This is a genomic window from Stutzerimonas urumqiensis (genome assembly GCF_003640395.1).
In the GTDB taxonomy this organism is placed as follows: domain Bacteria; phylum Pseudomonadota; class Gammaproteobacteria; order Pseudomonadales; family Pseudomonadaceae; genus Stutzerimonas; species Stutzerimonas urumqiensis.
In genome coordinates this window covers 56,665-169,962 of sequence record NZ_RBZQ01000008.1, presented here as the reverse complement: position 1 = coordinate 169,962, position 113,298 = coordinate 56,665, and the positions used below count along the sequence as shown (strand labels likewise).

109 protein-coding genes (2 of these 109 cut by a window edge) are annotated in these 113,298 nt (G+C 67.4%); 68 read left to right on the top strand and 41 right to left on the bottom strand.

The window, feature by feature from the left end; all coding sequences use genetic code 11:
- Positions 1-1,212, bottom strand: the 5' portion of a protein-coding gene (zwf, locus tag D7325_RS15930; RefSeq protein WP_120997358.1) for a glucose-6-phosphate dehydrogenase. Its footprint begins 231 nt before the window's first position; only the first 1,212 of its 1,443 coding nucleotides appear in the window; the start codon lies at positions 1,210-1,212; the stop codon falls past the left edge of the window.
- Between the two features lie 300 nt (positions 1,213-1,512).
- On the opposite strand from zwf, the gene hexR reads away from it, so the two are divergent.
- Positions 1,513-2,382 carry a transcriptional regulator HexR gene (gene hexR / locus D7325_RS15925; RefSeq protein WP_120997357.1) on the top strand — a complete coding sequence of 290 codons (870 nt, stop codon included), beginning with the start codon at positions 1,513-1,515 and terminating at the stop codon, positions 2,380-2,382.
- 99 nt (positions 2,383-2,481) lie between these two features.
- Positions 2,482-2,691: a PA3496 family putative envelope integrity protein gene (locus tag D7325_RS15920; RefSeq protein WP_120997355.1), complete on the top strand. Its 210-nt coding sequence runs from the start codon at positions 2,482-2,484 to the stop codon at positions 2,689-2,691.
- On the opposite strand, the gene D7325_RS15915 is transcribed toward D7325_RS15920, so the two are convergent.
- Positions 2,633-3,595 carry a LysR family transcriptional regulator gene (locus D7325_RS15915; RefSeq protein ID WP_120997353.1) on the bottom strand — a complete coding sequence of 321 codons (963 nt, stop codon included), beginning with the start codon at positions 3,593-3,595 and terminating at the stop codon, positions 2,633-2,635. The genes D7325_RS15920 and D7325_RS15915 overlap by 59 nt on opposite strands.
- Positions 3,596-3,801: 206 nt before the next feature.
- On the opposite strand from D7325_RS15915, the gene D7325_RS15910 reads away from it, so the two are divergent.
- The 3 genes from D7325_RS15910 (at position 3,802) to D7325_RS15900 (ending at position 7,719) form a co-directional block, all read left to right on the top strand.
- Entirely contained in the window at positions 3,802-5,217 is a 1,416-nt protein-coding gene (locus D7325_RS15910; protein WP_120997351.1) for an acetyl-CoA carboxylase biotin carboxylase subunit, read from the top strand.
- Between the two features lie 3 nt (positions 5,218-5,220).
- Positions 5,221-7,029: a sodium-extruding oxaloacetate decarboxylase subunit alpha gene (gene oadA / locus D7325_RS15905; protein ID WP_120997349.1), complete on the top strand. Its 1,809-nt coding sequence runs from the start codon at positions 5,221-5,223 to the stop codon at positions 7,027-7,029.
- 252 nt (positions 7,030-7,281) lie between these two features.
- Positions 7,282-7,719: a CBS domain-containing protein gene (locus D7325_RS15900; protein WP_120997346.1), complete on the top strand. Its 438-nt coding sequence runs from the start codon at positions 7,282-7,284 to the stop codon at positions 7,717-7,719.
- Positions 7,720-7,728: 9 nt separating this feature from the next.
- On the opposite strand, the gene D7325_RS15895 is transcribed toward D7325_RS15900, so the two are convergent.
- Positions 7,729-8,181 carry a GNAT family N-acetyltransferase gene (locus tag D7325_RS15895; protein ID WP_120997344.1) on the bottom strand — a complete coding sequence of 151 codons (453 nt, stop codon included), beginning with the start codon at positions 8,179-8,181 and terminating at the stop codon, positions 7,729-7,731.
- A gap of 131 nt (positions 8,182-8,312) precedes the next feature.
- Positions 8,313-9,245: a LysR family transcriptional regulator gene (locus tag D7325_RS15890; protein WP_120997342.1), complete on the bottom strand. Its 933-nt coding sequence runs from the start codon at positions 9,243-9,245 to the stop codon at positions 8,313-8,315.
- Positions 9,246-9,360: 115 nt separating this feature from the next.
- Between D7325_RS15890 and araD1 the strand changes: the two genes are divergently transcribed.
- The 9 genes from araD1 to dgoD all read left to right on the top strand — a co-directional run bounded on the left by araD1 (position 9,361) and on the right by dgoD (position 19,627).
- The gene (araD1, locus tag D7325_RS15885) at positions 9,361-10,356 is read left to right on the top strand and encodes an AraD1 family protein (protein WP_120997340.1); all 996 of its coding nucleotides are present in this window, start codon (positions 9,361-9,363) and stop codon (positions 10,354-10,356) included.
- Between the two features lie 45 nt (positions 10,357-10,401).
- Entirely contained in the window at positions 10,402-11,994 is a 1,593-nt protein-coding gene (locus tag D7325_RS15880; protein ID WP_120997338.1) for an aldehyde dehydrogenase (NADP(+)), read from the top strand.
- 107 nt (positions 11,995-12,101) lie between these two features.
- The gene (locus D7325_RS15875) at positions 12,102-12,827 is read left to right on the top strand and encodes a FadR/GntR family transcriptional regulator (RefSeq protein WP_120997337.1); all 726 of its coding nucleotides are present in this window, start codon (positions 12,102-12,104) and stop codon (positions 12,825-12,827) included.
- A 23-nt stretch (positions 12,828-12,850) separates the two neighbouring features.
- Positions 12,851-13,729: an SMP-30/gluconolactonase/LRE family protein gene (locus tag D7325_RS15870; RefSeq protein WP_120997335.1), complete on the top strand. Its 879-nt coding sequence runs from the start codon at positions 12,851-12,853 to the stop codon at positions 13,727-13,729.
- 49 nt (positions 13,730-13,778) lie between these two features.
- The gene (locus D7325_RS15865) at positions 13,779-14,597 is read left to right on the top strand and encodes an SDR family oxidoreductase (protein WP_120997333.1); all 819 of its coding nucleotides are present in this window, start codon (positions 13,779-13,781) and stop codon (positions 14,595-14,597) included.
- Positions 14,598-14,730: 133 nt separating this feature from the next.
- Positions 14,731-15,732 (top strand): substrate-binding domain-containing protein, encoded by a 1,002-nt coding sequence (locus D7325_RS15860; RefSeq protein WP_120997331.1) that lies wholly within the window; start codon positions 14,731-14,733, stop codon positions 15,730-15,732.
- An 84-nt stretch (positions 15,733-15,816) separates the two neighbouring features.
- Positions 15,817-17,331, top strand: coding sequence for an L-arabinose ABC transporter ATP-binding protein AraG (araG, locus tag D7325_RS15855; RefSeq protein ID WP_120997329.1), 1,515 nt, complete (start codon positions 15,817-15,819; stop codon positions 17,329-17,331).
- A gap of 21 nt (positions 17,332-17,352) precedes the next feature.
- Complete coding sequence (araH, locus tag D7325_RS15850; RefSeq protein WP_120997327.1) at positions 17,353-18,321, top strand: L-arabinose ABC transporter permease AraH; 969 nt, start codon at positions 17,353-17,355, stop codon at positions 18,319-18,321.
- A 19-nt stretch (positions 18,322-18,340) separates the two neighbouring features.
- Positions 18,341-19,627 (top strand): galactonate dehydratase, encoded by a 1,287-nt coding sequence (gene dgoD / locus D7325_RS15845; protein ID WP_120997326.1) that lies wholly within the window; start codon positions 18,341-18,343, stop codon positions 19,625-19,627.
- A 75-nt stretch (positions 19,628-19,702) separates the two neighbouring features.
- Here dgoD and D7325_RS15840 read toward each other — a convergent pair whose 3' ends face one another.
- The 5 genes from D7325_RS15840 to D7325_RS15820 all read right to left on the bottom strand — a co-directional run bounded on the left by D7325_RS15840 (position 19,703) and on the right by D7325_RS15820 (position 25,674).
- On the bottom strand, positions 19,703-20,851 hold the full coding sequence (locus D7325_RS15840; protein ID WP_120997490.1) for an aldose epimerase family protein: 1,149 nt from the start codon (positions 20,849-20,851) through the stop codon (positions 19,703-19,705).
- A gap of 60 nt (positions 20,852-20,911) precedes the next feature.
- Positions 20,912-22,648 carry an IlvD/Edd family dehydratase gene (locus D7325_RS15835; protein WP_120997324.1) on the bottom strand — a complete coding sequence of 579 codons (1,737 nt, stop codon included), beginning with the start codon at positions 22,646-22,648 and terminating at the stop codon, positions 20,912-20,914.
- Between the two features lie 58 nt (positions 22,649-22,706).
- A complete protein-coding gene (locus D7325_RS15830) occupies positions 22,707-24,008 on the bottom strand; it encodes a TRAP transporter large permease (RefSeq protein ID WP_120997322.1) in 1,302 nt (433 codons plus the stop codon).
- The gene (locus tag D7325_RS15825; protein WP_245962098.1) at positions 24,005-24,577 is read right to left on the bottom strand and encodes a TRAP transporter small permease subunit; all 573 of its coding nucleotides are present in this window, start codon (positions 24,575-24,577) and stop codon (positions 24,005-24,007) included. The genes D7325_RS15830 and D7325_RS15825 overlap by 4 nt, the downstream gene beginning before the upstream one ends.
- Positions 24,578-24,654: 77 nt before the next feature.
- The gene (locus D7325_RS15820) at positions 24,655-25,674 is read right to left on the bottom strand and encodes a TRAP transporter substrate-binding protein (RefSeq protein ID WP_120997320.1); all 1,020 of its coding nucleotides are present in this window, start codon (positions 25,672-25,674) and stop codon (positions 24,655-24,657) included.
- Positions 25,675-25,829: 155 nt separating this feature from the next.
- On the opposite strand from D7325_RS15820, the gene D7325_RS15815 reads away from it, so the two are divergent.
- Positions 25,830-26,786, top strand: coding sequence for a LysR substrate-binding domain-containing protein (locus D7325_RS15815; RefSeq protein WP_177431803.1), 957 nt, complete (start codon positions 25,830-25,832; stop codon positions 26,784-26,786).
- Positions 26,787-26,903: 117 nt separating this feature from the next.
- Here D7325_RS15815 and D7325_RS15810 read toward each other — a convergent pair whose 3' ends face one another.
- Together D7325_RS15810 and D7325_RS15805 are read right to left on the bottom strand one after the other, a co-directional pair.
- Positions 26,904-27,899: an asparaginase gene (locus D7325_RS15810; RefSeq protein WP_120997319.1), complete on the bottom strand. Its 996-nt coding sequence runs from the start codon at positions 27,897-27,899 to the stop codon at positions 26,904-26,906.
- Between the two features lie 86 nt (positions 27,900-27,985).
- Complete coding sequence (locus D7325_RS15805; protein ID WP_120997317.1) at positions 27,986-29,422, bottom strand: alanine/glycine:cation symporter family protein; 1,437 nt, start codon at positions 29,420-29,422, stop codon at positions 27,986-27,988.
- Positions 29,423-29,601: 179 nt separating this feature from the next.
- On the opposite strand from D7325_RS15805, the gene D7325_RS15800 reads away from it, so the two are divergent.
- Positions 29,602-30,423: a helix-turn-helix domain-containing protein gene (locus tag D7325_RS15800; RefSeq protein ID WP_120997315.1), complete on the top strand. Its 822-nt coding sequence runs from the start codon at positions 29,602-29,604 to the stop codon at positions 30,421-30,423.
- A gap of 90 nt (positions 30,424-30,513) precedes the next feature.
- Entirely contained in the window at positions 30,514-31,704 is a 1,191-nt protein-coding gene (locus tag D7325_RS15795; RefSeq protein ID WP_120997313.1) for a hypothetical protein, read from the top strand.
- Positions 31,705-31,729: 25 nt separating this feature from the next.
- Here D7325_RS15795 and D7325_RS15790 read toward each other — a convergent pair whose 3' ends face one another.
- On the bottom strand, positions 31,730-32,536 hold the full coding sequence (locus D7325_RS15790) for a substrate-binding periplasmic protein (RefSeq protein WP_120997311.1): 807 nt from the start codon (positions 32,534-32,536) through the stop codon (positions 31,730-31,732).
- A gap of 175 nt (positions 32,537-32,711) precedes the next feature.
- A complete protein-coding gene (locus tag D7325_RS15785; protein WP_120997309.1) occupies positions 32,712-34,136 on the bottom strand; it encodes an aspartate ammonia-lyase in 1,425 nt (474 codons plus the stop codon).
- Between the two features lie 162 nt (positions 34,137-34,298).
- On the opposite strand from D7325_RS15785, the gene D7325_RS15780 reads away from it, so the two are divergent.
- The 7 genes from D7325_RS15780 to D7325_RS15750 all read left to right on the top strand — a co-directional run bounded on the left by D7325_RS15780 (position 34,299) and on the right by D7325_RS15750 (position 41,673).
- Positions 34,299-35,234, top strand: a complete 936-nt coding sequence (locus D7325_RS15780; protein WP_120997307.1) for a LysR substrate-binding domain-containing protein — start codon at positions 34,299-34,301, stop codon at positions 35,232-35,234.
- Positions 35,235-35,298: 64 nt separating this feature from the next.
- Positions 35,299-38,190 carry a hybrid sensor histidine kinase/response regulator gene (locus D7325_RS15775; RefSeq protein ID WP_120997305.1) on the top strand — a complete coding sequence of 964 codons (2,892 nt, stop codon included), beginning with the start codon at positions 35,299-35,301 and terminating at the stop codon, positions 38,188-38,190.
- Between the two features lie 229 nt (positions 38,191-38,419).
- A complete protein-coding gene (purE, locus tag D7325_RS15770; RefSeq protein WP_120997303.1) occupies positions 38,420-38,911 on the top strand; it encodes a 5-(carboxyamino)imidazole ribonucleotide mutase in 492 nt (163 codons plus the stop codon).
- A gap of 28 nt (positions 38,912-38,939) precedes the next feature.
- On the top strand, positions 38,940-40,025 hold the full coding sequence (locus D7325_RS15765) for a 5-(carboxyamino)imidazole ribonucleotide synthase (RefSeq protein WP_120997301.1): 1,086 nt from the start codon (positions 38,940-38,942) through the stop codon (positions 40,023-40,025).
- Between the two features lie 119 nt (positions 40,026-40,144).
- Entirely contained in the window at positions 40,145-40,396 is a 252-nt protein-coding gene (locus tag D7325_RS15760; RefSeq protein ID WP_120997299.1) for a GlsB/YeaQ/YmgE family stress response membrane protein, read from the top strand.
- 51 nt (positions 40,397-40,447) lie between these two features.
- Positions 40,448-40,987, top strand: coding sequence for a DUF3299 domain-containing protein (locus tag D7325_RS15755; RefSeq protein ID WP_120997297.1), 540 nt, complete (start codon positions 40,448-40,450; stop codon positions 40,985-40,987).
- Positions 40,984-41,673, top strand: coding sequence for a uracil-DNA glycosylase family protein (locus D7325_RS15750; RefSeq protein ID WP_120997295.1), 690 nt, complete (start codon positions 40,984-40,986; stop codon positions 41,671-41,673). Before D7325_RS15755 ends, D7325_RS15750 begins: the two co-directional genes overlap by 4 nt.
- An 81-nt stretch (positions 41,674-41,754) precedes the next feature.
- Here the strand turns inward: D7325_RS15750 and pgm are convergent, their stop codons facing one another.
- The 4 genes from pgm to trpB form a co-directional block, all read right to left on the bottom strand.
- Complete coding sequence (pgm, locus tag D7325_RS15745; protein WP_120997293.1) at positions 41,755-43,419, bottom strand: phosphoglucomutase (alpha-D-glucose-1,6-bisphosphate-dependent); 1,665 nt, start codon at positions 43,417-43,419, stop codon at positions 41,755-41,757.
- A 227-nt stretch (positions 43,420-43,646) separates the two neighbouring features.
- Positions 43,647-44,489 (bottom strand): glutathione-dependent disulfide-bond oxidoreductase, encoded by an 843-nt coding sequence (yghU, locus tag D7325_RS15740; protein ID WP_120997485.1) that lies wholly within the window; start codon positions 44,487-44,489, stop codon positions 43,647-43,649.
- A 356-nt stretch (positions 44,490-44,845) separates the two neighbouring features.
- Positions 44,846-45,655 (bottom strand): tryptophan synthase subunit alpha, encoded by an 810-nt coding sequence (gene trpA / locus D7325_RS15735; protein WP_120997291.1) that lies wholly within the window; start codon positions 45,653-45,655, stop codon positions 44,846-44,848.
- Positions 45,652-46,863, bottom strand: coding sequence for a tryptophan synthase subunit beta (trpB, locus tag D7325_RS15730; protein WP_120997289.1), 1,212 nt, complete (start codon positions 46,861-46,863; stop codon positions 45,652-45,654). The genes trpA and trpB overlap by 4 nt, the downstream gene beginning before the upstream one ends.
- Before the next feature lie 136 nt (positions 46,864-46,999).
- Here trpB and D7325_RS15725 point away from each other — a divergent pair, with 136 nt between their 5' ends.
- Positions 47,000-47,677 (top strand): DUF3592 domain-containing protein, encoded by a 678-nt coding sequence (locus D7325_RS15725; protein WP_120997286.1) that lies wholly within the window; start codon positions 47,000-47,002, stop codon positions 47,675-47,677.
- Positions 47,674-48,567, top strand: coding sequence for a LysR family transcriptional regulator (locus D7325_RS15720; RefSeq protein ID WP_120997284.1), 894 nt, complete (start codon positions 47,674-47,676; stop codon positions 48,565-48,567). Before D7325_RS15725 ends, D7325_RS15720 begins: the two co-directional genes overlap by 4 nt.
- Here D7325_RS15720 and galE read toward each other — a convergent pair.
- Positions 48,564-49,622 (bottom strand): UDP-glucose 4-epimerase GalE, encoded by a 1,059-nt coding sequence (galE, locus tag D7325_RS15715; protein ID WP_120997282.1) that lies wholly within the window; start codon positions 49,620-49,622, stop codon positions 48,564-48,566. The genes D7325_RS15720 and galE overlap by 4 nt on opposite strands.
- 421 nt (positions 49,623-50,043) lie before the next feature.
- On the opposite strand from galE, the gene D7325_RS15710 reads away from it, so the two are divergent.
- The 6 genes from D7325_RS15710 (at position 50,044) to D7325_RS15685 (ending at position 56,058) form a co-directional block, all read left to right on the top strand.
- Positions 50,044-51,228, top strand: a complete 1,185-nt coding sequence (locus D7325_RS15710; RefSeq protein ID WP_120997280.1) for a glycosyltransferase family 1 protein — start codon at positions 50,044-50,046, stop codon at positions 51,226-51,228.
- The gene (glf, locus tag D7325_RS15705; protein ID WP_120997278.1) at positions 51,216-52,478 is read left to right on the top strand and encodes a UDP-galactopyranose mutase; all 1,263 of its coding nucleotides are present in this window, start codon (positions 51,216-51,218) and stop codon (positions 52,476-52,478) included. The genes D7325_RS15710 and glf overlap by 13 nt, the downstream gene beginning before the upstream one ends.
- Before the next feature lie 113 nt (positions 52,479-52,591).
- Positions 52,592-53,740: a glycoside hydrolase family 1 protein gene (locus D7325_RS15700; RefSeq protein WP_120997277.1), complete on the top strand. Its 1,149-nt coding sequence runs from the start codon at positions 52,592-52,594 to the stop codon at positions 53,738-53,740.
- Positions 53,740-55,530 (top strand): ABC transporter ATP-binding protein, encoded by a 1,791-nt coding sequence (locus tag D7325_RS15695; RefSeq protein ID WP_120997275.1) that lies wholly within the window; start codon positions 53,740-53,742, stop codon positions 55,528-55,530. The genes D7325_RS15700 and D7325_RS15695 overlap by 1 nt, the downstream gene beginning before the upstream one ends.
- Positions 55,527-55,760, top strand: coding sequence for a KTSC domain-containing protein (locus tag D7325_RS15690; protein ID WP_120997273.1), 234 nt, complete (start codon positions 55,527-55,529; stop codon positions 55,758-55,760). The genes D7325_RS15695 and D7325_RS15690 overlap by 4 nt, the downstream gene beginning before the upstream one ends.
- An 82-nt stretch (positions 55,761-55,842) precedes the next feature.
- On the top strand, positions 55,843-56,058 hold the full coding sequence (locus D7325_RS15685; RefSeq protein WP_120997271.1) for a dodecin: 216 nt from the start codon (positions 55,843-55,845) through the stop codon (positions 56,056-56,058).
- A gap of 45 nt (positions 56,059-56,103) precedes the next feature.
- Here the strand turns inward: D7325_RS15685 and D7325_RS15680 are convergent, their stop codons facing one another.
- Positions 56,104-56,727, bottom strand: coding sequence for a LysE family translocator (locus D7325_RS15680; protein WP_120997269.1), 624 nt, complete (start codon positions 56,725-56,727; stop codon positions 56,104-56,106).
- Positions 56,728-56,907: 180 nt separating this feature from the next.
- Between D7325_RS15680 and D7325_RS15675 the strand changes: the two genes are divergently transcribed.
- From D7325_RS15675 to D7325_RS15665, 3 genes are all read left to right on the top strand, one after another.
- Positions 56,908-57,348: a DUF2946 family protein gene (locus D7325_RS15675; RefSeq protein WP_245962097.1), complete on the top strand. Its 441-nt coding sequence runs from the start codon at positions 56,908-56,910 to the stop codon at positions 57,346-57,348.
- Positions 57,349-57,444: 96 nt separating this feature from the next.
- Entirely contained in the window at positions 57,445-59,493 is a 2,049-nt protein-coding gene (locus tag D7325_RS15670; protein WP_245962101.1) for a TonB-dependent receptor, read from the top strand.
- Positions 59,494-59,599: 106 nt separating this feature from the next.
- On the top strand, positions 59,600-61,126 hold the full coding sequence (locus tag D7325_RS15665; protein WP_120997265.1) for a PepSY domain-containing protein: 1,527 nt from the start codon (positions 59,600-59,602) through the stop codon (positions 61,124-61,126).
- An 80-nt stretch (positions 61,127-61,206) separates the two neighbouring features.
- Here D7325_RS15665 and D7325_RS15660 read toward each other — a convergent pair whose 3' ends face one another.
- The 3 genes from D7325_RS15660 to D7325_RS15650 are packed head-to-tail and all read right to left on the bottom strand — an operon-like array spanning position 61,207 to position 64,122.
- The gene (locus D7325_RS15660) at positions 61,207-62,670 is read right to left on the bottom strand and encodes an NAD(P)(+) transhydrogenase (Re/Si-specific) subunit beta (protein WP_120997263.1); all 1,464 of its coding nucleotides are present in this window, start codon (positions 62,668-62,670) and stop codon (positions 61,207-61,209) included.
- Between the two features lie 2 nt (positions 62,671-62,672).
- Entirely contained in the window at positions 62,673-62,987 is a 315-nt protein-coding gene (locus D7325_RS15655; RefSeq protein WP_120997262.1) for an NAD(P) transhydrogenase subunit alpha part 2, read from the bottom strand.
- A 13-nt stretch (positions 62,988-63,000) separates the two neighbouring features.
- Complete coding sequence (locus tag D7325_RS15650; RefSeq protein ID WP_120997260.1) at positions 63,001-64,122, bottom strand: Re/Si-specific NAD(P)(+) transhydrogenase subunit alpha; 1,122 nt, start codon at positions 64,120-64,122, stop codon at positions 63,001-63,003.
- 638 nt (positions 64,123-64,760) lie between these two features.
- Between D7325_RS15650 and gspE the strand changes: the two genes are divergently transcribed.
- The 9 genes from gspE (at position 64,761) to D7325_RS15605 (ending at position 72,619) form a co-directional block, all read left to right on the top strand.
- Positions 64,761-66,272 carry a type II secretion system ATPase GspE gene (gspE, locus tag D7325_RS15645; protein WP_120997258.1) on the top strand — a complete coding sequence of 504 codons (1,512 nt, stop codon included), beginning with the start codon at positions 64,761-64,763 and terminating at the stop codon, positions 66,270-66,272.
- 150 nt (positions 66,273-66,422) lie between these two features.
- Positions 66,423-67,637, top strand: coding sequence for a GspF family T2SS innner membrane protein variant XcpS (gene xcpS, locus D7325_RS15640; protein WP_120997256.1), 1,215 nt, complete (start codon positions 66,423-66,425; stop codon positions 67,635-67,637).
- A 6-nt stretch (positions 67,638-67,643) separates the two neighbouring features.
- Complete coding sequence (gspG, locus tag D7325_RS15635) at positions 67,644-68,078, top strand: type II secretion system major pseudopilin GspG (RefSeq protein ID WP_120997254.1); 435 nt, start codon at positions 67,644-67,646, stop codon at positions 68,076-68,078.
- 67 nt (positions 68,079-68,145) lie between these two features.
- Positions 68,146-68,685, top strand: coding sequence for a type II secretion system minor pseudopilin GspH (gene gspH, locus D7325_RS15630; protein ID WP_120997481.1), 540 nt, complete (start codon positions 68,146-68,148; stop codon positions 68,683-68,685).
- On the top strand, positions 68,682-69,083 hold the full coding sequence (gene gspI / locus D7325_RS15625) for a type II secretion system minor pseudopilin GspI (RefSeq protein ID WP_120997252.1): 402 nt from the start codon (positions 68,682-68,684) through the stop codon (positions 69,081-69,083). The genes gspH and gspI overlap by 4 nt, the downstream gene beginning before the upstream one ends.
- A complete protein-coding gene (gspJ, locus tag D7325_RS15620; RefSeq protein ID WP_120997250.1) occupies positions 69,080-69,778 on the top strand; it encodes a type II secretion system minor pseudopilin GspJ in 699 nt (232 codons plus the stop codon). Before gspI ends, gspJ begins: the two co-directional genes overlap by 4 nt.
- A complete protein-coding gene (gene gspK, locus D7325_RS15615) occupies positions 69,775-70,959 on the top strand; it encodes a type II secretion system minor pseudopilin GspK (RefSeq protein ID WP_245962096.1) in 1,185 nt (394 codons plus the stop codon). Before gspJ ends, gspK begins: the two co-directional genes overlap by 4 nt.
- Before the next feature lie 8 nt (positions 70,960-70,967).
- Complete coding sequence (gspL, locus tag D7325_RS15610; protein WP_120997478.1) at positions 70,968-72,101, top strand: type II secretion system protein GspL; 1,134 nt, start codon at positions 70,968-70,970, stop codon at positions 72,099-72,101.
- Between the two features lie 5 nt (positions 72,102-72,106).
- On the top strand, positions 72,107-72,619 hold the full coding sequence (locus D7325_RS15605) for a type II secretion system protein M (protein WP_120997248.1): 513 nt from the start codon (positions 72,107-72,109) through the stop codon (positions 72,617-72,619).
- Between the two features lie 27 nt (positions 72,620-72,646).
- Here the strand turns inward: D7325_RS15605 and D7325_RS15600 are convergent, their stop codons facing one another.
- Both D7325_RS15600 and prlC read right to left on the bottom strand, forming a co-directional pair.
- Positions 72,647-72,922 carry a YheV family putative zinc ribbon protein gene (locus tag D7325_RS15600; protein WP_120997246.1) on the bottom strand — a complete coding sequence of 92 codons (276 nt, stop codon included), beginning with the start codon at positions 72,920-72,922 and terminating at the stop codon, positions 72,647-72,649.
- Positions 72,919-74,967 carry an oligopeptidase A gene (prlC, locus tag D7325_RS15595; protein WP_120997244.1) on the bottom strand — a complete coding sequence of 683 codons (2,049 nt, stop codon included), beginning with the start codon at positions 74,965-74,967 and terminating at the stop codon, positions 72,919-72,921. Before prlC ends, D7325_RS15600 begins: the two co-directional genes overlap by 4 nt.
- Before the next feature lie 153 nt (positions 74,968-75,120).
- On the opposite strand from prlC, the gene D7325_RS15590 reads away from it, so the two are divergent.
- Complete coding sequence (locus D7325_RS15590) at positions 75,121-75,657, top strand: gamma carbonic anhydrase family protein (protein WP_120997234.1); 537 nt, start codon at positions 75,121-75,123, stop codon at positions 75,655-75,657.
- Between the two features lie 157 nt (positions 75,658-75,814).
- Positions 75,815-76,459: an HAD family hydrolase gene (locus tag D7325_RS15585; protein WP_120997232.1), complete on the top strand. Its 645-nt coding sequence runs from the start codon at positions 75,815-75,817 to the stop codon at positions 76,457-76,459.
- Between the two features lie 99 nt (positions 76,460-76,558).
- Here D7325_RS15585 and treS read toward each other — a convergent pair whose 3' ends face one another.
- The 3 genes from treS to D7325_RS15570 form a co-directional block, all read right to left on the bottom strand.
- Positions 76,559-78,625 carry a maltose alpha-D-glucosyltransferase gene (gene treS / locus D7325_RS15580; protein ID WP_120997230.1) on the bottom strand — a complete coding sequence of 689 codons (2,067 nt, stop codon included), beginning with the start codon at positions 78,623-78,625 and terminating at the stop codon, positions 76,559-76,561.
- A 232-nt stretch (positions 78,626-78,857) separates the two neighbouring features.
- Positions 78,858-79,835, bottom strand: a complete 978-nt coding sequence (gene gnd / locus D7325_RS15575; protein ID WP_120997228.1) for a phosphogluconate dehydrogenase (NAD(+)-dependent, decarboxylating) — start codon at positions 79,833-79,835, stop codon at positions 78,858-78,860.
- A gap of 183 nt (positions 79,836-80,018) precedes the next feature.
- Positions 80,019-82,058: an ATP-binding protein gene (locus D7325_RS15570; RefSeq protein WP_120997226.1), complete on the bottom strand. Its 2,040-nt coding sequence runs from the start codon at positions 82,056-82,058 to the stop codon at positions 80,019-80,021.
- Positions 82,059-82,239: 181 nt separating this feature from the next.
- On the opposite strand from D7325_RS15570, the gene D7325_RS15565 reads away from it, so the two are divergent.
- The 4 genes from D7325_RS15565 to D7325_RS15550 all read left to right on the top strand — a co-directional run bounded on the left by D7325_RS15565 (position 82,240) and on the right by D7325_RS15550 (position 86,485).
- Positions 82,240-83,568 (top strand): DUF2254 domain-containing protein, encoded by a 1,329-nt coding sequence (locus D7325_RS15565; RefSeq protein ID WP_120997224.1) that lies wholly within the window; start codon positions 82,240-82,242, stop codon positions 83,566-83,568.
- Positions 83,569-83,761: 193 nt separating this feature from the next.
- Positions 83,762-84,139, top strand: a complete 378-nt coding sequence (locus D7325_RS15560; RefSeq protein WP_120997476.1) for a con-10 family general stress protein — start codon at positions 83,762-83,764, stop codon at positions 84,137-84,139.
- 46 nt (positions 84,140-84,185) lie between these two features.
- Positions 84,186-84,392: a DUF2795 domain-containing protein gene (locus D7325_RS15555; protein WP_120997222.1), complete on the top strand. Its 207-nt coding sequence runs from the start codon at positions 84,186-84,188 to the stop codon at positions 84,390-84,392.
- 287 nt (positions 84,393-84,679) lie between these two features.
- On the top strand, positions 84,680-86,485 hold the full coding sequence (locus D7325_RS15550; RefSeq protein WP_120997220.1) for a bifunctional metallophosphatase/5'-nucleotidase: 1,806 nt from the start codon (positions 84,680-84,682) through the stop codon (positions 86,483-86,485).
- A 71-nt stretch (positions 86,486-86,556) separates the two neighbouring features.
- Here the strand turns inward: D7325_RS15550 and D7325_RS15545 are convergent, their stop codons facing one another.
- The 4 genes from D7325_RS15545 to pnuC all read right to left on the bottom strand — a co-directional run bounded on the left by D7325_RS15545 (position 86,557) and on the right by pnuC (position 88,656).
- Entirely contained in the window at positions 86,557-86,850 is a 294-nt protein-coding gene (locus D7325_RS15545; RefSeq protein ID WP_120997218.1) for a GNAT family N-acetyltransferase, read from the bottom strand.
- A 105-nt stretch (positions 86,851-86,955) separates the two neighbouring features.
- Entirely contained in the window at positions 86,956-87,360 is a 405-nt protein-coding gene (locus D7325_RS15540) for a hypothetical protein (RefSeq protein WP_120997216.1), read from the bottom strand.
- Positions 87,361-87,574: 214 nt separating this feature from the next.
- Positions 87,575-88,099 (bottom strand): AAA family ATPase, encoded by a 525-nt coding sequence (locus D7325_RS15535; RefSeq protein ID WP_120997215.1) that lies wholly within the window; start codon positions 88,097-88,099, stop codon positions 87,575-87,577.
- Positions 88,096-88,656 carry a nicotinamide riboside transporter PnuC gene (gene pnuC / locus D7325_RS15530; protein WP_120997214.1) on the bottom strand — a complete coding sequence of 187 codons (561 nt, stop codon included), beginning with the start codon at positions 88,654-88,656 and terminating at the stop codon, positions 88,096-88,098. The genes D7325_RS15535 and pnuC overlap by 4 nt, the downstream gene beginning before the upstream one ends.
- A gap of 266 nt (positions 88,657-88,922) precedes the next feature.
- On the opposite strand from pnuC, the gene D7325_RS19130 reads away from it, so the two are divergent.
- Positions 88,923-89,093 (top strand): hypothetical protein, encoded by a 171-nt coding sequence (locus D7325_RS19130; protein WP_162988060.1) that lies wholly within the window; start codon positions 88,923-88,925, stop codon positions 89,091-89,093.
- A gap of 118 nt (positions 89,094-89,211) precedes the next feature.
- Here D7325_RS19130 and D7325_RS15525 read toward each other — a convergent pair whose 3' ends face one another.
- Positions 89,212-89,565 (bottom strand): MerR family transcriptional regulator, encoded by a 354-nt coding sequence (locus D7325_RS15525; protein WP_120997212.1) that lies wholly within the window; start codon positions 89,563-89,565, stop codon positions 89,212-89,214.
- A 69-nt stretch (positions 89,566-89,634) separates the two neighbouring features.
- Here D7325_RS15525 and D7325_RS15520 point away from each other — a divergent pair, with 69 nt between their 5' ends.
- Positions 89,635-90,279, top strand: coding sequence for an RBBP9/YdeN family alpha/beta hydrolase (locus D7325_RS15520; RefSeq protein ID WP_120997210.1), 645 nt, complete (start codon positions 89,635-89,637; stop codon positions 90,277-90,279).
- Positions 90,280-90,409: 130 nt separating this feature from the next.
- Here D7325_RS15520 and D7325_RS15515 read toward each other — a convergent pair whose 3' ends face one another.
- Positions 90,410-90,607 (bottom strand): DUF2934 domain-containing protein, encoded by a 198-nt coding sequence (locus D7325_RS15515; protein WP_120997208.1) that lies wholly within the window; start codon positions 90,605-90,607, stop codon positions 90,410-90,412.
- A gap of 231 nt (positions 90,608-90,838) precedes the next feature.
- Here D7325_RS15515 and D7325_RS15510 point away from each other — a divergent pair, with 231 nt between their 5' ends.
- The 3 genes from D7325_RS15510 to D7325_RS15500 all read left to right on the top strand — a co-directional run bounded on the left by D7325_RS15510 (position 90,839) and on the right by D7325_RS15500 (position 94,228).
- A complete protein-coding gene (locus D7325_RS15510) occupies positions 90,839-93,202 on the top strand; it encodes a DNA polymerase II (protein ID WP_120997207.1) in 2,364 nt (787 codons plus the stop codon).
- A 112-nt stretch (positions 93,203-93,314) separates the two neighbouring features.
- Positions 93,315-93,626, top strand: a complete 312-nt coding sequence (locus D7325_RS15505) for an ElaB/YgaM/YqjD family protein (protein ID WP_120997205.1) — start codon at positions 93,315-93,317, stop codon at positions 93,624-93,626.
- 2 nt (positions 93,627-93,628) lie between these two features.
- Positions 93,629-94,228 carry an NAD(P)-dependent oxidoreductase gene (locus D7325_RS15500; RefSeq protein ID WP_120997203.1) on the top strand — a complete coding sequence of 200 codons (600 nt, stop codon included), beginning with the start codon at positions 93,629-93,631 and terminating at the stop codon, positions 94,226-94,228.
- 28 nt (positions 94,229-94,256) lie between these two features.
- Here D7325_RS15500 and aroE read toward each other — a convergent pair whose 3' ends face one another.
- Together aroE and hemF are read right to left on the bottom strand one after the other, a co-directional pair.
- Complete coding sequence (aroE, locus tag D7325_RS15495) at positions 94,257-95,084, bottom strand: shikimate dehydrogenase (RefSeq protein WP_120997201.1); 828 nt, start codon at positions 95,082-95,084, stop codon at positions 94,257-94,259.
- On the bottom strand, positions 95,084-96,004 hold the full coding sequence (gene hemF, locus D7325_RS15490; protein ID WP_120997199.1) for an oxygen-dependent coproporphyrinogen oxidase: 921 nt from the start codon (positions 96,002-96,004) through the stop codon (positions 95,084-95,086). The genes aroE and hemF overlap by 1 nt, the downstream gene beginning before the upstream one ends.
- 122 nt (positions 96,005-96,126) lie before the next feature.
- Between hemF and D7325_RS15485 the strand changes: the two genes are divergently transcribed.
- On the top strand, positions 96,127-97,104 hold the full coding sequence (locus tag D7325_RS15485; RefSeq protein ID WP_120997197.1) for a quinone oxidoreductase family protein: 978 nt from the start codon (positions 96,127-96,129) through the stop codon (positions 97,102-97,104).
- Here D7325_RS15485 and tsaC read toward each other — a convergent pair whose 3' ends face one another.
- From tsaC to D7325_RS15470, 3 genes are all read right to left on the bottom strand, one after another.
- Positions 97,105-97,662, bottom strand: a complete 558-nt coding sequence (tsaC, locus tag D7325_RS15480; RefSeq protein WP_120997474.1) for an L-threonylcarbamoyladenylate synthase type 1 TsaC — start codon at positions 97,660-97,662, stop codon at positions 97,105-97,107.
- Between the two features lie 47 nt (positions 97,663-97,709).
- Positions 97,710-98,804, bottom strand: coding sequence for a DNA-processing protein DprA (gene dprA, locus D7325_RS15475; protein WP_120997195.1), 1,095 nt, complete (start codon positions 98,802-98,804; stop codon positions 97,710-97,712).
- A gap of 61 nt (positions 98,805-98,865) precedes the next feature.
- Positions 98,866-99,891, bottom strand: coding sequence for a LysM peptidoglycan-binding domain-containing protein (locus tag D7325_RS15470; protein ID WP_120997193.1), 1,026 nt, complete (start codon positions 99,889-99,891; stop codon positions 98,866-98,868).
- Between the two features lie 147 nt (positions 99,892-100,038).
- On the opposite strand from D7325_RS15470, the gene def reads away from it, so the two are divergent.
- The 9 genes from def (at position 100,039) to D7325_RS15425 (ending at position 108,008) form a co-directional block, all read left to right on the top strand.
- The gene (def, locus tag D7325_RS15465) at positions 100,039-100,545 is read left to right on the top strand and encodes a peptide deformylase (RefSeq protein WP_120997191.1); all 507 of its coding nucleotides are present in this window, start codon (positions 100,039-100,041) and stop codon (positions 100,543-100,545) included.
- Between the two features lie 67 nt (positions 100,546-100,612).
- Positions 100,613-101,554, top strand: coding sequence for a methionyl-tRNA formyltransferase (gene fmt / locus D7325_RS15460; protein ID WP_120997189.1), 942 nt, complete (start codon positions 100,613-100,615; stop codon positions 101,552-101,554).
- A 13-nt stretch (positions 101,555-101,567) separates the two neighbouring features.
- Positions 101,568-102,896, top strand: a complete 1,329-nt coding sequence (gene rsmB, locus D7325_RS15455; RefSeq protein ID WP_120997471.1) for a 16S rRNA (cytosine(967)-C(5))-methyltransferase RsmB — start codon at positions 101,568-101,570, stop codon at positions 102,894-102,896.
- Complete coding sequence (trkA, locus tag D7325_RS15450; RefSeq protein ID WP_120997188.1) at positions 102,893-104,266, top strand: Trk system potassium transporter TrkA; 1,374 nt, start codon at positions 102,893-102,895, stop codon at positions 104,264-104,266. Before rsmB ends, trkA begins: the two co-directional genes overlap by 4 nt.
- A 292-nt stretch (positions 104,267-104,558) precedes the next feature.
- Positions 104,559-105,410: an ectoine/hydroxyectoine ABC transporter substrate-binding protein EhuB gene (gene ehuB, locus D7325_RS15445; RefSeq protein ID WP_120997186.1), complete on the top strand. Its 852-nt coding sequence runs from the start codon at positions 104,559-104,561 to the stop codon at positions 105,408-105,410.
- Between the two features lie 92 nt (positions 105,411-105,502).
- Positions 105,503-106,162 (top strand): ectoine/hydroxyectoine ABC transporter permease subunit EhuC, encoded by a 660-nt coding sequence (ehuC, locus tag D7325_RS15440; RefSeq protein ID WP_120997184.1) that lies wholly within the window; start codon positions 105,503-105,505, stop codon positions 106,160-106,162.
- Entirely contained in the window at positions 106,159-106,818 is a 660-nt protein-coding gene (ehuD, locus tag D7325_RS15435) for an ectoine/hydroxyectoine ABC transporter permease subunit EhuD (RefSeq protein ID WP_120997182.1), read from the top strand. Before ehuC ends, ehuD begins: the two co-directional genes overlap by 4 nt.
- A complete protein-coding gene (ehuA, locus tag D7325_RS15430; RefSeq protein ID WP_120997180.1) occupies positions 106,815-107,639 on the top strand; it encodes an ectoine/hydroxyectoine ABC transporter ATP-binding protein EhuA in 825 nt (274 codons plus the stop codon). The genes ehuD and ehuA overlap by 4 nt, the downstream gene beginning before the upstream one ends.
- Before the next feature lie 78 nt (positions 107,640-107,717).
- Positions 107,718-108,008, top strand: coding sequence for a tetratricopeptide repeat protein (locus D7325_RS15425; protein WP_425452324.1), 291 nt, complete (start codon positions 107,718-107,720; stop codon positions 108,006-108,008).
- Positions 108,009-108,010: 2 nt separating this feature from the next.
- On the opposite strand, the gene D7325_RS15420 is transcribed toward D7325_RS15425, so the two are convergent.
- The 3 genes from D7325_RS15420 to D7325_RS15410 form a co-directional block, all read right to left on the bottom strand.
- Positions 108,011-108,280, bottom strand: coding sequence for a PilZ domain-containing protein (locus D7325_RS15420; RefSeq protein WP_120997176.1), 270 nt, complete (start codon positions 108,278-108,280; stop codon positions 108,011-108,013).
- Positions 108,281-108,349: 69 nt separating this feature from the next.
- A complete protein-coding gene (locus D7325_RS15415; RefSeq protein WP_120997175.1) occupies positions 108,350-109,237 on the bottom strand; it encodes a lysophospholipid acyltransferase in 888 nt (295 codons plus the stop codon).
- Positions 109,238-109,301: 64 nt separating this feature from the next.
- A complete protein-coding gene (locus D7325_RS15410; protein WP_120997172.1) occupies positions 109,302-109,874 on the bottom strand; it encodes a DNA-3-methyladenine glycosylase I in 573 nt (190 codons plus the stop codon).
- A 109-nt stretch (positions 109,875-109,983) separates the two neighbouring features.
- Here D7325_RS15410 and glyQ point away from each other — a divergent pair, with 109 nt between their 5' ends.
- The 3 genes in view from glyQ to gmhB are tightly spaced (each overlapping or abutting the next) and all read left to right on the top strand, a layout consistent with a single transcriptional unit that may run on beyond the window.
- Entirely contained in the window at positions 109,984-110,952 is a 969-nt protein-coding gene (gene glyQ / locus D7325_RS15405; RefSeq protein ID WP_120997170.1) for a glycine--tRNA ligase subunit alpha, read from the top strand.
- Positions 110,949-113,003, top strand: a complete 2,055-nt coding sequence (gene glyS / locus D7325_RS15400) for a glycine--tRNA ligase subunit beta (protein WP_120997168.1) — start codon at positions 110,949-110,951, stop codon at positions 113,001-113,003. Before glyQ ends, glyS begins: the two co-directional genes overlap by 4 nt.
- Positions 112,996-113,298: the 5' portion of a D-glycero-beta-D-manno-heptose 1,7-bisphosphate 7-phosphatase gene (gene gmhB, locus D7325_RS15395; protein ID WP_425452323.1), read on the top strand. It continues 252 nt past the right edge of the window; the window shows 303 of its 555 coding nt (coding positions 1-303); it begins with the start codon at positions 112,996-112,998; the stop codon falls past the right edge of the window. The genes glyS and gmhB overlap by 8 nt, the downstream gene beginning before the upstream one ends.

The window sequence follows — 113,298 nt, the reverse complement described above, 5'->3', positions numbered from 1 at the left end:
GTGAAAGGCATTGGCGAGGTTGAGATCCAGCTCGACCGGCTCCAGCCGCGTGCCCTTACCCGGCGCCTTGGCCATGACCTGCAGGGTGATGCGTTCTTCGGGTTGCAGGCGGATCACCAGCCGGTTGGGCTGGCCGTTGAGGAACAGGCTGTGCGGCACCGGCTTGAAATGCACCGCGATCTCCGAGCGCTTGCGGGCCATGCGCTTGCCGGTGCGCAGGTAGAAGGGCACGCCGGCCCAGCGCCAGTTGTCCACCTCGGCCTTCACCGCGACGAAGGTTTCGGTATCGCTGTCGTTGTCGACGTCGGTCTCGAAGTAATAGGCCTGCACGTCGTGGCCGCCGACCTGCCCGGCGGCGTATTGGCCGCGCACGGTCTTGTCCTGCACATCCATGCCGGTGAGCGGCTTGAGCGCCTCGAGCACCTTGACCTTCTCGCCGCGCACCGACTTGGCGTCGAAACGCACCGGCGCTTCCATCGCCACCAGGCACAGCAGCTGGAGCAGGTGGTTCTGCAGCATGTCGCGCATGGCGCCGGCGTGGTCGTAGTAGCCGCCGCGGTTCTCGACGCCGAGCGTCTCGGCCACCGTGATCTCGACATGATCGATGTGCGCGCTGCGCCAGATCGGTTCGAACATGGCGTTGGCAAAGCGCAGCGCCATGAGGTTCTGCACCGTTTCCTTGCCCAGGTAGTGATCGATCCGGTAGATGCGCTGCTCGGGAAACACCTGGCCGATGGCATCGTTGATCTCCAGCGCCGACTCGAGCGAGTGGCCGATCGGCTTCTCGATGACGATGCGGGCATCCTGCCCGGCCAGGCCGGCCGACTCGAGGTTGGTGGCGATGTCGATGAACAGGCTCGGCGCCGTCGCCAGGTAATACACCCGCACCCGCCCCTCGCCGGGCCCGAGGTAATGGGCGAGCCGGACGAACTCGCCGCGCTGGGTGGCGTCGACCGCGAGGTAGTCCAGGCGCTCGGCGAAGCGCTGCCAGGTCTCGGCCTCGAAGTCCGCCCGCGCCACCTGCGCCCGGCAATGCCGCTCGGCCAGCGCCAGGTAGTCGGCCCGCGCCATCTCGCCCCGGGCCAGTGCGTAGATGCGCACGTCGTCATGCAGACGGCCTTCGCGATGCAGGTGGTAGAGCGCCGGCAGCAGCTTGTGCAGGGTCAGGTCCCCGGTGCCGCCGAACACCAGCATGTCGCAGGAAATGGACATGAGCGATTCTCCAGGCTGGTCGATGAGCGAGTCCGGAGCGTAGCGTGCGAGCCGCCCCGGAGCGAGCGATCCAGACGGCAGGCGCTCTTGCAAGGGCGGCGACCCGGCGACCGATCCCAGCACGGCGGCCGCTGTGCTGGGCGATGCGAGGCGCTTGTAGTATAACTACACGCCCACTACAACCGACGCGGATACTGGCATCTCGTCAGCCCATTGGAAAACCAGCTGGCCCCACAGGCGGTCGTGCGCGCGATCTTTCCAATGGCCTGCCCGCCACCGCCCAGCAAAGCGAGCCCGCCTGTGAACCTGCTGCAACACATCGCTCAATCCCGAACCAGCCTGCGCAAATCGGAGCTCAAGGTCGCCGACCATGTGCTGCTGGACCCGGCCGCGGTGATGCACAGCTCGATGGCCGACCTGGCGCATGCCGTCGGGGTCAGCGAACCGACCATCGTGCGCTTCTGCCGCGCCATCGGCTGCATGGGCTTCCAGGACCTCAAGCTCAAGCTGGCGCAGAGCCTGGCCGCCGGCGCGAGCTTCGGCCAGTTCGCCATCAGCGAGAACGACTCGGTCACCGACTACAGCCTGAAGATCTTCGACACCACGCTGCATACGCTGATCGAGATCCGCGAGCGGCTCGACCATGACGCCCTGCAACGCGCGATCGCCGCGATGGCGGGCGCCGAGCGCGTCGAGTTCTACGGGTTCGGTGCCTCGGGCGCCGTCGCCGTGGATGCGCAGCACAAGTTCTTCCGCCTGCTGCTCTCGGCCGCCGCCTACTCCGACCCGCACATGCAGGCGATGTCGGCGGTGACGCTCAAGCCCAGCGACGTGGCGATCTGCATCTCGCAGTCCGGCCGCTCGAAGGATCTGCTGATCACCGCCAACGTGGTGCGCGAATCGGGCGCCACGCTGATCACGCTCTGCCCGAGCCAGACGCCGCTGGCCGACCTGGCCACCATCAACCTGGCGATCGACGTTCACGAAGACACCGAGATCTACACCCCGCTGACCTCGCGCATCGCCCACCTGGTGGTGATCGACGTGCTGGCGATGGGCGTGGCGATGGCGCGCGGGCCGAGCCTGGTCAACCACCTCAAGAGCGTCAAGCGCAGCCTGCGCAGCCTGCGGCTGTCGCCCAAGTCGGTGAAGCCGCACGACGAGCCCTGACCACAGGGCAGGCTTCACGACGCTGTCACAGGGCTGTCCTCAGCCGGTCATGTCCCTTTTCGAAGCTGGTCTCCCATCCAGCCGAACTGGGAGACTCGCATGTCCTGGCAACCTGACGACTATCTCGACACCAAGACCCGTCGCAAGCTGAGGGATGAGCGCCGCATGCGCTTTCGCCGCGCCATCGAAAGCTACGCCGACCAGCGCCGGCTCCAGGCCGAACTGGACGACTACCCCGATACCGTCGCGGTCAGCTACCTGATGGCTGCGGGCGCGGCGAACCGGAGAAGCGCTCAGCCAATGCGCTGATCTGCGCCCGCTCGTCGCGAATGAACGCGAAAAACGCCTGGGCCACCGGGCTCAGGCGCTTGCCGCGTGCGTGCACCACGCACCAGCTGCGGTAGAGCGGCAATTCCTCGACCGGCAGCTCGCGCAGCACGCCGGTCGCCAGCTCCAGACTGACCGCGTGGCGCGGCAGGAGCGCAAGGCCCAGGCCCGCCGCGACGCCTTCCTTCTGCGCATCGAGCGAGGCCACTTCCACCGTCTGGGCGAAGTGGACGCGCTTGTGCTGGAAGAACTCCTCGCACGCCTTGCGCGTGCCCGAACCGGCCTCGCGCACCAGCAGGGCGTATCGCTCGAGGTCCTGCATCGACAACGTCGCGGCGCGACACAGCGGGTGCTCGGGCGGCGCCACGGCCACGATCGGGTTGTTCAGGAAGGGAAAGAACTCCAGCGCCATGTCGTCGGGCACCAGCGACATGATCACCAGGTCGTCGCGGTTGTCGCTCAGTCGCTTGATGACCTGCGCCCGGTTGACCACCGTGAGCTGGAAGCCAACGTCCGGATATTGGCGGCGAAAAGCGGCGAACAGGTGCGGCGTGAAGTACTTGGCGCTGGATTCGACCGCCAGGCTCAGCTGGCCCTGGAGCGACCCTTGCAGGTCGGACAGCTGCATGTCAAGGCTTTCGAGCCGATCGAAGATGTCGCCGCTGGCGCGTCTCAGGGCGTCCGCCGCATCGGTCAGGTAGAGCTTCTTGCCGACATAGTCGAACAGCGGCTGCCCGACCAGTTCCTCGAGCTGGCGAATCTGCAAGCTGACCGCCGGCTGGGTCAGCGACATGACCTCCGCCGCGCGGCTGTAGGAGCGGCTCACGCAGACGGCGTTGAACACCTGCAACTGCCGCAGCGTCATGCGCATCAGGGATTTACGCACCAGCCACCTCCGCCATAGGCCGTTGACGGGCCGATTTGCCTGCCATTCGCTCGGCTGTATAAGTCATTCCTTATGGTGCGGCAAACAAATATTGATTTTCGGTAATCCCTTTTTCGGGCGTAGGGTAATCAAACGACCGGTTTTGGAGTTTCGGTCACACACGGACCCCGTTCCGGTTCCCTGCTAACTGATCCGAGGAAGCCAGCGTGATCAAGAAGCTATTGATCGCCAACCGAGGCGAGATCGCCGTCCGCATCGTGCGCGCCTGCGCCGAGATGGGCATCCGCTCGGTGGCCGTCTTTTCCGAGGCCGACCGCATGGCGCTGCACGTCAAGCGTGCAGACGAGGCCCACTTCATCGGCGACGACCCGCTCGCCGGCTACCTGAGCCCCCGCAAGCTGGTGAACCTGGCGGTCGAGACCGGCTGCGACGCGCTGCATCCCGGTTATGGCTTCCTGTCGGAGAACGCCGAGCTGGCGGAAATCTGCGCCCAGCGCGGCATTCGCTTCGTCGGGCCGAAGGCCGAGGTCATTCGCCGCATGGGCGACAAGACCGAGGCGCGGCGCAGCATGATCGCCGCCGGCGTGCCCTGCACGCCCGGGACCGAAGGCAACGTCGCGGATCTCGACGAGGCGCTGCGGGAAGCCGAACGCATCGGTTATCCCGTCATGCTCAAGGCCACCTCGGGCGGTGGCGGCCGCGGCATTCGCCGTTGCAACTCGAAGGACGAGCTGACCCAGGCCTACCCACGGGTGATTTCCGAGGCGACCAAGGCGTTCGGCAGCGCCGAGGTGTTCCTCGAAAAATGCATCGTCGAGCCCAAGCACATCGAGGCGCAGATCCTTGCCGACAGCTTCGGCAACACCGTGCACCTGTTCGAGCGCGACTGCTCGATCCAGCGCCGTAACCAGAAGCTCATCGAGATCGCCCCCAGCCCGCAGCTCACCCCCGAGCAGCGCGCCTACATCGGCGACCTCGCGGTCCGCGCCGCCAAGGCGGTGGGCTACGAGAACGCCGGCACCGTGGAGTTCCTGCTCGCCGAGGGCGAGGTGTACTTCATGGAGATGAACACCCGCGTGCAGGTCGAGCACACCATCACCGAGGAAATCACCGGGATCGACATCGTCCGGGAGCAGATCCGCATCGCCTCGGGGCTGCCGTTGTCGATCAAGCAGGAGGACATCCAGCACCGTGGCTTCGCGTTGCAGTTCCGCATCAACGCCGAGGACCCGCGCAACGGCTTCCTGCCGAGCTTCGGCAAGATCACCCGCTACTACGCGCCCGGCGGCCCCGGCGTGCGCACCGACACGGCGATCTACACTGGCTACACCATCCCGCCCTACTACGATTCCATGTGCCTGAAGCTGATCGTCTGGGCATTGACCTGGGAAGAAGCGCTGGCCCGCGGCTCGCGTGCGCTGGACGACATGCGCGTGCAGGGCGTGAAAACCACCGCCACCTATTACCAGCAGATCCTCGCCAACCCGGATTTTCGCAGCGGCCGGTTCAACACCAGCTTCGTCGACAACCACCCGGAACTGCTGAACTACTCGATCAAGCGCAAGCCGGGCGAACTCGCCCTCGCCATTGCCGCCGCCATCGCTGCCCATGCGGGCCTGTGAGGAATGACCATGAACAAGAAGATCACGGTAACCGACACCATCCTGCGCGACGCCCACCAGTCGCTGCTGGCGACCCGCATGCGCACCGAAGACATGCTGCCGATCTGCGACAAGCTCGACCGCGTCGGCTACTGGTCGCTGGAGGTCTGGGGTGGCGCCACCTTCGACGCCTGCGTGCGCTTCCTCAAGGAAGACCCCTGGGAGCGCCTGCGCCAACTCAAGGCGGCGTTGCCCAACACCCGGCTGCAGATGCTGCTGCGCGGGCAGAACCTGCTCGGCTACCGGCATTACAGCGATGACGTGGTCGAGGCCTTCTGCGCCCGCGCGGCAGAGAATGGCATCGACGTGTTCCGCATCTTCGATGCCATGAACGACGTGCGTAACCTGGAGACCGCGATCAAGGCGGTGAAGAAGACCGGCAAGCACGCCCAGGGCACCATCGCCTACACCACCAGCCCCGTGCACACGGTGCAGGCGTTCGTCGACCAGGCCAAGGCGATGGCCGACATGGGCGTCGACTCCATCGCCATCAAGGACATGGCCGGCCTGCTGACGCCCTATGCCACCGGCGAGCTGGTCGCCGCGCTCAAGGCCGCGCTGCCGCTGGATGTGGTCATCCACTCGCATGACACCGCCGGCGTCGCCTCCATGTGCCAGCTCAAGGCGGTGGAAAACGGCGCCGACCGCATCGACACGGCGATCTCCAGCATGGCCTGGGGCACCAGCCACCCGGGCACCGAATCGATGGTCGCGGCGCTGCGCAACACCCCCTACGATACCGGCCTGGACCTGGAACTGATCCAGGAGATCGGCCTGTACTTCCACGCGGTGCGCAAGAAGTACCACCAGTTCGAGAGCGAATTCACCGGCGTCGACACCCGCGTGCAGGTCAACCAGGTACCCGGCGGGATGATTTCCAACCTCGCCAACCAGCTCAAGGAGCAAGGCGCGCTCAATCGCATGGGCGAGGTGCTCGAAGAAATCCCGCGCGTGCGCAAGGACCTCGGCTACCCGCCGCTGGTGACCCCGACGTCGCAGATCGTCGGCACCCAGGCATTCTTCAATGTGCTCGCCGGCGAGCGCTACAAGACCATCACCAACGAGGTGAAGCTGTACCTGCAAGGCGGCTACGGCAAGGCGCCGGGCGAGGTGAACGAGAAGCTGCGCAAGCAGGCGATCGGCAGCGAAGAGCTCATCGAATGCCGCCCCGCCGACCTGCTCAAGCCCGAGCTGGCACGGCTGCGCAAGGACGTCGGCGACCTGGCCAAGAGCGAGGAAGACGTCCTGACCTACGCCATGTTCCCGGACATCGGGCGCAAGTTCCTCGAGGAACGCGAGGCCGGCACCCTGACGCCCGAAGCCCTGCTGCCCATCCCGGACGGCACCACCGCGACGGCGACCGGCGAAGGCGTGCCGACCGAGTTCGTCATCGACGTGCACGGCGAGAGCTACCGCGTCGACATCACCGGCGTCGGCGTCAAGGGCGAGGGCAAGCGGCACTTCTACCTGTCCATCGACGGCATGCCGGAAGAGGTGGTGTTCGAGGCGCTGAACAGCTATGTCGGCGGCGGCGACGGCAAGCGCAAGCAGGCCAGCGCGCCGGGCGACGTCAGCACCAGCATGCCGGGCAACATCGTCGATGTGCTGGTCAAGGAAGGCGACACGGTCAAGGCCGGCCAGGCGGTGCTGATCACCGAGGCGATGAAGATGGAAACCGAGGTCCAGGCACCCGTCGCCGGCACCGTGAAAGCCGTGCACGTGGCCAAGGGCGACCGGGTAACCCCCGGCGAGGTGCTGATCGAGATCGCCTGACCGGGCACTCGCGCGGCACCGGGAAAGGGAGGTCATCGACCTCCCTTTTTTTGTGCGCCGAGCAACCCGCCCCTTCTCCGCTGCCGGCCGACCGCGCGATGGCACCGCCCCGCCAACGAAACAGGCGACGAAAAACCGCAGCCCATGGGGCGATCTACCGGCGAACGCGATGGCAAAAGGGCTTTACCGCCTCCGCCGCAGGCGGCGATCCTACCGTCACGCCCGGCTCGGTACCCGGAGAAGGAGAAGGTCATGAAAACGGTTGGACAGATCGTCAACGCCAAATCGAGCACCAACGTACACACCATCGCGCCGACCGACAGCGTGCTCACCGCGCTTCAGGTCATGGCGGAAAAGAACATCGGCGCCCTGCCGGTGGCCGAGGCCGACGGGCACCTGATCGGCATCGTCAGCGAGCGGGACTACGCGCGCAAAGGCGTGCTGCTGGGGCGTTCCTCGTTTGCCACGCCGGTGAGCGCGATCATGAGCGCCAACCTCGTCACCGTGACGCCCGAGCACAAGCTCGAGGAATGCATGCAGCTGATGACCGACCGCCACCTGCGCCACCTGCCGGTGCTCGAGGACGGCAAGCTGGTCGGCATGCTCTCCATCGGCGACGTGGTGAAGGAAACCATCGCCGAGAAGGAAAGCCTGATCCAGCACCTGGAGCAGTACATCCGCGGCGAGTGAGCGCCGCGCTCAGAGCAGCTTGCGGTACTGCACGAAGCCGGAGCGCTCGGCGAGCCTGTCGTATAGCTGCATCGCGTCGCGGTTGGTCTCGTGCGTCAGCCAATGCACCCGCGCGGCGCCTGCTGCGGCGGCCTGCGCATACACATGCTCGATGAGCCGCCGGCCGATCCCGGCGTCGCGCAGCGCCTCGGCGACGAACAGGTCTTGCAGGTAGCAGTAGTCGCCCACCGTCCAGCACGAGCGATGAAAGAGGTAATGCACCAGCCCCACCGCCCGCTCACCCTGCCAGGCGAGCGCCCCGTGCATCGGCTCGCGTGGGTCGAGGAAGCGCTGCCAGGTCTCCTCGCTGGTGCCCTCCGGAATCTCGGCGCGGTAAAAGCGCTGGTAGCCCTGCCATAGCGGTAGCCAGGCGGCATGATCGCCGGCTTGAACCGGGCGGATGTCGAAGGGTTGTGCGGTCATGGCGGGCGTCTCGGCAAAAAATCTCAGCCTGCCGGATCGGCCATGCGACGCGCAATCGCCAAGGCATCGGGAGGAAAGACGCAGCTTCGATGCTTACCTGTGGAGAGGTCACGCAGCCGCGCAGCGAAGGATCAATCGATGCGCGGCTCTCGTTGCAGTTCGTCGACCAGCAGCTGCGCGGGCGCGGACAACGCGCTGCCGCGCCGCGAGAGCACGCCGTAGGGCTCGCTGCGCGAGCGCAGCGTCAGCGGCAGGCGGCGGATCATGCCGAACCCCTCGCTGAAGGCGGCGACGTCGTGCGGCATCAGCGCCACCAGCTGCGGGTCTTCCTGCAACAGGCTCAGCAGGGTGAAGGTCGAGGCGGTTTCCAGCGGATAGCGGGGGAATTCCAGGCCGGCCTGGCTGAATTCGCGCTCCAGCAGCAGGCGCATCGGCATGTTCGCCGGATAGATCGCCCATCGATACGGTGCGACCTCATGCAGTTCGAGTCGCTCGGCGCCCGCCAGGGGGTGCTGGGGATGCGCCACCAGAGCCAGCTTCTCCTCGTGCAGGCTGAGGCAGTCGTAGGCATCCGGCCGGCGGCTGACGCTGGTGCGGCAGATGGCGAGGTCCAGCCGGCCCTGGTCGATCAGGCTGAGCAGCCGGGCGCTGGTGTCCTCGATGATTTCCACCGACAGCTCGGGCTGCTTCTCGCGCAGCCGCGTCAGCGCCCGCATCAGCAGCGGCACCGCGCCCATGATGATGCCCACCGACAGGCGTCCGCCGTGCCCGCGCAGGATGCCGATCATCTCTTCGCGCAGGTGCGCCAGGTCGCTGTGGATCAGGCGTGCATAGCGAATCACGCAACGGCCCAGATCGTTCGCCTCCAGCCCCTGGCTGGTGCGGGTGAACAGGCTGGCGCCAAAGGTGGTTTCGATCTCGTGCAGGGCCTTGGTCGCCCCCGGCTGGCTGATCGCGACGTGCTCGGCGGCGCGGTGCAGCGAGCCCTGTTCCTCCAGCGCGATGAGCAGGCGCAGCTGTTTCAGGCGCAGGCGGGAAACGATGGAGGGCAGCGATGAAATCATTAGGGATGACTAAAAGTTATCGCTCGATCAGCAGCCGTCATTAGGCAGCATCGCCTGGTCTTTTTAAAGTCTGCGCCACAACAAGACCAACACCTCGGTGCGACGGAGACTGTGCATGCGGTTGATCCAATTCGAAAACGAGCAGGGCCGGCGGCACGTCGGCGTCGTCATCGGCGAGCGTGTCGGCGTCGTCGCCGGGGTTACGAGCACGCGGGCGCTGGCCTTGATGGCGATACGTGCCGGGCGCACCCTCGAGGCGCAGGTGACGTCGCAGGGATACGAGCCCGGCCCGCATTACCGCGACCTGCTCGGCGATCGCCGCGTGTTGCCGCCGCTGGACCACGAAGACCCCGCGCATTGCCTGGTCAGCGGCACCGGGCTCACGCACCTGGGCAGCGCCGCGGCGCGCGACAAGATGCACCAGCAGGCGCAACAGCCCGACGGCGAGCTGACCGATTCGATGCAGATGTTCCGCTGGGGGCTGGACGGCGGCCGCCCGCCGGCCGGGCAGGTCGGCGCCCAGCCGGAATGGTTCTACAAGGGCGACGGCGGCATCCTGGTGCGGCCCGGCGAGGATTTCCCCGTGCCGCCGTTCGCCGAAGACTTCGGCGAGGAGCCCGAGCTGACCGGCCTCTACGTCATCGCCGATGACGGCACGCCCCATCGCCTGGGCTACGCGCTGGGCAACGAGTTCTCCGATCACGTCACCGAGCGCAAGAATTACCTCTACCTGGCGCACTCCAAGCTGCGCTGTTGCGCCTTCGGCCCCGAGCTGCGCGTAGGCGAGCTGCCGCCCCATCTGGCCGGCACGAGCCGCATCCGCCGGGGCGCCGAAGTGCTCTGGGAAAAGGAATTCCTCTCGGGCGAGGCCAACATGTGCCACAGCCTGGAGAACCTCGAATACCACCACTTCAAATACCGCCAGTTCCTCCGGCCGGGCGACGTGCACGTGCATTTCTTCGGCACCGGCACGCTGTCGTTCGCGGACGGGATCAAGGCGCAGCCGGGTGACACCTTCGAGATTGCGCTGGACGCGTTCGGTGAGCCGTTGCGTAACGGTATCCGCGTGGAGCGCAGGGTGTTTCCCGCCGGCGGCGTGAAGGCGCTGTGAAGCACGTCGCCATCGTCATGTCCGTCCCGCGAACCGGAGTCGCCCATGCTTGAGATCCTCGGCCACAACCGTATCGGTGGTGCGCACAGCGCGGCCGGCAACGACATCCTGTACAGCCTCGATGCCGTCACCGGAGAGACGCTGCCTTACCGTTTTCATCAGGCCACCGAAGCGGAAGTCGATGCTGCCGCCGAAGCCGCCGCCGCGGCGTACCCGGTCTTTCGCAGCCTGCCGGCCAGCCGGCGCGCCGTCTTTCTCGAAGCGATCTCCGATGAAATCGATGCACTCGACGACGCCTTCGTCGCCCTGGTCGGACGCGAAACGGCGCTGCCCGCCGGACGCATTCAGGGCGAGCGCAGCCGCACCAGCCACCAGATGCGGCTGTTCGCCGACGTGCTGCGGCGAGGCGATTTCTACGGTGCGCGCATCGACCCGGCGCTACCCGAACGCAAGCCCCTGCCCCGCCCCGATATCCGCCAGTACCGGATCGGCGTCGGCCCGGTCGCGGTGTTCGGCGCAAGCAACTTTCCGCTGGCCTTTTCCACGGGCGGCGGCGATACGGCAGCGGCCCTGGCGGCCGGTTGCCCGGTGGTGTTCAAGGCGCACAGCGGGCACATGGCGTCCGCCGCGTGCGTCGCCGACGCCATTCTGCGCGCGGCACGGCGCTGCGAAATGCCCGCCGGCGTGTTCAACATGATCTACGGCGGTGGCGTCGGCGCCTGGCTGGTCAAGCATCCGGCGATCCAGGCGGTGGGCTTCACCGGGTCGCTGCGCGGCGGGCGTGCGCTCTGCGACCTGGCCGCGGCGCGACCGCAACCGATTCCGGTGTTCGCCGAGATGTCGAGCATCAACCCGGTGCTGCTGTTGCCCGAGGCGCTGAAGCTGAGAGGCGAGCAGATCGCCACGGAGCTGGCTGCGTCCGCTCTGCTCGGCTGCGGACAGTTCTGCACCAGCCCCGGCGTGATCATCGGGCAGCGCGCTCCCGCCTTCAGCGCCTTCGTCGAGGCACTGGCGGGGCAGATCGCCGCCGCGCCGGCGCAGAGCCTGCTCAACCGCGGCACGCTGGAAAGTTACCGTGCCGGCGTGGCGCGCATGCAGGCGCACCCGGGCATCCGCCAGCTCGCCGGCCCACCGGAGGACGCGGGCAACCAGGCCCGTGCCAAGCTGTTCCAGGCCGATGCCGACCTGCTCCTGTCCGGCGATCCGCTGTTGCAGGAGGAGGTGTTCGGCCCGGCGACGGTCGTGGTCGAAGTCGCCGACGGCGCCGAGCTGAAGCGCGCGTTGCGCAGCTTGCAGGGTCAGCTCACCGCGACGCTGATCGCCGAACCGGACGACCTGCCGGCCTGCGCCGATCTGCTGGCGCTGCTCGAACAGAAGGCCGGACGCCTGCTGCTCAATGGCTACCCGACCGGTGTGGACGTTTGCGACGCGATGGTTCATGGCGGCCCCTACCCCGCGACCTCCGATGCGCGCGGCACCTCGGTCGGCAGCCTGGCCATCGAGCGTTTCCTGCGCCCGCTGTGCTACCAGAACTGCCCGGACGCCCTGTTGCCCGCACCGCTGCAGAACGCCAATCCACTGGGCATCAACCGCCTGCTCGACGGCGTCGTCAGCCGCGCCGCGGTGACCCAAGCATGAACGTCCCTGCCCGCCTGGCCGTGAATCAGCCCGCTCGTTTGACAGGTAATCATATGATGATTAGCCTCATGAGTACTGCCGCTCCGGCCGTCGCGAGTGAGGTGCCGATGTCCAGCAAGTTTCATGCGTCCACGGTCGACTGGCTGGGTTCCTGGATCGCGTCCGGCAAGGTGCTGCCCGGGCAGACGCTGAAGGTCGAAGCGCAGCTGTGCGACGAGCTGGGCGTCAGTCGCACGGTGATCCGCGAGGCGATCAAGACGCTGGTGGCCAAGGGCATGCTAGACGTCGGCCCGAAGGTCGGCACGCGCGTCACCCCGGTGCGCTCCTGGAACCTCTTCGACGTACAGGTCGTGGGCTGGCTGGCCGAGCATGGGCTGCCGGAAAGTTTCGTGATCGACCTGCTCGACCTGCGCCGGACCATCGAACCGACCGCCGTGCGCTGGGCCTGCGAGCGCGCCACGCCCGTGCAGATCGCGCAGATCCAGGCGGCTTACCAGATGCTGGCCGCCTCGCTGGCGGACAAGGACGCCTACAACCATGCCGACAAGCTCTTCCACGAGGCGGTACTCGCGGCCAGCCACAACCAGTTCATCGAGCGCATGGTGCCGGCGCTGGGCGCGTTGCTGGCGGTGTCGTTCGAGGTCTCGTCGACGGTGCCGGACGAGCTCGGGCTGACCCTGCCGCTGCACAAGGAAATTGCCGATGCGATCGCCACCCGCGATGCCGCTCGCGGCGTCTGGGCCTGCATGACGTTGATCGAGCGGGCCGCCCTGACCATTTCCCGTCATTATCCCGAGCTGGTCGTATTACGCGGCGAGCAGACTGCGCCATAACAACAAGACCGCGGAGTGCGCCCATGCAATGGCTGCCCATCTCGCAACGACGCTACACGCTGGCCGAGGGCCCCTTCTGGGATGCCCGGGACCAGACGCTCTACTGGGCCGACATCGTCGGGCGGCTGGCCTGCCGGCTCGGCCCGAACGGCTACCGGCAGTGGCAACTGGCCGAGCCGGTCTCGGCCTTCATTCCGTGCGCACGCGGCGATGCGCTGGTGACCCTGGCCAGCGGCGTGTACCGCCTCGATCGCGACGCCACTGAGGCCGCGCCCACGCTCGAACGGCTCTGCGTGGCCGATGCCACGCCCGGCAACCGCGCCAACGAGGCCCGCTGCGATGCCCAGGGGCGGCTCTGGCTCGGCAGCATGCAGAACAACATCGCCGACGATGGCAGCGATCTGCCGATCACACGGCGCTCCGGCGGGCTGTTCCGCGTCGACCCGGACGGCTCGGTCACGCAGCTGCTCAGCGATCTGGGTATCGTCAACACGCTGGTATGGAGCGAGACGGGCGATCGCGTGATCTGCGGCGACACGCTCGATGAATCGCTGTACGTGCACCGTGTCGCCGAGGACGGACGCCTGGTCGACCGCGAACTCTTCGCCGGCCCACATCCGCGCGGCGTGCCCGACGGCTCGGCGATGGATGCCGACGGCTACGTCTGGAACGCGCGCTGGGGCGGGCATTGCCTGCTGCGTTTCGCGCCCGACGGCTGCCTGGATCGCCTCATCGAACTGCCCGTCAGCCATCCGACCAGCTGCGTGTTCGGCGGACCCAGTCTGACCCACCTGTACGTGACCTCGGCGACGCCGGGCGAGGCGGCGAACGACCTCGACGGCGCCGTGCTGATGGCTGACGTCGGCGTCGTCGGGCTTCCCTGTACGCGCTTCGCCGGCTGACCACTTTCCGGCCGTGGAGCGGCCGATCACCTGCTCAGGAGTCGTTCACATGGTCTCACCGCTTTCGCTACCCCCAACACCCGAGCCCCAGCGCGGCGAACGCCTGAAAGGCAAGGTCGTTGTCGTCACCGGCGGCGCCCAAGGCATCGGCGAGGCCATCGTCGCCTGCTTCCAGGCGCAGCAGGCCAAGGTCGTCATCGGCGACATCCAGGGCGAGAAGGCCGAGCAGGTCGCCGCCGGCTGGCGGGAGCGCGGCGGTGAGGTGCACGCATTGAAAACCGACGTCACCCAGCCCGCCGAACTGGAGGCGCTGGTCGACCTCGCACTGGCGCACTACGGCCAGGTCGACGTGCTGGTCAACTGCGCCGGCGTCAACGTCTTCCGCGACCCGCTGGAGATGACCGAAGAAGACTGGCGGCGCTGCTTCGCCATCGACCTGGACGGTGTCTGGTTCGGTTGCAAGGCCGCGCTGCCGCACATGGTCAAGCGCGGCGTCGGCAACATCATCAACATCGCCTCGGTGCATTCGACCAACATCATTCCCGGCTGCTTTCCCTACCCGGTCGCCAAACACGGGCTGCTCGGCCTGACGCGCGCGCTGGGCATCGAATATGCGCCCAAGGGCATTCGCGTGAATGCCATCGCCCCTGGCTACATCGAGACGCAGCTCAACGTCGACTACTGGAACGGCTTCCCCGACCCGCATGCCGAGCGCCAGCGCGCCTTGGACATGCATCCGCCGCGGCGCATCGGGCAGCCGATCGAGGTGGCGATGACGGCGTTGTTCCTCGCCACCGACGAGGCGCCCTTCATCAATGCCGCCTGCATCACCATCGATGGCGGACGGTCGGTGCTGTACCACGATTGACAGGCCGGCTCACTGGTCTATTCATACTATGATTGCGCGCAGGTGGCACTCATAGGATTCGTCCCTCGCCAGAGGGGCGCGCTTCAACCACTGCTGGACGCGTTAGCTAGTCAATAAAAATAAGGAGGTAGCTATGTTTCGTCGCCAAGGGATCCGCTCCCTGTGCTGTGCCGCACTGACCGCCGCTGCGGTCGGTTTCTCTGCGCTGGTCTCGGCCGAAGAGGTCAAGATCGGTTTCCTGGTCAAGCAACCCGAGGAGCCCTGGTTCCAGACCGAATGGGCCTTCGCCGAGAAGGCCGCCAAGGAGCATGGCTTCACCCTGCTGAAGATCGCGGTGCCCGACGGCGAGAAGACCCTCGCCGCCATCGACAGCCTCGCCGCCAACGGTGCCAAGGGCTTCGTCATCTGCCCCCCGGACGTGGCGCTCGGGCCGGCCATCGTCGCAAAGTCCAGGTTCAACAACCTCAAGGTGATGGCCGTCGATGATCGCTTCGTCGATGCCAACGGCGAGTTCATGGAAGAGGTGCCCTACCTCGGCATGGCGGCCTTCGAAGTCGGCCAGAAACAGGGCGCCGCCATGGCCGAAGAGGCCAAGCGCCGGGGCTGGAACTGGGACGAGACCTACGCGGTGATCAACACCTACAACGAGCTCGATACCGGCAAGAAGCGCACCGATGGCTCGGTGGATGCACTGATAAAGGCCGGTTTCCCTGAAGACCACATCCTCTATACCCCCCAGAAGACGCTCGATGTACCGGGCAGCATGAATGCCACCACCTCGGCGCTCGTCAAGCTGCCGCGCAACGCGAAGAACCTCATCATCGGCGGCATGAACGACAACACCGTGCTGGGCGGCGTGCGAGCCACCGAAAGCGCCGGCTTCAGTGCCGAGAACGTGATCGGCATCGGCATCAACGGCACCGATGCGATTGGCGAGCTGAAGAAGGACAACAGCGGTTTCTACGGCTCGATGCTGCCCAGCCCGCACATCGAAGGCTACGAGACCGCCCGGATGATGTACGAGTGGGTCACCACCGGGAAGGAGCCGCCCAAGTACACGGCGATGGATGAAGTCACCCTGATCACCCGCGACAACTTCCAGCAGGAGCTGGAAAAGATCGGCCTCTGGAAGTAACGGCCGGTCGTTGCGCGCACGCCTGCCTGCAGGCTGATTTCAGGTATCGAACTCGCCCGGCCACGGGCGAGGTGGAGACGCTCCATGCTTCAACGAGTCGAGTCGGGCGATAGCCTGCGTTTCAATGCCATCGGCAAGAACTTTCCGGGCGTGCGTGCGCTGTCGGACATCAGCTTCATCGCCCGTCCGGGTACGGTGCACGCGCTGATGGGCGAGAACGGCGCCGGCAAGTCCACGCTGCTGAAAATCCTTGGCGGGGCCTATCAGCCGAGCAGCGGCGACCTGCAGATCGGCGAGCGCACCCTGGCGTTCCGGTCTGCCGGCGAAAGCATCGCCAACGGCGTTGCGGTGATTCACCAAGAGCTGCACCTGGTACCGGAAATGAGCGTGGCCGAGAACCTGATGCTCGGGCACATGCCGTCGCGCTTCGGACTGGTCAATCGGCGCGCCATGTATCGCCAGGCGCGCGAACTGCTCAAGGGTCTGGCCGACGAGATCGACCCGGCCGCGCGCCTGGGCAGCCTGTCGCTGGGCCAGCGCCAGTTGGTCGAGATCGCCAAGGCGATGTCGCGCAATGCCCATGTGATCGCCTTCGACGAGCCCACCAGCAGCCTGTCGGCGCGCGAGATCGAGCGGCTGATGACAATCATCGCCAAGCTGCGCGACGAGGGCCGGGTGGTGCTCTACGTGTCGCACCGGATGGAGGAAATCTTCCGCATCTGCGACGCGGTGACGGTGTTCAAGGACGGTCGTTTCGTCTGCACCTTCGACGACATGAGTACCCTGACCCATGACGCGCTGGTGACCTGCATGGTCGGCCGGGATATCGAGAATATCTACAACTACCGGCCCCGCGAGCACCAGGGCGAGGCCCTGCGCGTTGAAGGGCTGCTTGGTCACGGTCTGCAGGCGCCGGTGAGTTTCTCGGTCAGCCGTGGCGAGGTGCTCGGCTTCTTCGGTCTGGTCGGTGCCGGGCGTACCGAGCTGCTGCGTCTGCTCGCCGGACTGGCGCCGCACAAGGCCGGTACGGTCCAGCTCGAGGGTCAGGCGCTCAAGCTTCGATCGCCGCGCGACGCCATTGCGGCGGGCATCCTGCTCTGCCCCGAGGACCGCAAGAAGGAAGGCATCGTGCCGCTGGGCAGCGTGGCGGAGAACATCAACATCGGCGCGCGCAGTCGCAACGCCCGCCTCGGCTGCCTGGTGCAGGGCCGCTGGGAACGCGAGAACGCCGAGCGGCAGATCCGCGCGCTGAACATCAAGACGCCCTCGCCGGACCAGCAGATCGTCTACCTCTCCGGCGGCAACCAGCAGAAGGTGATCTTCGGCCGCTGGCTGTCGATGCCGATGAAGGTGCTGCTGCTCGACGAGCCCACCCGCGGTATCGACATCGGCGCCAAGGCCGAGATCTACCAGATCATCCATGACCTGGCGGCAAGCGGTATCGCGGTGATCGTCGTCTCCAGCGACCTGATGGAGGTCATCGGCATCTCCGATCGCATCCTGGTGATGAGCGAAGGCGCCGTCACAGGCGAAGTCCCGCGCGACCAGGCCGAGGAATCCCGCCTGCTGCAACTGGCACTCCCGCGCTCGCGCGGCTGAACAACCATGACGAGGTGCTCTATGTCCGCTCAACAAAACGCCCTGGCCGCACCCCGGCAGGGCCTCAACATGCGCCGCTTCCTGGATGACTGGGTCATGGTGCTGGCCGCGCTCGGCATCTTCGTGCTATCGGCGATCTTCATCGAGAACTTCCTCTCGCCGCTGAACATGCGCGGGCTGGGCCTGGCGATATCCACCGTCGGCATTGCCGCCTGCACCATGCTGTTCTGCCTGGCATCCGGGCACTTCGACCTGTCGGTCGGCTCGGTGATCGCCTGCGCCGGCGTGGTCGCGGCGGTGGTGATGCGCGACACCGAGAGCGTGCTGCTCGGTGTCTCGGCGGCGCTGGCGATGGGCCTGGTGGTGGGGCTGATCAACGGCATCGTGATCGCCAAGCTGCGCATCAATGCGCTGATCACGACGCTGGCGACCATGCAGATCGTGCGCGGGCTGGGCTATATCTTTTCCGACGGCAAGGCGGTCGGCGTGATGCAGGAGCAATTCTTCCTGTTCGGCAATGGCAGCCTGTTCGGCGTGCCGGTGCCGATCATCATCACCCTGGCCTGCTTCGTCTTCTTCGGCTGGCTGCTGAACTACACCACCTACGGCCGCAACACCATGGCCATCGGCGGCAACGAGGAAGCGGCGCGGCTGGCGGGGGTCAATGTCGACCGTACCAAGATCATCATCTTCGCCGTGCACGGGCTGATCGGTGCGCTCGCCGGCGTGATGCTGGCCTCGCGGATGACCTCGGGCCAGCCGATGATCGGCCAGGGCTTCGAGCTGACGGTGATCTCGGCCTGTGTGCTTGGCGGCGTCTCGCTCAGCGGCGGCATCGGCATGATTCGCCATGTGATCGCGGGGGTGCTGATCCTGGCGATCATCGAGAACGCCATGAACCTGAAGAACATCGACACCTTCTACCAGTACGTCATCCGCGGCACGATCCTGCTGCTGGCGGTAATCATCGATCGGCTGAAGCAGCGCTGATCCCGACCGCCCGCGCGCCCTGATCCGGCGCCGGGCAAAGGTTCGAAGCCCGAGTCCGGCACGCCGGCGCCCGGACCGGCGCCGACCGTCGCGCGCCCCGCATCCATCCAAGGCCGCAGATGCCCATCGGCGTCAGGCCAATCCCAGAGAACGACCGATGAAAATCACCCGGCTCACGACCTATGTGGTTCCCCCGCGCTGGCTGTTCCTGAAGATCGACACCGACGAGGGCATCAGCGGCTGGGGCGAGCCGGTGGTGGAAGGGCGCGCGCGGACGGTCGCCGCGGCGGTGGACGAGCTGGCCGACTACCTGATCGGCAAGGACCCGCGGCACATCGAGGACCACTGGACGGTCCTGTACCGCGGCGGCTTCTACCGCGGCGGGGCGATCCATATGAGCGCGCTGGCGGGCATCGACCAGGCGCTCTGGGACATCAAGGGCAAGGCGCTCGGCGTTCCGGTGGCCGAGCTGCTGGGCGGCCGCGTGCGCGATCGCATCCGCGTGTATTCGTGGATCGGCGGCGACCGCCCGGCCGATACCGCCAACGCCGCGCGCGCCGCCGTTGCGCGCGGCTTCAGCGCGATCAAGCTGAACGCCAGCGAGGAGCTGCAGTTCGTCGACAGCCACGCCAAGGTCGACGCCGTGCTGGCGAGCGTCGGCGCGGTGCGCGATGCGGTGGGCGGCGAGATCGGCATCGGCGTGGACTTCCACGGGCGCGTGCACAAGCCGATGGCGAAGATCCTGATCAAGGAGCTCGAACCGTTCAGGCCGATGTTCATCGAGGAGCCGGTACTCAGCGAACACTACGAGGCGCTCAAGGAGCTGGCGCCGCTGTCCTGCGCACCGATCGCGCTGGGCGAGCGGCTGTACTCGCGCTGGGACTTCAAGCGCATCCTCGCCGAGGGCTATGTCGACATCATCCAGCCGGACGCCTCGCACGCGGGCGGCATCACCGAGACCCGCAAGATCGCCAGCATGGCCGAAGCCTATGACGTCGCGCTGGCGCTGCATTGCCCGCTGGGGCCGATCGCCCTGGCCACCTGCCTGCAACTCGATGGCGTCTGCTACAACGCGTTCATCCAGGAGCAGAGCCTGGGCATCCACTACAACGAGGGCAACGACCTGCTCGACTACCTGAGCAGTCCGGAGGTGTTCCACTACCAGGACGGCTTCGTCGCCATTCCCGACGGCCCGGGCCTCGGCATCCAGGTCAACGAGGACTACGTGATCGAGCGCGCCCGCAGCGGGCACCGTTGGCGCAACCCGATCTGGCGGCATGCCGACGGCAGCGTCGCGGAGTGGTGACGCCCGGCAGCTCAGCCCACAAGCGGTGAAGAAAACCCGGCGCCAGGCCGGGTTTTGGTTGCGGTCCGCCCCGTCTCAAGGCGTGGGGAACTTGTAGATCGTCGTCTGGGTGTAGGTCTGCCCCGGATCGAGCCGGGTGCTGGGGAAGTTCGGCTGGTTGGGCGAATCCGGGTAGTGCTGGGCTTCGAGCGTGAAGGCGCTCCAGTGCGGATACACCTTGCCGCCCTTGCCCGTGATGCTGCCGTCGAGGAAGTTGCTGGTGTACAGCTGCACGCCCGGCTCGGTGGTGTACATCTGCAGCACCCGGCCGGATTCCGGGTCGCTGACCTCGACCGCCAGCTTGCCGAGGTCGCCCGCGGTGTCGAGGACCCAGTTGAAGTCGAAGCCGCCCTGCTTGGGCTCAGCGAACGTCAGCTGCGGGTGGTCGTCCCCGATGTGCTTGCCGAAGGCGGTCGGCGTGAGGAAATCCATCGGCGTGCCGGCGACCTTCGCGAGCTCGCCGGTCGGGATCAGCGTCGCCGTCACCGGCGTGTAGTGCGAGGCGTGCAGGGTCGCGAGCTGATCGAGGATGTCGCCGTTGCCGGCGCCGGCGAGGTTGAAGTAGCTGTGGTTCGTCAGGTTCAGCACCGTGGGCTTGTCGGTCGTCGCGCGGTACTCGATCCGCAGCTCGTTGTCGTCGTTGAGGCTGTAGACGACCTGGTTGGTCAGGGTGCCGGGGAAGCCCATCTCGCCGTCGGGCGACACATAGGTCAGCTCGACGCCGACCGAGTCGTCCGTGTTGCTCGGCCTGGCGCGCCAGACCTTGGTATCGAAGCCCTCGGGTCCGCCGTGCAGCGCATTGCTGCCGTTGTTCTGCGGGATCTGGTAGGTCGTGCCATCGAGCTCGAAGCGGCCATCGGCGATGCGGTTGCCGAAGCGGCCGATGGTGGCGCCGAAGTACACGTTGCCGTTCTCGATGTAGCCGTCGACATCGTCGAAACCGAGCACGATGTCGTCACCCTGGCCGTGCTTGTCCGGCACCACCAGCGATTGCAGGATCCCGCCGTAGGTGATGATCGTCGCCTGCACGCCATTGCTGTTCTGCAGGGTGTATTTCTCGATCGGCGTACCGTCGGGCATCGTGCCGAAGCTGCCGCGTTCGTTGGTCAGGCCCTGCGCCTGCGCCGTGAGCGTTCCGAGCATGAGGGAAAGTCCGAGTCCAGTGAGGCATGAGCGGTGTTTCATCGTGGCCACCTTCGGGTCGTTGTTATTTTTGGGTAACGCGTGGGTCTTCTGCCCGCCGGGTCAATGCGAATGGCGCGGTACCTCGGCGCCACGGCAGCCGACCAGGAAGTCGAAGTCGCAGCCCTCGTCGGCCTGCATGACATGCTCGACGAACAGCCGTCGGTAGCCGCCATCCCAGAGCAGCCCGGCCGGGGCCTGCCAGGACGCCAGGCGTGCCTGCAGCTCGGCGTCCGGGATATCCAGATGCAGGCGACCGGCGTTGCAGTCGAGTTCGATCATGTCGCCGTTGCGCACCACCGCCAGCGGCCCGCCGGCAGCGGCTTCGGGGGAGACATGCAGCACCACGGTGCCGTAGGCGGTGCCGCTCATGCGGGCGTCGGAGATGCGCACCATGTCGGTGATGCCCTTGGCCAGCACCTTGGGTGGCAGGCCCATGTTGCCGACCTCGGCCATGCCGGGATAACCCTTGGGCCCGCAGTTCTTCATCACCAGCACGCAGGTTTCGTCGACGTCCAGCTCCGGGTCGGCGATGCGCGCCTTGTAGTCGTCGAAATCTTCGAAGACCACCGCACGCCCGCGATGCTTCATCAGCTCGGGCGTCGCCGCCGAGGGTTTGAGCACGGCGCCGTTGGGCGCCAGGTTGCCGCGCAGCACGCAGATGCCGCCGTCTTCGCGCAGCGGATTGTCCAGCGTGCGGATGACCTCGTCCTTGCCGTAGATCGGCGCCTCGGCGCAGTTGTCCCACAGCGACTTGCCGTTCACCGTCAGCGCATCGGGGTTCGGCAGCAGCCGGTTCTCACCCAGCCGGCGGATCACCGCGGGCAGCCCGCCGGCGTAGTAGAACTCCTCCATCAGGAAGCGCCCGGAGGGTTGCAGGTCGACGATTGTCGGCATGCCCCGGCCGATGCGCGTCCAGTCGTCCAGATCGAGCGCCACCCCGATCCGCCCGGCGATCGCCTTGAGGTGGATCACCGCGTTGGTCGAACCGCCGATGGCGGCATTGACGCGAATGGCGTTCTCGAAGGCCTGCCGGGTGAGGATCTTCGACAGCCGCAGGTCTTCCTCGACCATCTCGACGATGCGCATGCCGGACAGGTGCGCAAGCACGTAGCGGCGCGAATCCACCGCCGGAATCGCGGCGTTGTGCGGCAACGACGTGCCCAGCGCTTCGGCCATGCAGGCCATCGTCGAGGCGGTGCCCATGGTGTTGCAGGTGCCGGCCGAACGCGACATGCCAGCCTCGGCGGAGAGGAATTCATCGAGGCTGATCAAGCCGCCCTTATAGGCCTCGTGCATTTGCCAGACGATGGTGCCGGCACCGATGTCGCGGCCGTTGTGCTTGCCGTTGAGCATCGGCCCGCCGGTGACGACGATGGCCGGCACGTCGCAACTCGCCGCGCCCATGAGCAGCGCCGGGGTGGTCTTGTCGCAGCCGACGAGCAACACCACCGCATCGACCGGGTTGCCGCGGATCGACTCTTCGACATCCATGCTGGCCAGGTTGCGCGTCAGCATGGCGGTCGGCCGCAAGTTCGATTCGCCGTTGGAGAAGACCGGGAATTCCACCGGAAACCCACCCGCCTCCAGCACGCCCTTCTTCACGTGCTCGGCGAGCTTGCGAAAGTGCGCGTTGCAGGGCGTCAGCTCCGACCAGGTGTTGCAGATGCCGATGATCGGCTTGCCCCGGAACTCATGGTCCGGGATGCCCTGGTTCTTCATCCAGCTGCGGTACATGAAGCCGTTCTTGTCGGTAGTGCCGAACCATTGAGCGGAGCGCAGGGGGCGTTTGTCGGTCATTGCGATACACCTGTCGTGTCGGCGGCCGCGGGCCGCCCAAAGGAAGGTTCGGGTTGGGTTAGAGCAGCCAGGTCGAGAGCGCCGGGACGTACAGCAGCAGGCCGAGCACCACCAGCTGGATGACGATGAAGGGCACCATCGAACGGAAGATATCGGTCAGGGTGATATCGGGCGGCGCCACGCTCTTGAGGTAGAACGCAGCCGGCCCGAAGGGCGGCGAGATGTAGGAGACCTGCATGTTCACCGCGAAGAGAATGCCGAACCACACCGGGTCGTAGCCGAGCTCGATGATGATGGGCACGAAGATCGGCAGGCACAGCATGGCGATGCCGATCCAGTCGAGGAACATGCCCAGCAGCAGGAAGATCAGCATCATCACCAGCACGATGACGAAGGGCGCGACGTCCAGGCCGGTTATCGCCGACGAAACGAAGCGGTTGCCACCCATCAGGTTGTAGACGCCAACCAGGCAGGCCGCGCCGATGCCGATCCAGACGATCATCCCGCAGGTTTCCAGCGTCTGGGTCAGGCTTTCCTGGAGCAGCCTGAGGCTGAACTCGCCACGCACCAGGACCGCCAGCAGCACGCCCAGGGCGCCCATCGCGGCCGCCTCGGTGACCGAGGCGATGCCGCCATAGATGCTGCCGAGCACCAGCCCGGCGATGGCGGTCGGAAAGAACAGGCCCTTGAAGGCTTCGCCCAGCGTGAGCCGCGGCAGGTTGCTGCGCTGCTCGAGGTGCGCGCCACCCATGTGCGGATAGCGCATGCACATCACCACGACGTAAAGCATGTAGCCGATCATCAGCATGGCTGCGGGAATGACCGCCGCCTTGAACAGGTCGGCGATGGAGACGCTGGCGATCAGCCCGTAGATGATCAGCACGATCGACGGCGGCACCATGGTGCCCAGCGAACCGCCCGCGCAGACTACGCCGATGGCGATGCGCTTGTCGTAGCCCAGACGCAGCATCTGCGGCAACGCCAGGACGCCGAGCAGGACGATCTCGCCGCCGATGATCCCGGAGATCGCAGCGAGAAAGAACGCCACCACGAGGGTCTGTACCGCCACCCCGCCCGGCAGGCGGCCCGCGAAGAAGCGCATCGCGTTGAACAGATCCCGCGCCAGCCCCGATCGGTCCAGCAAGCCCGCCATGAAGACGAACATCGGCACGGCCACGAGCGAATATTCGGTGATGAAGCCGTACATGCGGCTGGCCACCAGCGGCACGGCGACCGGACCGAACCAGCCGAGCGTGAAGCCGGCGGCGACCAGCCCGGTGACGAAGGCCAGCGGCAGGCCCAGTACCAGCAACACGAAGATCGCGAAGACCATCAGGTAAGTTGCGATCTCGATGCTCATTTCGTCGCCTCCCTGCCGGGACGCGCCCGCCGGTGAGTCGCGATCCGTACGACCTGCTGTATCGCCATCAGTGCGATGGAAATCAGGATGACGATCTTGGTGAAGGCCGGCAGCGGCGGGTTCCAGGACGAGCCCGAGGTTTCCAGACGCCAGTTCCCGGTGGGTGCGTGGGTCGCGTTGTACGCCAGCACCCAGGCCGCATAGCCGATTGCGACGCAGAACAGGATGCCCAGCATCAGGTTGAGCAATTCCAGCACGCTGCGCTTACGCGGCGAAAGGCGGTCGAGCAGGAGGCGGATCTGGATGTGCCGGTTGGTCGCCAGGGCATAGGGTCCGCCCAGCGCGAAGATGGCAGCGACCAGGAAGGTCGTGGTTTCGTGCGCCCATTCGGTGGGGGCGTTGAAGCCGTAACGCATGATGACTTCGTACACGCTGACCAGCATGGCGATGAACGTCAGCCAGGCAATGACCTGGCCGCCGCGCCGAATGCCGCGATCGAGCAGGCCGTGTCCCGGCTCGGGCGCGCAGGCATCGAGATGATCGTCGGACGTGGATCGAAGTTTTTTCACGGCGAAACTCCCCGGGCTGTCCGGCCGCAGCCGGAAAGCCGTTGGTCAGCGAAGATCGATCGGCCGCGCAACGCGGCTCAGAGCATGCCCTTGTCCCGCAGGTAGGCCTGGATCGAATCCACCGCCTCCTTGGCCTGGGGGCTGCGATCACGCCAGCGCGACCACTCGTTCCGCGCGGCCTGGCGAAACTTCTTCAGCTCATCCTCGGAGAGCGCGGTCAGGGTGACGTCGCCCTTCTGCCTGGCCAGCGCCACCTGCTCCTCGTCCTTTTTCTGCAGCTCGGTGATCAGCTGCTCGGTGAAGGCGTCGACCGAGTCCTCGAGAATCTTCTGCTGCTCGGGGGTCAGGGCATCCCACAGCGCCTTGTTGACCGAGATGTCTTTCATGGGCATCGAGTGGAAACCCGGATAGACGGCGAACGGCGCGTACTTGTGATAGCCCTGCTGGTAGTTGGTGGAAAACACCGTGTAATCGGCCGCGTCGATCACGCCCTTTTCCAGCGCGGTGTACACCTCCGAGGTCGGCAGGTTCACCGGCGCGGCGCCCACCAGCTGGAAGATGTTCGAGACCATGCCTTCCGGCGCACGCACCTTGAGACCCTTCAAGTCATCGAGCGATTCGATCTTGCGCTTGCTGATCAGGGATTCGGCGCCCACGGCGCCTGCACGAATGAGATGAACACCGTACGGCTCGACCAGACGGTTATAGCCCTCCTCTCCGCCCGCATTGCGCATGTAGTCGAGAAAAGGCTCCGGGCCGCTCCAGGCGCCGACCATGTTGCCGTACACCGCGAAGGCCGGGTTCTTGCCGGAGAAGTAACCGGGATCGGTGATATGGCCTTGAATGATGCCCGCACCAACGGCATCCAGCGTCTCGTTGTTGCCAACGATGGTGCCAGTCGGCAGGACTTCGATGGTGATTTCACCGTTGGTCTTTTTGCCGACGCTTTTGGCCCACTGCTGGGCGATGCGGTACTCGTCATCACCTGCGTTGACGTTGATCTGGACTTTCCATTCCTGTTTGGCGAAAGCACTGCCGGATGCCAGGACCAGGACCGCCGCAAGGCCGAATCCGAAACGCTGGATATTCGATGGCATAGCTGCCTCTCCCATTGTTCTTATTAGGTATTCGTCTCGATCAGGAGGCGCAGACTGCGCTGTCGGCACCTCAACTGAACCAGAGCCTAGACAGGCAAGACATCATCAACAAATATGCAATCGCGTCGCAGCCATATACGAATGGATATATCCGTATGAAGACTCTGAGCAGCAGCTGGTTCGTCCGGGCCCGCCTGAAAAGCCGGCACATCCCGATGCTGGTGGCCCTTGGCGAGACCGCCAATCTCAACCGCGCCGCCCAGGGCCTGGGCATTTCCCAGCCGGCCCTGTCGAAGCTGCTCAAGGAGCTGGAAGACGGTCTCGATGTGCCGCTGTTCGAGCGTCATGCACGGGGTGTGGTACCGACCCGTTATGGCGAGGCGATGATCCGCCACGCCCGGCGCATGCTGACAGGGCTGGAGAACGCCTTCGATGAAGTCGGCGCGCTGCGCCGCGGCGAGCAGGGTAGCGTGCGCATCGGCACCATCCTGACGCCCTGCGCCGAGCTGCTGCCTGAGCTGATCCGGCGGGTGAAACAATATCATCCGGCGCTGGAACTGAGCATCCACACCGGGTCGAGCCGCGACCTGCTGACACTGCTGAACGACGATCAGCTGGATTTCGTGGTGGCGCGCTATTTCGCGGAGCCGGGGCGCACCGAGCTATGCTTCGAGCCCCTTCACCGCGAGCCGCTGTGCGTTTGCGCGCGGCCCGGACTGATCGGGCGCGAGATGCCGCTGGCAGAGCTGCACGAGGCCGACTGGGTGCTGCCGCCGCCGGGCAGCGTGCTGCGCGAGGCGTTCGATGCGTTGTTCCAGCACGCCGGGATGACGCCGCCGCGCAAGGTGGTGAACGTGGAGAATCTGCTGCTGGTAACCACCCTGCTGGAGAAGAACGCCATGCTCACGGTGCTGCCGCGCGATGTGGTCGAGCACTATGCGCGCTACGGCATGCTCGCGCGGGTCGAAGTGGGAGCCGGTATCGAGAGCGGCCTTAATCGCGACCTGATGGTCTACGGCCTCATCACCCGCCGCGAGGATCTGCTATCGCCTGCGGCGAAGCGAGTACTGGCGCTGTTGCGCGAAGGTGCCCAGGCGCACGGCGCACTCTGAAAATTGCGCCGGGCGGACGGCAAGCGCCGCAGGGCACCAGTGCGCCGTGTCTCCTGCGTCGAAGCGCCGGATAGAAACGAAGTGTCAGCGCCCCGCTCCATCGTCCCGCTGGCGCACTCACGGGCCTGCCATTTCCCCGCACAGATCGCGGACAAACCAGTGCTCGACCTCGGCCTGCGACAGCCCCGCGCCAAGCAGCGCGAACAGCTTGCCCAGCGCGGCTTCGCGGGTCATGCCGCCGCCGGAGACCAGGCCGGCGTCGCGCAAGGCGCTGCCGGTGGCGTAGACCTCGAAATCGATATGCCCGGCCGGGCACTGGCTGATCGCCGCCAGCACCACACCCCGCGCATGTGCGCGGCGCAGCGCGTCGAGCAGGCGGACGTCGCCCGAGGGACCGGTCCCGCTGCCATAGCACTCCAGCAGCAAGCCGCGGATACCGCTGTCGACCAGCGCATCGAGGGTTTCGGCGCGCACGCCGGGATGCAGCGGCAAGACGGCCAGCGGAACGGGGCGGCGCACGGCGCGGTGATCGAGCGCGACCGGCAGCGGGACGGCCGGCGCCGCGTTCCGCCGGCGCGGCAGGCAATCGAAGGCATCGAAGGCGTCGCTGCGCAGCTTGGTCACCCTGGCGCCATGCAGCAGCGCGCCGTTGAAATACAGGTGCACGCCGGTCGGCACGCCGCGTTGCACCGCGCGCATGGCGCCGAACAGGTTCGGCCAGGCATCGCTGCCCTCCGCGCCCGCCGGCAGCATCGCCCCGGTCAGCACGACCGGTACGCCAAGGCCGAGCAGCAGGAAGGACAGGGCCGCGGCGCTGTAGGCCAGGGTATCGGTGCCGTGGAGCACCAAGACCGCGTCGCAGCCGCCGTCTTCGACGCCCCGGCGGACCGCTGCCGCCATCTCCAGCCAGTTGGCCTGGGTCATGTCGGCGCTGTCGAGCGGCGGGGACAGCTCGCGAAAGTGCCAGTCCGGCAGCGCTTCGGTTTCCAGCGCCTGTCGGGTGCGCAGCCGCTCTTCGAAGCCGGAGGCGGGCAAGAGCCCGCTCGGGCCTTGCTGCATGCCGATGGTGCCGCCGGTGTAGAGCACCAGCAGCCGGGTGTTGGATGAACTCACGACGACATCCTCATGCGAGTCCGATAGCGGCCGCCGCGGCGGGCCGAGTGGCACGGCGACCCTGACGGTCGCCGTGCGCGGTGGGATCAGCGCGTCGGTGCGGCGGTGCCGGCCGGCGGCTGCACGATGGAGGGCACGTCCGGCCAGGCGCTGCGATCGATGTCCAGGTCGGCGTAGACCTTCGGATCCAGCACCGGCTGGGTGGCACCGGCGCGCACCTGGCCGTCGTAGTCGCGCATCAGGCGCAGGCCGGTCTTGAACAGGAGCGCGAGGGCGATCAGGTTGACGATCGCCAGCAGGCCCATGGTGACATCGGCGAAGGCGAACACCGTGCCCAGGTCCTGCAGCGATCCCCACAGCACGAGCGCGATGACCAGCGCGCGATAGCCCTGGATCACGGGGCGCTTGCTGGTGAAGAAGCCCAGTGCGTTCTCGCCCAGGTAGTAGTTGTAGATCAGCGTGGTGAAGACGAACAGCAACAGCGCGATGCTGATGAACACCCGTCCCCACTCGCCGACCACCGCCGCCAGCGCACTCTGGGTCAGCACGACGCCGGCGACTTCCTCGATGCCGGGGGTGTAGGCGCCGGAGAGCAGGATGATCAGCGCCGTGCTGGTGCACACCAGCAGGGTGTCGATGAACACGCTGAGCGATTGCACGATGCCCTGCGCCGACGGGTGCGCCACCTCGGCGACCGCTGCCACGTTCGGCGCGCTGCCCAGGCCCGCCTCGTTGGAGAACAGGCCACGCTTGACGCCCATGATGATCGCCGCGCCGATGCCACCGGCGAACGCGGGCTCGAGGCCGAAGGCGCTACGCACGATCAGGCCGAGCGTTTCCGGCACCTCGCCGATGTTCATGCCGATCACGGTGAGCGCCATGCCGATGTAGATGAACGCCATGATCGGGACCAGGATGTCGGCGATGCTGGCGATCCGGCGGATGCCGCCGAAGATGATGATCGCCATGACGATCGCCAGCACGATGCCGCTGACGTAGGTCGGCAGGCCGAAGGTGTCGTACAGCGAGCTGGCCACGGTGAAGGACTGCAGCGCGTTGAAGCCGAAGCCGAAGGTCACCAGCAGCAGTATCGAGAACAACACCGCCATCCAGCGCTGGCCCAGGCCGTGCTGGATGTAGAACGCCGGGCCGCCGCGGAAGGTGCCGTCCGCTTCGCGGCGCTTGTACAGCTGTGCCAGCGAGCATTCGAAGTAGCTGGTGGCCATGCCGACCAGCGCCACCACCCACATCCAGAACACCGCGCCCGGCCCGCCGAGCATGATGGCGACCGCGACGCCGGCGATGTTGCCGGCACCGACGCGGCCGGCGACGCTGAGCATCAGCGCCTGGAAGGAGCTCAGTTGCCCCGGTTTGCGTTCGAAGGCTTCGCCGAAGATGCGAAACATGCTGCCGAAGTAGCGAAACTGAACGAAGCCGGACCGGATCGTGAAATACAGACCCAGGCCGACCAGCATCACGATCAGCAGCTTGCTCCAGATGAGGTCGTTGAGAAGGTCGAGCATGATGGATTCACCTTTTTGTCAGTGACTTTTTGTTGTCTGGCGGAGCGCAGGGTTCCGCCATCCCGGCGGGAAGTCGGCGATGGTTGTCGATCGGTTGCAGCGAGGCAATTTCGCGGCTGTCGGCGAACTGGCGCGACCTGATGCTATAGTCGCGCCGGTCGCATCAGCCGGAACCCGCCATGTCCGTCCACCTCGCCGATAACCTCAAGCTGCTGTGCAGCCACTACCGCTCGATCGCCGAGGTGTGCCGCAAGCTGTCGATCAACCGGGCGCAATTCAACAAGTACCTCAACGGCCAGAGCCGGCCGACGCCCTACAACCTCAAGCGCATCGGCGATTTCTTCGGGGTGGAAAGCTACGAACTGGGGCTGCCGTCCGAGCAGTTCGCGCGCCTGATCGGCGCCCGCCCGAGCGAGGACGCCCGGCACGCCCCGGCCGATCCGCTCGCCGCGCTGCTCCAGCCGCTGCGCGAGCACGCCAGCAGCCTGTCGCGCTACTGCGGCTACTACTTCGAATACGCCAACTGCATGTCGGTGCCCGGCAGCGTCCTGGTGTCGCTCGTCCACCTGCGCGAGGAGCCGGGCGGCGACTACCTGTTCGAGCGCCAGGAGCGCCAGGAGCGCTCCAGCCCCGGCGTGGGCGAAGCCGAGGACTGGGTACGCTGTCGCTACCTGGGCGCGGCCTTCTGCCTGCAGGACAGGCTATTCCTGGTCGATTACGAATCGCTGACGCTCAACGAGATGAGCCAGACCATCCTCATCCCCAGCTTCAAGAGCCGCATTACCCGCCTCAACGGCCTCAAGACGGGCGTCTCCAGCGGCGACCGCCGCACGCCGGCATGCACCCGCGTGGTCTGGGAATACCTGGGCCGGGAAATCAACCGGATCGCTGCCTACCGCCAGGTGATGCTCTACAGCCCCGACGACCCACGCATCGACCCGGACATCCGCGAGCGGCTGTGCCAGCCGACGGTGCGGGACGGGCTGTTCGCGGTCGATTGACGGGCGCATGAAGCGCCCGCGTGAGACCAACCACACAGACCTCAAGCCTTGTCAGCCCGACACTCCAATCCCGTATGGAAAGGACGTGACATGCGAGCGGTAATTCTGGGTCTGGCTGTCTTTATCGGTGCAATGAGTTTCATCGACCTTGTGGCTCGCCTGGACGAGGTAACAGATCACGTACCCTTGCCTCGTGAACTCCGCTATCACGACATTGCACTCCAAGCGCTTGAACCCTTTGAGGAATGCCCAAGCGCAGGGAGATACAAGCGCTGCCGATGGCAGATTAAGCTGACCGCATCAAATGGTCGGAGCTGGCCGGTCTATGTGCCCGCGACGGTCGAGATAGGCGGGGCCAATGTAGGGAGTATCAGGCCAGGCGATCGGGTACGTATCGGCGTGTACGACGGCCAGGTCTTTACTATCGCCCGCTTGGATGCATCACAGGCGGAGTCGGCCGCCGACAATCAGAAGGTTGTGGTTGATGAGATCGCACTGGAGCGCTGGAGCGACGGTCGGTTGGCTGAACATGGCGGTTGGCTGGTATTCGATCTCCTGTGCCTGCTGGCGGCCGTCTATCTCTATCGCTCAGAGAAGCGAAGGCACCCATTACTGCTGCCAGCGACGCTTGCGATCGGCTTGACCTCAGTGATTTGGTGTCTATTGCTAGACGACGACGCTGCGTCGATTCCGACCCAAGCAGGACTGTGGAAGGAGCAGGTGCAGTACGCCGCATCGGTCAGCGCCCTGCGCTGCGAACGGAGATGGCCAGCCGTCCGACAGTGCGACCTGAGCAACTACCTGCTCGATACCACCGGCGGGGCCTGGTTGTTGGCGGCGCCCTTGGCACCGAAAACGATAGAGCCACTCGCCTGGATCGAGGTTGGCCATGTGCGCCGGCAGGTGTTCCAGATTCGGTCGATTCGCGAAGCACCTGCCAACTGCGGCTATCGCCAAGATCCTCGCTACCGGATGACGATGGTTAGATGGCTCTGCGACAGGGAAATCCAGGCTTTATCACGAGAACCAAAACGCCGTCCGCCGGTGGATGAACTCTCTGCCAAGCTCGAGATGGCGCGAGCGCGAGCGGAGCAGCGCACGGTGGTGCCTGACCGCCCGGATGAACTGCTCGGATACTGGCGGAGCATCCACTACGTCGGTACGTCGAAATCTCATCACGCCGGATCCGCATTCGGTGCGGCAATCGTGTTTTTCACACTCCTTGCTACAGCCCTTTTCGTCGCCTGGCTCAACCGCCGCGCAGGCCCTCTGCCCGATTAGTGCAGCAGGCCTGTGAGCGTGTCACTCAGTTCAGCGGCTGACTGGCAGCCAAGGCCTTGCGGTCGCGGATCAGGTAGCACAGGTCCGGCGTCTTGGCGCAGCCGGCGTAGCCCTCGTCGATGATCTGGTCCATCGCCGCCTGGAGCCGCTCGACCACTTCGTCCGGCGTCGCCTTGTTGAGCGCCAGGTACAGCGGCGCGGTGTGAAAGCGCAGCACCGGCTTGAGCCCTTCGACGCCGTCCTGCTCGGCGTAATGGCGCCAGGTCGCGTCGGCCGTGGCCCAGAGATCGATATCCCCGTTCAGCAGCTTGCGCAGGTTGGCTTCGTCGTGCAGCGCATCGAGGTGGGCGATGCCCTGGGCTTCCAGGTATTCGCTGGTACCGCCGTCCTTGTAGCCGCCGATGCGGTACTGGCGCGCCTGATCGAGACTGTCCAGCGCGATGCCGGAACCGGGGGCGGCCAGCAGCACGCTGTCGTAATGGGCGATCGGCCCGACCCACTTGAACTTGTCGCGCCGCGCGTCGGTGATGGTGGTCGAGAACAGGCCGTGATCGGGTTGCAGCAGGGCCTGCTGGTACAGGCGTTCCCACGGGAAGCGCAGGGTCATGCTGTAGGCGATGCCGGCGCGCTTGAAGGCTTCGCGCACGGTATCGACGCCGATGCCCTGGATGGCCTCGTCGCGGGCGAAGTTCTTGCCGTCGGTGGACAGGTTGAACGGTGGGAAATTGCTGGTGAGCAGGACGACCTTGTAGTCCGGTGGCAACTCGGCATGGGCCGGTGCGGTGAAGACGAGTGATGCGAGAAACAGCGTTTTTATTGTTGGCAGCTGCATGGCTCCCTCCTTGGGTGCGAACGGTGCGATCTCGACGGCATGGGCCGGAAAGCGACGAACCGTCCCGCGCGCCGGTCGGCGGGCGGAAGGCAGTCGGGATTATAGTGACGCCTCCCCGCACCGCCACCCCGCGCGGCCCTTGGGCCGGCGGGGTGTGCGCTGCCGCTCAGTCCGGTCAGTCCTTCAGCGGTACCAGCCTCGGCGCGATCATGTTCTCCGGTCGCAGGATGTCGGCCAGCATGGCGTCGTCCAGCAGTCCTTCTTCACGCACCAGCTCCAGCACACCGCGGCCGCTGAGCAGCGCCTCCCGCGCGATGCGGGTGCTGTTCTCGTAGCCGATGTAGGGGTTGAGCGCGGTGATCAGCCCGATCGAGCTTTCCACCAGCTCGCGACAGCGCGCTTCGTTGGCGGTGATGCCATCGACGCAGTGCTCGCGCAGCATCTCCATCGCGCGGTGCAGCAGGCGGATGGAGTCGAACAGCTTGTAGGCGATCAGCGGCTCCATCACGTTGAGCTGCAACTGGCCGCCCTCGGCCGCCAGGGTCAGCGCCAGGTCGTTGCCGATCACTTCGAAGGCGACCTGGTTGACCGCCTCGGGAATCACCGGGTTGACCTTGCCCGGCATGATCGAGCTGCCGGGTTGACGCGCCGGCAGGTTGATCTCGTTGATGCCGGTGCGCGGGCCGCTGGAGAGCAGGCGCAGGTCGTTGCAGATCTTCGACAGCTTCACGGCCAGCCGCTTGAGCATGCCGGAGAAGAGCACGAAGGAGCCCATATCCGAGGTGGCTTCGATCAGGTCCGGCGCCGGTCGCAACGGGTGGCCGCTGATCTCGGCCAGGCGCTGCACGGCGATGGCCTGGTAGCGCGGGTGCGCGTTGATGCCGGTGCCGATCGCCGTGCCGCCGAGGTTCACCTCGAGCAGCAGCTCCGGGGCGAAGCGGCGCAGGTGCTGGAGATCCTCGCCGAGCGTGTTGGCGAAGGCCTGGAACTCCTGGCCGAGCGTCATCGGTACCGCGTCCTGCAACTGCGTGCGGCCCATCTTGAGCACCTGGGCGAAGGCCTCGCCCTTGGCCGCGAAGGACTGGCAGAGCCGCTCGAGGCTGCCGAGCAGCGTCTCGTGGCCGAGCAGCAGGCCCAGGCGAATCGCCGTCGGGTAGGCGTCGTTGGTGGACTGCGCCATGTTCACGTCGTTGTTGGGGTGCAGCTGGTGGTAGTCGCCCTTCGCATGGCCCATCGCCTCGAGCCCGAGGTTGGCGATCACCTCGTTGGCGTTCATGTTGGTCGAGGTACCGGCGCCGCCCTGGATCATGTCGACGACGAACTGCTCGTGGAACTCACCGGCGGTGATGCGCCGGCAGGCCTCGCTGATCGCGGCGTGCTTGGCCGGCGACAGGTAACCGAGTTCGCGGTTGGCGTCCGCCGCGGCCTGCTTGACCATCGCCAGGGCGACCACCAGCTTGGGGTAGTGCGAGAGCGGCACGCCGGTCAGGCGGAAGTTGTGCACGGCACGCAGGGTCTGGATGCCGTAGTAGGCGTCGGAGGGGACTTCGAGGGTGCCGAGCAGGTCTTTCTCGAGCCGGCATGTTGCGTTTTCGGACATAACGGAGACTTCTGTACCAGAGGCTGCAGAATCTACTGCAATGCCTGTAGCGTAAGGCTCACAGCTCACCGACGGCCAATGCCGTTCGGCATTGAGTCATGCACATTCGGCATAATGCGCCCGTGACTTGCCAAGCCCGATGGACGTATGGAGGCGCCTCTCATGAACCTGGAAACCAAATGGCTGGACGACTTCATCGCCCTGGCCGCCACCCGCAGCTTTTCCCAGGCGGCGGCGCGGCGCTTCGTCACCCAGCCGGCGTTCAGCCGCCGCATTCGCGCGCTCGAAGACAGCCTCGGCCTGACGCTGGTCAACCGCACCCGTACGCCGGTCGAGCTGACCGAATCGGGGCAGCTGTTCCTGGTCACGGCGCGCAGCCTGGTCGAGCAGCTCGGCGAGGTGGTGCGCCATCTGCATCACCTCGAAGGCCAGCAGGGCGAGGTGTTGCAGATCGCCGCGGCGCATTCGCTGGCGCTGGGCTTCTTCCCGGCATGGATCTCGCGGCTGCGCAACGAAGGGCTCAACATCGCCGCGCGACTGGTGGCGACCAATGTCGGCGAGGCCGTCCATGCCCTGCGGGACGGCTCCTGCGACCTGATCCTGGCCTATTACGACCCGGACGCCGCGCTGCAGCTGGACCCGGAGCTGTTTCCGTCCCTGCACCTGGCCGGCACGCAGATGCTGCCGGTGTGCGCGGCGGATGCCGATGGCGCGCCGCGCTACGACATCGACAGCGGCGAGACCGTGCCGCTGCTGGCCTACACCGCCGGTGCCTTCCTCGGTCGCTCGGTCAACCTGCTGCTGCGCCAGCGCGCGCTGCGCTCGACCACCGTCTACGAGACGGCGATGGCCGACAGCCTCAAGACGATGGCGCTCCAGGGCCTGGGCATCGCCTGGGTGCCGCGGCTGTCGGTCGAGCCGGAACTGCAACGCGGCGAGCTGGCGATCTGCGGCGGCGAGCAGTGGCAGGTGCCGCTCGACATCCGCCTGTACCGCTGCACCCTGACCCGCAAGGCCACAGTGCGGCTGCTCTGGCGTCGGCTGGAGAAAGGGGCCGGTCAAGGCGACGGATGGCCGCCTCGATCGGCCGAACTGTGAATCGGCTATCGAGCCGCTTCGGCACCGCTGCTATCATCGCGCGCTCCCACGTAGAGGTGTGCTTGTGCCTGCAGGTCTCGTCGGTGTACGCCAGTGGATCTGGCGAGCCTTCGTAAGAAGTGCGCTGATCCCGCTGATCCTGGTCGAGACCGGGCTCATCGCCGTGTACCTGCTGAGTAACAACGCCATTCGCGACGCGCAGATCGAACACCTGCGCGAGTCGGCGCTCTCCAGCCTACGCTCGGCCGTCGAGCTGGAAAGCCGGGTGGTCGATGGCCAGCTGACGTACGTCACGCAGCTGACCGCCCTCTTCGGCAACATGACCCGCCAGGCCCTGCTCGCGCCGGAAGCGCCCGACCCGCCCGCGCTCGCGCTCAGCCTCGACGGCGTGCGCTTCTCGCCGGCCGACGATGGCGGCGCCGCCTCCTTCTACGCCAGCAGCACGCCCGTTGCGGAACAGGACCTCGACAAGGTTGCGCGCCTGTCGACGCTCGATCCGCTGATGGAGCAGATCAAGAAGCAGAACCCACTGGTCGCCAGCCTCTACTTCAACAGCTGGGACAGCTACAACCACATCTACCCCTGGTTCCTGACGCCCAGCCAGTACCCGCACGACATGGTCATCCCCGGGTACAACTTCTATTACCTCGCCGACGGCAAGCACAACCCGGACCGCGAGGTGGTGTGGACGGACGTCTACCTCGACCCGGCCGGCCACGGCTGGATGATGTCGGCGATCACCCCCGTCTACCGCGGCGATTTCCTCGAAGGCGTGTCAGGCATCGATATCACCGTCGGCGGCATCCTCACCCAGATCGATCAGCTGCGGGTGCCGTGGAACGGCTACGCCGTACTGGTCAGCGACGACCTGAACATCATGGCCCTGCCCGCCGAGGGCGAAGAAGACTTCGGCCTCAACGAACTGACGGCTCATTCCTACAACGAAGCCATCCGCCGGGAAATCTTCAAGCCCGAGGATTTCAACCTGGCCAAGCGCGAACCGACCCGCGCGCTGGCCCAGGCGATCGCCAACCAGCCGGAGGGCGTGCGGTCGCTGGCGCTCGACGGCCGCACCTACCTGGTTGCCTGGAGCACCATCGCGCAGACCGGCTGGCACCTGCTGGCGGTCGTCGATGAGGCCGACATCTTCCACGACACCCACCTGCTGGCATCGCGCTACCGCACCATCGGCTACCTGCTGATCGCCGGTCTGGCGGTGTTCTACCTGCTGTACTTCTGCTTCCTCTGGTTGCGGGCGCGGGGCCTGAGCCAGCGGCTGCTGGAGCCGATCGCCGGCATTTCGAACATGATCGCGCAGATCGGCCAGGGCAACTGGCGACCGGCACGACCGGTGGCGCAGATCCGCGAGCTCGACCAGATGGCTGCCCATGCCGGCGCGGTCGGCCTGCAGCTCGAGCAGAGCGAGGCGCGGCGCCGCACCGTCCAGCGCAACCTCGAACTCGTGCTCGAATGCGCCACCGAAAGCCTGTGGGAACTGAACCTGGTCTCGTCCCGCGTGACGCTGAGCGGGCGGATCGGCAGCCGCTTCGGCCTGCCGTCGGCCTCGCTCAGCCAGGAATTCTTCATGCAGCGCATCCATCCGCAGGATCTGCCGCGCGTGCGCCAGGCGATGCAGCGCGTCGAGCAGGGGCTGGACGACCGCTACGAGGCCGAGTACCGCTTCGCCGACCAGCAGGGCCGCTACGTCTGGCTGCTCAGCCGCGGCCGCGTGGTCGAGCGCGACGCCGATGGCCAGCCGACGCTGCTGGCCGGCACCCACATCGACATCGACGCGCTCAAGCTCGTCGAGGCCGAACTGCGCCAGGCGAGCGAAACCGCGCAGGCCGCGAGCCAGGCCAAGAGCCGCTTCATCTCCAGCATGAGCCACGAGCTGCGCACCCCGCTCAACGCCATCCAGGGCTTCGCCCAGCTGATGCAACTCGAAGGCAGGCGCGACGACACGAGCACCGATTACGCCCGTGAAATCCTCGCCGCCAGCCGCCACCTCAGCCAGCTGGTGACGGACATCCTCGACTGGTCGAGCATCCAGGCCGAACGGCCGCGGCTCGACCTGCAACCGGTGTCGCTGGCCGAACTGATGGGCGAGTGCGCCGGGCTGGTCCGCCTGGAAATCGAGCGCCAGGGGCTGGTGTTCGACCTCGACCTGCCGCCCGCCAAGCTGCGCGTGCGTGCCGACGCGCGCCGGCTGCGCCAGGTGCTGCTGAATCTGCTGTCGAACGCCATCAAGTACAACCGGCCGCATGGCCGCGTGAAGCTCGCCTACGCGCGCATCGGCGAGCGCATCCGATTGCAAGTCGAGGACACCGGGTTCGGCATCAGCCCGGCCCTGCAGGACAAACTGTTCGAGCCGTTCCAGCGGCTCGGCCAGGAGAACACCAGCATCCAGGGCACCGGCATCGGCCTGTCGCTGTGTCGCGAATACGCGAACCTGATGGATGCCGAGATCGGCCTGACCAGCACCCTCGGCGCCGGCAGCTGCTTCTGGATCGAGATGCGCCTGTTGCCGGCCGCCGCGCCGTCGCTGCCGGGCCAGCCCGGTGGCGAAGCTCGCGCGTTGCCGCACATCCGCTACGTCGAAGACAACCCGACCAGCCAGTTCCTGATCCGCAAGGCGCTGGCCGATCTTGCGACCGTAAGCCTGAGCGGCGATGGCCGCGAGGCGCTGACCAGCATCCTCGCCGAGCCGCCGGACCTGGTGCTGCTCGACCTCAACCTGCCCGGCATGAACGGCGACGAGCTGCTGCGCTGCCTGCGCGCCGACCCGCGCACCCGCGATGTGCCGGTGATCATGCTCAGCGCCGCCACCGGCGCCGAGCTCGAAGCCCTGCACGCGCTCGGCTGCGACGCGGCGATCGGCAAGCCGGTCGATCTCAAGGCGCTGCGCAGCCAGGTGCAGGCGCTGCTCGAGCGCAAGGGACTGCGCCCCGAGGGCTGATGCGCGGCGGCCGTGCATGGCGCCGGATGCCAGGTCGGACGCGGCACGGCGCGTGCGCGGAGCCGAGCGTGACGGGCGGTCGGTGGCGCTGCTTGAGGCGCGGACCTTTCGGGTATACTGCGCCGCCTCGAACCGCGCCGGATGGCGGTTCCAGCCGTTTTCGCCGAGCCAGGCCGCTGCGTGGCTCCCTGTTCCCAAGCGCCTGCGGGCGCCGCAAAGAGGCACGACGATGAGCGCACTGGTAGGCGTGATCATGGGCTCCAAGTCCGACTGGTCCACCTTGAGCCACACCGCCGAGATGCTGGAAAAGCTGGGCATTCCCCACGAGGTGACGGTCGTTTCCGCGCACCGGACGCCCGACCTGCTCTTTCGCTACGCCGAGCAGGCCGAAACACGCGGACTGCGGGTCATCATCGCCGGCGCCGGCGGCGCGGCCCACCTGCCAGGCATGTGCGCGGCCAAGACCCACCTGCCGGTCCTCGGCGTGCCGGTGCAATCCTCGATGCTGTCGGGCGTCGACTCGCTGCTCTCCATCGTGCAGATGCCCGCCGGCGTGCCGGTCGCGACGCTGGCCATCGGCAAGGCCGGTGCGATCAACGCGGCCCTGCTGGCGGCGAGCATGCTGGGTCACGAATTCCCCGAGTATCACCAGGCGCTCAAGCGCTTCCGCGACGAGCAGACGCAAACCGTGCTCGACAACCCGGACCCGCGCCAGGCCTGACCCGGCGCCTACTGGAGACAGGCCAGACATGAAAATCGGTGTGATCGGTGGCGGCCAGCTGGGCCGCATGCTGGCCCTGGCGGGCACTCCGCTGGGCATGAGCTTCGCCTTCCTCGACCCCGCGCCGGACGCCTGTGCCGGCGCGCTTGGCGAGCACATCCGCGCCGACTATGGCGATCAGGACCACCTGCGCCAGCTGGCCGACGAGGTCGACCTCGTGACCTTCGAGTTCGAAAGCGTACCGGCCGAGACCGTGGCCTTTCTCTCCCAGTTCGTACCGGTCTACCCGAGCGCGCAGGCCCTGCGCATCGCGCGGGATCGCTGGTTCGAGAAGTCCCTGTTCAAGGACCTCGGCATCCCGACCCCGGCGTTCGCCGACATCCAGTCGCAAGCCGACCTCGACGCGGCCGCCGGCACCATCGGCCTGCCCGCCGTGCTCAAGACCCGGACCCTGGGCTACGACGGCAAGGGCCAGAAGGTCCTGCGCACGGCCGCCGACGTCGCCGGCGCTTTCGCCGAACTGGGCAGCGTGCCCTGCATCCTTGAAGGATTCGTGCCCTTCACCGGCGAGGTATCGCTGATCGCCGTGCGCGCCCGCGATGGCGAGACCCGTTTCTACCCGCTGGTTCACAACAGCCATGACAGCGGCATCCTTCGGCTGTCGATCGCCAGCAGCGATCATCCGTTGCAGGCGCTGGCCGAAGACTACGTCGGCCGCGTCCTCGAGCACCTGGATTACGTCGGCGTCATGGCCTTCGAGTTCTTCGAAGTCGACGGCGGGCTGAAGGCCAACGAGATCGCGCCGCGCGTGCACAACTCCGGCCACTGGACGATCGAAGGCGCCGAGTGCAGCCAGTTCGAGAACCACCTGCGGGCCGTCGCCGGGCTGCCGCTGGGCTCGACCGCCAAGCTCGGCGAGAGCGCCATGCTGAACTTCATCGGCACGGTGCCGCCGGTGGATCGGGTGGTGGCCATCGAGGATTGCCATCTGCATCACTACGGCAAGGCGTTCAAGGCCGGCCGCAAGGTGGGCCACGCTACGCTGCGCTGCGCCGACCGCGCCACGCTCGAGGAGCGAATCGCAGCGGTCGAAGCCCTCATCGCGCACGACTGACCCGTCCTGCCAGGGTGCGCCGGCCGTCTGGCCCGGCGCACTCACGGCGAACCGTCAGAGCCCGGCCCGGTCCACTTCGTTAAGCGCACTGTTGCGCATCGACGCTGAGGAGACCGCCTATGGGCATCATCGGAACCATCATCATCGGCCTGATCGTGGGCCTCATCGCACGCTTCCTGAAGCCGGGCAACGACAGCATGGGCTGGATCATGACCATCCTGCTCGGGATCGGCGGCGCACTGCTCGCCACCTACGGCGGCCAGGCGCTGGGCATCTATGCCGCTGGCGAGGCGGCCGGGTTCATCGGCGCCGTGATCGGCGCGATCATCCTGCTGGTGATCTACGGTATGGTGACCAAACGCAAGCACTGAGTCGCCGAGGGGCCGCAGCCCGCGGCCCTTTCCCCTTCGCACAAGAATTCCATGTCCCGACTGCCTTTCATTTCGCTGCTCTGTCTGCTGTTCACCACCCCGCTCCTGGCCGCCCCGGCCGAACTCGACTGGCTGGCGCTCATGCCGCCCGAGGATCGCCAGGCCCTCGAAGACATGCCCGAGATCGGCCATGACAGCCCCGAAGGTCGCGGTTTCAGCGACGCCGGCGGCCTCAAGCAGGAGGCCGGACTGCCGGCAGTCATGTATTCGGCCAAGACCGTCCCGGCGCTCGACGGCAAGACCGTGCGCCTCGGCGGCTATCCGGTACCGCTGGAAACGGACGCCGCCGGCCGCAGCACCGAGTTCTTCCTCGTGCCCTATCCCGGCGCCTGCATCCACGTGCCGCCACCGCCGCCGAACCAGATCGTGCTGGTGCGCTATCCCGAGGGGCTGATGCTCGATGACATCTACGCGCCGCTGTGGGTCGACGGCACGTTGCAGATCGAGCCAGTGGACAACGCCCTCGCGCAGGCGGCCTATGCGCTGGATGCCGACACGGTCGAGCGGGTCGAGGAAGACGATCTTTTATGAACGCCGGCCCGCTCGACGAGACGCAGCGGGCGGCATTTCGCGACCTCGCGGCAGCGACCGACGGGATCGACCGCGCCGCCTATGCCGCCGCCGATCGCGACCCCTTGGAACCCTTGATCGGCGAAGGGAATCCGCGCTCACCGCTCTGTTTCCTCGGGCGCGATCCCGGGCGGGAGGAGGTCAAGTGGGGCGAACCCTTCGTCGGCGCCGGCGGACGCCTGCTGCGTGGCGTGCTGTTCCGGCACCTGCATGGCCACGACGCCGCCGATCAGGCCGCATTGCGTGGCCTGACGCCGCATTATTTCTGGCTCAACACCGTGCCGTACAAGCCCATCGGCAACAAGGCGTGGTCGATGTCGGTGAAGGCCCGCTTCCAGCCGCTGATACGCGAGCTGATGCTCGAGCGCTGGCAGGGTCGCGACGTCATCACGCTAGGGCGCGAGGCCTTTCTCTGGTTCGGTATCGACCAGCCGCGCCCGCAACGGCAGGCGCTGGAGGCGTTCTGGCGACGCGACGACCGCTTCGAAGCCAGCCTGGACGTCTCGCTGCGCTCGTCCACCGGCGCGCGAGCGCTGAGGCTGCATCCGCTGCCCCACCCATCGCCCCTCAACCAGCGCTGGTTCCGGCAATTCGCCACGCTGCTGGAGGCGCGCCTGTCGACGCTGGCCATCGAGCCGGCGCGTTAACCAGCCGATGCCCCGCGCAGCGGGTTGGGCGCACCACCACCTGCGGCCCGGCTTCACGCTGTCGGCGCGACGGTGGTGTGCTTACCCGGCCAGCACCGAGTCCACCAGCGCCTTGGCTTCCTCCTGGATGCGCTTCAGATGGGCCTCGCCCTCGAAGCTCTCCGCATAGATCTTGTAGACGTCCTCGGTGCCCGACGGCCGCGCGGCGAACCAGCCGTTGTCGGTCACGACCTTGAGCCCGCCGATGGCGGCGCCGTTGCCGGGCGCTTCGGTGAGGATCTGGGTGATCGACTGGCCGGCCAGCGCCTTGGCAGTGACCTGCGAGGCGGAGAGCTTGCCGAGCTTGGCCTTTTGCTCGCGGTCGGCGGCAGCGTCGATGCGCTGGTACACCGGCGCGCCGAAGCGTTCGGTCAGCGCCTGGTAGCGCTCGCCCGGGTCCTTGCCGGTGACGGCGGTGATTTCCGCCGCCAGCAGGCCGAGGATGATGCCGTCCTTGTCGGTCGACCAGGCACCGCCCGCCTTGCGCAGAAAGGAGGCGCCGGCCGATTCCTCGCCGCCGAAGCCCAGGCTGCCGTCCATCAGGCCGTCGACGAACCACTTGAAGCCCACCGGCACTTCCACCACGCGGCGGTCGATACCGGCGGCGACGCGGTCGATCATCGACGAGGACACCAGCGTCTTGCCGATCGCGGCCTGCGCGCTCCACTCGGGGCGGTGGGTGAACAGGTATTCGATGGCCACGGCGAGGTAATGGTTGGGGTTCAGCAAGCCGACCGAACGGGCGACGATGCCGTGGCGGTCATGATCGGTGTCGCAGGCGAAGGCGACATCGAAGCGGTCCTTGGCCTCGATCAGCCCGGCCATCGCGTGCGGCGAGCTGCAATCCATGCGGATCTTGCCGTCCCAGTCGACGCGCATGAAGCGGAAGGTCGGGTCGATGGTGGTCGACAGCACCTCCAGCGGCAGCTGGTAGCGCTCGGCGATGCGCGTCCAGTAGTGCACCCCGGCGCCGCCCAGCGGATGCACGCCGAAGGTGCGGCCCGAATGGCGGATCGCCTCGAGGTCGATCACCTGATCGAGCCCGCCGACATACGCCTCGATGAAGTCGAACCGCTGCGTCGTCGCGGCCTTGAGCGCCCGGCTGTAGTCCATGCGCCTGACGCCGTCCAGCCCGGCGGCCAGCAACGCATTGGCGCGCTCCTGGATCCACCTGGTCACGCCGGTATCGGCCGGGCCGCCATTGGTGGGGTTGTACTTGAAGCCGCCGTCGGCCGGCGGGTTGTGCGAGGGCGTGATGACGATGCCATCGGCCAGCCCGCCGCTGCGGCCCTGGTTGTAGTCGAGGATGGCGTTGGAGATGGCCGGGGTCGGGGTGTAGCCGGGCTCGCCATTCGTCTCGGGGCAGCCGGCGTCGATCCGGGTTTCGATGCCATTGGCCGCCAGCACTTCCAGCGCCGAAACGAATGCCGGCTCGGACAGCGCGTGCGTATCCATGCCCATGAACAGCGGCCCGTCGATGCCTTCCTTCCGACGGTAGTCGCAGATCGCCTGGGTGGTGGCCAGGATGTGCCACTCATTGAAGCTGTTCTTCAGCGAGGAACCGCGATGACCCGAGGTGCCGAAGGCGACCTGCTGCGCCGGGTCGGCCACATCGGGCCGTTCGCTGTAATAGCGCGACACCAGGCGGGGCAGATTGACCAGGCTGTGCTCATCGGGCAGGCGTCCTGCGTTGGGGGCTGTGCTCATCGGGAGGTCCCTTCGGTTAAGGCGCCCGCAGGCAAAGCGGGCAGACGAAAGACGATGAGACAGCGGCGGATGCGATTCGTCCACGGTCGGTTCGACGTTGGTGCGCCGAACAGCCACTGACGCGGCCCGATGACCGCTATCTGCGCCCGCCCCCGGCGCGAGCATCCGCCCTCGAGGCACGCCTCACGCGAGGGCATGCCTTCGGCCGACGTCTGCCGATCCGGCGCTCAGTCCAGATCCGCTGCGCTATGCCGCTCCGGCGCCTGTTCGGATTCCTCGCCCCAGGTGCGGTTGACCTTGCGTCCGCAGATGACGGCCGGGCGTTGGGCGATGTCGGCGGCCCAGCGCTGTACGTGGCTGTATTCATGCACCGAGAGGAACTCCCCCGCGCCATACAGCTCGCCGCGCACCAGCGCGCCGTACCAGGGCCAGATGGCCATGTCGGCGATGCTGTAGTCGTCACCGGCGATATAGCGACGGTCGGCCAATTGCCGATCGAGGACGTCGAGCTGGCGCTTGACCTCCATGGCGTAGCGGTTGATGGGGTATTCGTACTTCTCGGGTGCGTAGGCGTAGAAGTGGCCGAAGCCGCCGCCGAGAAAGGGCGCCGAGCCCATCTGCCAGAACAGCCAATTCAGCGTCTCGGTGCGAGCGCGGGTTTCCGTCGGCAGGAAGGCACCGAACTTTTCGGCGAGGTAGACCAGGATGGAGCCGGACTCGAACACCCGTAGCGGCTCGCCCTCGACGCTGTGGTCGGCCAGTGCGGGAATCTTCGAGTTCGGGTTGATCTCGACAAAGCCGCTGCCGAACTGGTCGCCGTCGCCGATCTTGATCAGCCAGGCGTCATATTCGGCGCCGCTGTGGCCGAGGGCGAGCAGCTCTTCGAGCATGATGCTGACCTTCACCCCGTTGGGCGTGGCCAACGAGTACAGCTGCAACGGGTGCTTGCCCACCGGCAGCGCCTTTTGCTCACGCGCGCCGGCAGTCGGAGCATTGATGCTGGCGAAGGTGCCGCCGGAGGGGGCGTCGTGGGTCCAGACCTTTGGCGGTACGTAGGTGGTATCGGGCATGTCGGTCTCCTCGCGTGGGAACAGGGGCGTGCGCAGCAGGCTACGCGCTCGGCGGATGCGGTCGAAATCAAGGTCATCGATATTGGTCATCGACGGCCGGCGATTCGTTCGCGGCTCATGGCGTGAGGGCGGCTACAGCCCACTTGCTCCGGGCTTGCAGGACACACACATCCCTTGGCGGGTTGTTCGCTGCGCTCCTGAACCCGCCCTACAGCGCCACGACGAACAGATTGCGACAGCGGGCTCGCAGGGTGCATCCGCGCAGCAATGCTGCACCACCTGAAATCGGGCCAGCCTCTCGACGCAAGACTGGCCCTCCCCGGTAAGGGGCAAGAAGGTATCTACGGTTGCCGGAGTCAGCCGCGCGCGCTACGCAAGCCTTCGCTCAGCTCGCGACACAATCCCAACACCCCCTCGACGGCCTGCTCGGACGATTCGGCACTGGCGATCTTGTCGATCAGCGCCGAGCCGACCACCACGCCATCGGCGCGTTTGGCGATGGCGGCGGCCTGTTCGGGCGTGCGGATGCCGAAGCCGATGGCGACCGGCAGGTCGGTGTGGCGCCTCAGCCGCGCCACGGCTTCCTCGACATGCTCGAGCGTCGCCGAGCCGGCACCGGTCACGCCGGCTACCGAGACGTAGTAGACGAAGCCGGAGCTGCCGTTGAGTACGGTGGGCAGGCGCTTGTCGTCGGTGGTCGGGGTGGTCAGGCGGATGAAGTCGATGCCCGCGGCCTGGGCCGGGTCGCAGAGGTCTTCGTTATGCTCCGGCGGCAAGTCGACGACGATCAGGCCGTCGACGCCGGCGTCGACCGCCTCGGCCAGGAAGCGCTCGACGCCCATCTTGTGGATGGGGTTGAAGTAGCCCATCAGCACGATTGGCGTGGTCCCGTTGTCCTGACGGAATTCGCGAACCATCCGCAGCGTCTTCGCCAGGTCCTGCTTGGCGGCCAGCGCGCGGATGTTGGCGAGCTGGATCGCCGGGCCGTCCGCCATCGGATCGGTGAAGGGCATGCCCAGTTCGATCACATCGGCACCCGCGGCCGGCAGGCCCTTGAGGATGGCGAGCGAGGTGGCGTAGTCCGGGTCGCCAGCGGTGATGAAGGTCACCAGCGCGGCGCGGTTCTGTTGTTTCAGCTCGTCGAAGCGCGTCTGCAAGCGACTCATATATGTTCTTCCTGTTCGTCGAAGTGGTGCATGACGGTCTGCATGTCCTTGTCGCCGCGGCCGGAGAGGTTGACCACCATCAGGTGATCCTTCGGCAGGCCAGGGGCGCGTTTGAAGACTTCGGCCAGCGCGTGGGAGGACTCCAGCGCCGGAATGATGCCTTCCAGCCGGCAGCACTGGTGGAAGGCGGCGAGCGCTTCCTTGTCGGTGATCGAGGTGTACTCGACGCGGCCGATGTCGTGCAGCCAGGCGTGTTCCGGGCCGATGCCGGGGTAATCGAGGCCGGCCGAAATGGAGTGGGCGTCGATGATCTGGCCGTCTTCGTTCTGCAAGAGGAAGGTGCGGTTGCCGTGCAGCACGCCGGGTACGCCGCCGTTGAGGCTCGCCGCGTGCTGGCCGGTCTCGATGCCGTGGCCGGCCGCCTCGACGCCGATGATCTTCACGCTCTGCTCATCGAGGAAGGGGTGGAACAGGCCCATGGCGTTGGAGCCGCCGCCGATGCAGGCGACCAGCGAGTCGGGCAGGCGGCCTTCCTGGGCGTGCAATTGATCGCGGGTTTCCTTGCCGATCACGGCCTGGAAGTCGCGGACCATCGCCGGGTAGGGATGCGGGCCGGCGACGGTGCCGATCAGGTAGAAGGTGTTGTGGACATTGGTCACCCAGTCGCGCAGGGCTTCGTTCATCGCGTCCTTCAAGGTGCCGGTGCCGGCGGTGACCGGGATCACCTCGGCGCCCAAGAGCTTCATGCGAAAGACGTTGGCCTGCTGGCGGTCGATGTCGGTGGTGCCCATGTAGATCACGCACTGCATGCCGAAGCGCGCCGCCACGGTGGCGGTGGCCACGCCGTGCATGCCGGCGCCGGTCTCGGCGATGATGCGCTGCTTACCCATGCGCTTGGCCAGCAGGATCTGGCCGATGCAGTTGTTGATCTTGTGCGCGCCGGTGTGATTGAGCTCTTCGCGCTTCAAGTAGATCTTCGCGCCGCCGCAGTGCTCGGTCAGGCGCTCGGCGAAATAGAGCGGGGACGGCCGGCCGACGTAGTCGCGCTGGAAATAGGCGAGTTCCTTGGCGAACTCGGGGTCCTGCTTGGCCTTCTCGTATTCGGCCGCCAGCTCGTGGATCAGCGGCATCAGGGTTTCGGCGACGTACTGGCCGCCGAAGTGGCCGAACAGGCCCTTGGCATCGGGGCCGTTGCGCAATGAAGTCATGGATTCACCCGAAGGTCAGTGGTCAGGCGGCCAGTGTAGGTCCGATGGCTGTGCCGCAAAAACCGATAATTCGGCTTCTATCTGTGAGCAAACCTGACATATAAAGGCCGCCCGAACAGACAAAGGAATTGTCGTCGTGAGTGATCGCTGGCTCTGGAGCCTGCCTGCCATCGGCCTGCTGCTGCTGATGCTGGCCGTGGGCAACCAGTTGCATCGCATTGGTGAGCTGGACCGCATGCGGCCGGTCGCGGGCGTCGTCACCGATCTGGAGCGTGACGGCTGCCCGATCATCCGTTTCCGCACGTCCCGCGGGGAGCAGCGACGCGTTCCGGCGACGGTATGCAGCCTGGGCAGCTACATGGTGGGCCAGCAGGTGGCGCTGTATTACGACCCGGCCGACACCAACGCCGTGCGGGTCGACAGCTTCGTCGACAACTGGTTCGCGAGCCTGGCGCTCAGCGGTATCGGCCTGCCGCTGCTGGTCGTCGGCGGGCTGCTGCTGGGCAACGGCACCGAGACCTCGCCACGCGGCAAGCGCCTGCTGCGGCATGGCCGGCCGGTGTCGGCGCGGCTGATCGCGGTGCGGCGCAACCCGTCGTCTACGCTGAACAACGTGCAGGCCTGGCAGCTGGTGTTGCAATGGCACGACGTGCAGACCGGCTATGTCCGCCTGTTCCACAGCGAGGACCTGTGGCTGGACCCGAACCCGTTTCTCAAGGGCGACGAGATGACCGTACTGATCGACCCCGCCGACCCTCGCCAATACTGGGTGGACACCCGTCACCTGCCCTCGCTGACCGGCGTGCACGGATGACCGGCGACCTCCCTCCGCTCAACGCCCTGCGCGCCTTCGAGGCCGCCGCGCGGCTCGGCAGCCTGAGCCAGGCGGCGGGCGAGCTGCATGTGACCCACGGTGCGGTGAGCCGGCAGATCAAGGTGCTGGAAGAGGCGCTGGGCGTAGCGCTGTTCGACAAGGATGGCCGCGGCCTGAAGCTCACCGATGCCGGCCTGCGCCTGCGCGAAGCGGCAAGCGAGGCGTTCGGCCGACTGCGCGAGGCCTGCACCGAGCTGCAACGCCAGACGGCCGAAGCGCCCTTCGTGCTCGGCTGTCCCGGCAGCCTGCTGGCGCGCTGGTTCATCCCGCGCCTGGATCGCCTTAACCGGGCGCTGCCGGAACTGCGCCTGCAACTGTCGGCCAGCGAAGGCGACCTCGATCCGCGTCGCCCGGGGCTGGATGCCACGCTCTGGTTCGTCGAGCCGCCCTGGCCGGCGGACATGCAGGTCTTCGAGCTGGCGCCCGAGCGCATCGGCCCGGTGCTGAGCCCGCACCATCCGCAACGCGAAGCCGCGCTGGGCGGCACGCCGCGAACACTGCTCGAGGTGCCCTTGCTGCACACGGCCTCGCGCCCGCAGGCCTGGCCGAACTGGGCGCGGAGCAACGGGCTCGATCCCGCCGCGCTGCGCTACGGCCAGGGCTTCGAACACCTGTATTACCTGCTCGAAGCCGCACTGGCGGGGCTTGGCGTGGCGATCGCGCCACAGTTGCTGGTCGCCGATGACGTCGCCGCCGGACGGCTGCTGGCACCCTGGGGTTTCACCGAAACGCCGGCGCGCCTGGCGCTCTGGGTGCCGGCGCGCTCGGCAGACAGACGGGCCGAGCGCTTGGCCGCGTGGCTGCGCGCCGAGCTGGCAGCGACGGCTTAGCTGGCCAGCGCGGCCGGGGCGGTCTTCTTGTCGCCCGTCTTTTCGCCGGCATAACCACGCGGATTCTGCCGCTGCCAGCGCCAGGCATCGGCGAGCATGGTGGTGAGGTCGCGTTCGGCGCGCCAGCCGAGCTCCTGCCAGGCCTTGCGCGGGTCCGACCAACACTGGGCGATATCGCCCGGCCGGCGCGGCTTGATGACGTAGGGCAGCGGCCGTCCGGTGACCTCCTCAAAGGCGCGCACCATCTGCATCACCGAATAACCGGCGCCGGTGCCGAGGTTCCACACCGAGACCCCATTGCTCTGCTCCAGCCGGTCGAGCGCCTTGAGGTGGCCTTTGACCAGGTCGACTACGTGGATGTAGTCGCGCACCCCAGTGCCGTCGGGGGTCGGGTAGTCGTCGCCGAAGATGTTCAGCTCGCTGCGGCGGCCGACCGCGACCTGCAGCATGAACGGCAACAGGTTGTTCGGCGTGCCGTCCGGGTCTTCGCCGATCTGCCCGGATTCGTGCGCCCCGATCGGATTGAAGTAGCGCAGCAGGCCGATCGACCAGCGCGGGTCGGAGTTGGCCAGCCCGCGCAGCACGTTCTCGGCCATCAGCTTGGACTGGCCGTACGGGTTGGTCGGCACGCCCGTCGGGCACTGTTCGCTGATGGGCATCACGCTGGTCTCGCCATAGACGGTCGCCGACGAGCTGAACACCAGGCGGAACACGCCGGCCTCGGCCATCGCCTGGCACAGGGCGATGCTGCCGCTGACGTTGGTCTCGTAGTAGCGCAGCGGTTCACGCACGCTTTCGCCGACGGCCTTGAGCCCGGCGAAGTGCATCACCGCATCGATCGGGTAGGCCGCGAACAGGGCGTTGAGCAGCGGACGGTTGCGCACGTCGCCCTTGATGAAATTCACCGGACGACCGGCCAGGCGCTCGACCCGGCTGATGGCCACCCGCGAGCTGTTGCAGAGGTTGTCCAGCACCAGCACCTCATGGCCGGCCTGTAGCAGCTCGAGCACCGCGTGGGAGCCGATATAGCCGGCGCCCCCCGTGACTAGAATCATGTCTCTACCTCCGGTGTACCGCTAGTTACCCGCAGACACGCCGGCCTGCCGCCCGAGGGGCAGCAAAGCGAGGCAAGTCTCCAGAGTTGGGATCGGCGAAGCGCAACGAGTGATTATTCGCGGGCAAGGACTGCCCTCGGTTACGCCTCGGCTAAACGATGTCCTGTCGTACAGACGGACAAGAAAGTGCCAAGTTCCTTGCCAGCCGTCAGCAATCCGACGGACTGTCAGGTTGACGTCATGCCGGGAACCGAACGCTTTTTCCGTCGTCCATAGCCGGCGGGAAGCCCAAGGCCCTTGTGTTGTCAAGGGCAAATTCCCGCCCGAATGACACACCCTGCGCAAGGCGGCGCCAGGTTGGACGTGCGGTGCGGTGGATCGGATGCCAGGCGGCACTGCGTCTCGTGAATCGAGGTGCTTGATGAGTTGGGCCGGTCCCTTCCAGTACGACATCGGTAAGTCGCGCAATCCGCAGCAACCACCGGTCGAGGTCGTCTTCGACGAGCAGGTTCCGACGCTGCTCTGCCTGTCCCACCTGCGCTGGAGCTTCGTCTACCAGCGGCCGCAGCACCTGATGTCGCGCTTTGCGCGGGATTTCAACGTGCTGTTCTTCGAAGAGCCCATCCCCACCGAGGACGCCGAGCCCTGGCTCGAGGTGCGCCCCGACGAGAGCGGCGTGCAGGTGCTGGTGCCGAGGTTGCCGCAGGGCTGCGACGGCGAGGCGGCGGACCGCGTGCTGCGCGGCCTGCTCGACGGCTACCTGGACAAGCTCGGCGTGCGGGACCTGGTGCTCTGGTACTACACGCCGATGAGCCTGTCCTTTTCCGACCACCTCGAGCCGCGGCAGACGATCTACGACTGCATGGACGAGCTGTCGGCCTTCCGCGGTGCGCCGCCGCAGCTGATCGAGCGCGAAGTGGAGCTGATGCGTCGCGCCAACCTGGTGTTCACCGGCGGCTACAGCCTGTTCGAAGCCAAGCGCCAGCGGCACGAGAGCGCCCATCCCTTCCCCAGCAGCGTCGACGTCGAGCATTTCGCCGCGGCGCGGCGGCCCCAGCACGATCCCGATGACCAGGCGCAGATCCCGCACCCGCGCCTGGGCTTCTACGGCGTCATCGACGAGCGCCTGGACATCGAGCTGATCGCCCGCGTCGCCGAGGCGCGGCCGAGCTGGCAGATCGTGCTGGTCGGGCCGGTGGTCAAGATCGACCCGGCCGACCTGCCGCAGCGCGACAACATCCACTACCTCGGCGGCAAGACCTACGACGAGCTGCCGCAGTACCTGGCCGGCTGGGACGTGGCGATCATGCCGTTCGCGCTGAACGAGTCGACCCGCTTCATCAGCCCGACCAAGACCCCGGAATACCTGGCCGGTGGCTGCCCAGTCGTGTCCACCCCCATCACCGATGTGGTCCGCACCTACGGCGACACCGGGATCGTGCGCATCGCCGACACGGCCGAAGCGTTCGTCACCGCCTGCGAAGCCGCGCTGGCGGATGCCGAGGATCGCGATCGCCTCCTCGAGACCGCCGATCGCATCCTGGGCGACATGTCCTGGGACCACACCTGGAGCCTGATGAAGGAGAAGATGAAATGCGCGATGTAAACCTCCAGGACGGTCGTCCGGAACAGGCCGGCGGCGGTGCCGACACCACCCCGCTCCACGCGCCCGCCACCGCGCCGGTGCGTACCCGTGGATTCGATTACCTGATCGTCGGCGCCGGGTTCGCCGGCAGCGTGCTGGCCGAGCGGCTGGCCGCCGGGCTGAACAAGCGTGTGCTGGTAGTGGACCGCCGCCCGCACATCGGCGGTAACGCCTACGACCACTACGACGAGGCCGGCGTGCTGATCCACCGCTACGGCCCGCACATCTTCCACACCAACTCGCAGCGGATCGTCGATTACCTGTCGCGCTTCACCGAGTGGCGCCCGTACGAACACCGCGTGCTGGCGCAGGTCGACGGCCAGCAGGTGCCGATCCCGATCAACCGCACCACGCTCAACGCGCTCTATGGCCTGAACCTGACCACCGACGACGAGGCGGCCGAGTACCTCGCCAGCCGCGCCGAACCGGTGGCGGACATCCGCACCAGCGAAGACGTGGTCATCAACGGCATCGGCCGGGAGCTGTACCAGAAATTCTTCCGCGGCTACACCCGCAAGCAGTGGGGGCTGGACCCGTCCGAGCTCGACAAGTCGGTCACCGCGCGCATCCCGACGCGCACCAACACCGACGACCGCTACTTCACCGACACCTTCCAGCAGATGCCCAAGCATGGCTACACCAAGATGTTCGAGCGGATGCTGGCGCACCCGAACATCAAGGTGATGCTCAACACCGACTACCGCGAAATCCGCGACGAGGTGCAGTACGACCATCTCGTGTTCTGCGGGCCGATCGACGAGTACTTCGACTACCGCTTCGGCAAGCTGCCGTACCGCTCGCTCAGGTTCGAACACAAGCAGCTCGAGCAGGAACGCTTCCAGGCTGTCGGCACGGTCAACTACCCGGCCGAGGAGGTGCCCTATACGCGCATCAGCGAATACAAGCACCTCACCGGGCAAGAGCATCCGAAGACCAGCATCACCTACGAATACCCCTCGGCCGAAGGCGACCCCTACTACCCGATCCCGCGGCCGGAGAACGTCGAGCTGTACAAGCGTTACCAGCAGCTCGCGGACGAGACGCCGGGCGTCACCTTCATCGGCCGGCTCGGCACCTACAAGTACTACAACATGGACCAGGTGGTCGGGCAGGCGCTGGCCGCCTACAAACGCATCGAAGAAGCGGAACGCGGCCCGGCCCCCGGCGAAAGCGCCGAACATGCCGCCAGCCTCGCCGCCCAGGCGACATAACGGCGCGGCGGCGGAGGCGGCCGGTGGGGCGAACGAACGTAGGGTGCAGTCGCGAAGCAATGCACCGGCAGGCAACGCCGAGTAGACGCGGCAAGGCAGAACACGAGGTAGGCATGCATCAACCATCGCTTTTCCAGAGCTTTTTCCTTGGCGGCTTCGAGTGCTCGACCCACCGCCGCGGCGACGGCCGCCGACTGGATCTGCTCGCCGCCACCGGCCATGACCGCTGGGCCGCGCACGACTACGCGACGCTCCAGCAGCACGGCATGCGCAGCGCGCGCGACGGTCTGCGCTGGCACCTGATCGAACGCACGCCCGGCCGATACGACTGGTCGAGCTTCCTGCCGATGCTGCGCACCGCCCAGGAGCAGGGCACGCAGGTCATCTGGGACCTCTGCCACTACGGCTGGCCCGACGACATCGACGTCTGGCGGCCCGAGTTCGTCGAGCGCTTCGCCCGTTTCGCCGCCGCGGCAGCGCGCCTGGTGCGCGAGGAGACCGGCGCTACCGCCTACTACTCGCCGATCAACGAAATCTCCTACTGGGCCTGGGCCGGCGGCGATCAGGGGCACTTCAACCCGATGGGCCTGGGCCGCGGCGCCGAGCTGAAGGTGCAGCTGGTGCGCGCCAGCATCGCCGCGATCGAGGCGATCCGCGCGGTCGACCCGGCGGCGCGCTTCGTCCAGGTCGACCCGGCCATCCACGTCTGCGCGAGCAGCGACCGACCCGGCCCGCAGCGCGAGGCGGAGAACTACCGCCAGGTCCAGTTCGAAGCCTGGGACATGCTCTGCGGCAAGGCCTGGCCGGGCCTGGGCGGCAAGCCCGAGTACCTCGACATCGTCGGCGTGAACTACTACTCCGACAACCAGTGGTACCACGGCGGCTGCACCATCCCGGTCGGCCACGCCGACTACCGGCCCTTCCAGGGCATCCTCGCCGAGCTGCACCAGCGCTATGGGCGGCCGCTGCTGATCGCCGAAACCGGCGCCGAGGGCGACGCGCGCGGCCAGTGGTTGCGCTATGTCGCCGAGCAGGTCGGCCTGGCCATGCAGCGCAACGTACCGATCGAGGGCATCTGCCTGTATCCGATCCTCGACTACCCCGGCTGGGACGACGAGCGCCACTGCCCCACCGGTCTGCTCGGCTTTGCCGATGCCGAGGGCCGGCGCGAGGTGCACGCGGGGCTCGCGGATGAGCTGCGCCTGCAACAGACACGCTTCGGCCTGCTCGAGCCGCACGCTCATGCGGCCGCGGTGATCTGATGAACGCGCCGCCGAAGATCGTCGCGCCCGCCCTGCCGAGCGGCTCGATGGCCTTCCTGTGGCATTACGTGCGCCGGCGGCCGTGGCACTTCGGCGGGCTGATGGCGCTGATCGTCGGCGCCGCGCTGTGCGCCGTGGCCGTGCAATACGGCATGAAGCTGCTGGTCGATGCCATGGCCGGCGCTGGCGAAAACCGCGGCGCCGCCAATGTCTGGTGGCCGCTGTGGCTGTTCCTCGGCCTGATCGTGGTGGAGAACCTGTTCTGGCGGCTCGGCGGCTGGCTCGGCTGCCGTACCGTGGTCGCCAGTTGCGTGGACATCCGCGTCGACCTGTTCAGGCACCTCACCGGGCACCCGATGCGCTACTTCACCGAGCACTTCGCCGGCTCGCTGGGCAATCGCATCTCGGCGGTCGGCCAGGCGGCCGGCGCCATCTACGGCGGGCTGGCCTGGAAGATCGTGCCGCCGATCGTGGATTTCCTCGGCGCGGTGGTGGTGCTGCTCACAGTCGACTGGCGCATGGCGGTCGCGCTGATCGGCTTCGTGCTGGTGGTGGCGCTGCTGATTACCGGCTTCGGCATTCGCGGCCGCAGCAAGCACCAGCGCTTCGCGGCGCAGGCGGCGCGGGTCGGCGGCGAGCTGGTGGATGCGGTGTCGAACGTCTGGACGATCAAGGCCTTTGCCGCGCGCGACCGCGAGGCCGAGCGGCTGGCGCATGAGATCGGCTACGAGGCGCATGCCCAGCGTCGCAGCTGGATGTACCTCGAAAAGGCCCGCGTGCTGCACGACATCTGCCTCTCGCTGATGGCAGGCGGCATGCTCGTCTGGGCCATCCGCCTGTGGCTGGGTGGCAGCGTCAGCGCCGGCGACGTGGTGCTGGTCAGCGCCCTGACCTTCCGCATCCTGCATGGCTCGCGGGATCTGGCGCTGGCGCTGGTCGACGCCACCCAGCAGCTCGGCGCCATCGCCGACACGCTGCGCATCATCGTCCAGCCGCACGGGCTGGACGACCCGGACACGCGGCTGCTGCTGGCCGAGGGCGACATTCGCTTCGAGGGCGTGCGCTTCGCCTACCCGGGGCGCGGCCAGGTGTTCGAGCAGCTGGACCTGACCATCCCGGCCGGGCAGAAGGTCGGCATCGTCGGCTCGTCCGGCGCCGGCAAGTCGACCCTCATCAACCTGCTGCAACGGCTGGACGACGTACACGGCGGGCGCATCCTGATCGACGGGCAGGACATCCGCAGCGTCAGCCAGGACAGCCTGCGCGAGAAGATCGCGGTGGTGCCGCAGGAAACCGCGCTGTTCAACCGCAGCATCCTGGAAAACATCCGCTACGGCAGCCCGACGGCGAGCGACGAGGAGGTCTACGAGGCGGCGCGCCATGCCTTCTGCCACGCCTTCATCCAGGAGTTGCCGCAGGGCTACCAGACGATGGTCGGCGAGCGCGGCGTGATGCTGTCGGGCGGTCAGCGCCAGCGCCTGGGCATCGCCCGCGCCTTCCTCAAGAACGCGCCGATCCTCATCCTCGACGAGGCCACCTCGGCGCTGGATACCCAGTCGGAAGCCGAGATCCAGGCGGCGCTCAACCAGCTGGTGCAAGGCCGCACGGTGCTTGCCGTGGCGCATCGGCTGTCGACCCTGGCGAGCTTCGATCGCATCATCGTGCTGCGCCAGGGCGCGGTGGTCGAGGACGGCAGCCCGCAGGCTCTGCGCGAGCTGGGCGGCGAATTCGACCGGCTCTGGCGGTTGCAGTCCGAAGGCTTCCAGCGGGCGCCGGGCGCGGTGGCATGAAGCGCGTCGCGGTCGACTCCGAGGCCATGCGCGCGCTCGGCTACGACGCCGGGCAGCAGGCGCTGGAGGTGGAATTCCACAGCGATGCCGTCTACTGCTACCAGCCGGTGCCACCCGAGGCGGTGCTCGCCTTGCTCGAGGCCGAGTCGCTGGGCCAGCACTTCAACCAGGTGTTCAAGCAGGCCGGCTATCCCTATGAGGTGATCGTGCCGCCGAGTTCGACACACTGAACTTACGCGCCGTTTGTTCGGCCTGAAATAGGCAGGACGCACCCCACGAGCGGAGGCTCACGCAGACCAGAAGGAGACGCCCATGTCCGATCACCACACTTACAAGAAAATCGAAATCGTCGGCTCGTCACGCACCAGCGTCGACGACGCCATCCAGAACGCCATTGCCGAAGCCAGCCGCACGCTGCAGAACGTCGAATGGTTCGAGGTCGGCGAAATTCGCGGCCATGTCGAGAATGGCAAGGTCGGCCATTACCAGGTCACGCTCAAGATCGGCTTCCGTCTCAAGGACAGCTGATCGCCCCGGGCGCCCGGTCAGTCGTTCAACGGTTCGGGCCGCCCGCTATTGCCGCGAGAGCGCCAGCTTGGTCGCGAAAACGAGGAAGATCGACCCCGTCGCCCGGTCCAGCCACTGGATGACCATGCGATGCTTCAGGAAGCGCCCCAACTGCCGGGTGACGCCGATGAGCGTCGCCGCCCAGACCAGTCCGATGGCCACGTGCACGCCCACCAGGCCGAACGTCCACAGCGCCAACGGCTGCCCCTGCGGGATGAACTGCGGCAGGAATGACACGTAGAAGATGCCGATCTTGGGATTGAGCAGGTTGCCCAGCAGCCCCTTGATGAACCAGTTGGGTCGCCCTTTGCTGCCGGCCGTATCCTCGATCGCCAGCGAGGTGCGCGGCTTCAACAGCATCCCGAGACCCAGCCAGCACAGGTAGGCCGCGCCGCAGTATTTCAGGATGGTGAACGCCAGCTCCGAGACGGCGAGCAAGGCGCCCAACCCCAGCGCAACCGCCGCACCCCAGAGCAGGCAGCCGGTGCTGATTCCCAAGGCGGCTTTCATCGCCTGCGCCCGGCTCTCCACCGAAGCCGTTCGCAGGATGAGCGCGGTGTCCATGCCTGGCGTCAGGGTCAGCACGGTGACCGCGACGAGGTAGGCCAGGAGGCTTTCGGTGATCGACATTGCATGCTCCGGGTGTGTGTTCTGAAAGCGCAGCCGTGGTTAAGGCGCAGCCGTGGTTATAGCGGTACGCGGACGGCATCGCCACCGCCGTCGAACGCGCGGCTTTGCTTGAGCTGGCTCAATCCTTTTTCCGGCGCGCCTGACCTACACTGCGCAGGCCCTGATCGCCGTCTCGATGCCATGACCGCCAACCCGCGCCGTCGCCACCTCACCCTCTGGATCGCCTGTCTGGCCATGCTGCTGCACAGCCTGGCGATGCCGGTGTCGGCCACGCTGTCGCCGGAGGTCAAGCGGGTGCTCGGGTGGGGTGGCCACTGCGTGGTGGCCGAGCGCGCGGTCGCGCAATCGCATGCGCACCATGACGCCCAGGCGTTCGCAGTCGACGCCGGCGAGCACGCCGGACACACCGATGCCGGGTCCTCGTCCGGCCATCACGCCAACATGCAGCAATGCTGCTGCGGCGCGGGCTCCGCACTGTTGGCGGGGATTTCCGCCGATGCCCCCACCTTTCTCGAGCGCACCGCGACCAGCGGCCGCCTGCCGCCGGCGCCTGCCGTGCGCTCGCAGTCGCCGCGCGGCCTCTGGCCCAGCCTCAATCCTCGCGCCTCCCCGGCGGCCTGATCGGCGGCTTCGGCCGCTCGTATCGCCACTCCACTACCGAACGACCCCGCCCGGCGACGCGTGCCCGATACCGTCGCGGTGGGCGTCTGCGCAAGGATCAGAGACATGCCATCGCACCCCAACCGGCGGCTTGCTGCCGCCACCTGCCTGATCACCGGCCACCTGCTTGGCCTCGCCCACGCCGTGCAAGCCGCGCCGAGCGCCGATTCGGCGCTGAGCCTCGGTTCGAGCACCGTCACCGCCCGCCAGGACGGCGCCCTGCGCACGGCGAGCATCATGACCTCGGTCGACTTCATCGGCCCCGAGCTGCTGCGCCAGCAGCCGGCCCAATACAGCTGGGAGCTGTTCCGCCGCGTGCCGGGGGTGATGCTCACCGAGTTCGGCCAGGGCACCACGTCCGGCAAGCTGTCGTTCCGCGGCTTCAACGGCGAGGGCGAGATCAACGCGGTCAAGCTGCTGATCGACGGCATCCCCAGCAACAGCAACGACGGCAACATGCCGTACCTGGACATGCTGTTCCCGCTGCAGCTGGAAGGCATCGAAGTGGTGCGCGGCACCAACGACCCGCGCTACGGGCTCTACAACATCGCCGGCAACGTCGACATGCACACCCGCACCGGCGGCGACTACCGCACCGCCCGGCTGCGCTACGGCAGCTACGACACCCGCGAGGCGCAGCTTGCCAGCGGCATCGAGGACGACGCGCTGTCGCAGAACTATTTCATCGGCTACCAGACCAGCGACGGCTACCGCGACCACGCCAGCGCCGACCGCCTGAGCCTGTCGGGCAAATGGTTCTACACGCCGCAGACCGCCGACTGGCGGCTCGGGCTGACGCTGCGTCATTACCAGGCCGAGGCCGAGGAGCCGGGTTACCTGTCGCGCGAGGACGCCCGTCGCTCGCCCCGCCGCAGCTACCCGCTTTCGGCGACTGACCAGGGCGAGCGGCGCATGAACCAGCTCGCCGTGCATTTCGAGCAGGCGCTGGCGCCGGACCTCTCGCTGACCGCCAAGACCTGGCTCAACACCCTCGATGACGACCGCTGGGTGCGCTTCTCCGCCTCGCAGGCGCAGCAGCAGCGCACCACCGAGGAAGTCCACTACGGTGCGCGCGGCGCGCTGACCTACCGGCCCGAGGTCAGTTGGCTCGATGACCTGGCGCTCGAAGCCGGCCTGGACACCGAGCAGCAGCGCAACGAAAGCGAGCGCTACCTGACCGCGTCGCGCAGGCCGCTGCGCCAGACGCGCGACCAGCGCTTCGACCTGAACACCTACGGCGCCTACGTGCAGGCGGTCATCCAGCCGGTGCCGAGCGTGAAGGTCATCCCGGCGTACCGGGTCGACCGTATCGCCGGCGACTTCACCGATGAACTGGCCGGCGCCGACTACGACCTCAACGATTACGGCACCCTCGAGCAGCCGAAGATCAGCCTGGTCTACACGCCCGACCCGCGCCTGAGCCTGTACGGCAACTGGGGCCGGACCTTCCAGATCGGCACCGGCGCGGCGGCCTACAAGGTTCCGCCGCGCACCACTGACCTGGCGCCGTCGATCAATGACGGCTGGGAGGTCGGCCTCACGTTCAGACCCGCCGGGTGGATCGACGGGCGCATCGCCTATTGGGAGCAGGTGGCGTCCGACGAGGTGCGGCGCAAGCTGAACGACCCGAGCGGCGAGTCGGAAAACCTCGGCCAGACCCGGCGCTGGGGCTACGACGCGCAGCTCAACCTCTATCCGGGCGACCGGGTGAGCGTCTGGCTGGCGCATTCCTGGCAGTTCTCCGAGATCGAAAAACCCGACCCCAGCCTGCCGACCAGCGCCGGCAAATCCATCGACCATGTGCCCGAACGGCTCTACAGCGCCGGCGCGAGCTACCAGGCCACCGGCGCGCTGGAGTTGAGCGCCTGGCTCAATGGACAGACCGACTACTACCTCGAGCGGGAGAACCGCCAGCCGCAATACGGCGGCTACGTGCTGCTCAACCTGGGCGCGGCGTACCAGGTGAGCGAGACGGTGGCGGTCGACTTGCAGCTGAAGAACCTCACCGACCGCGACTACGAGTACGTCTGGTGGGACGGCGCCCAGAGCCTGCACGCGCCCGGCGATGGCCGCGCGCTGTACGCCGGCCTGACGCTGGATTTCTGAGCCAACCCGATCCGGGGCTCGCCCGGCGAGCCTCGCGGAGATGCGACATGCCTGTAGCGATCGATTCCCCGACCCCCGCCGGGCGCCGCCTGGCCGGAGGTCGGCCATGAAGCGACAGCTCTATCTGTGGCACCGCTGGCTGGGGATCGGCCTGTGCCTGTTCCTCGCCCTCTGGTGCCTGTCCGGGATGGTGATGCTCTACGTCGGCTATCCCAAGCTGCTGCCGAGCGAACACCTCGAGCGCCTGCCGCCCCTGGCGGCGGACTGCTGCGTGCCGCTCGACACCGCGCTGGCCGCGGTGGACGGCGCGAACCCGGTCGGCGTGCGCCTGACCAGCGTGGCCGGCGCCCCGCGTTATCTCATCGACCGTGGCGAAGGACCGTTGCTGGCGGTGGATGCGCAGAGCGGCCGGCGCATCGCAGGCATCAGCGCCTTCGAGGCGCTGGAAAGCGCGCGGGCCTTCGCCGGCAACACGGCGGTCGGCTACCGCGGCCTGGTGCAGGAGGATGCCTGGACCTTCAACCACGCGCTGGACCGCGACCGCCCGCTGCACCGCGTCCAGACCGAAGACGACCAGCGCCGGCTGCTCTACGTCTCCAGCCACACCGGCGCCGTAGTGCGCGACGCCACCGCGCACGAGCGGACCTGGAACTGGCTCGGCGCCTGGCTGCACTGGCTCTACCCGCTGCGCGGCGGGCCTCTCGATGGCATCTGGGGCACCCTGCTGATCTATTCCGGGCTGCTCGGCGCGGCGATGGCGGCGCTGGGCATGGCGGTCGGCCTGCTGCGCTGGCGCTTCCGCCGGCCCTATCGCAGCGGCTCGCGTTCGCCCTACGCGGCGGGCTACCAGCGCTGGCATCACCTCACGGGGTTGCTGTTCGGCGTACCGCTGGTGATCTGGGCGTTCAGCGGCGCGATGTCGATGGAGCCCTGGGGCCTGTTCAAGAGCCGCTCGGCGCTATCGCCGGCCGCGCTGCGCGGCGGCGAGCTGACGGCCGAGGCGTTCCCGGTCGAGACGACTGCGCTGCTGCGGCGCTTTCGCCAGGGCGGCCTCGAACCGCGCGAGCTGGAGTGGCGGCTGCTGGGCGGTGCCGGCTATGTGGTGGCGACGGACGCGACCGGCGCGAGCCGGATCCTGCCGATGGCGCGCGGAGCCCAGCCGCTCGAACGGCTGCCCGCGGCGTTGCTCGAGCGGGCCGCGCGGGCGATGAACCCGACGGCCGAGGCCCGCATCGAGTGGCTGGATCGCTACGACTTCTACTACTACTCGCGAGCCGAGCCGAGTCTCTACAGCCACCTGCCGCGCCGCCTGCCCGCGCTGCGCGTGCGCTTCGATGATCCAGCCGCGACCTGGGTACATCTCGACCCGCATACCGGCGCGCTCATCGAGCAGAGCGACAGCCGCCGCCGCGCGGTGCGCTGGGTGTTCAAGCTCCTGCACAGCTGGGACTGGCCGCCGCTGCTCGCCAAGCCGCTGCTGCGCGATGCCCTGCTGATGCTGTTCAGCCTCGGCGCGCTGGCGGTGAGCCTGACGGGCGTGGTGATCGGCTGGCGGCGGCTGGTTCGCGGGAAACGACGAGCGCGCCGTAACCCGTTGCCAGCCGCGGCCGAGGCCGAGGCCGAGATGAAATGAGATGAGCTGAGATGAGTGCAGAAACGACGAGGCCCGCCGTGCAGTCGCCTGCAGGGCGGGCCTCGTCGGCCAGGCGGCGCTTACTCGACGGCCTTGACCATGTCCTCGACCACCTTCTTGGCGTCGCCGAACACCATCATCGTCTTGTCCATGTAGAACAGCTCGTTGTCCAGGCCCGCGTAGCCGCTGGCCATGGAGCGCTTGTTGACGATGATCGTCTTGGCCTTGTAGGCCTCGAGGATCGGCATGCCGGCGATGGGGGACTTCGGGTCGTTCTTCGCCGCCGGGTTGACCACGTCGTTGGCGCCGAGCACCAGCACCACGTCGGCCTGGCCGAACTCGGAGTTGATGTCTTCCATCTCGAACACCTGGTCGTAGGGCACCTCGGCCTCGGCCAGCAGCACGTTCATGTGCCCCGGCATGCGACCGGCGACCGGGTGGATGGCGTACTTCACGGTCACGCCGTTGTGCACCAGCTTCTCGGTCAGCTCCTTCAGCGCGTGCTGGGCGCGCGCTACCGCCAGGCCGTAACCGGGGACGATGATGACGGTGTCGGCGTTGCCGAGCAGGAAGGCCGCGTCGTCGGCCGAGCCGGACTTCACGCTGCGCTGCTCCTGGCTGCCGCCGGCCGCGCCCGCGTCGGCATCGGCGCCGAAGCCGCCGAGGATGACGTTGAAGAACGAGCGGTTCATCGCCTTGCACATGATGTACGAGAGGATCGCGCCGCTCGAACCGACCAGCGAGCCCGCGATGATCAGCATCGAGTTGTTCAGCGAGAAGCCGATGCCCGCCGCCGCCCAGCCCGAGTAGCTGTTGAGCATCGACACCACCACCGGCATGTCGGCGCCGCCGATCGGGATGATGATCAGCACGCCGATCACGAAGGCCAGCGCCAGCATGATCGCGAAGGCGGTCATGTTGCCGGTGAACATGTACACCAGGCCCAGTACGAGGATCGCCAGGCCGACCGCCAGGTTGACCATGTGCTGGCCCTTGAAGACCACCGGCGCGCCCTGGAACAGGCGGAACTTGTATTTGCCGGACAGCTTGCCGAAGGCGATGACCGAACCGGAGAAGGTGATCGCACCGACCGCGGCGCCGAGGAACAACTCCAGGCGGTTGCCCATCGGGATCGCATAGCCGGCCGCCTGGACGATGCCCAGCGACTGGGGCTCGACCACCGCGGCGATGGCGATGAACACCGCGGCCAGGCCGATCATGCTGTGCATGAAGGCGACCAGCTCCGGCATCTTGGTCATCTCGACGCGCTTGGCCATGAGGGTGCCGGCGCTGCCGCCGACCAAGAGGCCGACCAGCACGAAACCGATGCCGGCCACGGCGTTGTTGCCTTCGCCGTTGGCGGCCGCCAGCTGCGCGCCGAGCTTGAACACCAGGAAGACCGTGGTGACCACGGCGATGCCCATGCCGACCATGCCGAAGACGTTGCCGCGGCGAGAGGTGGTCGGATGCGACAGGCCCTTGAGCGCCTGGATGAAGCACACCGAGGCGACGAGGTAGAGAACAGTGATCAGGTTCATGCTCATGGTCAGTGCTTCTCCGCCTGCGCCTTCGGCGCCTTCTTCTTGAACATTTCCAGCATGCGCCGAGTGACCATGAAGCCACCGAACACGTTAACGGCGGCGAGCGCCACGGCCAGGGTGCCCATCGTCTTGCCCAGGCCGGTCTCGGTCAGCGCGGCGGCCATCATGGCGCCGACGATGACGATCGCCGAGATCGCGTTGGTGACCGCCATCAGCGGCGTGTGCAGCGCGGGGGTGACGTTCCAGACCACGTGATAGCCGACGTAGATCGCCAGCACGAAGATGATCAGGTTGTAGATGCCGTCAGAGATCAGATCCATTTTCAGGGCTCCCTTAACCGTTGGTGCGCACGACCTGGCCGTCGCGGCACATCAGGCACGCGGCGACGATGTCGTCTTCGAGGTTGAGCTGGAACTGGCCATCCTTGTCGATCACCAGCTTGAGGAAATCGAGCAGGTTGCGCGCATACAGCGCCGAGGCGTCGGCCGGGACGAGCGCCGCCAGGTTGGTGTAGCCGACGATCGTCACGCCATGCCTGACCACCACCTGGTCGGCTTCGGTCAGTGGGCAGTTGCCGCCCTGGGCAGCGGCGAGGTCGACGACCACCGAGCCGGGCTTCATCTGCTGCACGGTCTCTTCCTTGAGCAGCGTCGGCGCCCGGCGGCCGGGGATCAGCGCGGTGGTGATCACGATGTCGGCCTGCTTGGCGCGCTCGTGTACGGCCTGCGCCTGGCGCGCCATCCACGACGCGGGCATCGGTCGGGCGTAGCCACCGACGCCTTCGGCGCACTCGCGCTCCTCATCGGTCTCGAACGGCACGTCGACGAACTTGGCGCCGAGCGATTCGATCTGCTCCTTCACCGCCGGGCGCACGTCCGAGGCCTCGATCACCGCGCCCAGGCGCTTGGCCGTGGCGATGGCCTGCAGGCCGGCGACACCGGCGCCGAGGATCAGCACCCGCGCGGCCTTCACGGTACCGGCGGCGGTCATCAGCATCGGCATGAAGCGCGGGTACTGGTTGGCGGCGACCATCACCGCCTTGTAGCCGGCGATGTTGGCCTGCGACGACAGCACGTCCAGGCTCTGCGCGCGCGAGGTGCGCGGCGCCGCTTCGAGGGCGAAGGCGGTGATGCCGCGCTCGGCCATGCGGGCGATGGTGTCGTTGTCGAAGGGGTTGAGCATACCGACCAGTACGGCGCCGCTGCGCATCAGACCCAGCTCGGAGGCATCCGGCGCGGTCACCTTGAGCACGATGTCGGCGCCAAACGCGGCGGCGGCATCGCCGAGGCTGGCGCCCACGGCTTCGAAGGCGCTGTCCGGCACGCTGGCACTGATGCCGGCACCGCGTTGCACCGTGACCTGATGGCCCTGGCCGATCAGCTTCTTGATGGTTTCCGGAGTGGCGGCGACGCGCGTTTCTCCGGCTCGGGTTTCAAGAGGCACACCGATGTGCATTGTTCTTGTACTCCTAGTGATCGTGACAAGACCGGTAGGGGCCTGGCTGGTTCGCCGTGACATACGACTGTTTGAAACGACAGCGGCGCGGCATTTTGCAGGCGAAGCGCCAGGCCATCAAGAAAATTGGAGCGAAACTTATAGGGGACTACAAGTCACCGGCTGACCCACCGTCCACGCAGCGCGATACAGACAGGGTAACGACCGCAGGCCGCGCCGCTTCGGCCCGCTCGACCGGCAGTACCGGCGACGACGCCAACGGCCGCTCCGGCGTCGGCCACTACAGGCCTCGGTTCGGCAGCGGTCACTCGGACCGCGCCCAGGCGGCGCCGACACGCCGTCGGGCGGGCGTGAATGGCGCGTCATCCAAGGCGGCAATGCGTCATGCCGGCGGCCCGGCCGGTCATCGCACCAACCGTCGGTCGCGCTGTCAGAACGCCATCGCCGCCACTCGTCGCGCGATTGGATTGGCGTTTCCCACGGACCGCGTTAATGCTTATAAAGCGCCTTCCCTGAGAGCGGATGACAGCAATTGTCATCGAAACGCTGTAATCCATAGCCGGCGCAGCCGTGCGTTGCGGCCGATGGCGTGACGTGCCGACGGCCCTTGGCTTCGACTGCTAGCAGGAACACGCCCGATGCCCGAACTGGACATGACCGACCTCCCCGCCCTGGACGCGCCCGTCCAGCGCCGCCTGCCGTTCGCCTTCGCCCGCCGCCACGGCGTGCTGCTGCTAGACGAGGCCGGCGGCCCGCGCCTGTGCGCGCGTGAAGGCGCGGCGCTGACGGCGCTGCAAGAGGCCCAGCGGCTGGCCGGGACGCCCCTGCCGATGCAGTGGCTGGCCGAAGCCGAGTTCGACCGCGCGCTCGGCGAGGCCTATCGGCACGACTCCAGCGGCGCCATGACGATGGTCGAGGGGCTCGGTGCCGACATGGACCTGGCCAGCCTGGCCGACCAGATCCAGGAAACCGAAGACCTGCTCGAGCAGGAAGACGACGCGCCGATCATCCGCCTGATCAACGCGATCCTCGGCGAGGCCATTGCCGAGAACGCCTCGGACATCCATATCGAAACCTTCGAGAAGCGCCTGGTGATCCGCTTCCGCGTCGACGGCATCCTGCGCGAGGTGGTGCAGCCCAAGCGCGAGCTGGCGGCGCTGCTGGTCTCGCGGATCAAGGTCATGGCGCGGCTCGACATCGCCGAGAAGCGCATCCCGCAGGACGGCCGCATTTCGCTGCGCGTCGGCGGGCGCGAGGTCGACATCCGCGTCTCGACGCTGCCCTCGGCCAATGGCGAGCGCGTGGTGCTGCGCCTGCTGGACAAACAGGCCGGGCGCCTGACGCTCAAGCACCTGGGCATGAGCGAGCGCGACCGCCAGCGGCTCGAGGAGGCGGTGCGCAAGCCGCACGGCATCATCCTCGTCACCGGGCCGACCGGCTCGGGCAAGACCACCACGCTGTACGCCAGCCTGACCACGCTGAACGACCGCACGCGCAACATCCTCACCGTCGAGGACCCGATCGAATACCACCTCGAGGGCATCGGCCAGACCCAGGTGAACACCAAGGTCGACATGACCTTCGCCCGCGGCCTGCGCGCCATCCTGCGCCAGGACCCGGACGTGGTGATGGTCGGCGAAATCCGCGACCAGGAAACCGCCGACATGGCCGTGCAGGCCTCGCTCACCGGTCACCTGGTGCTCTCCACGCTGCACACCAACAGCGCCATCGGCGCGGTGACCCGCCTGGTCGACATGGGCGTCGAGCCTTTCCTCATTTCCTCGTCGCTGCTCGGCGTGCTCGCCCAGCGCCTGGTGCGCGTGCTGTGCCACGACTGCAAGCGGCCCTACGTCGCCGACTCGGCCGAATGCGCGCTGCTCGGCGCCGACCCGGCCGAAGCGCCGACGCTCTACCACGCCGAGGGCTGCGACATCTGCCGCGGGCTCGGCTACCGCGGGCGGACCGGCATCTACGAGCTGGTGCTGTTCGACGACCGCCTGCGCAGCATGATCCACACCCGCGCCACCGAACAGGACATGGTCCGTCACGCCCGCCAGCTCGGCCCGAGCATTCGCGAGGACGGCATGCGCAAGGTCCGCGAAGGCGTCACCACCATCGAAGAAGTGCTGCGGGTGACGCGTGAAGAGTGACCTGAACGCGCCGGCATCGCTTCGCGCGAGCTCGCCCGCCGGCTTGCGAAGCGCCCTGACCCTCAGCGCGTCCGGCCGGCCTGCACCCTGTAGGCGCGACCTGGGTCGCGAAGGGGCCAGCGCGCCTGCGATTGGCGAAGGACACCGCTGATGGCCGCCTTCGAATACATCGCGCTCGACCCGCGCGGTCGGCAGCAGAAGGGCCTAATCGAGGCCGACAGCCCACGGCAGGCGCGGCAGCTGCTGCGCGACAAGCAATGGGCGCCGCTGGAGGTCAAGGCCACCCGCGCGCGGGAGACGGCAGCGGCGGGCGGGCTCGGTTTCGCCCGTGGGCTGTCGGCACGCGACCTCGCGCTCGTCACGCGGCAGCTCTCGACACTGGTGCAGGCCGCGCTGCCGATCGAGGAAGCCCTGCGCGCCACGGCCGCGCAATCGGCGTCGCAGAAGATCAAGTCCATGCTGCTGGCGGTGCGCGCGCGGGTGATGGAAGGCCACAGCCTGGCCACCGCGCTGCGCGAATACCCCTCGGCGTTTCCCGACCTGTACCGCGCCACGGTGGCCGCCGGTGAGCATGCCGGCCACCTCGGGCCGGTGCTCGACCAGCTCGCCGACTACACCGAGCAGCGCCAGCAGTCGCGGCAGAAGATTCAGCTCGCCCTGCTCTACCCGGTCATCCTGATGCTGGCCTCGGTGACCATCGTCGGCTTCCTGCTCGGCTACGTGGTGCCGGACGTGGTGAAAGTGTTCGTCAACACCGGGCAGGAGCTGCCGGCGCTGACCCGCGGGCTGATCGCCGCCAGCGACGTGGTCAAGGCCTGGGGCTGGCTGATGGTGCTGGGCGCGGCCGGGGCGGTGCTGGCGCTGCGTTACGCGCTGCGCGACGACGCCTTCAAGCGCCGCTGGCACGGCTTCATCCTGAAGATTCCGCTGATCGGCCGGCTGTCGCGCGCGACCAACACGGCGCGCTTCGCCTCGACCCTGGCGATCCTCACGCGCAGCGGCGTGCCGCTGGTGGAGGCGCTGTCCATCGCGGCGGCGGTGATCGCCAACCTGCGCATCCGCGACAAGGTGGTCGAGGCCGCGCAGAAGGTGCGCGAAGGCTCGAGCCTGACCCGCGCGCTGGAGGCGACCGGCGAATTCCCGCCGATGATGCTGCACATGATCGCCAGCGGCGAAAAGTCCGGCGAACTCGACCAGATGCTGGCGCGCACCGCGCGCAACCAGGAGAACGACCTCGCCGCGCAGATTTCGCTGCTGGTCGGCCTCTTCGAACCTTTTATGCTGGTCTTCATGGGCGCGGTGGTGCTGGTGATCGTGCTGGCCATCCTGCTGCCTATCCTGTCCCTCAACCAATTGGTGGGTTAACCGACAATGACGCTTCGCAACGTACGCCAGAGGGGCTTCACCCTCATCGAAATCATGGTCGTGGTGGTGATCCTCGGCATTCTCGCCGCGCTGGTGGTGCCGCAGGTGATGAGCCGCCCGGACCAGGCCAAGGTCACGGTCGCCAAGGGCGACATCAAGGCCATCGCCGCCGCCCTCGACATGTACAAGCTGGACAACTTCGCCTACCCCAGCACCCAGCAGGGGCTCGAAGCGCTGGTCGAGCGCCCGACCGGCAACCCGCAGCCGAAGAACTGGAACCGCGACGGCTATCTCAAGCGCCTGCCGCAGGACCCGTGGGGCAACGACTACCAGTACCTGTCGCCGGGCACCGAAGGGCCGTTCGACCTCTACTCGCTCGGCGCCGACGGCAAGCAGGGCGGCAGCGACCTGAACGCGGACATCGGCAACTGGGACCTGTGACGGCCCCGTGAACCCGCGCCACACCCGCCTCGGCCGCGCTGCGCGCGGCTTCACCCTCATCGAGCTGATGGTGGTGATGGTCATCCTCGGCATCCTGGTCAGCCTCGCCGTGCTCTCGATGGGCACGGCCAGCACCTCGCGCGAGCTGCGCGACGAGGCGCAGCGGCTGGCGGCGGTGATCGGGCTGCTGGCCGACGAGGCGGTGCTGGACAACCGCGAGTACGGCCTGTGGGTCGATGACGAGGGCTACCAGGTGCTGCACTACGACGAGGCCGATGCGCGCTGGATCGCCGATCGCTCGCAGGCGCACCGGGTGCCCGAGTGGGCGCGGCTGGACCTGGAACTCGACGGCACCCCGCTCGAACTGGCCGCGCCGCCGGCCGAGGACGACGACGCGGCGCCCGACCCGACCGCCCCCGACGAACGCGAGACGCCTCGGCATGAAGTGCGCACCCGCCTGCAACCGCAGGTGCTGATCCTCTCCAGCGGCGAGCTGTCGCCGTTCCGCCTGACCCTGTCCGAACGTGACGAGCGCGACAGCGCCTGGGTCATCGCCTCCGACGGGTTCAACCTGCCGCAGGCCGAGCCGGTCGAGGCGCGTCGATGAACGCAGGCTTCGGTCGCCGGGACGCGGCCTTCACCCTGCTCGAAGTGCTGGTCGCGCTGGCGATCTTCGCCACCGTCGCCGCGGTGATGCTGACCGCCGCCGGCCGCAGCCTGAACAACGCGGCGCGGCTGGAAGAAGTCACCTTCGCCGGCTGGATCGCCGACAACCGCCTCACCGAGCTGCAACTCACGCCGAGCGCGCCCGCCGTCGGCCGGCAGGGCGCCGAGCTGGATTACGCCGGCCGTCGCTGGGCGCTGCGCAGCGAGGTCGAGGAAACCGAGGAGCCAGGCCTGCTGCGCGTCACCGTGTGGGTCGCGACGCTACCGGCCGACGCCGGCGTTCCCATCGAAGAGCGCGCCGTGACCCAGCTCACCGGCTTCGTCGAGACCGGCCGATGACCCGCCAGCGCGGCTTCACGCTGCTCGAGCTGCTGATCGCGATCGCCCTGTTCGCGCTGCTGGCGCTCGGCACCTACCGCATGCTCGAAGCGGTTCTGCGCACCGACGAGATCACCCGCGCCCAGGAACAGGCGCTGCGCGACCTGACCCGCGGCCTGTGGCGCCTCGAGCGCGACCTGGTGCAGGCCGCGCCGCGCGCGGTTCGCGATGCCTATGGCGACGAGCGCTACGCCTTCTTCAGCCAGCCGGAGCCGGAGGATGGCGAGGTGGCGATGGAATTCAGCCGCGTCGGCTGGCGCAACCCGACCGGCATGCGGCGCGCCGATGTGCAGCGGGTGCGCTGGCGCCTGGTCGGCGACACGCTCGAGCGCGTCTACTGGACGGTGCTCGACCGCGATGTCGAGAGCGAGCCGCGGGTGCAGCGCGTGCTGGACGACCTCGAAGGCTTCGAGTTGCGCTTTCTCGACGGACAGAACACCTGGCAGACCAGCTGGCCGCCGTTCGATTTCAATCGCGGCAGCCCGGAAACCGATGCCGAACGCCTGCCGCTGGCGGTCGAGGTGACGCTGGAGCATCCGCGCTATGGCCGCATCGTGCGGCTGATCCGCCTGCCGGATGGCACCGCCATCACCCAACAGGGCCTGCGCGACGCCGAGGGCGTACCGGGCGAAGTCGATCCGGGGCTGCTGCCATGAGGCGCCAGCGCGGGGTCGCGCTCATCACCGTGCTGCTGGTGGTGGCCATCGTCACGGTGGTGTGCGCCGGGCTGATCGGTCGCCAGCAGGTGTCGATCCGCAGCATCGGCAACCAGATGCAGGCGCGCCAGGCCTGGCAGTACGCGCTCGGCGGCGAGGCGTTGGCGCGCACCCTGCTGCGCCGCGACCTGGAGGACGAAGGCGGAGCCGGTGCGCCCGCCGAGGACGATGCCGAGGACGACGAGGCGGCCGATGAGGAAGCCGGCGGCGGCCTGGGCAGCGGCACAGGCACCGGCAGCGAAACCGATGCCGAACAGGACCCGGGCGCGACCGCCCCGGCGGACGCCTCCACCGGCGCCAATGGCGCCGCAGCCGATGCCGCGGTGGCCACCGCCGGCGAAGACGGCGAGGACGGCGCCGCGGCGGTGCGGGTCGATCACCTGGGCGAAGACTGGGCGCAACCCATCGCCGCGTTCGAGCTGGACGACGGCAGCCTGCACGTTCGCATCGAGGACCTCGCCGGGCGTTTCAATCTCAACAGCCTGGTGCAGAACCAGCAGGCCAACGACGCGGCGATCGAACAGTTCCAGCGTTTGCTGCTGGGGCTGGATATCGAGGCGCCGTACGCCGAGCGGCTGGTCGACTGGATGGACGTGGACCAGACCACCACCGGCGAGAACGGTGCCGAAGACAGCGCCTACGGGCTGCTCGACCCGCCCTATCGCACGGCCGGCCGACGCCTGTACGACATCTCCGAACTGCGGCTGCTGCTGGGCATGAGCGAGCGCGACTTCCAGCGTCTCGCCCCGCATGTCACCGCGCTGCCGGCGGATGTCGCGCTGAACGTCAACACCGTGGGCGCGCAGGTGCTCGCCAGCCTCGACGAGAGCCTGACGCTGGCCGCCGCCCGGGCCGCGGTCAACAACCGCAAGGAAGGCGGCTACAAGGACGTCGCGGGGTTCCTGGCGCAGCCGGCGCTGGCCGGCACCGAGCTCGAGGGCACCCCGCTGGCGGTCGAGAGTCAATTCTTTCAGGCGACCAGCGAGGTCAGCCTCGGCGATCGCCGACTGGTACTGGTCAGCCAGCTCAAGCGCGAGGCCGACGGCGAGGTCCGGGTGATCTACCGTGACCTCGGACAACGGCCCACCGCGCCGACCCCCACAGCGAACGAGGGAGAGTGAAACCCATCATGGATTGCCTGTTTCTGCCGGCCGACAGCGGCCCCCGTCTCGGCGCCGACAGCCGCGCCTACTGGCTCGCCCGCGACGGCGAGGGTGGCTGGATGACGCTCGGCGACTGCGCGGCGGCCGCCAGCGGCACGCTGGCGCTGGTGTTGCCGGTGGAGGTGTGCAGCTTCTTCGCCGTCGAGCTGCCGACCCGCAAGGGTCGCTGGGTGCGCCAGGCGCTGGCGTATGCGGTCGAGGAGCTGCTTGCCGAGACCATCGACGACCTGCACCTGGCGCTCGGCGAGACCCTGCCCGATGGCCGCGATCGGGTGGTCGCGGTGCGCCGGCAGCTGCTCACCGACTGGCTGGAGGACTTGCGCGCGCTGGGCCTGGACATCGTCGCGGTGCATGTCGACGCGGACCTGTTGCCGCGTGACGAGGCGCAGTTGCTGTTTCTTGGCGAGCGCGCCCTGCTCGGTGGCGCGCCGGAGCCGCGGCTGGCGTTCCCCTCGCGGCAATGGCCGGCGTTCGCCGCGCAATGCCCCGCGCCACGGCATGCGCATGGCACGCTGCCGGAAGGGCCGGGCGACGTGGACGATTACCAGCCGCTCGACGACCCCTATCGCTGGCTCGCCGAAGGCCGTGGCGCGGCGATCAACCTGGCGCAGGGCGACTTCGCCATCCACCCGGCCGGCACGGGCCTCGGGCGCTGGAAGCCGGTGCTGGCGATCCTTGGCGTGATCCTGGCGGTGCAGCTCGGCTTCAATGTCGCGCAGGCCTGGTACCTGCAACGCCAGGGCGACGCCTACGCGGCGGCGAGCGAGGCGCTGTACCGCGAGCTGTTCCCGGAGGACGTCCGCATCGTCAACCTGCGGGCGCAGTTCGACGATCACCTGGGCCGCGGGGCCGTGGCCTCGGCCGGTTTCCTGCGTCTGCTCGAACACGCGGCCACCGCCACCGACGGTTCGCCGGTGACCATCGCCGACCTGGAATACAGCGATGCGCGCGGCGAGCTGGCCATGCAGGTGCAGGCACAGGACTTCGCCGCCCTCGAAGACCTGCGCCAGCGGCTGGTGGCGACCGGCCAGAACGTCGAGCTCGGCTCGGCCAGCCGTGACGGCGACGGCGTCAGCGCACGCGTGGTGATCGGAGGATGAGCGCGATGAGCATCAAGCAACGGATGAACGAGGCCCTGGTGCAGTCACCGCTGTGGCACCGCTGGCAGCGCCTGGCCCCGCGTGAGCGGCTGTCGCTGACGCTGCTCGGCGCCTTCCTGCTGCTGGTGGTGGGCTACGTCGCGCTGTGGCAGCCGGCGCAGCGCCAGCTCGCCGACGCGCGCGCCTACTTCGAGGAACAGCGCGAACTGCACGCCTACCTCGAGCGCAACACCGACCTCGCCCGCTCGCTGGCGCGCGACAACCGCCCGACGCTGCCGCCCGAGCAGTTGCAGGGCGTCGTGACGCAGACGGCGCAGCAGCGCGACCTGCGCATCGAGAGCTTCGACCTGAGCGGCGACGGCAGCCTGCAAGTGAGCCTGCCGGGCGCGTCCTACAGCCTGCTGCTGTACTGGCTCGACGAGTTGCAGGGCCAGGGCGTCTACCTGCGCGATGCGGCGTTGCAGCGCGCAGGCGACGGCCGGGTGGATGCGCGCCTGACCTTCAGCGTGGAAGGCTGACGGCGCGCGAGACCAGCCGCGGGACGATCAGTCCTGCGGTTTCTTCAGCTTGGGGTTGGGGAAGAACTGCACCGACTGCACGTTCGGGCTCGCCGCGGCGGGCTTGGGCTGGTTGACCCGCGTGCCGATCTCCAGCGGCACCGACTGGCCCTGCGCATTGAGCGTGTCGGCGAAGCCGCAGGCGACGCACTCTCGGTGCGGCACGCCGTCGACGTCCCACATCTTCACGGTGTCCTGGGCGCTGCACGCCGGGCACACGGCACCGGCGATGAAGCGTTTGGTGGGTGGGGTCACGTCGCTCATGCCGCCGCTCCGGTCAGGCCGAGGTGGCGCAGCAGGGCGTCGATCTTCGGCTCGCGGCCGCGGAAGTCGACGAACAGCACCATCGGCTCCTGCGAACCGCCGCGCGCGAGGATCATGTCGCGGAAGGCGCGACCGGTCTCGGCGTTGAACACGCCTTCCTCCTCGAAGCGCGAGTAGGCGTCCGACGACAGCACCTCGGCCCACTTGTAGCTGTAGTAGCCGGCCGCATAGCCGCCCGCGAAGATGTGCGCGAAGCCGTTGGGGAAGCGGTTCCAGGCCGGCGGCGGCAGCACCGAGACCTCCTGGCGAACGCCGTCGAGCACCTCGTAGATGCCGCGACCGTCGCCGTGGGTCGCGTGCAGCTCGAAGTCGAACAGCGAGAATTCGAGCTGGCGCACCATCATCAGCCCGGACTGGAAGTTCTTCGCTGCGAGCATCTTGTCCAACAGGTCCTGCGGCAGGGTTTCGCCGGTCTGGTAGTGGCCGGAGATCAGCGCCAGGCCTTCCGGCTCCCAGCACCAGTTCTCCATGAACTGGCTCGGCAGCTCGACCGCGTCCCAGGCGACGCCGTTGATGCCCGAGGCGCCGGCATGCTCGACGCGGGTCAGCAGGTGATGCAGGCCGTGGCCGAATTCGTGGAACAGGGTGGTGACCTCGTCGTGGGTCAGCAGCGCCGGCTGCTCGCCCACCGGCGGGGTGAAGTTGCACACCAGGTTGGCCACCGGCGTCTGCAGGCTGCCGTCGGCGCAGCGGCGCTTGTCGCGGGCGCCGTCCATCCAGGCGCCGCCGCGCTTGTTCGCCCGGGCGTACAGATCGAGGAAGAAGCGGCCAACGTGCTGGCCGTTCTCGCGGATTTCGAACAGCCGCACGTCGCGGTGCCAGCTGTCGAAGCCTTCGAGTTCCTCGATGTCGATGCCGTAGAGGCGATGCACGATGGCGAACAGGCCGAACAGCACCTTGTCGACCGGGAAGTAGGCGCGCAGCGCTTCCTGGTTCAGCGAATAACGCTGCTGGCGCAGCTTTTCGCTGTAGTAGCCCAGGTCCCAGCTTTGCAGATCGGCCAGGCCCTGCTCGGCGGCGAAGGCGCGCAGCTCTTCCAGGTCACGCCGGGCATGCGGCTTGCTGCGCACCGCCAGGTCACGCAGGAAGCCCAGCACCTGGTCGGTGGAGTCGGCCATCTTGGTCGCCAGCGACAGCTCGGCGTAGTTGCCGAAACCGAGCAGCCCCGCCAGTTCCTGGCGCAGGTCGAGGATCTGGTTCATCACCGGCCCGTTGTCGAACTGGCCGGCATTCGGGCCCTGGTCCGAGGCGCGGGTGGAATAGGCGGTATAGACCTCCTGGCGCAGCGAGCGGTCGTCGGCGTAGGTCATCACGGCGTGGTAGCTGGGGAATTCGAGGGTGATCAGCCAACCGTCGAGCCCCTTGGCCTTGGCGGCCTGCGCCATCTGCGCCTTGGCCGAATCGGTCAACCCGGCCAGGGCGGCTTCATCGGTGACGTGCTTGGTCCACGCCTGAGTGGCGTCGAGCAGCTGGTTGGAGAAGGTGCTGCCCAGCTCGGCGAGCTTCATCTGGATCGCGCCGAAGCGCTGCTGCTCGACCGGCGGCAGGTCGATGCCCGACAGCCGGAAGTCGCGCAGGTCGTGTTCGAGGATGGTCTTCTGCGCCACGTCGAAGCCGGCGGCGGCGGGGCTTTCGGCCAGCGCCCGGTAGGCTTCGAAGAGTTCGCGGTTCTGCCCCAGCTCGGTCCAGTAGGCTGACAGCTTGGGCAGGCAGGCCTCGTAGGCGCTGCGCAGCTCGGGGCTGTTCTTCACCGAGTTGAGGTGCCCGATCGGGCTCCAGGCGCGGCTCAGGCGTTCGTTCAGTTCGTCCAGACCGACCACCAGCGTGGCCCAGTCGAGGCTCTCCTTCGGACGGCTGAGCAACTCCTGCAGGGCGATCCGGTTGTCGGCCAGCACGGTGTCGACGGCCGGCTCGACGTGCTCGGGGCGAATCTCGGAATAGGGCGGCAGGTCGTAGGGTTGCAGCAGGGGATTGTTCGCGCTCACGGTGCACCTTGCGAAGACGGGGAATGGAACTGTGACCACAGTGGCCGGGCCGAAACTCCCGGCGATGCAAGCCTGTGGGCCAGCGACGAATCCAGCGAATGGCCGTCATGTTAATTAGAATCGCCTGTCACCGCAGCCAAAGAGGTTTCTATCGTGGCCATACGCAGCTATCAGGGCAGCACCCCGCAACTGGGCCAGCGCGCGTTCGTCGACGCCACGGCCGTGGTCATCGGCGACGTCGAACTCGGCGAAGACAGCTCCGTGTGGCCGCTGACGGTGATCCGCGGCGACATGCACCGCATCCGCATCGGCCAGCGCACCAGCATCCAGGACGGCAGCGTGCTGCACATCACCCACGCCGGCCCGTTCAACCCGGACGGCTTTCCCCTGCTGATCGGCGACGAGGTGACCGTCGGTCACAAGGTCACCCTGCACGGCTGCACGCTGGGCAGCCGCATCCTGGTCGGCATGGGCTCGATCGTGATGGACGGGGCGATCGTCGAGGACGAGGTCATCATCGGCGCCGGCAGCCTGGTGCCACCGGGCAAGCGGCTGGAAAGCGGCTTTCTCTACGTCGGCAGTCCGGTGAAACAGGCCCGCCCGCTGACCGACAAGGAGCGCAGCTTCTTCAGCTACACCGCCGGCAACTACGTGAAGCTGAAGGACCAGCACCTGGCCGAGGGCGCCTGAGCCCGGTTCCGCTTCGACGCCTTACGGATGCACCAACGCTTTGCCCCTTGGCCACCGCCGGGGCGAAGCGCCTGCCATCGGCCCCGCGCGATCGTCATTTGCCCTGACCTCGACCGGTACGGGAAAATCGCCGGCCACCCCGCTGCCGGCGCTGCCCATGCACCATTCCACGCTTCTGTTCGACCTCGACGGCACCCTCACCGACCCGCGCGAAGGCATCACCCGTTCGATTCAGTACGCCCTCGCGCAGCTCGGCATCGACGAGCCGGACCTGACCCGGCTGGAGCCCTTCATCGGCCCGCCGCTGTTGCAGGCGTTCATGGCCTTCTACGGCTTCGACGAGGCGCGCGCCTGGGAGGCGGTCGGCCATTACCGCGAGCGCTTCAAGAGGGTGGGGCTGTACGAGAATCTGCTGTTCGACGGCGTGCTGGAGATGCTCGAACACCTGCGCGGCCAGGGCCGGACGCTCTATGTGGCGACCTCCAAGCCCTCGGTGTTCGCCCGCGAAATCGCCCGCCACTTCGCCTTCGATCATCACTTCACGATGATCTACGGCAGCGAACTGGACGGCACGCGCACGGACAAGGCCGAGCTGATCGCCCATGTGATCGCCGAAGAAGGGCTCGATCCAGAGCAGACGCTGATGATCGGCGACCGCAAGCACGACCTGATCGGCGCTCGCGCCAACGGGCTCGCCGCGGTGGCGGTGGGCTACGGCTTCGGCAGCCACGCCGAGCTGATGGCCGAATCGCCGGCCTACCACTACGCCACCCTGGCCGAGCTGCGCGCGGCGTTCGGCTGATAGCGAGCCCGGCCGGCCCAGTCAGTCAGCCAGCTGCCCGGCCGTCTCTCGCCGACGCGGATCGCGACCCGATCCGCGCCGCGCCTTCCCCCTCGTGCATCACATCGCCAGCGCGGTGCTGACCACCCGCAGGGCCAGGCCTTCGTAGGGGTCGAGGTTCACGGTCAGCTGGCAATCCTCGGTCAGGTCGCCTTCGACGCGCTCGTTGATGATGTCCACCACCGGTCCGGGGGCGATGCCCGGCAGGCAGAGGGTTTCGCTGATCGGCTCGGCGCCGAAGTTCAGCGCGGTGATCTGCACGCCCTTGTCGGCCGGCAGCTCATGGACCATCACCAGCAGGCCGCGCGTCTGCACGTCGGGAATCAGAATCTGCCGGCTCGCGGCGATGTCGTAGGCACGCCGCACGCTGAGGATGCGCTTGAGCTGGCAGGCGAAGGAGCCGGGCGACTGCAACTGGCTGGCCAGGCTGCCGTACAGCGAGCGCGCCCGCGGCAGGCCCTCGGCCGAGGTGTCGGCGTCCGGGTCGAGATCGGCCAGGTCGTAGGCGCCGCGGTGGATCCAGCGGGTGTCGCCGTCGCCCATCAGGTGCTCGACCTGCTCGGGCGCCAGCGGCAGGGCGCCGACCATGTCCCAGCCGGACAGCGCGAACACGCCGGGCTGCATCGCGTTGAACATCACCAGCAGGATGTGCAGGCGCTGGATCTGCTCGATGTCGGCCGGGGTGATGGCGTCCAGGTCGCGGATGCCGAGCGCCGCGGTGATCACGCTGGCGGTGGTGCAGGCCACGCCATTGGTGACGAACTTGAGGTTGTAGGGCGCATGCTCGCCGGTCAGGCGCTCGTACATCTCCTCGCGAATGTGCTCGCGCAGGATGCTGCCGGGCAGCGTCTGGCCGTGGTAGTGGTACTGGTCGTAGGCGTGCAGGGTCCAGAAGTGGACCAGCTCCAGCGTCAGTTCGTCATGGTTCTGCAGCGCATGAATCAGCGAGGCCGGGTCGATGCCGAAGGCGTGCACCTCGCGCATCATCAGCCGCAGGAATTCGGTGTCGCCGGTCAGCAGCGCGTGGTGATAGGCCGGGCGGGTGATGAAGTCGTAGGACAGGTCCGCGCCGCCATGCGACATCGCGGCGATGTCGTCGATGGTCAGGTTCAGCTCCTGGAAGCTGAAGCCGCCGGCCTTGCGGATGGCGCCGGCGAGCAGCTGGTTGCCGGTCACCGACAGCGGATGGCCTTCGGACCAGGCGGTGCCCTCGGCGCGCCGTTCGACGCCGAGGAAGCCGTTGGCATCGAGCCGCAGCACGCGCGCGCCGGTCACGTCGATGGCGTGCAGCGCATCGCCGATGATCAGCTGCTGCGCGGCGAAGGTCGGGTCGAGCCAGTTCAGCGACGGCTGGCCTTCCTTGAAGTAGTGCAGGTAGACCCAGCGGCGGACCTTGCCGTCGGCGCCGGTCACCGGGGCGGTGGCGCTCCAGTCGGTCTCCTTCACGCCCGGTTCGAAGAAGATCACCCGTTGCAGCTGGCCGACGATGTAGTGCTTGTCCTTGAGCCGGTCGACGTCAGGCGGCAGCAGGTTCACCGAGTCGCGCCCCGGCGGCACCTCGGGCAGCAGCTCCCAGTCTTCCTCGCGGATCTCGACCATGTGATAGAGGCCGGGGTAGTCGCCGTAGGCCATCTCGGCGAGGCGGAAGTCCGGGCCCTTGCCGGTGTGCGCCGGGATGATGTCGTCGATCACCACCGCATTGTGCGCGGCGGCCATGCGGCTGAGTTGCAGCATCTCCTCCTCGGTGCCGAGGGCCGGGTCGATGCCGAAGCTGATGCGGTCGAAGTTGCCGTCGATGGTCGGCGTGAAGTCGTGCCCGCGCAGCCCGCCGCTGCGTTTGGTCGGCCCGTTGTGGATGCCTTGCACGCCCAGCTCGGACAGCGCATGCCAGAGGCCTTCGTCGCCCATCGCCTGGAGCACCGAGCCCCCTTCGCGGGTGACGATCGAGGCGGGGTAGGCGGTGAACCATACCGAGGCGATCGCGCTGGCATCGCGCGGGCGGGCCTGGGCATAGGGGCGCTGCCAGAGGCGCGCCTGACCGGCGTAGAGCCGGGCGCGCTCGCGGGCGGCCGTTAGCATCGACTGGCTTTCCAGCCACTGAAGGTAGGCGTCGTCCGGCGTGCTCATTTCGCGCTCCGTCTGCAGTGGGGGTGAAGCTTGGAGTCGAAGCGGCCGGCATCGTTGCATCGATGCGCATCGGCGGGACGAGGCACGCCCCGAGCGGGCGCCGGGCAACGGCTCGGCGGCGCGCAGCCGGCACGTCCATGCCGGGCGGGTTCAGCTCCGGCGGCGCGCCAGCGTGCGGGCCGTCATGCGGCGTGCCGGGCCGGCGGCAACGCCCGGGTCGCCGCCGGACGCTTCACTGCGGAATCTCGACGTGCCCTCCGAAGCCGAAGCGCATCGCCGACAGCAGCCGGTCGGCGTAGGTGTTCTTGTCGCGCGAACGGAAGCGGGCGAACAGCGCGCTGGCCAGCACCGGCACCGGTACGCCCTGCTCCACCGCGGCGTCGATGGTCCAGCGCCCTTCGCCGCTATCGGCCACGGCGCCGGAATAGCGCTCCAGCGCCATGTCGCTGGCCAGCGCCTGGGCGGTCAGGTCCAGCAGCCAGGACGACACCACGCTGCCGCGCCGCCAGACCTCGGCGATGTCGGCCAGGTTGAGGTCGAAGCGCTCCTCCTCCGGCACGTGCTCGGCCCCGCGATTCTTCAGGATGTCGAAGCCCTCGGCGTAGGCCTGCATGAGGCCGTACTCGATGCCGTTGTGCACCATCTTGACGAAGTGGCCGGCGCCCGCGCGGCCCGCATGGATGTAGCCGCGCTCGGCGCGGTCATCCGGGGCGAAGCGGCCGCGGGTCCGCTCGAGCGAGCCGTAGCCGGGCGCCAGGCTCTCGAACAGGGGTTCGAGGCGCTCGAAGATCGGCTCGTCCGCGCCCACCATCATGCAGTAGCCGCGCTCCAGCCCCCAGACGCCGCCGGACGTGCCGACGTCGACGTAATGGATGCCCAGCGGCCGGAGCGTCGCGGCACGGCGGATGTCGTCGCGGTAGAAGGTATTGCCGCCGTCGATGATGACGTCGTCCGGCTCCAGCAGCCCGGCCAGGGCCTCGATGGTCCGTTCGGTCGCCTCGCCCGCCGGCAGCATCACCCAGACGGTGCGCGGCCGCTCGAGCCGGTCGACGAGCACGCCGAGGCTATCGGTCGTCAGCGCCCCCTCCTCGGCGATCGGCGTCATCGCCTCGATGTCGCGATCGTAGGCGACGATCTGGTGGTCCTGGCGCATCAGTCGCCGCGCGATGTTCGCACCCATGCGGCCGAGTCCGACGATTCCCAGTTGCATACGCAATCCTCTGAAAGCGGCGCGCGCAGGCGCCGGATGATCGAAGCGAGCGGCGGCCACGAAGTCGCTCAGGGCCTGCGGCGGCCGCGCGCATGAAGTGAAGCGTCATCGCCTGCGGCGTTTGCATGGCGAGATCAGCTACAGCGTAGCCTCGATGGGACGGTTGGCTTCGGCCCCGGCGCCTCAGCCCTGGAGCATGCCGCGCACCTTCGCCGCCAGCGCATCGATGGCGAACGGCTTGGTGATGATCGCCATGTCGCGCCCGAGAAAATCCTCGGCGGCGGCGTTTTCCGCATAGCCGGTGGCGAACAGGATCTTCAGCCCCGGCCGGTGCTGGCGGGCGACTTCGGCCAGTTGCCGGCCGTTCATGCCCGGCAGGCCGACATCCGTCAGCAGGAGGTCGATGCGCGGGTGGCTTTCGAGCAGCGGCAGCGCCTCCTTGGCGTCGCCGGCTTCCAGCGTCGAATAGCCCAGCTCGCCCAGCAACTCGACCATCAGCGCGCGCACCTCCGACTGATCCTCGACGACCAGCACGGTTTCGCCGGCGCCGGCGGTCAGCGCCTCGTCGGCGGTCGATTCGACCGGCGCCGGCTCGCCATGAAAGCGCGGCAGGTACAAGCGCACCGAGGTGCCCGCACCGGGTTCGGAGTGCAATTCGATGTAGCCCTTGGACTGCTTGATGTAGCCGTACACCATCGACAGGCCGAGGCCCGTGCCCTGCCCCACCGGCTTGGTGGTGAAGAACGGATCAAACGCCTTGGCCAGCACGTCCGGCGACATGCCGATGCCGGTGTCGGAGATGGTCAGGGTGACGTAGTCGCCGGCCTTCAGGCCGGCCATGCCGGGCTGGTCGGACGCCCGTACCTCGGCCTCGCCGGTGGCGAGGGTGACGGTGCCGCCGTCGGGCATCGCGTCGCGGGCATTGATCACCAGGTTGATGATGGCGCTCTCCAGCTGGTTGCGGTCCATGCAGACGAACGGCAGCCCGGCGGTCAGCTGCGCCTCGACGCGGATGTCCTCGCCGGTGGTGCGGTGCAGCAGGTCTTCGAGCGACACGACCAGCGCATTGAGGTCCACCGGCTTGAGTTCGAGCGCCTGCTGGCGCGAGAACGCGAGAAGGCGCTGGGTCAGCGCGGCGGCCCGTGCGGCGGAGTTCATCGCGGCGTCGAGGTAGCGATCCAGATCGACGCTCCCGGCGTGGTGGCGCCGGCGGGCCAGGTCCACGCTGCCGATGATGCCGGTCAGCAGGTTGTTGAAGTCGTGCGCGATGCCGCCGGTCAGCTGGCCGATGGCTTCCATCTTCTGCGTCTGGCGCAGGGCGTCTTCGGCCCGGCTGCGATCGGCGATCGCCGCGGCCACCCGGCCCTCGAGCTGGTCGTTGAGCTGGCGCAGGGTGTTCTCGCTGACGCGCAGCGCCTCCTCGGCGCGCTTGAGCGCGCTGACGTCGGTACAGGCGCCGGCGACGTGCGCGGCCCGCTCCTCGGCATCGAAGAACACCTTGGCCCGGCAGGCCAGCCACTGGTCGGGGTCGTTGCGCAACCGGAACTCGACCGCCACGTCGTGGCCCTGCTCGCCGTCGATGAAGGCCCGCCGGACGCTGGAGCGATCGATCGGGTGAACCTGTTCGATCAGCAGGTCGAGCGTGCCGGTGGCCTGGCTGTCGGCCAGCCCCAGCAGATCGCGCAACGCCCCGTCGAACTGGAAGCTGCCGTCATCGGGGTACCAGTTGAACGTACCCGAGCCGGAGGCCAGCAGCGCGGCGCGCAAGCGCTCGTCGGCGAACGCCAGCGGGGCCGGCCGGGGGCGCGCCATAACCTGCTCGGTGACGTCTTCGGCCTGGTGCAGGATGTAGCGGACCTCGCCGTGCGCGTCCAGCACGGGCACGTTGATGACGCGCCAGTAGCGCTCCTCGAACCCGCCCCCGGCCGCGGCGGGCCTGGGGATGTCGTAGCGGGTGGTGGCCATCCGATCCGGCGCGCGGGTTCGCAGCACCCGTTCGAGCGAGGCGCGCAACACGCCGGTACCGAATTCCTGGTCGGCGTTCGGGTTCTTGCCGAAGACCTCGAACACCGAGCGACCGATGCAGTCTTCGCGGCGGGTGTTGGTGGCGCGCAGGCGGGCGTCGCTGGCGGCGAGCATGATGAAGTCGCGGTCGGCCGACAGCACCAGGTTGAGGTTCGGCAGCGCTTCGAACAGTGCGCGGTAGTCCAGGGATTGGCTCATCGTCGACGGTCGCTTTCAGCGGGCAGTGATCGTTCGATGGGCAGCGCAGCGGTTGGTTTCCCTCGCGATGGCGAGATGCGATCACCTGCACGGCCGGCTGTCGGACCGGGACGCGTCGTCGCGCCGGACATTTGCCGCACGCCAGGGTCCCTAATGCATCGGTCCCGGCTCCGGAGGCTTCGTGTCCAACCCCAGCAACGTGCTGTTTCGCTTGTGGCGAGCCACCCGGCAAAGCATCGCCTTCTACCCGGTCCTGATCAGCATCGGCTACGTGCTGGTGGCGGCCGCGGCGATCGCGCTGGATTCGTCCGCCCTCGCCGACCGCCTGCGCGCGGTGGTGCCGAGCGGGCTGACCAGCGTCGAGAATGCGCGGTCGATCCTCAGCACCCTCGTCACCGGCGTCGTCTCGCTGGTGGTGTTCAGCTTCTCGATGGTGATGGTGGTGCTCAATGGCGCGGCCGCGCGCCTGACGCCACGGGTGCTGCCGCGGCTGATCAGCGACACGCGCAACCGGATCATCCTCGGCATCTACCTCGGCACCATCCTCTACCTGCTGATGCTGATGAGCCTGCTCGACAAGGCGCGCCCGACCCAGGTGCCGATCCTCGGCGTGCTGCTCTCGCTGGTGTTCGGCATGGCCTGCATGGCGCTGTTCGTGGTGTTCATCCGCTCGATTTCCCAGTCCATCCAGGTCGACTGGGTGGTGAGCGACCTCTACCGCGGCGCGCACGGCAGCCTCGACCGGCTGCAACACCGGCTGAAGGCCTACCAGGCCACGCCCGACGACAGCCACTGGTTCTGCCTCGACACCCGGCAAGCCGGCTATCTGCGCAACGTCAACGAGCGCCAGCTCTCGAAGCTGCTGTGCGGGCGCGACCTGATCGCCAGGCTGCAGGTGGAGCCCGGGTTCTTTCTGCACCGCGGCCATCCACTGATCAGGCTGAGCGCGCCGCTCAGCCAGGAAGACGTCGAGGAAGTTCTCGATTGCTTCGACTTTCACGATGACGAAATGGCCGGCGACCAGTTCGCCTACGGGCTGCGGCAGATATCGGAGGTGGCCGTGAAGGCGATCAGCCCGGCGATCAACGATCCGGGCACGGCCGTCCGCGCGCTGAACCTGATCGCCGTGATCCTGGATCGGCTGGCGGGCACACCGCCGGTCGACGTCGGCTGCTTCGATCAGGGCCGCCCGCGGCTGTACTACCGGCAGCCGGACATGCGCGCGCTGCTGCGTGCCGTGATCGCGCCCATCCGCACCTACGGTCGCCACGACCCGCAGGTCGGGATCGCCGTGCTCCAGTGCCTGAAGCAGCCGCTGCACCGGGCGCTCACCGACGAACAGCTTGAGGCGCTCTGGGACGAATTGCAGGCCTTGCGGCACGACCTCGACGAACACCTCGGCAACCCCTGGGATCGTCGCGCCGTGAACGAACAGATCGAGCGCATCGATGCCCTGCGCCGCGCCTCGCAGCCTGCGCTCGAACCCCTCGAGACGAGCGCAGGCCGATAAGCGCCGGCCCCGCCGACCAGTCGTCGTCCTGCCCATCCATCGGCCGCGCCGCTCGACGGGCGGTAGAAACTATCCAGGCCATCCCCCCTCGGATTTCGTGAAGGGTGTGATAAACCGTCGACGCCTTCAGCGTTGGCTTATCGACCCGTTGTTCAACCGTAACAGGAGAGCGACCGTGGAAAAGAAAGACAGCATGAGCGTTAACGAAGCCGGCCGTAAGGGCGGAGAAGCCACCTCGCAAAGTCACGGCAAAGAGTTCTATCAGGACATCGGCAAGAAGGGTGGCGAAGCCACGTCCGACAGCCATGGCAAAGAGTTCTACCAGGACATCGGCAAGCAGGGCGGTGAAGCCACGTCCGACAGCCACGGCAAGGAGTTCTATCAGGAAATCGGCAGCAAGGGCGGTCAGAACAGTGGCGGCAACTTCGCCAACGACCCCGAGCGTGCTTCTGAAGCCGGCCGTAAAGGCGGCCAGAACAGCGGTGGCAACTTCGCCAATGATCGCGAGAAAGCCTCCGAAGCCGGCCGTAAGGGCGGCGAGAACAGCCACGGTGGTGGCCGTCGCAGCTGATCGCTGCCATCAGGCATAGACACATCCATTGTCAGAGGAGCGAATCATGACCCGAGGAGTTGGCGGAGAATCGCCCGCAAACGTAACGACCTACCTCAAAGGCATCGATTACCCCGCGAACAAGGACGATCTCGTCAGACACGCCAAGAAAAATGGCGCCGAGTCCGAGGTGATCGATGTGCTCAACCAGATGCCTGAGCAAGAGTACGGAAACATGGCAGACGTCATGAAGGGCTACGGGGAAACCCGCTGACCCGATCAGGAGCCCCTTCGGGGGCTCCGTCCGTTTCGCGCTCCATTCATTGGCAGTAAGCCCCGCAAAACCGGCAACGCCCCGCTTCCCGACATCACGCCTTCTCAAGCAGGTTCCCTCTCGTAAAAGCGTGCCTCGCGAGAGACCGGCTGGACAGCCATCCACCGAACCGACACCCGCCCCGCCAGTCCTTTGTCGCCCCGCCCTGCAAGTGCCAACAATCCTTCATCAAGCTGCCACCTGCGCGTCCTAACGTCGGCGAACCCCAACGCACCGAGGAACACGCAATGCGCACGCGCATCCTGGAATGGTTGTTCGCCGCCAGCCTGGTCGGTATCGCCGGCCCGGCGCTGGCACAGACCGCGCAAGGCTCCACCGAGCAGGACGCCCTCAACGAACGGCTCGAAGGTCCCGAGGCCCGGCTGCAGGCCAGCGAGCGACGCAGCTGGCGCGCACCGGACTGGCTGCCCGAGCCGGTGGTGTCGCTCAACATCCTCAGCTTCAACGACTTCCACGGTCAGCTCTCGCCGAAGACGGTCGCCGGCCGGCCGGCGGGTGGTGCCGCCGTGCTCGCCGCGTACCTCAAGGCCAACAGCGACGAAAACACGCTCATCGTGCATGACGGCGACCAGGTCGGCGCCTCGCCGCCCAACTCGGCCCTGCTCCAGGACGAGCCTTCGATCAGCCTCCTCAACCTGCTCGCCAACCGCCATTGCCGGTACCTGGGCGATCAGCTGTCGATGCCGGAGCATGTGCAGCCCATCGTGCAGCAGCGTTGCAACCTGATCGGCACCCTGGGCAACCACGAGTTCGACGATGGCAAGGACGAGCTGCTGCGCCTGCTCACCGGCGGCAACCACCGCAACGGGCCCTTCCTCGAAGAGAACTGGAAAGGCGCGCGCTTCCCGTACGTGATCAGCAACGTGATCGACACCGAGACCGGCGGCACCCTGCTGCCGCCCTACTCGGTCTACTACGCCGGCGGCGCGCGCGTTGGCGTGATCGGTGCGGTGCTGGAAGGAACCCCCGACATCGTCTCGCCCACCGGTGTTGCCGGCCTGCGCTTCACCGACGAGGCCGACGCCATCAACGAATCGGTCGCCGCCCTCCAGCGCCTGGGCGTGCACGCCATCGTCGTCGCGCTGCACCAGGGTGGACAGCAGACCCGCTACGACGGCCCGACCGACGCCACGGCCGACACGCTCGAAGGCCCGGTGGTCGAGATTATCGAGCGCCTGGACGACGACGTGGACGTGGTCATCTCCGGCCACTCGCATGGCTTCACCAACGCCCTGGTACCCAACGCCAACGGCACGCCGATCCTCGTGACCCAGGCGTTCTCGGCCGGCACGGCGTTCGCCGACATCGAGCTGGTCATCAGCCGCCGCAGTCGCGACGTGATCGAAAAGTCCGCCGCGGTGTACACCACCTGGGGCGACCAGGGCGCCGGGCTGACACCCGATCCCCAGGTCGCGGCCCTCGTCGCCCAGGCCGATGCCCGCGTCGAGCCGCTGGTGGCGCGCGTCGTCGGCATGGCCCAGGGCGACATCACCCGCACCGAAACGCCGGCCGGCGAGTCGGCGCTCGGCAACCTGATCGCCGATGCCCAGCGCGTGGCCACCGAGGCGCAGATCAGCTTCATGAACCCGGGCGGCATCCGTGCGGACCTGGCCGCTGGCGAAGTGACCTGGGGCGAGCTGTTCGCCATCCAGCCCTTCGCCAACGACCTGGTGTCGATGGACCTGACCGGCACGCAGATCAAGACGCTGCTCGAACAGCAGTGGGCCGGCCAAAGCTACGCCCGCCTGCTCAAGCCGTCCGGCATCCGCTACACCTGGTCAGCCAGCCGCCCGGTCGGTGACCGCGTGATCGAGATGGTCGATGCCGCCGGCGCGCCCATCAGCCCGACCGCCACCTACCGTGTGACGGTCAACTCCTTCCTCGCCGGTGGTGGCGACAACTTCAAGATCCTCATCGAGGGCACCAACCGCGTGGTCGGCCCGGTGGATCTGGACGCTCTGGTGGATTACATCGAGGCGCTGCCGCAGCCCTTCACCGCCGACATCGAGGGGCGGGTCCAGCGGATCGATTGATCGAGCCACGCCATGAACGAAGGGGGACAGATCGCCTGATCTGCCCCCCTTCTTCTATTCGCCGGAACGGCTCAGACCGGATCGACCAAGTCCTGCCATTCCTCATGCCGCTGCACGTAGTCGGCGATGAACCGGCATTGCGGGACGATCCGCTTGCCGCGACGGCGGGCATCCGCCAGCGCACCCTGCGCCAGCGTGCTGCCCAGGCCCTGCCCCGACAGGCTCGGGTCGACCTCGGTGTGGGTGAACACCAGCCGGTCGCCCTCCTCCAAGTAGGCGGCGATGCCGCAGGGTTTACCCGCCACCAGCAATTCGTAGCGCTGTTGCGACGCATCGTGGCGGACGGTGGCCTGTTGATCGGTCATGGGCGAAGGCTCCTCGTTGGGGCAACTCATTGCACTGAACGTACGAGTCGGAGAGCCGCGCGAGGGTTCATCCGGCGGCGGCGTCCAAGGTTGCGCAACCACCGTTCACCACTGGTAGAGCCCGTACGCCATCACCCCGAGGCCGAAGCCCATCTGCGCGATCAGCAGCGCGCGGATGGCGAAGGTGTAGCTGATGACCGGGTGCTGGCCTTGCGCATCGAGGGCGAAGAGCTGGTAGCTGGCGGGAAACTCCGACTCGATCTCGCGCAGCGCCTTGATGGTCAGTTGCAAGAGCTGGCGGCTGCGCGCGTCGACCAGCCAGAACACCACCGCCAACAGGACGGTAAAGGCGCCCAGCAGCATCAACAGGCCCGGCGAGAAGCCCCGTTCCAGCGCCGCCAGCACACCGCCATCGGCAAAGATCGCCAGCACGACGAAGAAGTTGAACCCCCGCAGGCGCTGCTCGGCATTGAGCTTGAAGTGCGCCCACACAAACCCTTGACTGTCCACGCGCGTCCCTCCTCGGCCCGGCCCGGATGCCACCGGCTGTTGCGATTGCCTCGCCAGCCGGTGGGCGCGCAACGCCCATGGAAGCCATGGCGCCGCCTCTATCAGAGCCTCACCGGCGCGATAAATCCCCTCGGGGCGACAGAGAGCGAAGCGGAAACGATCATTAGCGGAGAGCGTGGGAACGGGTGGGCAACCACCGACCACCCCGGCTCGCTCAGCGCCCCAGCAACGCCTCGACATGGGCGATGGCCTGCCGCTCGCGACTGGACCAGTCGCCGGCGATTTCCACGAAGGGCTGGCGATGCGCCTCGAGCCAGCGGCGGCAGGCCTCATGGAAGCGCCAGCGTTCGGCGGCATCCGGTTGGCAGCGCTGACCGTCGGCGTGCCACTCGGCGCCCTCGGGCGACAGCAGGAGATGCAGGTCGTACCGGCGCGCGAGGAGTTCATCGTCCAGCCACGCCGGGCAGCTGCCGAACAGCGTCTGGCTCCAGAGCCTGTTGCTCAGCAGGTGCGTATCGAGGATCAAGAGCCCAGGCGCCTGATGGCGCGCGGCGTCTTCCCAGGCCAGCTGGCCACGGGCGATCGCGGGAATGTCGGCCAGGCAGGTGTCGCGCTGCGCCTGGTCGATGAAGTGACGGACGTACTCGCCCACCGCCAGCCCCCCGAAGCGCTGCTGCAACCGTGCCGCGAGCCAGCTCTTGCCCGTCGACTCGGCCCCGGTGAGCACCAGCACCTTCATCGAACGGCCATCCGTGCGCGACGCCATTCCCGAAGCCCCATCACCGCCAGCAGGGTGAACAGCCCGTACAGCCCGGCGGTGAGCCAGTAATCCTGGAACACGAAGAACGCCACGTAGAGGGTGTCGACCAGAATCCACAGCACCCAGCACTGCCACCGCTTGAGCGCCATCCACAACTGCGCCAGCAGGCTGAAGGCTGTCAGCGCCGCATCCGGCCAGGAGTAGGCCGCTTCGGTGTGCGACATCAACAGGCCCAACCCAAGGCTCCCGAGCACCGCCACGGCAAGCCCGACGCCCACCTCCTTCGCCGTCGCCCCCACCACCGGCCGGCCGCCGTCTTCATCGCTCCCCCGCGTCCACTGCCACCAGCCATACAACTGCGTAGCCGCGAACACCCCGTTGAGCAACACCTGCGAATACAACCGCGCCTCGAAGAAGAACCAGGCATAGAGCGACACCATCACCAGCCCGATCGGCCAGCACAGCGGGTTCTGCCGCACAGTGAGCCAGACGGAAAGCACGCCGAGGGCGGAGGCGATGAGTTCGAGCGTGGTCATGGAAAAGGTCAGCGGCGAAAACGGACGGGCATGATACGGCAGCGATGCGAGGACGCTTGAAACGCGTGGGATAACACGAGTAGCCGTAACGTAGAGGCGGTACCGGCACGGAGCGATAACCGCGTGGACAAGCAAAGCGTTGTCCACCCTACCCAAGCCCACCCTTCGGTATCGCGTAGGGTGGAAAACGGCGGAGCCTTTTCCACGCGTTGCGTTGGCTGCTTTTGCCGCCCGGCACGCCCGCCATCACCCTGCAGGACGCTGACATGAACAAAGCCATTCTCGCTATCTGCAGCCTTCTCGCCGCGCTCGTCCTGCTCTTTACCTGGAGCCTGAACGATGCGCTGAGGGCGGCATCAAGCCGCTACACACGGGCAGCAACTGTGATCGCGAGCGCACATCTTTCGCGCTGGCGTCACGTTACTGGCGAGGATTAAGCCCGTAAAGGCTGTCAGCGCGCCTTTCTGTATTGGGGCTGAAAAGCCGACGAAGCGGTGTTTCCCGCTTCGAATGCTGCCGTCCCATTCGCGACAACTGCCGCCGGAGAGCCTTCGATCAGCCGGCCTCGACTTGATTGACCATGAGCGACAGCAGCCTTCGGCTGCGTTCGAGGTCGCTGAGCTGGGCTTCGATTCGCTCCAGCTCCTTGCGCAACGAGGCCCGCACCGCTGCGCAGGGATGGAAGCGGGGCGTGTCGTCGAGCATGCACGGCAGGACGATACGAATCTGTTCGAGCCGCAGCCCGGCACCGTTGAGCTGACGGATGGCCTGTACGGTGCGCACCTCGCGCTCGCCGTACTGGCGATAGCCCGCCGCGGTGCGGGGCGGCGCCAGCAGGCCTTGTTCTTCGTAGTAGCGCAGCATGCGTTCGCTGGTGCCCGTCATGCGGGCCAGTTGTCCAATTCGCATTGGGATTGACCTTCACAGGGGTGGCAGGGTTGAGACTTTAGCCTCCAGACCATTCACAGGGTATGCGCCATGTCGTTTTGGAAATCCGCCTCGATCATCGCCGCGCTGTGTGCGCTCGTTCTGCCGGCAAGCGCTTCGCCAACGCTCCGGCCGGTCGTCTATATCCTCCACGGCTACGGGGCCGGGCCCGACGAGCATTGGTTCCCCTGGCTGAAGACTCGGCTGGCCGAGCAGGGCATCGAGGCCCGCGTGTTGGCCTTCCCGAACGCGGACCAGCCGTCCGCCACGGCATGGGCCGAGTACCTCGACCAGGCAGTGACACGCCACGATCGACAGACCTACTTCGTCGCCCACAGCCTGGGCGTCATCACCCTGCTGCGGCACATCGAACGCTTGCCCGCGTCGACGACCCTCGGCGGCATGGTGCTGGTGTCGGGCTTTGCGGAGCGACTGCCCGACCTGCCGCAGCTCGATCCCTTCATCCCGCCGTCGCTCGATCTGCGCGAGATCGCGGACAAGGTGCGACAGCGATTCGTGCTGGCGGCCAAGGATGATTCCATCGTGCCGTATCGACTGACTCAGACGCTGGCTGAAGAACTCGGTGCCGCGTTCGAACTGAGGGAGACGGGCGGCCACTTCTTGGGCTCGGATGGGTTCGTGGAGCACCCGGCGGTGCTCGGGCAGGTGTTGCGGATGGTTCGCGCTGGGAAGTGAGATCAGCGCCAGGCGTTTGAGGCCATTGCCGAGCTGGCGGCTGCGCAGCCCATGCCGCGCAAAACGGCAATTCATCAATCCGCAGTGCACGGCCTCCCTGGCCGCGCACTCGGTGGGTTATGGCGAAGGCTCAATAGCGCCGGCCGGAGTCGTTGGGCGGTGGTGTTGCGCCGCTTTCCAGGCTGTCGGTCGGGGGCTCGCTTTGCGGCTGGCCGGGTTCGGCTTCTTCACGCGCGCGGCGCCAGTGCTCGGCCTCCTTGCCCTCTGGCTGGCCTTCTTCTTCCCAGATCTGATAGGCCCGCTCGCGAATGCGTTGCTCGTCGTTCATGTCGTCACCTCGTGTGGTCGTTGGCGAAACGGACGCCGTCGTACAGGCTGTGTCGCCGGCGTCTCGCGGTAGGCAACCCGGGCGCCGGATGGGTTCGTGTCCGTCCGGCATACGGCTCGGCAGGTGACGGATGGCGTTAGAAGGCGATCGGTCATGCCAGACGACGCGCGGCGGGCGCTGGCCGGGCGCAAGGCATAGAATCGCGCGCTCGAAACGGGCAGAGGGCAGGCGGTGGACTTTCGGCAGGGCTTCGTGCTGACGCGGCATTGGCGCGACACGCCCGAGGGGGTGGAGGTCGCGCTCTGGCTGGCCACCGATGCGGGGCCGGTCCACCTGCGCTTGCCGCCGCAGCCGGCGGTGGCTTTCGTCCCGGCGATTCACCGCGAACGCGCGGCGGCGGTGATCCGTCAGGAGCGCGGCGCAGTGCTCAAGCCGTTGCAGCTGGCCGACTTTCGTCATCGCCCCGTGCTTGGTCTGTATTGCCCGCAGTACCGCCAGCTGATGAACCTGGAAAGGCCGCTGCGCGCCGCCGGCGTGGATGTGTACGAGGCGGACGTGCGACCGCCCGAGCGCTACCTGATGGAGCGTTTCATCACCGCGCCGGTGCTGTTCGCCGGTACGCCGGACGCTCAGGGCGGGCTGCGCGATGCCCAGCTCAAGCCGACGTCGGACTACCGCCCGCGCCTGAAGCTGTGCTCGCTCGACATCGAGACGACGATGCGCGGCGAGCTCTATTCCATCGGCCTGCACGGGTGTGGCCAGCGCCAGGTGTACATGCTCGGCCCGCCGAATGGCGAGGCGGGCAGCGTCGACTTCGCGCTCGAATACTGCGACAGCCGCGCCGCCCTGATCGAGCGGCTGAACGACTGGCTGGCCGCGCACGACCCGGACGCCATCATCGGCTGGAACCTGGTGCAGTTCGACCTGCGCATCCTGCGCGAGCACGCCGAACGGCTGAAGGTGCCGCTGCGCCTGGGCCGCGGCGGGGACGAAATGGGCTGGCGCGAGCACGGCAGCCGCAACAACCACTTCTTCGCGGCGGCGGCCGGGCGCTTGATCATCGATGGCATCGAGGCGTTGCGGTCGGCGTTCTGGAGCTTCCCCTCGTTCAGCCTGGAAAGCGTGGCGCAGACGCTGCTCGGCGAAGGCAAGGCGATCGACAACCCCTATCAGCGGATGGACGAGATCAACCGCATGTTCGCCGAGGACAAGCCGGCGCTGGCCCGCTACAACCTCAAGGACTGCGAGTTGGTGACGCGCATCTTCGAACGCACCGGCGTGCTCGACTTCCTGCTCGAGCGCGCGACGGTTACTGGGCTGGCGGCCGACCGCAGCGGCGGCTCGGTCGCCGCCTTCGAGCACCTTTACCTGCCGCTGATGCACCGCCAGGGCTTCGTCGCGCCGAACCTCGGCGAACGCATGCCCGAGACGAGCCCGGGCGGCTTCGTGATGGATTCGCGACCGGGGCTGTACGACTCAGTGCTGGTGCTCGACTACAAGAGCCTGTACCCCTCGATCATCCGCACCTTTCTGATCGACCCGGTGGGGCTGATCGAGGGGCTGCGTCAGCCAGGCGACGCCGATTCGGTGGAAGGCTTTCGCGGCGCGCGATTCTCCCGCACCCGGCATTGCCTGCCGGCGATCGTCGAGCGGGTGTGGGAATGCCGCGAAGCCGCCAAGCGCGAGGGCAACAAGCCGCTGTCGCAAGCACTGAAGATCATCATGAACGCCTTCTACGGCGTGCTCGGTTCGAGCGGCTGCCGCTTCTTCGACCCGCGCCTGGCCTCGTCGATCACGATGCGCGGGCACGCGATCATGCGCCAGACGCGCCAGCTGATCGAAGCGCAGGGCTACCAGGTGATCTACGGCGACACCGATTCCACCTTCGTCTGGCTCGGCGGTGCGCAGGACGACGAGACCGCGGCCCGGATCGGTCAGGGTCTGGTGGCGCATATCAACGCCTGGTGGCGCGAGCGGCTGCAGGCCGAGTTCGGGCTGACCAGCGCGCTGGAACTGCAGTTCGAGACGCACTTCCGGCGCTTTCTCATGCCGACCATTCGCGGGGCGGAAGAGGGCAGCAAGAAGCGCTATGCGGGCCTCGTGACCCAGCCGGACGGCAGCGACGGGCTGGTCTTCAAGGGCCTGGAGACGGTGCGCTCGGACTGGTCGCCGCTGGCCCAGCAGTTCCAGCAGGCGCTGTACCGCCGTGTGTTCATGGGCGAGCCCTATGCCGATTACGTCCGCGAGTTCGTCCGTGCGACGCGTGCCGGCGAACACGACGAGCTGCTGGTGTTTCGCAAGCGCCTGCGCCGCAAGCTCTCGGACTACGAGCGCAACGTGCCGCCGCAGGTGCGTGCCGCGCGCCTGGCCGACGAGCAGAACGCGCGGCTCGGCCGGCCGCGGCGCTACCAGAGCGGCGGCTGGATCAGCTACCTGATCACCCTCGCCGGGCCCGAGCCGCTGGAAGCCCTGCAATCGCCGATCGACTACGAGCACTACGTCAGCCGTCAGCTGCAGCCGGTGGCCGACGCCATCCTGCCGTTCGTCGACGATGACTTCTCGCGCCTGGTCGACGACCAGCTCGGCCTGTTCTGACGCGCCGCGCCCGCGCGACCGCCACCCTGCGCGCGGCATTGCCGCAGCGAGGCACCTCGCGGTTTTTCAGCGGTCCATAGCCTGTCCCAGTCATCGGATGGAGAGAATCGATATGTCTCGCTTTGCGCGCAAAACCACCACTCGGGAAGAGATCCAGGCCGAAATCGATTCGCTGATGCATGCGCTCGATGACCTCAAGCGCGACGCCATGCGCGGCTCGCGCCATCGCCTCGACCACCTGGGCGATCGCGTCGCCTCGCTGTGGAACGAGCGCCACTTCGACGACCACTACGCCGACCTGTCCCGGCACACCGTGGCCGCCGGTCGCATGGCCAAGGACTGCGTGCGCCGTCACCCGTGGAGCACCGTGGCGCTGGCGGCCGGCGCCTGCGCCTTGATCGGCTACCTGGCCACGCGCCGCTGACCATGCGCAATCTGGAGACGCCGGTCCTCAAGTACGCCGTCTATGGCGCGCACAGCAGCCTCGGTAGCGGCGTGCTGTGCGAGTTGCTGGCGCGCCAGCACGAGGCGATCGTGCTGCTCGACGACCTCAACTCGGTGTCGGCGCGACCCGGTCTGCGACAGAAGCTCGGCGACCTCTACGACGCGACCAGCGTGGCCGAGAGCGTGGCCGGCCTGGACGGCGTGATCTGCCTGTTCGACAGCCCGAAGCTGCCGACCGCGGCGGATGAATACCGGCAGGATTCGCGGCATGACCTCTACGCGGCGGTGGACAGCCTGCTGGTGGGGCTGCCACGTGTTCAGGTGCGACGGCTGCTGCTGGTGGCGGACTTTCCGGTGCTCGAAGGCGAACCGGATGTCCAGGCGGCGCTGCAACGCCTGGCGTCACACCCGCTGGACTGGACGCTCGTCAGCGCACCACCGCAGGGCAAGGGATTGGACCTGGAAGACGTGATGACCGTGTCGAGCGAGGCCATCCGCACCGTGCGCCGGCTGGCCGCTGCGATCGTCGACGAACTGGAACGACCGCAGCACCGGCACGAGCGGATCGACCTGCACCCCTGACCGCCACGGCTGCGCAAGCCTCGTCGCTTCAGGCCGCGGCGCCCGCGAGCTGTCGGCGCAGCGCCTCCAGCACCGGGCCGGTCTGCGGGCGTACGCCTCGCCACAGCGCAAAGGCTTCGGCCGCCTGTTCGACGAGCATGCCCAAACCATCACGCACCGGCGCACCCTGCGCGGCGGCCCAGCGGCAGAAGGGCGTCGGCTCGGCGCCGTACATCATGTCGTAGCAGAGCGTATGGCCGGGTTCGATCAGCGAATCGGCAAGCGGCGGCAGCTCGCCTCCCAGACTCGCCGAGGTGCCGTTGATGATCAGGTCGAACGGGCCTTGCAGCGCCTCGAAACGGCAGGCGCTCACCGGACCGAGCGCGGCGAAGGTGTCGGCCAGCGCCGCCGCACGGGCTTCGGTGCGGTTGGCGATGATCAGGGCCGCCGGTCGCTGGGCCAGCAGCGGGCCGAGCACCCCACGCACGGCGCCCCCGGCGCCCAGCAGCAGGATGCGCTGGTCGGCGAGCCAGAGTCCGGCATTGCCCAGCAGGTCGCCGACCAGTCCGGCGCCGTCGGTGTTGTCGCCCAGCAGGCGGCCATCCGGCAGGCGCATCAGGGTGTTCACCGCGCTGGCCAGCCGCGCCCGTTCGGTCAGCTCATCGGCGAGCTGAAAAGCCTGCTCCTTGAACGGCACGGTGACATTCGCACCGAGCCCCTCGCGAAAGAACGCCCGCAGGCTGGCCTCGAAGCCGTCGAGCGGCGCGAGCACCGTCCCGTAGGTCAGCGGTTGGGCGGTCTGCTCGGCGAACTGCCGGTGGATGGCCGGTGACTTGCTGTGGCCGATCGGATTGCCAAAAACCGCATAGCTGTCCATCAGTGCGCCGCCTCCGCCAGCCAATCGCGATCGGTGAGGAAATACTCGGTCAGCCGCGCCTCGGGCGTACCGGGTTCGGGGCGCTTGTCGTAACCCCAGCTGACCTGCGGCGGCAGCGACATCAGGATCGACTCGGTACGCCCACCCGATTGCAGGCCGAACAGGGTGCCGCGGTCGTAGACCAGGTTGTATTCGACGTACCGGCCGCGCCGGAGCAGCTGGAATTGCCGCTCGCGGTCGCCGTACGGGGTATCGCGGCGGCGCTGCACGATCGGCAGGTAGGCGTCGAGGTAGGCGTCGCCGATCGCCCGCATGAAGGCGAAGCAGGTGTCGAAGTCCCAGCTGTTCAGGTCATCGAAGAACAGCCCGCCGACACCGCGCGGTTCGTTGCGGTGGCGGATATGGAAGTAGCGGTCGCACCAGGCCTTGTACTGCGGGTAGACGTCGTCGCCGAACGGCTGGCAGGCGTCTCGGGCGACCCGGTGCCAGTGGATGCAGTCGTCCTCGTTGCCGTAATAGGGCGTGAGATCGAAGCCGCCGCCGAACCACCAGACCGGCGCCTCGCCCGGCTTTTCGGCGATGAAGAAGCGGACGTTGGCGTGCGAGGTGGGCACATAGGGGTTGTGCGGGTGGATGACCAGCGACACCCCCAGCGCCTCGAAGCTGCGCCCGGCCAGCTCCGGCCGGTGCGCGCTGGCGGAGGCGGGCAGGCCGTCGCCGTGGACATGGGAGAAGTTGACGCCGCCTTTCTCGATCAGCGCGCCGTCTTCGATCACCCGCGTACGTCCGCCGCCACCGCCCGGCCGCTGCCAGGCGTCTTCGTAAAAGCCCGCACCGCCGTCGGCCTGTGCGAGCGCCTCGCAGATGCGGTCCTGGAGGTCCAACAGATAGGCTTTCACGGCTTCGGTCTGGCTGTTCACGGGAGGTCTCCTGGCCACGCGGGCGCCGGCGGGCGGCGATTCGAGCGCGCAAGCATAGCATCGGCGGTTGACGGCACCGGCAGGCCGGGCGTTGCATAGGCGTTTTGCCAATGGAGCGGAACATGTCCAAGCGAATCCAGTTCAGCCGGCACGGCGGCCCGGACGTCCTCGAACTCATCGAACGCGACGTGCCGACGCCCGGACCGGGCGAGGTGCTGGTGCGCAACCATGCGATCGGCCTGAACTTCATCGAGACCTACTTCCGCGAAGGGCTGTACGCCCCACCGGCGCTGCCGTCGAGCCTGGGCACCGAGGGTGCCGGGGTGGTCGAAGCGATCGGGGAGGGCGTCGAAGGGTTTCGACCCGGTGATCGCGTGGCCTATGCCACCGGACCGCTCGGCGCCTACGGCGAACACCACGTGTTGCCGGCACGCCACCTGGTCCGTCTGCCCGACGCGATGTCCTTCGAACACGCCGCCGCGGTCATGCTCAAGGGCCTGACGGTGCAATACCTGCTGCGCCAGACCGCTCCGCTGGAGGGCGGCGAAACCATCCTCTTCCATGCCGCGGCGGGCGGCGTCGGCTCGATCGCCTGCCAGTGGGCCAACGCACTCGGCGTCCGACTGATCGGGGTGGTCGGCTCGGCCGAAAAAGCCCAGCGGGCCCAGCGGCTCGGCGCCTGGGCGACCATCGACCACAGTCGCGAGAACGTGGTCGAGCGCGTGCGCGAGCTGACCGATGGCAAGGGTTGTCCGGTCGTCTACGACTCGGTCGGCAAGAGCACCTGGGAAACCTCGCTCGACTGCGTCGCACCGCGCGGCCTGCTGGTGAGCTTCGGCAATGCGTCGGGCCCGGTGACCGGGGTGAATCTCGGCGTGCTGGCGCAGAAGGGCTCGCTGTACGTCACCCGTCCGGTGCTGGCCGGTTACGCCAACACGCCGGAGCGGTTGCAGGCGATGGCGGACGAGCTGTTCGAGATGATCCTGAGCGGCAAGATCGAGGTGGAGATCGGCCAGCGCTACCCACTGGCCGAGGCCGGCCGCGCGCAGACGGCGCTCGCGAGCCGCCAGACGACCGGCTCGACGATCCTGCTGCCCTGATCAGGCCGGACGGACGATCTGCCCCGTCGCCAGGTCGCGGATGGTGCTCGGGTTCTTGCGGCCGCCGAGCGCGCCACCGACGACGCGGTCGAGCTCGCCGGGGAAGTATTGCTCGACCCGCAGCCGACTCCGCGCGGCCGGTCGCCCGGCGGGGTTGGCTGAGGTGGAGACCAGCGGACCGACCAGCGCACAGAGCTCGCGGGCGAGGGGATGGTCGGTCACCCGCAGCGCCACGGTATCGTGACGGCCGGTGATCCATTCGGGCAGACGGTTCCGGTGCGGGACCAGCCAGGTGTTGGGCCCGGGCCAGGTACTGGCGAGTCGATCGAGCCAGGCGCTGGGCAGCTCGTCCAGCAGGAAGTCGAACTGGCGGATGGAATCGGCGATCAGGATGAGGCCCTTCTCGACCGGGCGCTCCTTCAGCTCCAGCAGCCGGTAGACGGCATCGCTGTCCCAAGGATCGCAGCCCAATCCCCAGACCGCTTCGGTCGGGTAGGCGATGACGCCTCCGGCACGGATCACGCGTGCCGCCTGCTGCACACGCCAGCTACTGATCATGGATCGCTCCTCGTGGAAAAACGGCCGGCAGTTTAGCGCCGAACCGATCAGCGGCGGCAACTCCAGCGTCCTTCCTCGCAGCTCACCAGTCCGTCGATCTCCAGCTCGGTGAGTTCGGCCAGCAGCGCCGGCAGCGGGCGCCCGCTGAGCCCGGCCAGCGCTTCGCTGGTGAGCGGCGACGCAACCAGCAGGTCGAGCAATGGATGCTTGGCTGGCGCTGCGCCGGTTGCCTGCGGAGCGGCCTGGGCGGTGACCTGCCAGCCGCGCAGGCCTTCGAGAATGTGTTCGACGTTTTCCACCAGCGTCGCGCCCTGGCGAATCAGCTCATGGCAGCCACGCGCGCCGGGATGGTGGATCGAGCCGGGTATGGCGTAAACCTCGCGGCCCTGCTCGGCGGCCAGCCGGGCGGTGATCAGGGAGCCGCTCGAAGGACTGGCCTCGACCACCAGCACACCCAGCGAGAGCCCGCTGATGATTCGGTTGCGACGCGGAAAGTTGGCCGCCTGCGGTGCACAGTCGAGCGGCAACTCGGACACCAGGGCACCGCCCTGTTCGACGATACGTCGCGCCAGGGCCTGATGGCGTCGCGGATAGAGCTGCCGAAGGCCCGTCCCGAGCACCGCTACCGTGCCACCGCCGGCGTCCAGCGCACCGGCATGCGCGGCGCCATCGATGCCAAGCGCCAGGCCACTGGTCACGACGAAGCCACCGGCCGCCAGGCAGCGGGCGAACGCGTGAGCATTGTCCAGGCCGACGTGGCTGGCGCGACGGCTGCCGACCATCGCCAATTGCGGCCGCTCCAGCAGCGAGAGGTCGCCACTGACGTAGAGCAGGGGCGGGGCGTCGGGCAGCTCGGCGAGCAACGCCGGGTAATCGGGCGAATCCCACATCAGCAGATGATTGCCATCCGCCTCGAGCCAGGCCATCGCCTGCTCGGCATGCAGGCGGACCGACGCATCGCGGCGCTGCTCGCCACAGCTGGCCGGCAAACCAAGGGCTCGCCAGGCGCTGGCGGGCGCGCTCAGGGCAGAGGCCGCATCGCCGAACGCCGCGATCAGGCGGGCAAAGCGCTTGGGGCCAAGTTCGGCAATGAAATGAAGACGCAGCCGAGCTTCGAGCTCGGCAGGGGAACAGGCAGGCATGGACATCCTTGTTTACGAGGCGGCATCCATGCCGCCTTACCGCTGTGGAGCGAGAGAGCCGTTAGGGGTTGCGGACCTTGTCCATCACCGCGAGCGAACGGCTGGCTTGCAGGATCAGCCCGTAGCTGAGCTTGTCGTAGGTGCGGAAGACCATCAGCAAGCCGGCGCGCTCGTCCGGGATCTTCACCCGCTCGCCGGTGATGCGGTCGCGAACGGTTTCACCGGTCTTGTAGACAGCCAGGACATCGCCGACCTCGAGGCCGTCGCGTGCGCCCTTGTTCAGGGTGACCACGTCGAACTGGCCGATCTGCGTGACGCCGCGAGGCACGTCGATGATCAGGCCCGACACCGGCGACTCCGGGGCACGGGGCTGGAAGGTCGAATTGATCGCACGCTCTTCGGTGGCGAACAACCGGTCGCCGGGGCGCACTTCCTGGGTGGTGCGCGTCATCATCAGGGTGCCGATATCGCCCTCGGTCGCGATCAGCTCGGCGGTGCCGATGTCATCGGCGTTGATGCCGAGGAACTCGCCGGTTTCCGGATCGGTGTAGGTCTTGCCCTGACGGAACACGCCGTAGGCCGCCAACCCTTCGTCGAACTGGCCGCGCGCGTAGACGCGATCGCCGGCGCCGCTGATCACCCGCTCGGCATTACCCGCGAGGATATAGGGTGCGCCTTCGAACTCGGCTTCGGTGTCGATGATGCGGTTGTTCAGCAGGAAGCTGTTGATCGCCTCCAGCGGAATGGTCGGAATCGCCTCAGCGATCGGGGTGACGCGAACCTTGGGGGACAGCTTGATGGTGCCGCGCGATTCGCCGCGGTCGAGCATCAGGCGGGGTTGGCCGTCGATATAGACCAGGCGCAGCAGATCACCGGGATAGATGAGGTGGGGGTTTTCGATCTGCGGGTTGGCGTGCCACAGCTCGGGCCATTCCCAGGGCTGATCGAGAAAACGACCGGAGATGTCCCAGAGCGTATCGCCCTTGACGACCCGGTACTGCTCGGGGTGGTCGTCCTTGAGCTGAACGGCCGCCTGAGCGATGCCCCCAACCGCCACCAACAGCAGGGCGACTAGTGATTTCCTCATATGGTGAATCCCTTTATTATGTGTCTTCACGTAAGCGCCCTAGCGCCGCTGCAGCCCTTGTGGCGAGCGGCTTGAAGCCGTTTTCAGAACTGCCGGCATGTTAGCAGTGCCGTCGAAAGTTATTCCATAAGTGCATCACAAACGCATATGGCGATATTGAACATCCTCGAGTTTCCGGATCCGCGCCTGCGTACCATCGCCAAGCCGGTGGACGTGGTGGACGATGGCATCCGCCAATTGGTCGACGACATGTTCGAGACCATGTACGACGCGCCCGGCATTGGCCTGGCCGCCACCCAGGTGAACGTGCACAAGCGCGTCGTGGTGATGGACCTGTCCGAAGACAAAAGCGAGCCGCGGGTCTTCATTAACCCCGAGTTCGAGTCCCTGACCGACGAGATGGACCAGTACCAGGAAGGATGCCTGTCCGTGCCGGGGTTCTACGAGAACGTGGACCGACCGCAAAAGGTCAAGGTACGGGCGCTCGATCGCGACGGGAAACCCTACGAGCTGATCGCCGAAGGGCTGCTGGCCGTGTGCATCCAGCACGAGTGCGATCACCTGAACGGCAAGCTGTTCGTCGACTACCTCTCCAACCTCAAGCGCGATCGCATTCGCAAGAAGCTGGAGAAGCAGCATCGGCAACAGGCCTAGTGCCTGGTCCCTTCACGAAAGGCTTGCTCGGCGGCGCCAGGCAAGCCTTTTTTCTTAGCGAGCCCTCATGACCTCCGCCCTGCGTATCGTTTTTGCCGGTACCCCCGATTTCGCCGCCGAGCACTTGCGCGCCTTGCTGGACACGCCGTATCGGCCGATCGCCGTTTACACCCAGCCTGACCGCCCCGCCGGACGTGGGCAAAAGCTCATGCCCAGCCCGGTCAAGCAGCTGGCGGCGAGTGAAGACATTCCGGTGTACCAGCCAGCGACGCTGCGAGCGGCCGACGCGCAGGAAGCGCTGGCCGCCCTGCGCCCGGACCTGCTGATCGTGGTCGCCTATGGATTGATCCTGCCGCAGGCCGTGCTCGATATCCCTCGCCTTGGCTGCATCAACAGCCACGCGTCGCTGCTGCCGCGCTGGCGCGGTGCGGCACCGATCCAGCGGGCGATCCAGGCGGGCGACGGTGAAACCGGCGTCACCCTGATGCAGATGGAAGCGGGGCTGGACACCGGGCCAATGCTGCTGAAGGTTGCCACGCCCATCACCGTGGACGACACCGGCGGCACGCTGCATGACCGGCTGGCGACGCTGGGCGCCCAGGCGCTGGTCCAGGGCGTGGAGGCGCTGGCCGGGGGCACGCTGAAAAGCGAAGTGCAGGACGACACCCTGGCGACCTACGCGCACAAGCTGACCAAGGACGAGGCCCGCATCGACTGGAGCCAGCCGGCCGACGTCATCGAGCGGACCATTCGCGCCTTCAATCCCTGGCCCATCAGCCACTCGATGCTTGAGGGCGAGACGATCAAGGTTCATCAGGCCCGAATCGGCAACGGCAACGGCGTGCCCGGCGCGATCCTGGCTGCCAGCCGCGACGGCCTGACCGTCGCCTGCGGCGAGGGCGCCCTGAACCTGATGCGCCTGCAACTGCCCGGTGGCAAGCCGCTCGACATCAGCGACCTGCTCAACAGCCGGCGCCAGCAGTTCGCAACCGGCCTGCGGTTCGAGTGACCAACGCATGGCGATGAATCCGCGGTTGGCTGCGTCCCGGGCATTGGCCTCGCTGTTGGCGGGCAAGGCGTCGCTCGGCACGGCGTTGCCGGAGCAGATGCAGCAGGTCGATCCGCGTGACCGCGCCCTGACCCAGGAGCTGGCGTACGGCACCGCGCGCTGGCAGCCGCGCCTGGCGGGTCTTGCCGCGGCGCTGTTGCAAAAGCCGTTCAAGGCAGCGGACCGCGACGTCGAAGCGCTGTTGCTGATGGGCCTGTACCAGTTGCTCTACACGCGCATCCCGCCGCATGCCGCCATCGGCGAAACCGTCGGCTGCGCCGAACGGCTCAAGAAGCCCTGGGCCAAGGGGCTGCTCAATGCCGTCTTGCGCCGCGCCCAGCGTGAAGGCGAGGCGCTGCTGGCCACGCTGGAACGCGATCCGGTGATCCGCGTCGCCCATCCGCGCTGGCTGCAAAAGGCACTCAAGGCCCACTGGCCGGAACACTGGGAAGGACTCTGCACGGCGAACAATGCGCATCCGCCCATGACCCTGCGGGCCAACCGTCGCCAGGTCAGCCGCACCGATTACCTCGCGCGGCTCGATGACGCCGGCATCCCGGCGGCGGCCTGCGAATTCAGCGAGGACGGCATCCGGCTCGACGCGCCCTGCGACGTGTACAGCCTGCCAGGCTTCGCCGACGGCCAGGTGAGCGTGCAGGACGAGGCCGCCCAACTCTGCGCTTCATTGCTGGAGCTGGCGCCCGGGCAACGCGTGCTCGATGCCTGCTGCGCACCAGGCGGCAAGACCTGTCACCTGCTCGAGCGCGAGCCGGGCCTGACAGAGGTGGTCGCGCTCGACCTGGAGCCGAAGCGGCTCGAACGCGTCCGGGACAACTTGCAGCGGCTCGGCCTCGAGGCGACACTGCTGGCGGCCGATGCACGGGACACCGCAGGCTGGTGGGACGGCAAGGCCTTCCAGCGCATCCTGCTCGATGCGCCCTGTTCGGCAACCGGTGTGATCCGCCGTCATCCCGACATCAAGCTGACCCGTCAGCCGGACGACATCGCCGCGCTAGCCCAGCTCCAGGGCGAGCTGCTGGATGCGCTCTGGCCGACGCTGGCCGTCGGCGGCGTGCTGCTCTACGCCACCTGCTCGGTCATGCCGACCGAGAACACCGACGTCATCGCCGCGTTTCTCGACCGCACGCCCGGTGCCCGCGAGCTGCACATTCCTGGTCCGTTCGGACTGCCCCAGCCCCACGGCCGCCAGCTCCTGCCGCAACTCCAGGGGCACGACGGGTTCTACTACGCCAAGTTGATCAAGATCGCCGCGCAACCGCGCCCTCAGGAGCCTCGTCCGTGAAGATCATCATCCTCGGCGCCGGCCAGGTCGGCGGAACGCTGGCCGAGCACCTCGCCAGCGAAGCCAACGACATCACCGTGGTCGACACCGACGGCGACCGCCTGCGCGACCTCGGCGATCGCCTCGACATCCGCACCGTGCAGGGCCGCGGCTCGTTCCCGACGGTGCTGCGCCAGGCCGGCGCGGACGATGCCGACATGCTGGTGGCGGTGACCAACAGCGACGAGACCAACATGGTCGCCTGCCAGGTCGCCTACACGCTGTTCCACACCCCGACCAAAATTGCGCGGGTGCGCGAATCGGCCTACCTGACGCGCTCGGGCCTGTTCAACAACGAGGCCATCCCGGTCGATGTGCTGATCAGCCCGGAGCAGGTCGTCACCAACTACATCAAGCGCCTGATCGAATACCCCGGCTCGCTGCAGGTCATCGACTTCGCTGGCGGCAAGGCGCAACTGGTCGCGGTGCGCGCCTATTACGGCGGCCCGCTGGTGGGCCAGCAGCTGCGCCAGTTGCGTCAGCACATGCCGACGGTCGACACCCGCGTCGCCGCGATCTTCCGGCGCAACCGGGCGATCCTTCCACGCGGCGACACGGTGATCGAGGCCGATGACGAGGTGTTCTTCATCGCCGCGCGCGGGCACATCCGTGCGGTGATGAGCGAGATGCGCCGCCTCGAAGACAGCTACCGACGCATCGTCATCGCCGGCGGCGGCCACATCGGCGAGCGGCTCGCCGAAGCCATCGAGAGCCGTTACCAGGTCAAGATCATCGAGATGAACCCGGCGCGCTGCCGCTACCTGTCGGACACGCTCGACAGCAGCATCGTGCTGCAGGGCAGCGCCTCGGACCGCGACCTGCTGATCGAGGAGAACATCAACGAAGCCGACATCTTCCTCGCGCTGACCAACGACGACGAGGCGAACATCATGTCCTCGCTGCTGGCCAAGCGGCTGGGCGCGCGCAAGGTGATGTCGATCATCAACAACCCGGCCTACGTCGACCTGATCCACGGCGGCGAGATCGACATCGCCATCAGCCCGCAGCTGGCGACCATCGGCACGCTGCTGACCCACGTGCGCCGCGGCGACATCGTCAGCGCGCACTCCCTGCGGCGCGGCGCGGCCGAAGCCATCGAAGTGATTGCGCACGGCGACTCGCGTTCGAGCAAGGTGGTCGGCCGCATGGTCGGCCAGATCGCCTTGCCGGAAGGCACCTCCATCGGCGCGGTGATTCGCGACGAAGAGGTGCTCATCGCGCATGACGACACCCTCATCGCCTCCGGCGACCACGTCATCCTGTTCCTCGTCGACAAGCGCCATATCCGAGACGTCGAGCGGCTGTTCCAGGCCGGCCTGACCTTCTTCTGAGCCCTCGCCAAGTACCTTCGATCGCACCTCCGATCGCCGCCCGGTCATGCGAAGCCGGGCGGTGTCGCCACCTGGATTCGCAAAAATCGTTGTGAATCTTCTGCCATTGCGGCCTCTAACCCTGTGTTCCGGTCTTTGCGGCAGCCGCCTTTTCTGGTCGATCTGACCAGGCGCTCGCCGCCTGCCTTATCCCGGTTCGACGCTGGAGTAACGATGGAACGGGCCGCTCCAGAGGCCCGCACGCTCCTGACAAGAACGGCTGATTCCAGCCAACAAGCACAAGGAGATGGATATGAGGACGTCCTCACGCACCCGGCGATTGCTCGCCGGCGCCACCGCCCTGGTCGGTCTGAGTCTCGCGGGCATCGCCTCGGCCGGCACGCTCGACGAGATCCGCAGCGACAGCCAGGTCAGTATCGGCTACGCCAACGAAAACCCCTTCGCCTACACCGAACTCGACGGCACCGTCACCGGCGAGTCGCCGCAGATCGTGCGCAAGATCTTCGAGCGCATGGGCATCGAGACCATCAAGCCGGTGCTGACGGAGTGGGGCTCGCTGATCCCCGGCCTGCGTGCCGGTCGCTTCGACCTGATCGCCGCCGGCATGTACATCACCCCCGAGCGCTGCAAGCAGGTGATCTTCACCGACCCCCACTACCGCCTGCTCGACACGCTGCTGGTCGCCGAAGGCAACCCGAAGAACCTGCACAGCTACGAAGACATCGCCAACAACCCCGATGCCAAGCTGGCGATCATGTCCGGAACGGTGAACCTCGGTTATGCGCGTGAAGCCGGCATCAAGGATTCCCAGATCCTCCAGGTGCCCAACACCACCGCACAGTTGCAGGCCGTGCGCACCGGCCGGGCGGACGCCGCCATCGGCACCCAGCTGACGATGAAAGGGCTGGCCGAGAAGGGCGGCGACAGTGTCGAGGCGATCGACGACTTCAAGGACGACCCGTCTCGCGCGGGTTACGGCGCGCTCGCCTTCCGCCCGGAAGACAAGGCGCTGCGCGACGCGGTCAACGCCGAGCTGAAGGAGTGGCTGGGCAGCGAGGAGCACCTCAAGACCGTCGCACCGTTCGGCTTCGATCGTTCCAACCTGACCGACAAGACCGCCGCCGAACTCTGCGCGGCGTCCTGACCGGTTGCCGGGCCGCCGCCTGCCGGCGGTCCGGTCGATGACGGAACCGAACCGGCCGTCCTCCGCGGATGGCCTCGAACGGAAGCCCTTTCATGATCGAACTGCTACCGCTCCTGCTCCAGGGCACCTGGATCACGATCAAGGTGACGCTGCTCGGCTCGCTGGTGGCGATCGCCTGCGCGCTGCTGGCGGCGCTCGGACGGATCTCGCCGATCGCGCCGCTGCGCTGGCTGGCGATCGTCTACATCGAAGTGTTCCGCGGCTCGTCGCTGCTGGTGCAGCTGTTCTGGCTGTACTTCGTCCTGCCGATGCCGCCCTTCAACATCCAGCTCAGCGCTTTCGCCGTCGCGGTGATCGGGCTGGGCCTGAACATCGGCGCCTACGGGGCGGAAGTCCTGCGGGGCGCCATCCGTGCGGTACCGCGCGGTCAGGCCGAAGCCTGCCATGCGCTGAACCTGTCGCCGATGACCCGCTTCGGCCGGATCATCCTGCCCCAGGCCCTGCTGGCGGCGATTCCACCGGGCACCAACCTGCTGATCGAACTACTGAAGAACACCTCGCTGGTGTCGCTGATCACCTTGTCGGATCTTGCCTTCCGCGCGCGCCAGCTGAACCAGGCCACGCTGATGACACTGGAGATCTTCGGGCTCGCCTTGCTGATCTATTTCGTCCTGGCCCAACTGATCAACCTGGGCATGCGGCTGCTCGAGCGCCGCCTCGCTCGCGGACGCATGCGGGGAGGGCTGTCATGAATGCCTTCGACTGGGCGTTCGCGCTCGAAATCCTGCCGCGCCTGCTGGATGCCGCGCTGACGACGATCCTGATCGCCGTGTCGGGCTTCGGCATCGCCGTGGTGCTGGGGCTGTTCCTTGCGCTCGGCAGGCGCAGCCGCCACCGCTGGCTCGCCTGGCCGACCGGCGCCCTGGTGGAATTCATCCGCAGCACGCCGCTGCTCATCCAGCTCTATGTCGTCTTCTACGTGCTGCCCAACTATGGGCTGAGCCTGACCGCGCTGCAGGCCGGCATCCTCGGTATCGCGCTGCACTACGCCTGCTACACCGCCGAGGTCTACCGCGCCGGCCTGGATGCAGTGCCGCGCGCGCAGTGGGAAGCGGTGACCGCGCTGAACCTGGCGCCCCTGGCCGCCTACCGTGATGTGATTCTGCCGCAGGCGCTGCGTCCGATACTGCCGGCGCTGGGCAACTACCTCATTTCGATCCTCAAGGACACGCCCGTGCTATCGGCCATCACCGTGGTCGAGATCATGCAGCGCGCCAAGAACATCGGCTCGGAAACCTTCCGCTACCTCGAGCCGATCACGATGGTCGGGCTGTTCTTCCTCATCCTCAGCCTGGGCCTCGCCTGGCTCGTGCGGCGGCTGGAAAACCGCCTGGAGACTGCCCGATGACGACACTTTCGACCCACACCGCCACACCGGCCGATACGCCGCAGGACGCCCCCATGGTGGCCTTTCGCGGCGTGACCAAGCGCTATGGCGAGCTGACCGTGCTGGACCATCTGGACCTGCAGGTCGCCGAAGGGGAGAAAGTCGCCATCATCGGACCCAGTGGCTCCGGCAAGTCGACCCTGCTGCGTGTGCTCATGACGCTGGAAACGATCGACGACGGCGTCATCGAGGTGGACGGCCAGCCGCTTACTCACATGCCGGACGCCAACGGCAGCCTGGTTCCGGCCAGCGCCCGCTATCAGCGCGGGGTGCGTGGCATGGTCGGCATGGTGTTCCAGAGCTTCAATCTCTTTCCGCACATGACGGTCCGGCAGAACGTCACCGAGGCGCCTATCCGCGTGCTGGGCCTGCGCAAGGCCGAGGCCCGCCAGCGCGCTGAGGAGCTGTTGGCGATGGTGGGTCTGGAAGACAAGCTCGAGCATTACCCGGCGCAGCTCTCCGGCGGCCAGCAGCAACGCGTCGCGATCGCTCGCGCGCTGGCGATGCGGCCGAAAGTGATGCTGTTCGACGAAGTCACCTCGGCGCTCGACCCGGAGCTGTGCGGCGAGGTGCTGAACGTCATCCGCCGGCTGGGCGATGCGCATAACCTGACGATGCTGATGGTGACGCACCAGATGGGCTTTGCCCGTGAATTCGCCGATCGGGTGTGCTTCTTCAACGAAGGGCAGATCCATGAGCAGGGCACGCCCGACGAGCTGTTCGGCAACCCGCAGCGCGAGCGCACGCAAGCGTTTCTCAGCGCGGTGAACGAGGCGCACTGAAACGGCGTTCAGGATGACGGAGGAGGCTTCATGCTCGAGTAGCTGGAACAGATGCTGGCACGCGGAACGGACAACCCCATGCTCAGGTTCGGGCTCGGCAAGGGCTATCTCGACGCGGGCGAACCCGCCCGGGCCGCCGAGCACCTGCGTCGCTGCGTGGAGCAGGACCCCACCTATTCCGCCGCCTGGAAGCTGCTCGGCAAGGCACTGGTCGCCTGCGCAGACGAGGCGGGCGCGCGGGAGGCCTGGCAGTGTGGACTGGTGGCTGCGGCGGCACGAGGCGACAAGCAGGCCGAGCGGGAGATGACGACCTTCCTGCGCAAACTCGACCGGCACCGGCCCGCCGATGCGGACGAAGCGGGCGTCTAACCCTATCGTACGAAGCGGAAACCCGCCCCGTCGGCGTCCACCCGGACGACCTCCAGTTCCAGCTCGGGCGCGGGGATCGGCAAGTCCTGGACCTGTCCGATCACTACCATGCCGGGCTCGAGTACGGACAGCTCGGCATGCTTGATGTAGACGTAGACACCGCCATCGGACAGATCGCGCGTCTGCGCGAAGACATTCCCCAAGATGTCGTGCGACAGCCGGATGCGGCAGCGCATCGGCGTGCGGGGGAATCGGCGCTGGTTGCTGCTCATGTCTCGTCCTTGCGGTGATGCTGTCAGTCGATTCCCGCTGCCGGCGCGTCGTGCGCTCGCAGCGGCCATTCAATACCAGCGCGCTTCGCCCGTGGGTCGTTTCTTGAAGCGCTTCATGGTCCACATGTACTGGGTCGGCCACCGGCGTACGTACCCCTCGATCACCTGGCTCATCGCCGCGACCGCGGTCTCGGTGTCTTCGCTGTACATCGCCTCGGGCGCCGCTTCGAGGATCACCTTGTAGCCGGAGCCATCCGGCAGACGCAAGGCATGCAGGAACACGCCAAGCGCCTTGCCGCCGGTCAGCATCCCCGGTACGAACTTGCTGGTCAGCGCCTGTGTCGCGAAGAAGGGCACGAACACGCCGCTGGACTCGGACGGCTCGGGGTCGGCCGGTATGCCGACGGCACCGCCTCGGCGCACTTCCTTGATGACGCTCAGGATGCCCTCGCGGGTCGAGGGGGCGACGCGGTTGCCGAGCTGCACGCGCTGCTTGCGCAACAGTTCATCGACGGCGGCGAGTTTGGGCGGCCGGTAGAAGATGATCGGGTTGCACTGGGAGCAGTAGAAGTGATTCAGCACCTCCCAGTTACCCAGGTGGCTGGTGATGCCGACCACGCCCTTGCCCGAGGCCAGGGCCTGTTCCAGCACGTCCAGGCCCTCCACCTCGCGGATCAGCGACAACGATTTGCGGGCGGGCCAGATCCAGGCGCAGGCGCTTTCGGTGAGCGTCTTGCCGGTGTCACGCAGGGTGTCGCGCAGCAGGCGATCGAGCGCGTCGGGGGCAAGGTCCGGGAAACAATGGGCGAGGTTGGTCCGCGCAACCTCGCGTGAGCGATTGGGCAAGCGCCACATGAGCCAGCCGATCAGGCTGCCCGTGCATTGCACCGCCGGCCACGGCAAACGGGCGAACGCCCGCAGGAACCCCACGACCAGCGCGCCTTTGAGCTTTTCCACTGACAGCTCCAGCCAAACGAAAGCGCTAGTGTAACCTCAGCCGCCACCCGGCCAAGGCCGGCGTTCAGTGACTGCGCTCGGAGGCGGGCGCCGCGAGCGGGGCATGCCGCTCGCAATCGACCAGATGATCCATCGTCAATCCGCACGCCTGCATGAAGGCGTAGCAGAGGGTAGGGCCGACGAAGCTGAAGCCGGCCTTCTTCAGGGCCCGACTCAGTGCCTCGGCCTCGGGGGTGACGGCCGGAACCTCGTCCAGGCGGGAGAACCGGTTGATCCGCGGCGCATCATCGACGAACGACCAGAGCCACGGCACCGGGTCGTCCAGGCGCAACCAGGCCTGCGCATTGGTGCGAGCGGCCACCAGCTTCTGCCGGTTGCGGATGATGCCCGGATCGAGCAGGCACTGCTCCAGGTAGTCGTCGCTCATCTCGGCCAGACGCTGCGGATCGAAACCGAACAGCACCGCCCGGTAGCGCTCGCGCTTGCGCAACACCGTGATCCACGAAAGGCCGGCCTGAAAGCCTTCCAGCACCAGCGATTCGAACAGCCGACGCGGATCGCGCGTCGGCACGCCCCACTCTTCGTCGTGATAGCGAACATACAGGGGATCGGTACCGCACCAGGCGCAGCGGGGCATCGTCGTTCCTCAGGCGGGACGTGGCTTCGCAGGGCCTCCCCGCGCTGGGGAGCCGCACCGAATCGGGTATACTCCCGGGCTTTCTGTCGAAGCCAGCACAGGTGAAACTTTGAGCCAGCCTACGCCCGCCGTGCGCACCTTCCAAGACCTGATTCTTGCCCTTCAAAGCTACTGGGCGGAACAGGGCTGCGTGGTTCTGCAACCCTATGACATGGAGATGGGCGCCGGTACCTTCCATACCGCGACCTTCCTGCGCGCGATCGGTCCGGAAACCTGGAACGCCGCCTACGTGCAGCCGTCCCGCCGTCCGGCCGATGGGCGCTACGGCGAGAACCCCAACCGCCTGCAGCATTACTACCAGTTCCAGGTGGTGCTCAAACCCAACCCCGACAACATCCAGGACCTGTACCTCGAGTCGCTGCGCCGTATCGGCGTCGATACGCAGGTGCACGACGTGCGCTTCGTCGAGGACAACTGGGAATCGCCGACGCTGGGGGCCTGGGGCCTGGGCTGGGAAGTCTGGCTCAACGGCATGGAAGTCACGCAGTTCACCTACTTCCAGCAGGTCGGCGGAGTCGAGTGCTATCCCGTCACCGGCGAGATCACCTACGGGCTCGAGCGCCTGGCCATGTACCTCCAGGGCGTCGATTCGGTCTACGACCTGATCTGGGCCGACGGCCCGTTCGGCACCGTGACCTACGGCGACGTGTTCCACCAGAACGAGGTGGAGCAATCGACCTACAACTTCGAGCACGCCAACGTGCCGAAGCTGTTCGAACTCTTCGACTTCTACGAAAGCGAAGCCAACCGCCTCATGCAGGCGCAGCTGCCGCTGCCGGCCTATGAAATGGTGGTCAAGGCCTCGCACACCTTCAATCTGCTGGACGCTCGCCGCGCCATCTCGGTGACCGAGCGCCAGCGCTACATCCTGCGTGTGCGGACACTGGCCCGTGCGATCGCCCAGAGCTACCTGCTGGCGCGCGCCCGACTCGGCTTCCCGATGGCGACCCCGGCCCTGCGTGACGAGGTACTGGCACGCGACGACATCCAGGCCAAGCTGAAGGAGGCCGCCCAATGAGCGCACAGGATTTCCTCGTCGAACTCGGCACCGAAGAGCTGCCGCCGAAGGCGCTGAAGAAGCTCGGCGAAGCCTTCCTCGCCGGCATCGAGAAGGGTCTGCAGGACGCCGGCCTGCACTATGCCCAGGCGCGCTTCCATGCCGCGCCGCGGCGCCTGGCTGTAATCGTCGATCAGCTCGCCACGCAGCAGCCGGATCGCAGCGTCAACCTCGACGGGCCGCCGGTACAAGCCGCGTTCGATGCCGAAGGCAAGCCGACCCAGGCTGCGCTGGGCTTCGCCCGCAAGTGCGGCGTGGAGCTCGCCGAAATCGATACGAGCGGCCCCAAGCTGCGCTTCAGCCGCACCATCGCCGGCCAGCCGGCCATCGAACTGCTGCCCGGCATCGTCCAGGCCTCGCTCGACGGGCTGCCGATTCCCAAGCGTATGCGCTGGGCTGACCGCAAGGACGAATTCGTGCGCCCGACCCAGTGGCTGGTGATGCTGCTCGGCGACGCCGTGGTCGATTGCGAGATCCTGACCCAGCGCGCCGGCCGCCATTCGCGCGGTCACCGCTTCCATCATCCGCAAGCGGTGGCTATCGCACGTCCCTCGGATTACCTGCCGGCCTTGCGCGAAGCCCATGTACTGGCCGACTTCGAGGAGCGCCGCGTGCTGATCGAGCGGCGTGTCGCCGAGCTGGCCAAGCAGCAGAACGGTCAGGCGATCGTCCCGCCCGATTTGCTCGATGAGGTGACCGCGCTGGTCGAGTGGCCGGTGCCGCTGGTGTGCTCGTTCGAGGAGCGCTTCCTGGCCGTCCCGCAGGAAGCACTGATTTCGACCATGCAGGACAACCAGAAATACTTCTGCCTGCTGGATGCCGACGGCAAGCTGCTGCCGCGCTTCATCACCGTCGCCAACATAGAGTCGAAGGATGCTTCGCAGATCGTTGCCGGCAACGAAAAGGTGGTGCGTCCGCGCCTGACCGATGCCGAGTTCTTCTTCAAGCAGGACAAGAAGCAGCGACTCGAGGCCTTCAATGCACGCCTGGCCAACGTGGTGTTCCAGGCCGATCTGGGCACCGTGCTGGAGAAGGCGCAGCGTGTTTCCGAACTGGCTGGCCTGGTGGCTGCGGGTATCGGCGGCGATGCGGCGCTGGCCAAGCGCGCCGGCCTGCTGTCCAAGGCCGACCTGGCCACCGAGATGGTCGGCGAGTTTCCTGAAATGCAGGGCATCGCCGGCTACTACTACGCGTTGAACGATGGCGAGCACGCCGACGTGGCGGCTGCGCTGAACGAGCAGTACATGCCGCGCGGTGCCGGCGCCGAGCTGCCGAGCACGCTCACCGGTGCCGCGGTGGCGGTGGCCGACAAGCTCGACACCCTGGTCGGCATCTTCGGCATCGGCATGCTGCCGACCGGCAGCAAGGACCCGTACGCCCTGCGCCGCGCTGCCCTCGGCGTGCTGCGGATCCTGATCGAGAAGGGCCTGGACCTGAACGTGGTCGACGCCGTGGCGAAGGCCATCGACCTTTACGGGAGCCGTGTCAAGCGTGAAGGGCTGGCCGCCCAGGTCTTGGATTTCATCTTCGATCGCCTGCGTGCGCGGTACGAAGATGAGGGTATCGATGTCACCAGCTACCTGGCCGTGCGAGCGGTACAGCCGGCATCGGCGCTCGATTTCGACCAGCGGGTGCAGGGCGTGGAAGCCTTCCGCCGTTTGCCGGAGGCCGATGCTCTGGCCGCGGCGAACAAGCGCGTCTCCAATTTGCTGGCCAAGTACGAGGGCAAGCTGCCGGAGACGGTCGAACCGCGCTGGTTCGACAATGCCACCGAGTTCTCGCTTTATTCCGCGATTCAGCAGGCCGAGCAGGCCGTGCAACCACTGGCGCAGTCGCGTCAGTACCGGGAGGCGCTCGGTCGTCTTGCCGCGATGCGCGAGCCGGTCGATGCGTTCTTCGTCGCCGTCCTGGTGAACGCCGAAGACGCATCGGTGCGTGCCAATCGTTATGCCTTGCTGGCCAGGTTGAGGGGGTTGTTCCTTGGTGTCGCCGATATTTCCGCACTTGGCTAAGCCGTCGAAGCTGATCGTTCTCGACCGGGACGGGGTGATCAACGAAGACTCCGACGCCTTTGTCAAAACGCCGGAAGAATGGACCCCGATCGCCGGCTCGCTGGAGGCGATCGCGCGGCTGTGCCAGGCCGGCTGGACCGTCGCCGTCGCGACCAACCAATCGGGTCTCGCGCGCGGGCTGTTCGACGCCAGCACGCTAGGCGACATGCACCTGAAGATGCAGCAGCTGGCGATGGAGCAGGGCGGTCGTATCGACCTGATCGTCCATTGCCCGCACGGCCCCGACGACGGCTGC

Coding starts and splice junctions, on each gene's coding strand:
- D7325_RS15920 (WP_120997355.1), top strand. CDS start 2,482: ATGTCCTGGCAACCTGACGACTATCTCGACACCAAGACCCGTCGCAAG.
- oadA (WP_120997349.1), top strand. CDS start 5,221: ATGACCATGAACAAGAAGATCACGGTAACCGACACCATCCTGCGCGAC.
- D7325_RS15900 (WP_120997346.1), top strand. CDS start 7,282: ATGAAAACGGTTGGACAGATCGTCAACGCCAAATCGAGCACCAACGTA.
- D7325_RS15895 (WP_120997344.1), bottom strand. CDS start 8,181: ATGACCGCACAACCCTTCGACATCCGCCCGGTTCAAGCCGGCGATCAT.
- D7325_RS15890 (WP_120997342.1), bottom strand. CDS start 9,245: ATGATTTCATCGCTGCCCTCCATCGTTTCCCGCCTGCGCCTGAAACAG.
- araD1 (WP_120997340.1), top strand. CDS start 9,361: ATGCGGTTGATCCAATTCGAAAACGAGCAGGGCCGGCGGCACGTCGGC.
- D7325_RS15880 (WP_120997338.1), top strand. CDS start 10,402: ATGCTTGAGATCCTCGGCCACAACCGTATCGGTGGTGCGCACAGCGCG.
- D7325_RS15875 (WP_120997337.1), top strand. CDS start 12,102: ATGTCCAGCAAGTTTCATGCGTCCACGGTCGACTGGCTGGGTTCCTGG.
- D7325_RS15870 (WP_120997335.1), top strand. CDS start 12,851: ATGCAATGGCTGCCCATCTCGCAACGACGCTACACGCTGGCCGAGGGC.
- D7325_RS15865 (WP_120997333.1), top strand. CDS start 13,779: ATGGTCTCACCGCTTTCGCTACCCCCAACACCCGAGCCCCAGCGCGGC.
- D7325_RS15860 (WP_120997331.1), top strand. CDS start 14,731: ATGTTTCGTCGCCAAGGGATCCGCTCCCTGTGCTGTGCCGCACTGACC.
- araG (WP_120997329.1), top strand. CDS start 15,817: ATGCTTCAACGAGTCGAGTCGGGCGATAGCCTGCGTTTCAATGCCATC.
- araH (WP_120997327.1), top strand. CDS start 17,353: ATGTCCGCTCAACAAAACGCCCTGGCCGCACCCCGGCAGGGCCTCAAC.
- D7325_RS15840 (WP_120997490.1), bottom strand. CDS start 20,851: ATGAAACACCGCTCATGCCTCACTGGACTCGGACTTTCCCTCATGCTC.
- D7325_RS15835 (WP_120997324.1), bottom strand. CDS start 22,648: ATGACCGACAAACGCCCCCTGCGCTCCGCTCAATGGTTCGGCACTACC.
- D7325_RS15830 (WP_120997322.1), bottom strand. CDS start 24,008: ATGAGCATCGAGATCGCAACTTACCTGATGGTCTTCGCGATCTTCGTG.
- D7325_RS15820 (WP_120997320.1), bottom strand. CDS start 25,674: ATGCCATCGAATATCCAGCGTTTCGGATTCGGCCTTGCGGCGGTCCTG.
- D7325_RS15815 (WP_177431803.1), top strand. CDS start 25,830: ATGAAGACTCTGAGCAGCAGCTGGTTCGTCCGGGCCCGCCTGAAAAGC.
- D7325_RS15805 (WP_120997317.1), bottom strand. CDS start 29,422: ATGCTCGACCTTCTCAACGACCTCATCTGGAGCAAGCTGCTGATCGTG.
- D7325_RS15800 (WP_120997315.1), top strand. CDS start 29,602: ATGTCCGTCCACCTCGCCGATAACCTCAAGCTGCTGTGCAGCCACTAC.
- D7325_RS15795 (WP_120997313.1), top strand. CDS start 30,514: ATGCGAGCGGTAATTCTGGGTCTGGCTGTCTTTATCGGTGCAATGAGT.
- D7325_RS15790 (WP_120997311.1), bottom strand. CDS start 32,536: ATGCAGCTGCCAACAATAAAAACGCTGTTTCTCGCATCACTCGTCTTC.
- D7325_RS15785 (WP_120997309.1), bottom strand. CDS start 34,136: ATGTCCGAAAACGCAACATGCCGGCTCGAGAAAGACCTGCTCGGCACC.
- D7325_RS15780 (WP_120997307.1), top strand. CDS start 34,299: ATGAACCTGGAAACCAAATGGCTGGACGACTTCATCGCCCTGGCCGCC.
- purE (WP_120997303.1), top strand. CDS start 38,420: ATGAGCGCACTGGTAGGCGTGATCATGGGCTCCAAGTCCGACTGGTCC.
- D7325_RS15765 (WP_120997301.1), top strand. CDS start 38,940: ATGAAAATCGGTGTGATCGGTGGCGGCCAGCTGGGCCGCATGCTGGCC.
- D7325_RS15760 (WP_120997299.1), top strand. CDS start 40,145: ATGGGCATCATCGGAACCATCATCATCGGCCTGATCGTGGGCCTCATC.
- D7325_RS15755 (WP_120997297.1), top strand. CDS start 40,448: ATGTCCCGACTGCCTTTCATTTCGCTGCTCTGTCTGCTGTTCACCACC.
- D7325_RS15750 (WP_120997295.1), top strand. CDS start 40,984: ATGAACGCCGGCCCGCTCGACGAGACGCAGCGGGCGGCATTTCGCGAC.
- pgm (WP_120997293.1), bottom strand. CDS start 43,419: ATGAGCACAGCCCCCAACGCAGGACGCCTGCCCGATGAGCACAGCCTG.
- yghU (WP_120997485.1), bottom strand. CDS start 44,489: ATGCCCGATACCACCTACGTACCGCCAAAGGTCTGGACCCACGACGCC.
- trpA (WP_120997291.1), bottom strand. CDS start 45,655: ATGAGTCGCTTGCAGACGCGCTTCGACGAGCTGAAACAACAGAACCGC.
- trpB (WP_120997289.1), bottom strand. CDS start 46,863: ATGACTTCATTGCGCAACGGCCCCGATGCCAAGGGCCTGTTCGGCCAC.
- D7325_RS15720 (WP_120997284.1), top strand. CDS start 47,674: ATGACCGGCGACCTCCCTCCGCTCAACGCCCTGCGCGCCTTCGAGGCC.
- galE (WP_120997282.1), bottom strand. CDS start 49,622: ATGATTCTAGTCACGGGGGGCGCCGGCTATATCGGCTCCCACGCGGTG.
- D7325_RS15710 (WP_120997280.1), top strand. CDS start 50,044: ATGAGTTGGGCCGGTCCCTTCCAGTACGACATCGGTAAGTCGCGCAAT.
- glf (WP_120997278.1), top strand. CDS start 51,216: ATGCGCGATGTAAACCTCCAGGACGGTCGTCCGGAACAGGCCGGCGGC.
- D7325_RS15700 (WP_120997277.1), top strand. CDS start 52,592: ATGCATCAACCATCGCTTTTCCAGAGCTTTTTCCTTGGCGGCTTCGAG.
- D7325_RS15695 (WP_120997275.1), top strand. CDS start 53,740: ATGAACGCGCCGCCGAAGATCGTCGCGCCCGCCCTGCCGAGCGGCTCG.
- D7325_RS15690 (WP_120997273.1), top strand. CDS start 55,527: ATGAAGCGCGTCGCGGTCGACTCCGAGGCCATGCGCGCGCTCGGCTAC.
- D7325_RS15685 (WP_120997271.1), top strand. CDS start 55,843: ATGTCCGATCACCACACTTACAAGAAAATCGAAATCGTCGGCTCGTCA.
- D7325_RS15680 (WP_120997269.1), bottom strand. CDS start 56,727: ATGTCGATCACCGAAAGCCTCCTGGCCTACCTCGTCGCGGTCACCGTG.
- D7325_RS15675 (WP_245962097.1), top strand. CDS start 56,908: ATGACCGCCAACCCGCGCCGTCGCCACCTCACCCTCTGGATCGCCTGT.
- D7325_RS15665 (WP_120997265.1), top strand. CDS start 59,600: ATGAAGCGACAGCTCTATCTGTGGCACCGCTGGCTGGGGATCGGCCTG.
- D7325_RS15660 (WP_120997263.1), bottom strand. CDS start 62,670: ATGAGCATGAACCTGATCACTGTTCTCTACCTCGTCGCCTCGGTGTGC.
- D7325_RS15655 (WP_120997262.1), bottom strand. CDS start 62,987: ATGGATCTGATCTCTGACGGCATCTACAACCTGATCATCTTCGTGCTG.
- D7325_RS15650 (WP_120997260.1), bottom strand. CDS start 64,122: ATGCACATCGGTGTGCCTCTTGAAACCCGAGCCGGAGAAACGCGCGTC.
- gspE (WP_120997258.1), top strand. CDS start 64,761: ATGCCCGAACTGGACATGACCGACCTCCCCGCCCTGGACGCGCCCGTC.
- xcpS (WP_120997256.1), top strand. CDS start 66,423: ATGGCCGCCTTCGAATACATCGCGCTCGACCCGCGCGGTCGGCAGCAG.
- gspG (WP_120997254.1), top strand. CDS start 67,644: ATGACGCTTCGCAACGTACGCCAGAGGGGCTTCACCCTCATCGAAATC.
- gspH (WP_120997481.1), top strand. CDS start 68,146: ATGGTGGTGATGGTCATCCTCGGCATCCTGGTCAGCCTCGCCGTGCTC.
- gspI (WP_120997252.1), top strand. CDS start 68,682: ATGAACGCAGGCTTCGGTCGCCGGGACGCGGCCTTCACCCTGCTCGAA.
- gspJ (WP_120997250.1), top strand. CDS start 69,080: ATGACCCGCCAGCGCGGCTTCACGCTGCTCGAGCTGCTGATCGCGATC.
- gspK (WP_245962096.1), top strand. CDS start 69,775: ATGAGGCGCCAGCGCGGGGTCGCGCTCATCACCGTGCTGCTGGTGGTG.
- gspL (WP_120997478.1), top strand. CDS start 70,968: ATGGATTGCCTGTTTCTGCCGGCCGACAGCGGCCCCCGTCTCGGCGCC.
- D7325_RS15605 (WP_120997248.1), top strand. CDS start 72,107: ATGAGCATCAAGCAACGGATGAACGAGGCCCTGGTGCAGTCACCGCTG.
- D7325_RS15600 (WP_120997246.1), bottom strand. CDS start 72,922: ATGAGCGACGTGACCCCACCCACCAAACGCTTCATCGCCGGTGCCGTG.
- D7325_RS15585 (WP_120997232.1), top strand. CDS start 75,815: ATGCACCATTCCACGCTTCTGTTCGACCTCGACGGCACCCTCACCGAC.
- treS (WP_120997230.1), bottom strand. CDS start 78,625: ATGAGCACGCCGGACGACGCCTACCTTCAGTGGCTGGAAAGCCAGTCG.
- gnd (WP_120997228.1), bottom strand. CDS start 79,835: ATGCAACTGGGAATCGTCGGACTCGGCCGCATGGGTGCGAACATCGCG.
- D7325_RS15570 (WP_120997226.1), bottom strand. CDS start 82,058: ATGAGCCAATCCCTGGACTACCGCGCACTGTTCGAAGCGCTGCCGAAC.
- D7325_RS15560 (WP_120997476.1), top strand. CDS start 83,762: ATGAGCGTTAACGAAGCCGGCCGTAAGGGCGGAGAAGCCACCTCGCAA.
- D7325_RS15555 (WP_120997222.1), top strand. CDS start 84,186: ATGACCCGAGGAGTTGGCGGAGAATCGCCCGCAAACGTAACGACCTAC.
- D7325_RS15550 (WP_120997220.1), top strand. CDS start 84,680: ATGCGCACGCGCATCCTGGAATGGTTGTTCGCCGCCAGCCTGGTCGGT.
- D7325_RS15545 (WP_120997218.1), bottom strand. CDS start 86,850: ATGACCGATCAACAGGCCACCGTCCGCCACGATGCGTCGCAACAGCGC.
- D7325_RS15535 (WP_120997215.1), bottom strand. CDS start 88,099: ATGAAGGTGCTGGTGCTCACCGGGGCCGAGTCGACGGGCAAGAGCTGG.
- pnuC (WP_120997214.1), bottom strand. CDS start 88,656: ATGACCACGCTCGAACTCATCGCCTCCGCCCTCGGCGTGCTTTCCGTC.
- D7325_RS19130 (WP_162988060.1), top strand. CDS start 88,923: ATGAACAAAGCCATTCTCGCTATCTGCAGCCTTCTCGCCGCGCTCGTC.
- D7325_RS15525 (WP_120997212.1), bottom strand. CDS start 89,565: ATGCGAATTGGACAACTGGCCCGCATGACGGGCACCAGCGAACGCATG.
- D7325_RS15520 (WP_120997210.1), top strand. CDS start 89,635: ATGTCGTTTTGGAAATCCGCCTCGATCATCGCCGCGCTGTGTGCGCTC.
- D7325_RS15515 (WP_120997208.1), bottom strand. CDS start 90,607: ATGAACGACGAGCAACGCATTCGCGAGCGGGCCTATCAGATCTGGGAA.
- D7325_RS15505 (WP_120997205.1), top strand. CDS start 93,315: ATGTCTCGCTTTGCGCGCAAAACCACCACTCGGGAAGAGATCCAGGCC.
- D7325_RS15500 (WP_120997203.1), top strand. CDS start 93,629: ATGCGCAATCTGGAGACGCCGGTCCTCAAGTACGCCGTCTATGGCGCG.
- aroE (WP_120997201.1), bottom strand. CDS start 95,084: ATGGACAGCTATGCGGTTTTTGGCAATCCGATCGGCCACAGCAAGTCA.
- D7325_RS15485 (WP_120997197.1), top strand. CDS start 96,127: ATGTCCAAGCGAATCCAGTTCAGCCGGCACGGCGGCCCGGACGTCCTC.
- tsaC (WP_120997474.1), bottom strand. CDS start 97,662: ATGATCAGTAGCTGGCGTGTGCAGCAGGCGGCACGCGTGATCCGTGCC.
- dprA (WP_120997195.1), bottom strand. CDS start 98,804: ATGCCTGCCTGTTCCCCTGCCGAGCTCGAAGCTCGGCTGCGTCTTCAT.
- D7325_RS15470 (WP_120997193.1), bottom strand. CDS start 99,891: ATGAGGAAATCACTAGTCGCCCTGCTGTTGGTGGCGGTTGGGGGCATC.
- def (WP_120997191.1), top strand. CDS start 100,039: ATGGCGATATTGAACATCCTCGAGTTTCCGGATCCGCGCCTGCGTACC.
- fmt (WP_120997189.1), top strand. CDS start 100,613: ATGACCTCCGCCCTGCGTATCGTTTTTGCCGGTACCCCCGATTTCGCC.
- rsmB (WP_120997471.1), top strand. CDS start 101,568: ATGAATCCGCGGTTGGCTGCGTCCCGGGCATTGGCCTCGCTGTTGGCG.
- ehuB (WP_120997186.1), top strand. CDS start 104,559: ATGAGGACGTCCTCACGCACCCGGCGATTGCTCGCCGGCGCCACCGCC.
- ehuC (WP_120997184.1), top strand. CDS start 105,503: ATGATCGAACTGCTACCGCTCCTGCTCCAGGGCACCTGGATCACGATC.
- ehuD (WP_120997182.1), top strand. CDS start 106,159: ATGAATGCCTTCGACTGGGCGTTCGCGCTCGAAATCCTGCCGCGCCTG.
- ehuA (WP_120997180.1), top strand. CDS start 106,815: ATGACGACACTTTCGACCCACACCGCCACACCGGCCGATACGCCGCAG.
- D7325_RS15425 (WP_425452324.1), top strand. CDS start 107,718: ATGCTCAGGTTCGGGCTCGGCAAGGGCTATCTCGACGCGGGCGAACCC.
- D7325_RS15420 (WP_120997176.1), bottom strand. CDS start 108,280: ATGAGCAGCAACCAGCGCCGATTCCCCCGCACGCCGATGCGCTGCCGC.
- D7325_RS15410 (WP_120997172.1), bottom strand. CDS start 109,874: ATGCCCCGCTGCGCCTGGTGCGGTACCGATCCCCTGTATGTTCGCTAT.
- glyS (WP_120997168.1), top strand. CDS start 110,949: ATGAGCGCACAGGATTTCCTCGTCGAACTCGGCACCGAAGAGCTGCCG.